Genomic DNA, 112,568 nt, shown 5'->3' with positions numbered 1-112,568 from the left:
GCTCCAGGCTCATCGGCCCGCCAGGCAAGGCAAACGCGGCGTCGACGCCATGGGCATACATCTGCTCGTAGCCCTCGCCCAGCGTGCCGGCGATAACGATCACCGCAACACCGTGCTGCTTGGCCACCCGCGCCACGCCAAACGGGGTTTTACCACGCAGGGTCTGGGCGTCGAAGCGGCCTTCGCCGGTGATCACCAGGTCGGCGCCGCGCATGGCGTGTTCCAGGCCTACCAAGTCGGCGACCACCTCCACGCCCGCACGAAACCTAGCGCCGAGGAAGGCCTTGGCGGCAAAGCCCAGGCCACCGGCCGCGCCGCTGCCCGGCTCGTCGCGCACGTCCCGGGGCAAGACTTCGGCGCAGTGGTCGGCGAAGTGTCCGAGGGCCTGGTCCAGCTGCTCGACCTGGTGTGGGTTGGCGCCTTTTTGCGGGCCGAAAATCGCCGAGGCACCGTGGGGGCCGCACAGGGGGTTGTTGACGTCGGCGGCGATATCGAAACGCACCTGGGCCAGGCGCGGGTCCAGCTGCTCAAGATTGATCCGTGCCAGGTGCGCCAGGGCCAGGCCGCCACGCGCCAGGCTGTGGCCTTGGGCGTCGAGCAGTTGCACGCCAAGGGCCTGCATGGCACCGGCGCCGCCGTCATTGGTGGCACTGCCGCCAATCGCCAGGATGATCCGCCGGGCCCCGGCATCCAGGGCGGTGCGGATCAGCTCACCGGTGCCAAAGGTGCTGCTGGAACAGGCATCGCGCTGCTCCCGCGGGACCAGTTGCAGGCCGCTGGCTTCGGCCATTTCGATGATTGCCGTGGCACTTTCGGCCAACCAGCCCCAGCGCGCCTCAACGGCGCCGCCCAACGGGCCTTGCACGGTGCAACTGCGCAACTGGCCATGGCAGGCCGCGAGCACCGACTCCACCGTGCCTTCACCGCCGTCCGCCATCGGGCACTGGATCAATTCGGCCTGCGGCCAAACCTCAGCCAGGCCTTCGGCAATGGCCTGGGCCACGCCTTCGGCACTCAGGCTGTCCTTGAACGAGTCGGGGGCGATGATGACTTTCATGGGCTTTCTCCGGTTTTTATGACGCCCATGCTGCCAGTTGGCACCGGCAATGACGCCTGTCCGATGCACAAGCGCGGCTGGGGTTTGTTGTTCATTTCTACAAAAGCGCCTCCTAAGGGGTTTGGGGCAGCAGTTGCACGCCCAGGTACAGCGCGAGCATGCCATCTAAGGTCAACGGGTCGACACCGCTCAATTCGGCGATGCGCTCCATGCGGTAGCGCAGGCTGTTGCGGTGAATGCCCAATGCATCGGCACAGGCCTGGCTTTGCCCGTCGTGCTCACACCAACTGCGCAGCGTCGCCTGCAGTTGGCCGTTGGCGTCCTTGGCCAGGACCTTGCGCAATGGGTTAAGCAGTTCGTCGAGGGCATCGTCATTGCGATGGCGCCAGAGCATCACCGGCAACCGGTAGCGATTGAGGGTCAGCAGGCGCGACTGCGGCAGCACATCGCGGCCATAGGCGAGCAAGTCCGCCACCCGCCGATAACAGCGGCGCAAGCCTGCCAATCCGTCGGCCTGGCCACCGACGGCCACCCGCAGGATGTTCCAGCCCGAGGCCTCGAGTTTTTCCAGCAGGCGCGGGTTGTCCATCGGCACCGCTGCCGGGCGACACCACAGCAACGAAAACTGTGCGCTGCTGACGCACCAGCTGTCCGGATAACGCGAAGCCAGCCAGGCGGCCAGGGCTTCGGCGGTCTGGCCCGGGCCCAGCTCAAACAGATAGGGGGTTCGCGGCAACTGCGGCTTGAGCCCCAGTTGCTGGGCCTCGTCCACCAGGCGCGGCGACTCGCCGCTGTCGGCCAGCAGCAACGCCAGCAGATCATCACAGCGTTGGCGCCGCCACTGCTGCTCCGCCTGCTGATGGCGCTGGCTGACCAGCATCTCGGCAGTCATGCGCACCAGTTCGGCATAAGTGCGCAGCAACTGCGGTTCACCGCTGATGCCCAGCACCCCGATCAGACGCTGGTCATGCAGCAGCGGCAGGTTGATCCCCGGCGCCACGCCCTTGAGGTGCTTGGCGGTCTGGCTGTCGATTTCCACCACGCGACCGTTGGCCAACACCAATTGCGCGCCTTCATGACGGGTATTGATGCGCTCCGGCTCGCCGCTGCCGAGGATCAGGCCCTGGCTGTCCATGACGTTAACGTTGTAGGGCAAAATGGCCATCGTGCGATTGACGATATCCTGCGCCAGGTCATGATCGAGTTCGAACATGGGGCTAAATTCCTTGAAAGCGCTGCATTAAGCGATTGTTCAAAGGCACAGCGCAATGGATGGATCGCTGTGCGGGGGCACAAAGACACGACACCGTCCCGTGACCGAGACTCTTGGGGCGATCAACGTTACCCTCGCATCGCGAAAAATCATAATAAAGAGAGAACGCCATGTCACAGAGCGCCGCCGCTACCCTGGCCAACGATGACGACAAAAACGCCGTCTACAAGCGCATCACCCTGCGCCTGATCCCCTTCATTTTCATCTGCTACCTGTTCAACTACCTGGACCGCGTCAACGTCGGCTTTGCCAAGCTGCAGATGCTCGACGCCTTGAAGTTCAGCGAGACCGTGTACGGCCTCGGCGCCGGGATTTTCTTTATCGGCTACGTGCTGTGTGGCGTGCCGAGCAACCTGGCGCTGACCAAGTTCGGTCCCAGGCGCTGGATTGCGCTGATGATGATCACCTGGGGCACCCTGTCTACCTGCCTGCTGTTTGTGACCACACCGACGCACTTCTACACCTTGCGCCTGTTTACCGGTGCCGCAGAAGCGGGCTTCTTCCCGGGCGTGGTGCTGTACCTCTCGCAGTGGTTCCCGACCTTCCGCCGTGGGCGGATCATGGCGCTGTTCATGTCCGCGATCCCGGTGTCGGGCCTGCTCGGCAGCCCGTTCTCCGGCTGGATCCTCAACCACTTCGCGGCGGGCCAGGGCGGTCTCGCGGGCTGGCAGTGGATGTTCCTGCTGCAAGGTGTGCCGACGGTGATCCTCGGTGCCCTCGCCTACTTCCTGCTCAGCGACAGCTTCGCCAACGCCAAGTGGCTGACCGCCCATGAGCGCGCAGTGCTCGAGGCCGACCAGGCCACCGACCTGGCCAACAAGCCCAAGACCACCACTGATTCGCTGCTGGAAGTATTCAAGAACCCGGCGATCTGGGCGTTCGGCCTGATCTACTTCTGCATCCAGAGCGGCGTGTACGCCATCAACTTCTGGCTGCCGTCGATCATCAAGAATATGGGCTTTAGCGATAACCTGGTGATCGGCTGGCTCAGTGCGATCCCCTATTTGCTGGCGGCGGTATTCATGCTGCTGGTGGGCCGCTCTGCCGACCTGCGCAAAGAGCGCCGCTGGCACCTGGTGGTACCGATGCTGATGGGCGCTGTCGGCCTGATCATCGCGGTGAACTTCGCCACCACCCCGGCCATTGCCATCCTTGGCCTGACCATCGCCACCATGGGCGCCCTCACCGGCCTGCCGATGTTCTGGCCGGTGCCTACCGCCATGCTCAGCGCCGGCGCGGCCGCGGGCGGCCTGGCATTGATCAACTCCATGGGCCAGATGGCGGGCTTTTTAAGCCCGTATGTGGTGGGGTTTGTGAAGGATGCGACCGGCTCCACCGACCTGGCGCTGTACCTGCTGGCGGCGGTGATCGTCGCGGGTAGTGTGCTGGCGCTGCGCATGACCCGTACCCTGAAGGCCTGACACGACACAAAAAATGTGGGAGCGGGCTTGCCCGCGATAGCGGTGGATCAGTCAGCCTATGTATTGACTGACACGCCGCCATCGCGGGCAAGCCCGCTCCCACATTGGGTTCAGTGTTTACAGCAACCCACCGCCGTCGATATCGATCACGCTGCCAGTGATAAAGCCATTCTCCATGGCCATCAAATAACCCGCCGCCACTTCCTCCGCCTGCCCCACCCGCCCTACCGGCAACGCCCCGCCCACCTTGGCGAACATGCCCTGACGCTGTTCCTCAGGCATCCCCGCGTATGCCGGCGTGTCGATCACCCCAGGGCTGACCACGTTGACCCGCCGTGGCGCCAGTTCCTTGGCCAACTGCTTGCCCAACGCTTCGGTCGCGGCATTGATGCCAACCTTGATAAATTGCCCCGGCACCAGCTTGCGCCCCAACTGCCCCGAGGTCAGGACGATGCTGCCGCGCTCGTCGAGAAAAGGCAGCGCCTGCTGGATTGCGCGCAAGGCGCCCCAGAGCTTCACATTGAAGTTGTCCTGGGCAAGTGGCAGGTCGGTGTCCTGCAGGTGTTTGGCCTGGACCGCAGGGCCCGAGCCTTAAAACAATCGCCGCTAAAAACCCATATAAATTCAGAGCAAGACAATCCATATAATTACTTTGCGCTATCTACAACATAACAAATCAATATTAAAAACTGTCATTTCTTACAGCTGCAAAACCACCAAAACCCTCCAAAATCACTAACAGCCCTAGCCAAACAAGCCATTGACCAGGACAAATCAGATACCCGGCACGATACTAAACCCCAACAAAATCAAAAAGGATATTAAAAATGGAGAAGCTGACAGGTACAATTAAAAGCTTCACTGTTAAAACTAGCTTTAGAGGTTCCGACTATGAGGCCGTCGTAACTCCAGACAACGGAGGCTCGGACATAACAATACGAGGAAGCAACCTTAATCCATCACTTAAGCCTGGAGAAAAAGTAACTTACCTCACCACGACCGATTCGAAGGGAAACCGTTACTATACATTAAACAGTTAATAACTTAACGTGAGATTCGTACTGGCGCACAGCATACGGCGTTACATACGTCACTGTAGGCCTGACGCGTTGTTGACGCAGCGTGCGGCGGCAAGTACTAACCCCCAGCCTCAGGTGAGCAGCCCTACCGGCAACGCCCCACCCACCTTGGCGAACATGCCCTGACGCTGTTCCTCAGGCATCCCCGCGTATGCCGGCGTGTCAATCACCCCAGGGCTGACCACGTTGACCCGCCGTGGCGCCAGTTCCTTGGCCAACTGCTTGCCCAACGCTTCGGTCGCGGCATTGATGCCGACCTTGATAAATTGCCCCGGCACCAGCTTGCGCCCCAACTGCCCCGAGGTAAGGACGATGCTGCCGCGCTCGTCGAGAAAAGGCAGCGCCTGCTGGATTGCGCGTAAGGCGCCCCAGAGCTTCACATTGAAGTTGTCCTGGGCCAGTGGCAGGTCGGTGTCCTGCAGGTGCTTGGCCTGGACCGCAGGGCCCGAGCCTTAAAACAACCGCCGCTAAAAACCCATACAAATTCAGAGCAAGACAATCCATATAATTACTTTGCACTATCTATAACATAACAAATCAATCTTAAAAACTGTCAGTTCTTACAGGTGCAAAACCACCAAAACCCTCCAAAATCAATAACAGTCCTAGCCAAACAAACCACTGACCAGGACAAATAAAATACCCGGCACGACACTAAATTCCAACAAAATTAAAAAGGATATTAAAAATGGAGACGCTGACAGGTACAATTAAAAGCTTCACTGTTCAAGTTCGTTCTAGAGGTTCCGAATATGCGGCCATCGTAACTCCAGACAGCGGAGGCTCGGACATAAGAATACAAGGAAGCAACCTTAATGGATCATATAAACCAGGAGACAAAGTAACTTACTTTTCCACGATCGACTCGGAGGGAAGCCGTTGCTATACATTAAACATTTGATAACTTAACGTGAGATTAAAACTTGGCGCACAGCATACTGCGTTACACACGTCGCTGTAGGCCTGACGCATTGTTGACGCAGCGTGCTGCGTCAAGTACTAACCCCCGGCCTCAGGTGAGCCGCCCCACGGACGTCCCACCTCCCGGCGCAAGGATCAAGTCACAGCAACCCACCGCCGTCGATATCGATCACGCTGCCAGTGATAAAGCCATTCTCCATGGCCATCAAATAACCCGCCGCCACTTCCTCCGCCAGCCCCACCCGCCCTACCGGCAACGCCCCGCCCACCTTGGCGAACATGCCCTGACGCTGTTCCTCAGGCATCCCCGCGTATGCCGGCGTGTCGATCACCCCAGGGCTGACCACGTTGACCCGCCGTGGCGCCAGTTCCTTGGCCAACTGCTTGCCCAACGCTTCGGTCGCGGCATTGATGCCGACCTTGATAAATTGCCCCGGCACCAGCTTGCGCCCCAACTGCCCCGAGGTAAGGACGATGCTGCCGCGCTCGTCGAGAAAAGGCAGCGCCTGTTGGATTGCGCGCAAGGCGCCCCAGAGCTTCACATTGAAGTTGTCCTGGGCAAGTGGCAGGTCGGTGTCCTGCAGGTGTTTGGCCTGGACCGCAGGGCCTGAGGTGAACACCAGGTGGTCAAAACGCCCCACCGCTTCGAACAGACGTTGCAGGGAGGCGCTGTCGGTGACGTCCACCGGCTCGCTGCGCATGCCGTTGTCGACCGTCGACGCCAGGCGTCGCCCAGCCAGTACCACCTGCGCGCCACGGGATGCCGCCTGTTGGGCGACTTCGGCACCAATGCCGCTGCTACCGCCAATCACCACCACGGTTTTGCCCTTGAGGGGAGATGTCATGGGAACTGCCTCGTGCGGAAAAAATGAGCGTTCATCTTCCCAGCTTGGCAATCGCGGAAAAATCCCGGTAAAACGACAGGATCTTTAAGGGATTTTTACAAATGAGCTCAATCCTCGACCTGGAAGTGTTTGTACGCACCGCCGACAGTGGCAGCCTCTCGGCGGCCGCCCGCAGCCTTAGCCTGACCCCGGCCGCCGCCAGTATTGCCCTCAAACGCCTGGAAACCCGCCTGGGCATGCGCCTGCTGGCCCGCTCCACACGCAGCATGCGCCTCACCGAAGAAGGCCGGCGCTACCTGGACAGCGTGCGGGTGGCCCTGGAAGCCCTGGCGGAAGGCGAACAGGCGATCAAGCAACACGGCCAGAGCCTCAGCGGCTTGCTGCAACTGTCCGCGCCCTCGGATTTCGGGCGCAATGTACTGCTCGGTTGGCTGGATCAGTTCAAGCGCGAGCACCCGAATATCCGCCTGCAATTGCTGCTTAACGACAGCAACGCCGACCTGTTCCGCGAAACCGTGGACATCGCCCTGCGCTTTGGCGTGCCAAGGGATTCAAGCCTGGTGGCGCTGCCGGTGGTCGCCGATCACCGCCGTATCGCCTGCGCCAGCCCCGCGTACCTGGCGCGCCACGGCACACCCCAGGTGCCGGCCGAGCTGGCGCAGCACAGCACCCTGCGCTACATGCGCCAGGGCCGGCCCAACAGCACCTGGTATTTTCGCCAGGGCACGCTGCTTGAGGAGGTCGAAGTGGGCGGCGATTACCTCAGTGATGACGGGGAAATCGTGCGGCGCTGGGCCCTGGCCGGCCACGGTATTGCCTACAAGGCGAACCTGGATGTGGCCGGCGACATCAAGGCCGGGCGCCTGGTGCCGTTGTTCGGCGAATGGCAAGGCGAACCCACGCCCTTCAACCTGATGTGCCCCCATCGCCTGCAAGTGTCGGAGCGGGTCAAAGTCCTGCATCGCTTCTTGCAGGCGCGCGCTGGCGAATTGCTCGCCGAATCAGCGCAACACAGGGCAAAAATGCTCTAGCGCGGGCCCCTCGGCACTGTTCAAAATCCAACAGCAGTTCAACACAGGTGTGGTTTTTTGGCATAAGAGACCCGCTGATTAAAACCAAATACCCCGCAAAAACCCGCTTTGGCGCTTGGCATGCTTTCTGCTCTATCCCTGCCAGAGATTGACTATACGAATAGAAACTCGCCTCCACTCGTAGCCAATCACAGGGAATGCACAATTGAAGTTGATCTCAAGGCCTCTGCCGCCACTCGCCTCCAGTTCGTTTAAAACCGTCAGCGCCCTGACCTTGATCCTCGCCGCCCAATGGGCCCACGCCGAAGATTCGCGCCTGCAGACCGTAACGGTGCAGGCCAGCAAGGTCACCGCCAGCGAAGAAGCCCAGCTCAAGCTCGACGAGGTGGCCGGCGGCGTCAGCCTGGTCAAGGCCGCTGACGTCGAACGCGGCCGCTCGGCAACGCTGGAAGACACCCTCGCCTATCAGCCCGGCGTGTATGCGCAGTCGGCGGGTGGCAACGATGCAATCAAGATTTCCATCCGTGGCTCCGGGGCCAATACCTCGCCGGGGTATTTTCGCGAAGGCACCAAGTTCCTGTTCGACGGCCTGGCCCTGACAGGCTCCGGCGGCACGCCTTATGAGCTGCTGGAAACCCAGGGCCTGGACTACACCGAAGTGCTGCGCGGGGCCAATGCTTTCCAGTACGGCGCGCTGTCGTTGGGTGGCGCGATCAATATGGTGACCAACTCCGGCCTGACTGCGCCGGGCAATCACGTGCGCTTGGAGGCCGGCAGTTTTGGCTGGCGCAAGCAACAACTGAGCACCGGGGGCGTGGTGGACAACGGCGACTACTACGTCAGCCTGAGCAACTCCGAACGCGACGGTTACCAGGACTGGACCTTCACCAAGGCCAAGGGCGTGGTCACCAACTTCGGCTACCGCTTCAACCCCAAGCTGGAGACCCGCCTGTTCGTACGCTACCGCGAGGAGTATCACGAAAGCTCCGGCACCCTGACCAAGGCCCAGCTCAAGCACGACTCGTCGCAAACCAACCCGGTGGCCCTGGCCAGCCGCGATGATTCGACCAAGCGTGGCTCGACCTGGGTCGGCAGCAAGACCACCTATACCTTCGACGATGACGCCACCCTGGATTTTGGCCTGGTCTATCACAACTATCCCCAGGTGCTGTACCGCAAGAGCACGGTCAACCCCAACTACTGGGACTGGCGCGACCTGAACCTGTCGCTGACCTATAACCGCAGCGACCAGATCCAGGGGCACACCAGCAACACCTCCCTGAGCCTGACCAGCACCCAGCACCTGCAGGCCGGGGTCAAGACCTACAACGGCAACCCAGCCTCCAGCACCTACGGCGCCTTGCAGAAACAGGCACGCTACACCGGCTCGTTCGACCGCGTGTTTGCCGCCGGCAATGACCTGCAACTGACCGACCGCCTATGGCTGTCCACCGGCCTGTCGTTGAGCCAGATCAAGCGCGATATCGAGGTGCGCTACTCGGACCGCGCCAATACCTCGCCCTACCCGGACCACTACGACTACGACAGCTGGAACGTCGCGCCGCGCCTGGGCCTGCGCTACGAGATCACGCCGGACTTCCAGGTGTTCGGCAACGTCAGCCGCTCCATCGACCCGCCCAGCAGTTGGTCGTCGTCGGGCTCCGGGGTGGCCAGCAACTACGCCAAGACCCTCACCGAGCAGAAGGCCAATACCGTTGAGTTCGGCGTGCGCGGCAAAGCCGGGATTTTCGATGGCAGCCTGGCGGTGTACCGCTCGTGGATCAAGGATGAACTGCTCACCGTCGAAGTGATTCCGGCCACCCGTACCACGGCGGCGGTCAACTCCACGTCCAACGCCAGCCCGACCATCCACCAGGGCATCGAAGCCGGCCTGGATACCGCGCTGTGGCAAAGCGCGCGCGGCGAAACCGTCAGCCTGCGCCAGGCCTACACCCTCAACGACTTCTACTACCGCAACGACGCGCGCTTTGGCTCCAACGAGCTGCCGGGGCTGCCCAAGCACGTGTACCAGGCCGAGCTGCAATACCGCCATCCGGACGGGTTCTACGCCGGGGTCAATGTGCGCTCGGTATCGAGTACCGCCGTGGACTACGCCAACACCCTGTATGCGCCCTCCTACACGATTTTCGGCGCCAAGCTGGGGTATGAAGCCCCGAGCAAGAAATGGCAGGTGTACCTGGACGTGAAAAACCTCACCGACCAGAACTACGTCACCGCCATCCAGCCGATCTATGACGCCCAGGGCAAGGACGTTGCCGCGCTGTATCCGGGGGACGGCTTTGGCGCATTCACCGGCGTGGCGTTCAACTTCTAAGGTGGGAGCCTTGACGATGCCGATCAATCACTGGAGCAGGTACGCCCTGCTCCTGGGGTTGCTGCTGGTGGGCGCCTGCTCGCCGGACGCCCCACCGCCCAGCTCGGTGCAGCGGGTGGACGGCCACCTGGACGCCCAGGGCCTGCTCAGCTACGACCCCAGCGACTACCACGAAACCCGCCAGGGCACGCCGGGCGGCACCCTGCGCGTGTCGGCCGCGCTGGATACCGGCACCTTCGATGTGCATTCCAGCTACCACGGCAACGTGCAATGGCTGGCGCGCATCGTCTACGACTGCCTGCTGTACCAGGACGAAAACGGCAAGCTCTCGCCCTGGCTGGCCAAGTCCTGGGACGTCTCAGAGGATGGCAAGACCTACACCTTCCATTTGCGCGACGACGTGACCTTCAGCGACGGCGAAAAATTCAACGCCCAGGCGCTGCGGGTCAACCTGGAGCATATGCGCGACCCGGCCACCAAATCACCGCTGGCGGCGGCGTACATCGCGCCCTACGTCGATGGCCGGATCATCGACGACTACACCTTTGAGGCGCACCTGCGCGAGCCTTACTCGCCGTTTTTGTATGTGCTGGCGCAGTCGTGGCTGAGCATGGTCTCGCCCAAACAGATCCGCGAAGCGCCCAAGAGCATCGCCGAGCACCCCATCGGATCCGGGCCGTTCGTGCTGCAAAGCTATACCCGCGAACAAGGCGCGACCTTTATCAAGCGCGCCGATTACCACTGGGCACCGCCGGTGACCCGGCACATCGGCCCGGCCTACCTGGACCGTATCGAGCTGAGCATCGTCCCCGAGGCCATGACCCGCTACAGCACCCTGCAATCCAAACGCTCGGACTTCACCCTGGATGCACCGGCGCAAAATACCGCGGCGATGCGTGCTTCGCAGAACCTGGTGGTGCGCAACCGGATCCGCATGGCCAGCCCTTACCGCAGCCTCACGTTCAATACCCTGCGCTTTCCATTCGACGATGTACGGGTGCGCAAGGCCATCGCCCAGGCCATCGACCGTGACGGCCTGGCCTGGATTGCCGGGTTCGGTGAGTTCTTGCCCAAGAGCGATTACCTGGCGGTGAACACGCCGTTCTACGACCCGGCCTACCGCGACGTATTGAAATACGACGTCGACGCCGCCAACCGCCAACTGGACGACGCCGGCTGGACCCAACGCGATGCCGAGGGCTATCGGGTCAAGGACGGCCGGCGCCTGTCGGCGCACTTGCTGGGTTTTGAAAGCCCGCCGTTCCCCAGCAGCGTCGCGGTGGCGGTGCAGGCGGATGCCAAGAAAGTCGGCATGCAGTTCATCATCGAAATGATGCCCCTGGCCCAGCTCACCGACCGCCGCACGGCGGGCAACTACGACGCCATCGGCGGCGGCTATTGGCACACCAACACCCCCGACGGCCTGTACATCCTGTACCACAGCGACTCGCGCGCCTCGCCAAGCAAAAGCGGCAACAACCTCAGCAACCTCAGCGACCCGCGCCTGGACCAGTTGCTCAGCGACGCCCGCCGCTCCCATGACCCGGTGCAACTGCAAGCCCTGTACAGCGCCGCGCAACAACGCCTGACCGAAGTGGTGCCGGCGGTGCCGGACTTCGAGAGCCAGGTGCTGATTGCCTATCGCACGGCGGTCAAGGGCTTGATTTTCGACACCGTGCACAACACCCCATTTTTTACCAGCGTCTGGCTGGACCAGGAGGCACCATGAAACGGCTTGCCGCTCGACTACTGGCCGGTGTGGGCGTGCTGTGGGGCGCGGCCACCCTGACCTTCGTTGCCATCCATTTCAGTGCCGGCGACCCGGTGCTGGCGATTCTCGGCGGACCGGACGCCATCCCCACCCCGCAGCAACTGGCCCAGGTCCGTGAGGAATACGGCTTTGACCAACCGTTGTGGGTGCAATACGGGCGCTATATGGGGCGGATCGCCCACGGTGATTTCGGCGAGTCGTACCGCTTGCGCATTCCCGTCACCGAGGCCATCGGCAAGCAGATTGGCGCGACGCTGCAACTGGCCCTGAGTGCCGCCCTGCTGGCTATCGGCCTGGCGCTGGCCAGCGCCGTGCTTACCGCCAAGCGCAACCCCTGGGTGCGTCGCGTGGCTTCGGCCAGCGAGCTGGTGCTGTCGTCATCGCCGTCATTCGTGCTGGGGATTTTGCTGTTGCTGGTGTTTTCGTTCCAGTGGCCGGTGTTGCCGCCAGCCGGCTCCAACGGCTGGCAAACCCTGATCCTGCCGACCCTGGCCCTGGCCCTGCCGATTGCCGGGATGCTTAGCCAGGTGCTGCGCCAGGAACTGGAAGACATCCTCGAACAACCCTTTATCGCCATGGCCCGTGCCCGCGGCCTGTCGCAGACCGCCGTGCGCCTGCGCCACGCATTGCGCCATGCGCTGGTGCCGCTGGTGACCTTGTCCGGGTTCATCTTCGCCAGCCTGCTGGGGGGTGCGGTGGTCACGGAAATGCTGTTCGCCCGCCAGGGTATCGGGCGAATGATGCTTGATGCAGCCGTGGCCAAGGATGCGCCGGTGGTGCTGGGGATCACCTTGTTGGCGGCACTGGTTTATGTGGTGGTGAACCTGTTGGTGGATGTACTCAACGGGTTGATTGATCCACGGGTTAAACCGCGATGACGGCTGATTCACACAGGCTGCTTTATGTGGGAGCGGGCTTGTGTGGGAGCGGGCTTGCCCGCGATAGCGGAGGGTCAGTTGATAAATAGTTGACTGATACACCGTCATCGCGGGCAAGCCCGCTCCTACACAAGCCCGCTCCTACAGTGGATCACCGACAGCTTCAGATACTGTATTCAAGTAAGGAATCGAACATGAGCGACACCCCACTGCACGAACGCTTCGCCCCGGTTTTCCAGCGTATTGCCCAGGGCGCGGTGCAACGCGAGCAAGAACGCACCCTGGCCTTCGACGCCGTCGATTGGCTGAAAACCGCAGGTTTCGGTGCCCTGCGCGTGCCGCGCAGCCAGGGCGGCCTGGGCGCCAGCCTGCCGGAGCTGTTCGCCCTGCTGATCGAGTTGGGCAGCGCCGACTCGAACCTGCCACAAATCGTGCGCGCGCATTTTGGCTTCGTCGAGGGCCGGCTGGTGAGCCAGGACCCCGAGTCCCAGGCGTACTGGTTCCCCAAGGTGGTCGCCGGGCAATTGTGGGGCGCAGCCATGGCCGAGCGCAGTGACACCACCACCAACTCGGTGACGCTCAAACCCACCGCCGAAGGCTGGCAACTGGACGGCCAGAAGTACTACTGCACCGGCACCTTGTATGCCGACTGGATCGCCGTGGCCGCCGCCGACGGGCCCGACTTTATCAGCGTGGTGGTGCCCACCGATGCGCCCGGCGTGACCCGCGTGGATGACTGGGACGGTTTTGGCCAGCGCCTGAGCGGTAGCGGCACCACGCGCTTTGAGCAGGTGGCCGTGCCCGAGCATCAGGTACTGCGGCGCTTCAAGCCCGGCGAGCTGCGTGCCGAGTCGTATATCTCGGCGTTTTACCAGCTGTTCCACCTCGCGACCCTGGCCGGGATCGCCCGCGCCGCGTTGCGCGACGCCGTCGATTTTGTCCAGGGCCGCACCCGCGCCTTCGGCATCCCCGGGCAATCCAGCCCGCGCCTGGACCCGCTGGTGCAGCGGGTGATCGGCAAGCTGTCGAGCCTGTCCTATGCCGCCGACAGCCTGGTACAGGCAACCGCGCAGGTCCTGCAAAGCACCCATGAGGCGGTGCTCGACGGCTCCATCAGCGAGGCGCAATACGTCGATGCGGATGTGCGCACCTACCAGGCACAGCAAGTGATCCTGCCGCTGGTGCTGGAGGCCACCAGCCTGCTGTTCGAAGTGGGCGGCGCCTCGGCCACCAGCCAGGTGCGCCGCCTAGACCGGCATTGGCGCAATGCCCGCACCCTGGCCTCGCACAACCCGGCGATCTACCGCGAGCGGGCCCTGGGCGACTTCTACCTCAACGATGTCAGCCCCGCTGCCGCCTGGCGCGCCGCCCAGGAACAGGCCGTGGCCGACCACCCCGAGCATGCCAGCGCCCGCGATGAAGCCAGCGCCGTCTAACCCCAGGAACCTGCATGAAAAAGCACATGAGCATTGGCATGAACATCCTCGGTTTCGGCGCCCACGCGGCGGCCTGGCGCGTCGGCGAAGTGCCGGCCGATGCCTACCTGGATGTGGAGTACTACCGCACTATCGCGCGCATCTCGGAACGTGGCTGCCTGGATGCGATCTTCCTCGCCGACGGCCCGGCCCTGGCGGGCGATGTGGCCACGCAACCGGTAGGCCGCCTGGAACCGACCCTCCTGCTGACCGCCGTGGCCCTGGCCACGCAGCACATCGGGGTGATCGCCACCGCCTCCAGCACCTACAACGACCCCTACAACCTGGCGCGGCGCTTCGCCTCCCTGGACCATATCAGCGGCGGCCGCGCAGCCTGGAACGTGGTGACCAACGCCACTGACGCCGCCGCGCAGAATTTCGGCCTGGCCAACCAGTTGCAACACGGGGAGCGCTACGCCCGCGCCGAAGAATTCATCGACATCGCGTGCAAGCTCTGGGACAGCTGGGAAGACGACGCGATCATCGGCGATGCCGGCAACGGCCGCTACGCACATCCCGACAAGATCCACAGCCAGGACTTTGTCGGCCGGCATTTTTCCATCAAGGGCCCGCTGAACCTGCCCCGCTCGCCCCAGGGCCGGCCGGTGCTGGTGCAGGCGGGCTCATCGGAGGGTGGCAAGGCCCTGGGTTCGCGGTATGCCGATGCGATTTTCACCACCCAGACCAGCCTGGAAGATGGCCAGCACTTCTACCGCGACATGAAGCAGCGCGCGCGCCAATGGGGGCGCAACCCCGAGCACCTGAAAATCATGCCGGGCCTGTCCACGGTGATCGGCAGCAGCGAGGCCGAAGCCCATGCACGCTTTGATCAACTCAATGCCTACCACGGCGAACATGGCCTGATTCAGCAAGTGGCCGCGCGGATCGGCATCCCCGCCGAGGAACTGCAGTTGGATGCGCCGCTGCCGTGGGCGCGGATCGGTGAAGTGGGCACCTATGAGAAAGGCTCCCAGGGGTTTCTCGAAGCCCAACTCAACCTGGCCCGCCGCGAAGGCCTGACGGTGCGCGAACTGTCGCGGCGCATCCTGGTCGGCCATCGCCTGCTGGTGGGCACCCCGGAACAGGTGGCCGACACCCTCGAACACTGGTTCCTCGCGGGCGCCGCCGATGGCTTCAACATCATGCCGGACATGTTTCCCTCGGGGGTCGAGGTGTTTGTCGATGAAGTGGTGCCGCTGCTGCGCAAGCGCGGGGTGTTCCGCCATGAGTACAGTGGCAGCACGCTGCGTGAGCACTTGGGGTTGCCGTACCCACAGAGTCAGTATGCGAGGGGCCTGGCATGAGCACCTATACCCTGCCCTGGCGCTTGCCCTTGGCGCTGCCGAGCACCTTTCGCCCCGGCCTGTCACTGGCCTGGCTGTTTGTGATCGGCTTGTTGATCGCGGCGCTCGTGCCGCACTGGCTGACCGGCGTCGACCCCCTGGCCGCCGCCGCCCGCAACGCCTACCTGCCACCCAGCGCCAGCCACTGGCTGGGCACCGATGAAAACGGGCGCGATGTGCTCGCCCGCTTGATCCACGGGGTGCGCCCTTCACTGTTGATGGGCCTGGTGTCCACGGCCATCGGCCTGGGCGCCGGGATCATCCTCGGCTTGGCGGCCGGCCTCGGCCCGCGCCTGGTGGATGGCGCGATCATGCGCCTGATCGACGTTTTGCTGGCCTTTCCCGACCTGCTGTTGGCCCTGGTGATCATCACGTTCTGGGGCCAGGGCCTGTGGATCACCCTGATTGCAGTGGGCGTGGCGAGCATCCCGCGCTTTGCGCGGATGGTGCGCGCGCAGACCCTGGTGGTGCGCGATGCACCCTACGTCGAAGCCGCTACCACCCTCGGCCGGCATCGCGCAGCCGTGGTGTTGCGGCATGTGCTACCCAATGCGATCAAGCCGATCCTGATCCTCGCCACCATTGGCATCGGCCACAACATCATCACCGGCGCGGCGCTGAGCTTCCTCGGCTTTGGCGCCTCGCCGCCCGCGCCGGAATGGGGTTCGATGCTCGCCATGGGCCGCAACTACCTGGCCAATGCCTGGTGGCTGGTGGCCTGGCCGAGTGTGGCGATCATCCTGACGGTGGTGTCGATCACCGCCCTTGGCCGGGACTGGCTGGCGCGCAGCGAGGGTAAATCCCGATGAGTACGTTAGTGGAGGTACAAGACCTGCGGGTACAGTTTGGCCACACGCCGATTATCAAGGGCATATCGTTCAGCCTGGCCGCCGGTGAATGCCTGGCGCTGGTGGGCGAGTCCGGCTCGGGCAAGACTGTCACCTCGCGCACCCTCAGCGGCCTGAGCGGCGAAGGCTCGCGGGTACAGGCCGCGCGCCTGGCGTTTGCCGGCACCGACCTGCGCCAGTTGGACGACCGCGCCTGGCAAACCCTGCGCGGTGCGCAGATCGGCTTTGTGATGCAGGACGCCCTCGGCTCCCTCGACCCGCTGCGCCCGGTAGGCAAGGAAATTGCCGAACCGCTGCGCCTGCACACGCCACTGGGTCGCGATGAGCGCCAGGCACGGGTCATCGAACTGCTGCGCGCGGTCGGCGTGCCGCAGCCCGAGTTGCGCGCCTTGCAGTACCCCCATCAACTGTCGGGCGGCCTGCGCCAACGGGCGCTGATCGCTTCGGCGATTGCCGCCGGCCCGCGCCTGCTGATTGCCGATGAACCGACCACGGCGCTGGACGCCACGGTGCAGGCCCAGGTCCTGGCGCTGCTGGAGTCCCTGCGTTCCCAGGCCATGGCGATGCTGGTGGTCAGCCATGACCTGGCGGTGGTGTCGCGCCTGGCCGACCGGGTGGCGGTGATGCATCACGGGGTGATTGTCGAGCAAGGCCCGGTGGAGGCGATCCTGCATGACCCGCAGCATCCCTACACCCAGTCGCTACTGCGGGCCGGGCGTGCGGTGCATTTCCAGCGCCCGGCCCTGGCGGCGCCGAAAGTGGCCAGCGTCGAGCGCTTCGACCTGCCGTTGATCGAGGCGCGCAACCTGCAAAAAACCTTTATCGGCCCCGACGGCCAGCCCCATGTTGCAGTGCACAACGCCAGCTTCAGCCTGCGCGCCGGGGAAACCCTGGGAATTGTCGGCGAGTCCGGCAGCGGCAAGACCACCCTCACCCGCATGCTGTTGGGCCTGGAGCGCCCGGACGCCGGCGATGTATGGCTCAACGGCCGGCCCTGGAGCGCCCTGAACGATCAACAACGGCGCCAACTGCGCCAACGCATCCAGGTGGTGTTCCAGGACCCGCAAAGCTCGTTCGACCCGCGCTACACCGTGGCCCGCGTGCTTAACGAGGCGCTGCAAGTCGCCGGTCTGCCCCGCAGGGAATGGCCGGCGCGCACCCTGGAGCTGCTGCAACTGGTGCGCCTGGACGCCAGCGTGCTCGAGCGCCGCCCCCTGGAGCTTTCCGGCGGCCAGCGCCAACGCATCGCCATTGCCCGGGCGCTGGCGCCCAACCCCCAGGTGCTGGTGTGCGACGAGCCGGTGTCGGCCCTGGATGTGTCGGTGCAGGCGCAGATCCTCGCGTTGCTGGCCGACCTCAAGTCACGCCTGAAACTGGCCTGCCTGTTCATCTCCCACGACCTGGGGGTGATCAACCAGGTCAGCGAACGGGTGCTGGTGATGAAGGACGGCGAGGTGGTGGAAAGCGGCCCTGTGCGCGATGTGTTTGACCACCCGCAGCATGCCTACACCCGCGCCCTGCTCGATGCCATCCCGCAGATCGACCGGCCCGCCCCGGTGCCCGAGCACCACTTCATTACCTACGCCATTGCCATATAAGGATTGTCATGAGCTTTTTGTCCGTGCCAGAGCTGTTGCAGCGTGCCGCTGTGTTATTGCCGCAGATCGCCGAGGGCGCCGCCGAACGCGAGCGCACCCGGCAACTGCCCCATGAGCAGATCCGCCAACTGGCCGCAGCGCGCCTGCTGACCCTGCGTATTCCCCAGCGCTACGGCGGCAGCGGGTCCAGCGTGCGCGAGGTGGTGCAGTTCGTCATCGACCTGGCGGCGGTGGACTCCAATATCGCCCAGTCCCTGCGCCCCAGCTTTGCCTTTATCGAAAGCCTGCTGGTGCAGAAGTCCGAAGCCGAGCGCCAGCTGTGGTTTGCCCACTACTTGCAGGGCGAGGTGTTCGGCAATGCCGGCTGGGAAATCGGTGGCGCCAACGGCCAGGTCAGCGCGCGGATTGTGCCCCAGGGCGAGCACTTTCGCGCCAATGGCAGCAAGTACTACAGCACGGGCGCGTTGTATGCCGACTGGGTCAGTGCGGTGGCACTGGATGAAAACGACGAGCCAGTGTCGTTCGTGGTGCCCCGCGACCGCGAAGGCCTGGAGCTGGTGGATGATTTCGACGCCATGGGCCAGCGCCTGACCGCCAGCGGCACCACGCGCCTGAACAACGTGCTGGTGCGCCGCGAGGAAATCCGCACGCGGGTGGTGGAGGAAGGCCAGCGTTCGATCATCACGCCGTTCCTGCAACTGTTCCTCGGCGCGGTGCAGGCCGGGATTGCGCGCAATGCCTTGAACGATGCGGTGGCCTTTGCAAGGGACCATGCGCGGCCGATCAAGCACAGCAGCGCCAGCCGCTCGGTGGATGACCCCTATGTGGAGTTTTCCGTGGGTGAGATCTCGGCCCGCGCGTTTGCCGCCGAAGCAGTGGTATTGCGCGCCGCCGACACCCTCGACGCGGCCTGGGCCGAGGAGTTGAGCCATGAGGCCGTGACCCGCGCAGCCATCGATGTGGCCCAGGCCCAATACATCGCCGCCGAGTCGGCACTCAAGGCTGGCGAGCTGCTGTTCGACGTCGGCGGCGCCTCCACCACCGGGCGCAGCCATAACCTCGACCGGCACTGGCGCAATGCGCGCACCGTGGCCAACCACAATCCCCGGCACTGGAAAGCCGCGGTGGTCGGCGCCTATCGGCTCAAGGGCACCGAGCCACCGACGTCGGGCTTGTTCTAGAGCCTTGCTCTCTGGTATTGCATAGCAACTGTCTGCGCTTTTGAGGAGTTCACCATGATTTACCGCACACTGGGCCAGTCCGGGCTCAAGGTCAGCGCACTGACCCTGGGCACCATGATGTTTGGCGAACAGACCAACACCGAAGACTCGCTGCGTATCATCGACAAGGCCTGGGACCAGGGCATCAACTTCATCGATACCGCCGACGTCTACACCGGCGGGCGCTCCGAGGAAATCGTCGGTGAAGCCATCAGCCGCCATCGCGCCGACTGGGTCGTCGCCTCCAAAGTCGGCTTTGGCCCGCCGGACGGCCTGCCCAACCGCAGCGGCCTGAACCGCAAGCGCATTTTCAACGCGCTGGAAGCCAGCCTCACCCGGCTCGACACCGATTACCTGGACATCTACTACCTGCACCGCGAAGACCACGACACCCCACTGGAAGTCACGATTTCGGCGATCGGCGACCTGATCCGCCAGGGCAAGATCCGTTACTGGGGGCTGTCCAACTACCGCGGCTGGCGCATCGCCGAAGTGGTGCGCGTGGCCGAGCGCCTGGGGGTCGACCGGCCGATCATCAGCCAGCCGCTGTACAACATCGTCAACCGCCAGGCCGAGGTGGAGCAGATCACCGCGGCGGCGGCCTATGGCCTGGGCGTGGTGCCCTACAGCCCACTGGCCCGTGGCGTGCTCAGTGGCAAGTACGCACCGGATATCAGCCCCGAAGCCGGCAGCCGCGCCGCACGCCAGGACAAACGCATCCTGGAAACCGAATGGCGCGTGGAGTCATTGCGCATTGCCCAACAGATCCAGCAATACACCCAGGGCCGTGGTGTGGGGATTGTCGAGTTTGCGATTGCCTGGGTCTTGAACAACCAGGCGGTCAGCTCGGCGATTGTCGGGCCGCGCACCGAGGCGCAGTGGGATGCCTATACCGGGGCGCTCGATGTGAAGATCAGTGCCGAGGATGAGGCGTTTATTGACTCACTGGTGACGCCGGGGCATGCGTCGACACCGGGGTTCAATGATGTAGGGCACTTTGTCTCGGGGCGCATTCACCGCCCCTGACCCCCTGTGGGAGCTGGCTTGCCTGCTCCCACATCAACCCAGCGGCACATCCAGGCTGACCTTGACCCGGTCCATCACCACGATGCTGCGAAACCATTTGATATTGCGGTTTTCGTAGAACAGCGTGCGGGCCAGGGTTTCATAGGCCTTCATGGTTTCCACCACGATCACCAGCATGAAGTCGGCATCGCCGGTGACGTAATAGCACTGCTGCACCTCGGGGATCGACATCTGCACCTTGAGCACATCGAGGTCTTCGATATGGGTGCGCTCGGCGTGCACCTCCACCAGGATCGTGATCGGCTTGCCCACTGCATCCTGATTGACCACCGCCGTATTCGCGATGATCGCCCCACTCTGCTCCATGCGTTTGATGCGCCGCTGTACTGCTGCGGTCGACAGGTTTACCTGCTCGCCAATCACCCGCAGTGCGGTGGTGTTGTCGCGTTGCAGGTGCTTGAGAATCGCGCGGTCGAAATCATCCAGGGGCGGCTGGGGGCTGACGGGCATGCTGGCGAACCTTGGGCGTGAGAAAATTTCCCATAAGATGCCGCAAAACAGAGCAAACGTCTCACCTCAAAAGCAATATATTCCCACCTGAAATTCCCCCCTCTTTTGTTTGAATCGGTTTGGCGAGGACTGCGTGTCTAAAGGCGTTGTTTTATCGGTAGCGGCCTCGGTGTTGTTTGCCGTGATGTATTACTTCACATCACTGCTCACGCCATTGAGTGGCCTGGAGATTTTCGGTTGGCGCATGTTGCTGACCGTGCCGTGCATGACCGTGTTCATGGTGGTCAGCGGTGAGTGGCGCCAAGTGTGGGAACTGCTGCGATTGCTCGCGGGCAAGCCACGACTGATCGGTGGGATTGTGCTGTCGTCGGTGCTACTGGGCGTGCAACTGTGGCTGTTTATGTGGGCGCCGCTTAACGGCCGCAGCCTGGATGTGTCCCTGGGCTACTTCCTGCTGCCGCTGACCATGGTCCTGACCGGGCGCCTGGTGTATGGCGAAAAGCTCTCGCGGCTGCAACTGATCGCGGTGGTGTTCGCGGCGATTGGCGTGCTCAACGAGCTGTACCAGGTGGGTGGCTTCTCTTGGGCCACGCTGCTGGTGATCATCGGTTACCCCATCTACTTCGTGCTGCGCAAACGCCTGGCGACCGACCACCTGGGCGGCCTGTGGCTGGACATGGCGCTGATGCTGCCGGTGGCGCTGTGGTTTGTCCAAAGTGGCGAACAGGGCTTCGCCGTGCTGGATGCACACAAAGGGCTATATGGGTTGATCCCGATGCTCGGGCTGATCAGTGCTTCGGCGTTGGTGTGCTACATCATCGCCAGCCGCTTGTTGGCGTTCAGCCTGTTTGGCCTGCTCAGCTATGTGGAGCCGGTGCTGTTGCTGGGGGTGGCGTTGCTGCTGGGGGAAAGCATCGGGCCGGGTGAATGGCTGACCTACATCCCGATCTGGCTGGCGGTGATGGTGCTGGTGTTCGAGGGGTTCAAGCACCTGATGCGCCAGCGTAGAGCCTGACCCGATAACTGCAGGAGCGAGCTTGCTCGCGAAGGACTCAAAGACACCGCGCACCTCAGGCAGTACGCGTTATCGTTGACGTCCATCGCGAGCAAGCTCGCTCCTACAAAAAGCCATGTCAGTCGGTGGTCAACACACCACGACGGACCTGGTCACGCTCGATGGATTCGAACAGGGCCTTGAAGTTGCCTTCGCCGAAACCGTCATCACCCTTGCGCTGGATGAATTCGAAGAACACCGGGCCCATCAGGGTTTCCGAGAAGATCTGCAGCAGCAGGCGCTTGTCGCCGGCCACGGACGAGCCGTCCAGCAAGATACCCCGCGACTGCAACTGCTCCACCGGTTCGCCGTGGTTTGGCAGGCGGCCTTCGAGCATTTCGTAGTAGGTGTCTGGCGGCGCAGTCATAAAGCGCATGCCGATCTTCTTCAACGCGTCCCAGGTCTTGATCAGGTCGTCGGTGAGGAACGCCACGTGCTGGATGCCTTCGCCGTTGAACTGCATCAGGAACTCTTCGATCTGGCCTGCGCCCTTGGACGACTCCTCGTTCAACGGGATGCGGATCATGCCATCCGGGGCGCTCATGGCCTTGGAGGTCAGGCCGGTGTATTCGCCCTTGATGTCGAAGTAGCGCGCTTCACGGAAGTTGAACAGCTTCTCGTAGAAGTTCGCCCAGTAGACCATGCGCCCGCGATAGACGTTGTGGGTCAGGTGGTCGATGACCTTGAGGCCGGCGCCCACCGGGTTGCGGTCCACGCCTTCGATAAACACGAAGTCGATATCGTAGATCGAGTTGCCTTCACCGAAACGGTCGATCAGGTACAGCGGCGAGCCGCCGATGCCCTTGATGGCCGGCAGGTTCAGTTCCATCGGGCCGGTTTCGATATGGATCGGCTGGGCGCCGAGTTCCAGGGCGCGGGTGTAGGCCTGTTGCGAATCCTTGACGCGAAACGCCATGCCACACACCGACGGACCGTGCTCGGCGGCAAAGTACGAAGCGATGCTGTGGGGTTCGTTGTTGAGGATCAGGTTGATCGCGCCCTGGCGGTACAGGTGCACGTTTTTCGAGCGGTGGGTTGCCACCTTGGTGAAGCCCATGATCTCGAAGATCGGCTCCAGGGTGCCCGGGGTCGGCGATGCGAATTCGATAAATTCAAAGCCCATCAGGCCCATTGGGTTTTCGTATAGATCTGCCATGATTTGGCGCCTCATCATCTTTTTTAGAATTAAGTAAATTAATTGCCAGCAAGGATGAGGTGAGCAGGTGGCGCACAGGAAATGCCCCGCACGCTGCGGGCGAGGAAGTCACCGTAGATGAGTTGGAACCCGAGTAGCTTCATGGTTGAGTCATTCTCTTACGGGCGTCTCTGACGGACGAGGCCTGCATGGAAACAGGCGCTTATTCTTGTATGCGTAAACGGATTCTACACAGCGTAAACAGCTTTGTCCGTATTCCTTATCAAATCCTTATGCCCGTACGGGCGCAAGGGGTTTATTGCACAGTGTTCGCTACATGAGTGCGGGTGTTGCCATGGTCGTCCAGGGTGGTGAAGTGCACCAGCGCCACGCCCGACGCCTGCCCCGGCGCGCCATGCAGGGTAACGATTGCACTGGATCGGGGGGCAAGCATCGGCGGGTCATCGTTGCGGTACTGGCGCCCCTCGCTCCCCAGCACAATGCTGGTCAAGCTCACATGGTAGGCACTGGCGTTGTGCACATGCAGGGTGCCCGCCTTGGGCAAGCGCCACTCCAGGCCTTCGGCGGCCTCCTCCGCTCGCCCTGGCAACAGTGGCGGGCGCAGGAACAGTTTGATACGGCTGCGCAAGGCGAACTGCACGCCGTGGGCCGCATCCGTCTGCGGCGGGATACCCAGTACGTTGAGCCAATACACCTGCTCCACGCCCCCCTGCGCCGGCTCGCCATCATAGGCCACGCGCAACGCCTGGGCCTGGCCGGCGTCCATGCGCAGAATCGGCGGGGTCACGGTGAACGGTACGTCACTGTATTCAGGGCGCACCAGGGGGTCGCCTGCGTCAATCCAGACCTGTACCAGCCGTGGGCTATCCGCCTCATTGCTCAGGTTGAGCGTGACCTGGCCCACGGCTGCGGGGTAAATCAGGCGGGTGCGGTCAAGCACGATTTCCCCATGGGCACTCCAGGCCAGCAGCCAACCCAGTACGCCCGCTGCCAGACGTGCCCTGGCCCCGCTCATCGGTAGCTCAAGGTAAAGGTGGCCAGTCCCTTGGCCGTGCCGGGATGCACGGTAGGCTCGGTTTGCAGGTACCGCGCCGTCAGCGGTATGCGAACCGTGCCATTGCCCGTACTGCCGGCCGACCATTGGTTGGGGTTGCCAATACCACTGGCGTCCGGCCCGTAGCTGACGACGGCGTTGCCGTGCAGCAGTTGCAGGGCGAGGCCACGGGCGGTGGAATCTTGCGTCAGCGTCAGGCGCTCGCCACGGTTGGCCGGTTGAGTTTGGTCGGTGAGTGTCACCCACACATCCAGCCTGCCCCCTGTGCCGCCCGCGCACTGCAACTCAATCTCGCGGCTAGCACCACCGGCGACGCTGCCCACGCCGGTGAACGCGGTGGCTGCCACGCTGCCCAGATCGATCGGCACCGAGGGTGTGGATACCGAACAGGTAGGTTTCAACGGCGGCCCCACCACCACGGTGGCGAAGGTGAACAAATGGACCGCGTGAAAATCAGGATGGACCCTGAACTCTGCAAAGGGCTGCGCGAATACCACCCCACCCTGGATCGCACCGGTGACAAAAAACACCACGCGCACGCGCACGCCCCAGGAGGCCAGGCCGGGACGTAGCGGCCCGCGCAGGATCGACACGCCTTGATTGATGCTTTTCCATTCACCGCCATCGCGGTCCTGTGCCATCAAGCCATAGCCCACACCTTGCAGGCCGGTGGTAAAGATCGGCAGCGATAACCCGGAGTGGCCAAAATACTTGCCGGTAAAGCGCATGTTCCTTGCCACGCTGATATACGACCAATGATCCACGCTCACGCCCACGCCATAGGTGCAATCCTGCGCGTCTGGGGATTGCAGCGCATAGCCCTGGGGGTCGCCCAGCACTTGGCCCACCCGGGGGTTAGCCGGCACGCTGATGGAGGCAATCGAAAGCGCCACGGGAGGCGCGGGCGTGCAACTGGCATTGGCGTGCACCTCGGCTGCGGCCAGCAGCGCGAGCAGGCCTAGAAGGCATGCCTTGGCGCTCATCGTGCGGTCACCTCGCGCCCGGCCGCCACGCCTACGCATTGCCCTTGCAACAGGTCGGCGTGGGCTTGGCGCCGCGTTGCCTGGGGTTGCAGGCGATAGTGGATGTAGCAACGGTCAGCGGCGGTCTCGCTCCACTTCACAGTGAGCGTGCCCTGCTCGGCAATGCCCCTGACAAAGGCCTTGCTGGCCTGGCCAATCACCCCGACTTCGCTGCCGTGCTCATCAAACACCTGGGCGGCGAATGGCAACGGCTTGCCGTTCTCGCGCAGGGCTTTGACCACCACTGCCCGCCCGACCACCGTGGCAAAGCGCAAGCGGGCGATGGCCCCGGCGGTGGGCACGATGCGTTGGCTGGTCTCTTGCAGTTCCACGTCATAGGCGCTGCCCTCGGGGTCGATACCCACGGTATTGGCCTGGAACGCCCGCAGCGACGGCACCACGGCGTAGCCGTTGCGGTCGACCCGCAGGTGATTGCCATTGCTCAACCGTGCACCCTGGGCAGCGGGCACATGGACCAGGGCGGCCGCCTCGCCGAGGTAGTGCGAGAACGTCAGGCCGTCTGCATGGGCCACCAGGCCGCCGTCGGCGCTCAATGAAAGCTGGCTGCTGTCGCGGTTCTGCCCATACCCCAGCCGCAGGGCGGCCGTGCTGGCGTTGTACCCGGCGTAGGCATTGAAACTGCCCTGGCTCGCCCCCTCGGCCGAGGCGCGGGTGCCGGCGATGCCGTAGTTGAGCGTGGCGTCATCATCGAGCATGCCGTTGATGCCCAGTTGTTGCTGGCTGCCGCGACTGCCTCCGGTACTGCGAGTCAAGGTGCTGGTCAGGCTCGGTGCGCGCGGGCTGCTGCCCAGGGGCAGGGACACTGTCAGCATCACGCGATTATCGACGTGGCCGGCGTTATCCGAACGGGCCAGCAATACCGGCGCATGTTCGTCTTGATGATTGCTCCGGTCTGGGGCTTGGACCCGCGAACGCTGGGCGCTGAGGTTCCAGTTGAGGCGGCGCCAACTGGCGCCATAACTCAGGTGATATGCGGTTTCGCGCCCCAGGCGCGGGCCCCAGTATTGGGTCGAACTGGCATAGAACCCCAGGGTGCCCGCCCCCGCCTGCTGGCTGATGGTCAGGTCCAGGCGCGTCTTTTGCCGGGCGTAGCTGCCAATATCCTGGCCCCGGCGCCCCAGCTCCCGCACATTGACTGCGTCGGTGAGGTTCAGGTAGCCCTCGGTGGAAAAACGATAGGCGCCCAATACCAGGTGCGTACCGGTTTGCGACAGTTGCCGGTCGAAGCCCAGGCCGACGTTCTGCCCCGACAGCACCCCCTGCCCAGGGACATGCGTGCGCGAATCGGTGGCGTCCAGCGAAAATGCACCCAGGGTGGTATTCAGCGCCACACCCGCTTTGCCCTGGGCGTAACCTTCAGAAAAACTGCTGCCGCCATACAGCGTCAGGTCGTCCAGCAGACCATGCTGGAGTGTCCCTTCAAACGCCAGGGGGGCCCGGCCCTCGACGCCATTCTGGCGGACCTGGCCCAGGGTCATGCCGTACCGGCTGGCGCTGCGCCGCAGCAGGTGCGGTGCCACGGAAAACGGCACGCTGTAACTGTATTGGCGACCGTCGATTTCCTTGACGCTGACGCTCAGGTCGCCGCCACCTGTGGGGTACAGGTCGTTGATCACAAACGGACCGGGGGCCACGGTGGTTTCGTAGAGCGTATAGCCGTTCTGACTGACGGTGACGGTGGCATTGCTGTCGGCCATTCCTCGCACCACTGGCGCATAACCCTGTTGTGAAGGCGCCAGCATTTGCTCGTCGGTGCCCAGGCTGAGGCCACGCATGCGGGTACTCTCCAGGATCTGCCCGCTGCTGAAGCTGTCGCCCAGGGTCAGGCGCGATTGCCAGGCCGCGAGGCTGCGTTGCACATAGATCGCGCTGCTCTGGTAGCGCGCGGCACCGTGTCGCGAGTCCCAGACCTGCGCGCCCTGGTGGCGCAAACGCCAACTGCCGAGGTTGAGGCCGGTGTTGAGCCCCAGGTAGGCCCGGTCTTCGCCACTGCCGGCGGTCATGGTCGAGGCGCTGAAGTTGTAGCTGAGCAAGCCGGCATTGATGCCTTCGTCCCATTGGCGGGGGTCGATGGCATCACGGGCCGTCGGGGTCAGGTAGAGCTGGGGCACGCTTAGGGCCAGCTGCAGCGCACCGCTATCGACGCTGCTGGAGGCCATGGGGATCCATTGGCCAAGATCCCCGCACAATGGGCCTGGGGAGACGGGCTGGTTTGGCGCCACGCCCAGTCGGGTCAACAGCGGCCAGTCCAGGCACGGCACAACGTCGTCCTGCACCGCAATAAAGTCCAACGCATGGCGCCCGGCAGGCGCGCCGTTGAGCAGTACATCGACCCGGTACTTGCCGGGCGCCAGGGTGTCGTGGCGGTTGAAGCGGGAAATATCCACGCCCGCTGCAAGGCCACTGGAAAACGCCTCAAGGTCGAAGGTGACCGAAGCTGCCAGGACCTCGGGGCAGATCAAGGCCACCACCATTGCGGGAAAGTACAGGGCACGCAGGGCAATACACCCCCGCGCCCACCGTTGCAGGTAAAAAAACATAAGTCAGGCTTCGCGTTACTAAAGAGGCGCCCAGCGCGGCACGGAGAAACCACCGAAATCGTCGATGTACTGGAATTGCACCCGGGCGTCGGCGGGCACCGTCTGCACCAGAGGAGGCAGGGCAAGGTCGAGGCTGGCATAGGGCGCGACCATGCCTTGCTGTTCGGTGGGCACCGCTTGGCCGCCCATCACCAGCGCGACCTCATGGAATGTCACATGGAAGGGCGACGGGTTGGTTACCCGCAGCACCGCCGGCTTGCCGGTATGCAAGGTCCAGGTCAGTTGCCCCGGCGCATCATGGGCGTTGCCCGCCAGGCCCCGGGGCCGGAAAAACACCTTGGTGCGAATGCGAAAGGCAAACCGCAGCTGGTTCTGGTGCTCCTCCTCGGCCTCGGTTTGCGCCGGTCGGGTCTGGGGCGGCACCTCCAGCACGTTGAGCCAGAACAGCGACTCCCTGTCCCCGGCCAGCGGCTCCCGGGTATAGGCCAGGCGTATGGACTGGCTCTTGCCCGGATCCAGGCGAAACACCGGCGGGCTGATGCTGAACGGTACCTCACTGTGTTCCGCCAACTGCCGTGCATCACCGTCGTCCATCCACACCTGCACCAGGCGTGCGGCCTGTTGATCATCGTTGCGCACCTGTACGGTGATTTCCCTGCGCGCCTCGGCGTAGACCTGGCGTGTACCACTTAGGATCACCCCGGCCTGTGCCTGCGCGAAGGCCAGGCACAGGCACAGCGCAACCTTTAGGCGTGATAGGCAACCCATGCTGCGTACCCTCGATTTTTCAGGCGATCAGGGAAAGATCACCGAGTACTGCACCGCCGTAGTCACCAGCCCGACTCCCGCCGCGCCGCCGGTGGCGATGTAACGTGCCGCAAAGGGCATGGTCGCCAGCCCGCCGGTGACCGTGGCCGTGGTCGAGGCGTGGCCGCTGCGCAAATCCATGGGCCTTTGGGTTGCACCGTCGACAATTTGCACTTCCACTTTGGCCGCCGCAGTCTTGGGCGCGGTATTGCGCAAATTGCCCGTGGCCGGGTTGATGGCCGGGCTGGTGCTCTCATACAGCACCGCCACTTTGGTCGCATCTGCGCAACTGGCGCCGCCGCCCACGTAGATAAAGAACGGTTTGGAGCTGGCGGTTGCCCCCGCCGTGGACAGGGCGCTGGCTTGGACCTTGTCGAGGACTACCGGGAAGTTCGCCCCGGAGCCTGGGGCACCGCCGGTTCCACCACTGATGGTGCAGGTGGTGCCGGTGATTTCGCCGGTCAGGGTGATGGTGCCGTCGGCAGCAGAGGCCGCAGGTATGACGAAACCGCAAGCGAGCAGCAGGGCAATGGCCAGGACATTGTTTTTCATTACGCACGTGTTCCTATGTGTTAGATCGAGCCCCGCTCAAACGCCACGCAGGCATAAGCCCGCCCGCGCAATTTGGGCTTGATGACGCGAAAGAGTTGGTTTTTGAACGCAGCGTCTATATGGGGCGCTGTTTTTTTGACAAGCATTGATCCAGGCAATAACGCAATAGACCAATCAGCTTTTCCTCGTCAAAATATGTTGCAAAGTTTGGCAAGGTTGAAAAACACGCACAACTGGCCAAGTAGCTAGGTCAACGCGTTTAAAGTGCTTATTTCCATAGGGCAACTATCATTTCATTCGTGTATCTGACGCCTCGCCTGTAGCCGTTGCCAGGCCCCTTCCTCATTCTGCTACAGGCCGCGTAAATGCCACTCACCATCAAAGGCCCGCGCAAGCGCGCCGCCCGCTACTTGATCACGGTCCTGTGCGGCATGCTGCCGATTCTGCTAGGGGTGGTGATCCTGTACCTGCAGGCCCAGCGCACCCTGGAAAACAGCACCGCGCAGACGGCTATCGAGGCCGTGCGCCAATTCGACCTGATGCTCGACAACACCGCCCTCGCCGCCCAGGACCTACTGCCGCTGGCGGGCCAGGACTGTGACAATGCGGCAAAACTGGCGCTGCGCGAGCAAGTCACCCGGCGCCCCTTTGTCCGCGCAACCACCCTGTCGTTTAAAAAGTCCATTTATTGCAGCTCGTTGTTTGGCGGCGACTATGTGTCACCGGTCAACCCGGACGATTACGTCAATGGTCGCCTGTGGCTGATGAAGGGCAACCCGGTCACCCCCGATACCGCCTTGTTGGTTTATCGGCTGGTGGACGGCGACAAAGCGGCGTTTGCCTCGATTGACGGTTACCACCTGACAAACACCCTGCGCCTGATCAGCCGTTATGCCGACCTGGTATTGCAGGTCGGGCCCAATTGGCTGGGTAGCGACGGCAAAGTGCGCGACACTGCGCTACCGGTGTTTGCCGTGGCCCATCACCACCTCGACTCCCAGCGTTACGCCTACAGCGTGGAGGCCGGCATGCCCGAAGGGGAAGTCTGGCGTTACATGCAAGCCCGGTACCCGGCACTGTTCAGCCTGCTGGTGTTTTTCGGCGTATTGGCCGGCGTGCTCGCGCACTGGCTGCAAAAGCGCTCCAGCGCACCGACCCATGAACTGCAGCGGGCGCTGGGCGCCAATGAATTCGTGCCCTATTACCAACCGGTGGTGCGCGGTGACAACCTGCAATGGGCCGGCTGTGAAGTGCTGATGCGCTGGAAGCATCCAAAAGAAGGCCTGGTTCGCCCGGACCTGTTTATTCCCCTGGCCGAGCATTCAGGGCTGATTGTGCCCATGACCCGGGCATTGATGCGCCAGGTGGCCACACAGCTGGCACCCCATGCCGATCGCCTGGGCGGGAATTTCCATGTGGGGATCAATATCACCGCCCGGCACTGCCAGGACCTGGAGTTGGTGCAGGACTGTCGGGAATTTCTCGCGGCCTTCCAGCCCGGGCAAGTCCTGTTGACCCTGGAGCTGACCGAACGCGAACTGATCGAGCCCACCGACGTGACCCGCCAGCTGTTCCAGGCCCTGCACGAACTGGGGGTGATGATCGCCATTGATGACTTCGGCACCGGCCACTCCAGCCTGGGTTATTTGCGCAACTTCAATGTTGACTACTTGAAGATTGATCAAAGCTTTGTGGCAATGATCGGGGCCGATGCATTATCGCGGCATATACTCGATAGCATCATCGAGTTATCGGGCAAGCTTGACTTGGGCATCGTCGCCGAAGGCGTGGAAACCCAAGAGCAATGCGATTATCTGGCAGCGCAAGGCGTGGACTTTTTGCAAGGTTACCTGTTTGGCCGCCCAGTGCCTTTTGACGCATTCATTAAGTCTTTGCGTGGTGCTTGAATATCGATCTAGCATCATCATGAAATATTGTTATTTATACAAAGGACATGATTTACTCGTGGCTCATTAACTACTACAATTTTTCCTGCCTGTGCTGAATCGGCAGGAGAGCCACTTTTACCGAGTCATGCTGAGGCTCTTGGCTTATAGCTTTGTTTACAGTTGGTATCAGCCAAATACACTATTGGAGTAAATATTTTGTCCAGACTCGCCGAATTTCGTGCCGCAGAAAAAGCCCTTCAAGAGCAGCTCGCCCAGCTGGAATCCCTGAAGAACGATGCTGGCTTGAAGAAAGAAATCGAATTTGAAGAAAAGCTTCAAGGGCTGATGAAAACCTACGGCAAGAGCCTGCGTGACATCATCTCCATCCTTGATCCAAACCCGGGCAAATCGGGAATCCAAGCGGCAGCCGCACCTAAAACCCGCCGCGCACGCGTGGTCAAGGTGTATCACAACCCACACACTGGCGAACTGATTGAAACCAAGGGCGGCAACCACCGCGGCCTGAAGGCCTGGAAAGAACAGTATGGCGCAGCCACTGTAGATTCCTGGTTGCGCGGCTAATACCGGCGCACTAATAAAAAGCCCCGCAGATGCGGGGCTTTTTTTGTTTGTGCACTGCGATTTCGCGGCCCGTGGCTTTGGAACGTGGACTTCCAAACACATTCCACTTGGTACAAATTCACCGACCAGTGGCTGTACGCTGCGCCCTTATAGTTATGTGTTTTTTTGTAACTGCGCCATGTCAGGCATCTAGCCATCGCCCATCAAAGTTTCAGGCTTGCACGTACCTCACTGACTTCTTCCTTGCTCGACTCATAGGCTTGAGCTTGCCCGGCGTATGAAAAAACATAGGCCTTATTCGCATCAACAGCGCCTACCAGTGTTTGCGAGAGCACATGCCGACCATTCTCGGTAATCACGCAGGTAGTTTCCAGGGCCTCAAGATGACTCAAGGTAGTCGGGTGCATCTTGTTGCAGACACTTTGATAACCACTGCGGGCAAAGTCCTTCTGGATGGACTTGCGCATTTCCAGCAGCACACCTTGCAGATTGACCACATGCCCAGGCTCGATCGGGGTGCCCGTCAGCTCCATGACCATCTGTGTCTCGCCGTTTTCGTTGTTCTTTATCGCACGTTGGCGAGATACCGGCGACGGTGTGGCCGGTGCATCGGCATCCGCCACCACTTCCTCCACCTGCCAGCCGCTGGGCCAGTGAATCTCGGGATCTGCCGCCAGCACAGCAGTGCTGGCCAAGATCAGGCACACGGTGCTCAACAGCGGTTTGTTCAGTCGGCTCATTGCAAAAAACACTCGGAGTTCAAGCCGCAAAGTTTGAGCCTGCACGTAGGATAGTCGCAAGGCCCGTGTCAGCTTTTTCATTTGGCGTGGCTGGCGCGGCTTGCGTATCATGGCCCGGCTGCACGGATGCCTGTCAGCCGCAAGCCAAAGGACCGCTCAAGTCACGAGCCGCGTCTGCCCCATTTTTTCTGGAGGGCCCATGAGCCTGCACGAATTGAACACCTTCCCGGGCGTCACCGCCCAACCCGACACCGCCACTGCGAACTTCGTGTTCAACCACACCATGCTGCGGGTCAAGGACATCACCAAGTCGTTGGACTTCTACACCCGCGTCCTGGGTTTTTCCCTGGTTGAGAAGCGCGACTTCCCGGAAGCCGAATTCAGCCTGTACTTCCTCGCCCTGGTCGACAAGGCACAGATCCCAGCCGATGCCGCCGCACGTACCCAGTGGATGAAGTCGATCCCGGGCATCCTGGAACTGACCCACAACCACGGCACCGAGAACGATGCCGACTTTGCCTACCACAATGGCAACACCGACCCGCGCGGGTTTGGCCATATCTGCATTTCGGTGCCGGATATCGTGGCGGCCTGCGAGCGGTTTGAAGCGTTGGGCTGTGACTTCCAGAAGCGCCTGACGGATGGGCGCATGAAAAGCCTGGCGTTTATCAAGGACCCGGACGCGTACTGGGTTGAGATCATCCAGCCAGCACCGCTGTAAACCGGCTTGATGCCCCAGCAGGAGGGTATCACCGTGGTGTTTGCCTGCATCGCAGGCAAACCAGCGCCCACAAAAGCAACGGCCACAAAAAACCCATGATCTCTCATGGGTTTTTTAGTTTCAGGCCTTACGCTCGGATCAGGTGATCAAAAGCACTCAAGGAAGCCTTGGCGCCCTCGCCCACCGCAATCACGATCTGCTTGTACGGCACCGTAGTCACGTCACCCGCGGCAAACACGCCTGGCAGTGACGTCTCGCCACGGGCATCGACAATGATCTCGCCACGGGGCGACAACTCCACCGTGCCCTTGAGCCAATCGGTATTGGGCAGCAAACCGATCTGCACAAAGATGCCTTCCAGGTCGATGGTCTTGAACTCGCCGGTATCGCGGTCCTTGTAGGCCAGGCCGGTGACTTTCTGGCCATCACCCTTGACCTCGCTGGTCAGCGCACTGGTGATCACGTCAACGTTCGGCAGGCTGTAGAGCTTGCGCTGCAATACCGCGTCGGCGCGCAACTTGCTGTCGAACTCGAGCAACGTGACATGGCTGACAATACCGGCCAGGTCGATGGCCGCTTCAACGCCGGAGTTACCGCCGCCGATCACCGCCACGCGCTTACCCTTGAACAGCGGGCCATCGCAGTGTGGGCAGAAACACACACCCTTGGCCTTGTACTCCTGCTCGCCCGGCACGCCCATTTCACGCCAGCGCGCGCCGGTGGCCAGGATCACGGTCTTGGACTTGAGGGTCGCCCCGCTCTCGAAGCGAATTTCGTGCAGCTCACCGGGATTTTTCGCCGGGATCAGGCTGCTGGCGCGCTGTAGGTTCATGATGTCCACGTCGTACTGACGCACGTGGGCTTCCAGGGCGCTGGCCAGTTTCGGGCCTTCGGTTTCCTGTACCGAGATAAAGTTCTCGATGGACATGGTGTCCAGCACTTGCCCACCAAAACGCTCGGCGGCCACCCCCGTGCGGATACCTTTACGCGCGGCGTAGATAGCCGCGGCAGAACCTGCCGGGCCACCACCGACGACGAGTACATCAAAGGCGTCCTTGGCGCTGATTTTCTCGGCCGCTTTTTCGATACCGCTGGTGTCGAGCTTGGCGAGAATTTCTTCCAGGCCCATGCGGCCCTGGCCGAAGTTCACACCGTTGAGGTAGACGCTGGGCACTGCCATGACCTGGCGCTCGTCGACTTCAGCCTGGAACAGTGCGCCGTCGATAGCGACGTGGCGGATGTTCGGGTTGAGCACAGCCATCAGGTTCAGCGCCTGGACCACGTCCGGGCAGTTCTGGCAGGACAGCGAGAAGTAAGTCTCGAAGCTGAACTCGCCTTTCAGGCTGCGAATCTGCTCAATCACTTCGACACTGGCCTTCGACGGGTGGCCACCGACTTGCAGCAGGGCCAGCACCAACGAAGTGAATTCATGACCCATGGGGATGCCGGCAAAACGCAGGCTGATATCGGCACCCGGGCGGTTGATGGAGAACGATGGCTTGCGCGCGTCATTGCCATCGGTTTTCAGGCTAATCAGCGTGGTGAGGCTGGTTACGTCCTGCAAAAGGGCAAGCATTTCCTGGGATTTCGCACCGTCGTCGAGGGAGGCGACGATCTCGATCGGCTGGGTGACCCGTTCCAGGTATGACTTCAACTGAGCTTTAAGATTGGCGTCCAACATACGGGCGATTTCCTATTTCAAATCAATTCGGTAAAAAAAAACGCCCGAGCGAATCTCGCCCGGGCGTTTTTGAGGGCGGTGCAGCTTACTTAAGGTGCGGCAATCCGCCCTTGATACTTCACAGACTTAGATCTTGCCGACCAGGTCCAGGGACGGAGCCAGGGTAGCCTCGCCTTCTTTCCACTTGGCTGGGCACACTTCGCCTGGGTGGGCAGCAACGTACTGGGCCGCCTTGATTTTGCGCAGCAGTTCGGAAGCGTCACGACCAACACCGCCGTCGTTCAGCTCAACGATCTTGATCTGGCCTTCAGGGTTGATCACGAAGGTGCCACGGTCTGCCAGGCCAGCTTCTTCGATCAGCACGTCGAAGTTGCGGGAGATGGTCAGGGTCGGGTCGCCAATCATGGTGTACTGGATCTTGCCGATGGCTGGCGAGGTGTTGTGCCAGGCAGCGTGGGCAAAGTGGGTGTCGGTGGACACGCTGTAGATCTCGACGCCCAGTTTCTGGAATTCGGCGTAGTTGTCAGCCAGGTCTTCCAGTTCGGTTGGGCAGACGAAAGTGAAGTCGGCTGGGTAGAAGAACACGACAGACCACTTGCCTTTCAGGTCAGCGTCCGACACGTCTACGAAGTTGCCGTTTTTGTAAGCGGTGGCTTTGAACGGTTTTACTTGGCTGTTGATGATAGGCATCGTTGACTCTCCGTCAGGGGTTAGTAAGTTGATGGGTGAATCCTACCCAGTCTCATCGCCGATGGCTCATTGGCAAACCTGATGCTTGCGATTGGTTTTGGCTATCAACCAGCTGTATTAATAGAAGAAATCTTAAAGCAGCGGTTCGCGGGCCTGAGTCATGCCAAGAAAGGGCGTCGCTTCAACATAGCGCATGGCTGACTTCATGTCCTTCCAGCCGACATACGTCATCAGCGACTTCAAATCCCAGCCGCTGCGATGGGCCCAGGTGGCAAAGCCACGGCGCAGGGAGTGGCTGGTGTATTGCTCGGCGGCAATGCCGGCCCGCCCGAGGGCCTGGCGCAGCAGCGGGATCACGCTGTTGGCATGCAACCCCTCCTCACCCAGGTTGCCCCAGCGATCGATCCCGCGAAACAGCGGGCCGCGCACCAGGGCCGAGGCACTCAGCCATTCGCTATAGGCCTGTACCGGGCACAGCCGCAGCAGCGCCGGGGTTTGATAGGTCTGGCCGAGGTTCTCGCGGTCGCTCTTGCTGCGCGGCAGGTACAGGGTGATGCCCGCGCCTGGTACCGCCTGGACATGCTCGATCTGCAAACGGCACAGCTCATCACTGCGAAAGCCGCGCCAAAAGCCCAGCAGGATCAAGGCCGTGTCGCGCTTGGCACGCAGCCAGCGCGGTCGATCGCCCTCTGCCCGCGCCTGCTCGGCATCACGCTCAAGCCAGCCGACCACCTGCTCCAGATGCTGGAGCTGCAAGGGTTCGGCCTGTTTTTCCTGGGCCGGGTGCAAGGCGCGGATGCCCTTGAGCACCTTGCGCACCACCGGCGCCTTGGTCGGATCGGGAAAACCCTGGCTGGTGTGCCATTGCGCCAGCGCCGAGAGCCGCAGTTTCAGCGTATTGACCGCGAGCATCCCGGCATAGGCCACCAGGTATCGCGCCACGCTGTCGCTGGTGGCGGGCAGGAAGCCGCCCCAACTCACCTCAAAGTGCTCGATGGCAGCGCGATAGCTGCGACGGGTGTTATCGCGGGTGGCGGCGTTCAGGTATCGATCTAGTTCACTCATGCCGCGATCGCCGGCAAGCCGGCTCCTACAGAGGTTGGTGTACGGGAACTGCGCCCGGAGAGAGTCCGGCAAGTCATGACACGGGATAATACGCCAATATCCCATCTGTTAAATGATGAATTTAAACGGACTCTTATTCGTGATACAGTATGTAAATACATAATACATACCACAGTATCAAATCGACGGAGACCCTATGGCTCGCGGTGGCATCAACAAAGCAGTAGTTCAGACGGCACGCCTGGCAATTCTCGCCCGCGGCGAAAACCCCAGCATTGATGCGGTGCGCATCGAAATGGGTAATACCGGCTCGAAAACCACCATTCACCGCTATTTAAAAGAGCTCGACGAGAGCGAAACCCGCCTCACCATCACCGAAGCCCCCATCGACGACGAGCTCGGCGAACTGGTGACACGCCTGGCCCAGCGCCTGAAAGAGAAAGCCCAGGAGCCCATCGACCTGGCCCTGGCCCAGTTCGAACAGCAAAAAAGCGCCCTGCTCGCCCAGGTAGAAGCGCTTGAAGCCGCACACAGCCAACTCCAGCAGCAATTTGATATCCAGGGCACCGCCCTCGCCGAAGAAAGCGCCGCGCTGCAAACCGCCAGCACCAGCCTGCAGACCGAGCAAACCCGTAACGCCGGGCTTAGCCAGGCGTGCAGCGACTACGAGCTACGGCTCTCGGACAAGGACGAACAGATTCGTTCGCTGGAAGAAAAGCACCTGCACGCCCGCGATGCCCTTGAGCACTACCGCAATGCCATCAAGGACCAGCGCGAACAGGAGCAGCGCCGCCACGAAGGCCAGCTGCAACAACTGCAGGCTGAATTGCGCCAGGCACAGCAGAGCGCCCTGGTGCGCCAGGACGAGATCACCCAACTGCATCGCGACAATGAGCGGCTATTGATTGAACACCGGGTTACGGCGAAGGAATTGGCTGCCCTGCAGGAGCAAAGCCGCAAGGCTCAGGCCCAGCAACTCAAGCTGAGCGAACAGGTGAGCGTGATCGACAGCGAACGCACCCTGCTCCAGGAGCGCCTGCGGGTAGCGGTGCTGGACAGCCAGTCACGCCAGGAGGCACTGGCCGAGCAACAGCACAGCTACAAAGCCGTGGAACTGGACCTGATCAAGGCCCAGGCCACCATCGAGGCGCTGCGCCTGGCTGCCGTTGTTGCAACGACGCCAGAGGCAGCGGCCCAGGCCTGATCAGCCAGCCACTGGCGTGCGCATGGTGACGAATTCTTCCGCCGCCGTAGGATGCACGCCGATGGTCTCGTCGAAATGCTGCTTGGTCGCCCCCGCCTTGAGGGCGATCGCCAGGCCCTGGACGATCTCGCCCGCATCCGGCCCGACCATGTGGCAACCCAACACTTTATCGGTGTCGGCATCGACCACCAGCTTCATCAGGGTGCGCTCCTGGCACTCGGTCAGGGTCAACTTCATCGGCCGGAAGCGGCTTTCGAAGATCTGCACGTTATGCCCATCGGCCCTAGCCTGCTCTTCGCTCAAGCCTACGGTGCCGATGTTCGGCAGGCTGAACACCGCCGTCGGGATCATCGCGTAGTCTACCGGGCGGTATTGCTCCGGCTTGAACAGGCGACGCGCCACGGCCATGCCTTCGGCCAATGCCACAGGCGTCAACTGCACGCGACCGATCACGTCGCCAATGGCCAGGATCGAAGGCTCGGCGGTCTGGTACAGGTCGTCGACCGCGACAAAACCACGCTCGTCCAGCTTGACCCCGGTGTGCTCCAGGCCCAGGTTGTCCAACATCGGACGCCGCCCGGTGGCGTAGAACACGCAATCGGCCTCCAACACACGACCGTCCTTCAGGGTGGCCTTGAGGCTGCCATCGGCCTGTTTGTCGATACGCGCGATATCGGCGTTGAATTGCAGGTCCAGGCCGCGCTTGGTCAGCTCTTCCTGCAAATGCTTGCGCACCGCACCATCGAAGCCACGCAGGAACAGATCGCCGCGATACAGCAGCGATGTCTGTGCGCCCAGGCCATGGAAAATCCCGGCAAACTCCACCGCAATATAACCACCGCCCACCACCAGCACACGCTTGGGCAGCTCTTTAAGGAAGAACGCCTCATTGGAGCCAATAGCGTGCTCGTGCCCCGGAATCTCGGGAATCTGCGGCCAGCCGCCAGTGGCGATCAAGATATTCTTGGCGGTGAAGCGCTCTCCATTGATCTCGACCTCGTGCGCCCCGGTCAGGCGCGCGTGGCCTTCGTGAAGGGTCACGCCACTGTTGACCAGCAGGTTGCGGTAGATGCCATTGAGGCGATTGATCTCGCGGTCCTTGTTGGCGATCAGCGTCGCCCAATCAAAGTCCGCCTCGCCCAGGGACCAGCCAAAACCGCTGGCCTGCTCGAAGTCTTCAGCAAAGTGCGCGCCATAGACCAGCAGCTTTTTCGGCACACAGCCCACATTCACACACGTCCCGCCCAGGTAGCGGCTTTCCGCCACGGCGACCTTCGCGCCAAACCCTGCGGCAAAGCGTGCCGCCCGAACGCCACCGGAACCGGCGCCAATTACATAAAGATCAAAATCGTAGGCCATTTCACTCTCCTCGGCAGGGCATCAGGATACCCGCTTGTACCCAAAAAACCAGAAAGCCACCCGAAGGTGGCTTTCTTGAGACTCAACAGGCCATGCTTAATCAGTAAGCCTTGCCAGTCTTGTAGAAGTGCTCGTAGCAGAAGTTGGTCGCCTCGATGTAGCCTTCGGCGCCACCGCAGTCAAAACGACGACCCTTGAACTTGTAGGCAATGACGCAACCGTCCTTGGCCTGCTTCAACAATGCGTCGGTGATCTGGATTTCGCCGCCCTTGCCTGGCTCGGTTTCTTCGATCAGCTTGAAGATATCCGGGGTCAGGATGTAGCGACCGATGATCGCCAGGTTCGACGGGGCATCTTCCGGCGCTGGCTTCTCGACCATGTCGCGCACACGGATCAGGCCATCGCCAATGTCGTCGCCAGCGATCACGCCGTACTTGTTGGTTTCCGAAGGATCGACTTCCTGCACTGCAACGATGGTGCAGCGGTATTTCTGGTACAGCTTGACCATCTGGGTCAAGACGCCGTCGCCTTCCAGGTTCACGCACAGGTCGTCCGCCAGGACCACGGCAAACGGTTCGTCACCGATCAGCGGGCGACCGGTGAGGATGGCATGACCAAGACCTTTCATCTGGGTTTGACGGGTGTAGGAGAACGAGCACTCGTCGAGCAGCTTGCGGATACCGACCAGGTATTTTTCCTTGTCGGTGCCCTTGATCTGGTTTTCCAGTTCATAGCTGATGTCAAAGTGGTCTTCCAGGGCGCGCTTGCCACGACCGGTGACGATGGAGATTTCGTTCAGGCCGGCATCCAGTGCCTCTTCGACGCCGTACTGGATCAGTGGCTTGTTTACCACCGGCAGCATTTCTTTAGGCATGGCCTTGGTCGCTGGCAGGAAGCGAGTGCCGTAACCGGCTGCTGGGAACAAGCATTTCTTGATCATATAAGTCCTTAATAAGGGCTGTGCGTACGAAATTCGGCGCAGTCTAATCAGGCCGCAGCCACCTTACAATGGGCGCTGCTGGCGTTGCGATGTCAACATAGAGAAAAAATGTCGGCGTTAGTTCCGCCCATGTTCAAACAAGCGGCCCCAACGGCACCGGAGAAAACCCAGCATCCCCTGATTTCAAAGGGCCATATCCTTTTTAGCACGCTTTATGGGGTTCGGCACTGACCTGCAACAACTTACGCGCCCCCATGGCATTTGGCGCTATCATTGCCAGCTTGAACACCAGACCACGAGATTGTTAATAGATGTCAGAACCCAAAGGCGTAAACGGCTACCTGATCACCAAGCGAGCAGACGGCTGGCACCTGATCAACTTTCACGGCGACAGCGTTGCCGGCGTATTCGCCACCGAAAGCCAGGCGATTGCAGTAGCCGAAGTATTTGTGGATGAAGCCGGCCACGCGTCGAGCAAGCGACCAAAGGGCAAATAAGCCTCTGCGGTTGCGCATGAAGCCCCGGTGAACGGGGCTTTTTTGTGATTGTCTGTACCTTGATGGCCGTTCGCTATAATCTCGCTGAAACGCCCCACAACAGTGTCAGCGCGCCCCTTAACACTTCTCAACGACGAACCTTACATGAACAAGATCCTGGCACTGACCTCGGTACTGGCGCTCGCCGGCTGCACCACCACTTCCGACATTTACCTGAAAAACGGCGAACAAGGCCTGACCATTGACTGTTCGGGCGAGGCCAATTCCTGGGCCAGTTGCTACGAAAAGGCCGATGCCTCCTGCGCCGGCACCGGTTACCGCATCGTCGGCACCGAAGGCACGCCAGCCTTGAAGGAAAGCGACAAGACCCTGGGCGCCGATGTGGGCAACTTCAAGGGTCGCAGCGTAGTGGTGGTCTGCAAGTAAGCTGGGCGGCTACATGTGAATCTCGGCGAACTTGATGCCGAGGCTGCGAATGGTGTCGATCAGGTCATCGAGTTTTTCAAAGGATTCGACCTCGTCCTGGTCATCCACCAGGAAAAAGCTGCGCCCGCCGCTTTTCTTGAAAAACACGATCCACTCCCCCGAATTGGCCGGATTTTGAATCACATGGGTCGCAGAGATATGACCCTCTGCATGCCGCTCTTTGACGCGCTCACGTTTCATAATTGCTTTTCCAGAATGACAATGCCGCTCAAACCCCGGGGTTTGAGCGGCATTTTTTGTGTTCAGGCAACAGTTTAACGGATGCCTTGGCCAATCAGCACGCCGTCTACCGTTTGCCCGTACAGGTTCACCCCATCATTGGCATGGAACTTCACGCGGGTTTTCTCCACCGAGCCATCTACCAGGCGCGGATCCTGCGGGCGCTCATGGCGGTTGACATAGGCCGCTACGTCCCAGGCCTGCTGGTCGCTCAAGCTGCCGCCCTTGCCCAGCGGCATGTTGTGCTTGATGAAGGACGCTGCGGTGTTGACCCGATGCATACCGGCGCCCCAGTTGTAGGAATCCTTACCCCACAACGGTGGCATCACGTAGCTGTCGCCCACCTTCTGCCCCTGCCCTTCGGCGCCATGGCACACCGCACATTGCGCCTTGTACACCTCGGCACCCTGCGCGAGGTTGTAGCCTTTGGCCGGTTGTGGCACCTCCGGGTAACCACGCCCCGGCAACTCCACGCCCAAGGGTGCCTTGCTCGCCAGCCAGTAGGCATAGGTCGACAGCGCGGCAATCTCATGGCTGTCCGCTGCCGGTGGCGTGCCGCCATCCATGCTGAACTGGAAACAGCCCTGCAGGCGCTCGGCAAAGGAGTTGACCTTGTCATTCTTCTTACGATACGCCGGGTACATAGGGTACGCCCCCCACAGGGGCGTGGAATTGGCCAGGCGCCCCTGATCCAGGTGACAGTTGCTGCAATTGAGGCCGTTGCCGACAAACTGCGGCGCCAGGCGCTTGGTATCGACGAACAACGCATAGCCCTGCATCACCAGCTTGCCGTAGGCGTTGTCAGGCAGTTCGCTTTCCTGGGGCGGCTGGAACGCCTTGGCGGCGGGCACCGCAGCCGGCACCTGCAGTTGCGACTGATCTTCCATGGCAATCGGTGCGGCCAACGCCGGCACACTGATCAACGCGGCCAACACGGGTGCAAATGACAGATTCTTCATGGCTTGACCTCCTGGCCAGGCAAGGAGGCGAAGTAATTGGCGATACCCTGCACTTCGTCATCCGTCAGGGATTTGGCCACGTGCCCCATCAGGTCATTGGGGTCGTTGCGCCGAGTGCCACCGCGCCAGGCATTGAGCTGGGCAGCCAGGTAGGCCGCGGACTGCCCGGACAGCGGCGGGAACGCCTCGCCAACCCCCACGCCCGAGGGGCCATGACAGCTGACGCACGCCGGAATCTGCCGTTCCCAGGCGCCTTGCAGCGCCAGTTTTGCAGCGGGACTGTTCGGCGTAGCACTACGATGGCCGACGGCCACGGCAGGTGCCGGCATCGCCGCCAGTGTCTGGGTCACCGCCGCGATTTCTTCCTCGGTAAGCGCCTTGGCCAGCGACGTCATCACCGGGTTGCTGCGCGTGCCACTCTTGAAATCATGCAGTTGCTTGCTCAAATAAGCCGCCGGCAACCCCGCAAGCCTCGGAAAACCCGCAGCAGCCAACCCCAGGCCATCCGCCCCGTGGCATGCCATGCACGCCGCCGCGCCAGGCTGCGCGCCACCTTCACTGAATATCTTGTTGCCCTCCAGCGCCTGCGCGCTGCCGAGCATGAGTAGCAAGGCGCCACCCATCAACACTCTCTCCACAGACATCATCACGACTCCATTTTTATAGTTATATGCTTAGACCTACAATGCATAAGCCTACAAATGGTAGGGTAATGAGCCGACAGTCACAACCGCCATGTAAGAAATTGCCGACAATAAAAAGCCCGGCACTGCAACCGCAGGCCGGGCTTTTTGATCGGAGTTGATCGCGTATGAGCGGCGTCGTGGACTCAGCCGGAAATACAGTCTTCCGCAGCTTTTTTCACGTCACCCGGACGAATCGGCACATTGGACATGCTCTCGTAGAGCTTGATGCTGCTACCGCTGGAGCGGTCTTCAATCTCGAAAATGGCCGATGGGTCAGCCGAAAACTTCTGCGGCACAATCACCCGCACACCTTCCTTATGAGGCTCGATCTGCGACGGACGACGGGTCGACGACAGTTTCTGCACCACACACGCCGCGTATTCCTGCGGTTTTTTCCCGGAGATAACCGCCAGGGTTGGCGGTGTCTGCTTGATGTCTGAAACCGAAGCACATCCACCTATTGCCAGGGCCAGAACCAATACACTCCACTTCATACAAAACCTCCGATAAAGACCCTACGACAGCGGAGATGGTATTTTTCTCCCGCCCACGTAGGATTTATCCCTGATATATCGGTAAATAACTGTTTTAAATTGTCGAAGACGTCGACGACGACCCGATAATAAACGTGCTGGGGCTGATAAACTCCATCTTAACCTACGTATCGTTCTGATTTTTCAGAAAAAGCCCTTCTGGAGACACCCCCCCCATGAAATTCATCCACCAGCGCGAACACTTGAACGAAGGGGATATTGTCGTCATTGAATGCTCCCAGACCTGCAATATCCGCCTGATGAGCGATGCGAATTTTCGCAGCTTCAAAAATGGCGGTCGCCACACTTATCACGGTGGCGCCTTCGACAAGTTCCCGGCCAAGATCACCGCGCCAAGCACCGGGTTCTGGAACATCACCCTGGATGTGGTGACGCGCCGTGCCATCAGCGTTACCCGCAAGCCAGCGTTGTCCCATAAGATCCGCATTGTTCGCCGCACCAGCACCAAACTCAGCTGATTGCCACCCAAGCCACAGGAATCACCGTGACTCAAACCACCAAATACGTCATCAAGTACAAACTCAACGGCGAACGCCGCTTCGAATTTGCCCAACTGCACGCGGCGAGCATCGAAGAGGCCCAAGAGGCCTTGGCGAAAATTCACGATGCCAGTGACGAAATCACTGAGATCACCGTGAGCAAGGCCCTGTAAAACCACGACCAATACCGGAGTGATTGTGCAACCTGATTCCACGGGCGACCTGTTCAGCGACGAGGCCTTGCAACAACCGGCCCGTCGCGAGCAAATCGGCGAACAATCCTACGTCCTAAGGGGCTATGCCCTGCCCTGGCTTGAGCGTGTATTGCCCGAGCTTCGTGCCGTCCTCGCCCAGTCACCGTTCCGGCAGATGGTCACCCCCGGTGGCTTTACCATGTCGGCGGCCCTGAGCAGTTGCGGCGAACTGGGCTGGACCACCGACCGCCAGGGCTATCGCTACAGCCCTCTGGACCCCGAGCGCCAACAACCCTGGCCGAGCATGCCGGCCGTGCTACGTGAACTGGCGATCGACGCGGCCAGGGCTGCCGGCTTCGACGGCTTTGCACCCGACGCCTGCCTGATCAACCGCTATGTACCCGGCGCCAGAATGTCCCTGCATCAAGACAAGAACGAGCGCGACTACAGCGCCCCGGTGGTCTCGTTGTCCCTGGGGCTGGCGGCGGTGTTTCTGTTTGGCGGCCATCAGCGCAGTGACAAGACACAGAAGATCTCGCTGTTCCATGGCGACGTAGCGGTCTGGGGCGGCGTCGATCGCCTGCGCTTTCATGGGGTGCTGCCGATCAAGGAAGGCGTGCACCCGCGCATGGGGCCGCAACGGATCAACCTGACGTTTCGCAGGGCCGGCTGACCCCGGTGAATTCCACCGCAAGCAACGGAGTGCCCGGGCGCCCCCGGTTTATTATCCTGGCCACTGATCCATTGCCGAGCTATTGCCATGAGCACTGAAGATGATCTGCGCTGGGCAGCCATTGTCGCCCGCGACGCCACGGCCGACCTGACCTTCGTCTACGGGGTCAAGACCACCGGCGTGTATTGCCGCCCCAGCAGCAGCGCACGTCAGCCACTGCGCAAGAATGTCGAGTTTTTCGACACACCGCAGCAAGCCGAAGCCGCCGGGTACCGCCCCAACAAACGCACCTCGGCCGACCAGACCCAGGTTGCGCAACGCCATGCGCACCTGATTGCCGCCGCCTGCCGTCATATCGAACAGGCCCAGACCCTGCCCGCCCTGGAAGACCTGGCCAACGGCGCCGGCTTGAGCCCGTTCCACTTCCACCGCGTGTTCAAGACCCTGACCGGGCTGACACCCCGGGGCTATGCCCGCGCCCATCGCTCACGCAAGGTCAGGGCGCACCTGCAGGACAGCCAGTCGGTGACCGATGCGCTGTACGACGCGGGTTTCAACTCCAACAGCCGCTTCTACGCGTCAGCCGACCAGTTGCTCGGCATGAAGCCCAGCGACTACAAAGCCGGTGGCATCCATAACGATATTCACTTTGCCGTCGGCGAGTGTTCCCTGGGGGCGATTCTGGTGGCGCAGAGCAATCGCGGGGTCTGCGCGATCCTCCTGGGTGACGACCCGGACCAACTGGCGCGCGACCTGCAAGACCAGTTCCCGCAGGCCAATGTGATCGGTGCCGACCCCGGCTTTGAACAGTTGATTGCCCAGGTGGTGGGGTTTATCGAGGCGCCTGCCCTGGGCCTGAACCTGCCCCTGGACCTGCGCGGCACCGCCTTCCAGGAGCGGGTCTGGCAGGCACTGCGGGAAATCCCGGTGGGCAGCACCGCCAGCTACGCCGAGATTGCCAAGCGCATCGGCGCACCCAGCGCCTTTCGCGCCGTTGCCCAGGCGTGCGGCGCCAACAGCCTGGCCGTGGCGATTCCCTGCCACCGCGTGGTACGCAGCGATGGCCATCTATCGGGTTACCGTTGGGGCGTGGAGCGCAAACAGCTGTTGCTCCAGCGCGAACGCCACACCCCGCATGAACCACAGCCGGCGTCCAGTGAATAATACAGACTGGCCTTGCCCCGGCCGGCCCTGTTAAAAGGGCCGGGCAGCCCTTCCTGAGCGTTCCATCATTGGAGAAGCGATCCATGAGCACCTGGCCAGACACCCGCATTCTCGACCTGCTGGGCATTGAATTGCCGATCATCCAGGCGCCCATGGCGGGCAGCACCAGCCCCGAGATGGTGATCGCCGCGAGCCAGGCCGGGGCGCTGGGCTCGATGCCCACGGCCACACTCAGCATCGAGCAACTGCGCCAGGCGTTGACCACCATTGCCCAGGCCAGCGCCCGCCCCTTGAACGTCAACTTCTTCTGCCACCGGCCACCGGCCCCCAACCCCGAGCGGGATCGCCAGTGGAAGGATTTGCTGGAGCCCTACTACCGTGAGCTGGCTGCAGATTTTGACGCGCCCACCCCGCTCTCCAACCGCGCACCGTTCGACAATGCCAGCTGCGAGGTGGTGGAAGAATTCCGCCCGGAAGTCGTCAGCTTCCACTTTGGCCTGCCGGAAAAAGCGCTGCTGGACCGGGTCAAGGCCACCGGGGCAAAAGTGCTGTCGTCCGCCACCACCGTCGAGGAGGCGATCTGGCTGGAGCAGCACGGCTGCGATGCAATCATCGCCATGGGGTATGAGGCCGGGGGGCATCGCGGGATGTTTCTCAGCGACCGCCTCACCAGCCAGATCGGCACAATGGCCCTGGTGCCGCAGATCGTCGATGCAGTCAGCGTGCCGGTAATCGCCGCCGGCGGGATTGGCGATGCGCGGGGCATGGTTGCCGCGTTCGCCCTCGGCGCCTCGGCGGTGCAGATCGGCACGGCCTATCTGTTCACGCCCGAAGCCACTATCACCCCCGCCCACCATCAGGCATTGCACAGCGCCCAGGCCAGCGAAACGGCACTGACCAACCTGTTCACCGGCCGCCCGGCGCGGGGGATCATCAATCGCGTGATGCGCGAGCTTGGGCCAATCAATCCCACCGCCCCGGCGTTTCCCTTGGCCGGTGGTGCATTGCTGCCGTTGCGCGCCCTGGATGCAGCGGACTTCAGCAGCCTGTGGGCCGGCCAGGCGCTGCGCCTGGGGCAAGACCTGTCCACCCGCGAGCTGACCCTGAGCCTGGCCCGCCAGGCGCTGGCGCAACTCAACAAGGGCTAGACCCCTGAGACAACTTTGCACTGTACCGACGATGGCGAACCGCTATATATTCCCATACATAGCGATTAACTATAACAAGCCGCCACGTCGGCACCCCAAGGAGCTGCTTCATGATGATTCGCGCCCAACGCCTGGCCCCCACCGGCCTGGCCACCCTGATCGCCCTCTTTACCTTGGGCACAGCCCACGCCGATGAAGTGCAAGTGGCCGTCGCCGCCAACTTCACCGCGCCGATCCAGGCGATCGCCGCCGACTTCGAAAAAGACACCGGGCACAAACTGGTCGCCGCCTACGGGGCCACCGGGCAGTTCTATACCCAGATCAAGAACGGCGCGCCGTTTGAAGTGTTCCTCAGCGCCGACGACACCACCCCGCAAAAGCTCGAAAGCGAAGGCGACACCGTCAAGGGCTCGCGCTTCACCTATGCCGTGGGCACCCTGGCGCTGTGGTCGGCCAAGGAAGGTTATGTGGATGCCAAGGGCGCGGTGCTGCAAAAAAATGAATACCAGCACCTGTCCATCGCCAACCCGAAAGCCGCACCCTACGGCCTCGCGGCTACCCAGGTCCTGGCCAAGCTGGGCCTGACCGACAAGGTCAAGAGCAAGCTGGTCGAAGGCCAGAACATCACCCAGGCCTATCAGTTTGTGTCCACCGGCAATGCCGAGTTGGGCTTTGTCGCCTTGTCGCAAATCTTTAAAGACGGCAAAGTCAGCAGCGGCTCGGCGTGGATTGTGCCGGGCGAGATGCATGACCCAATCAAACAGGACGCGGTGATCCTCAACAAAGGCAAGGACAACCCGGCCGCCAAGGCACTGGTTGACTACCTCAAGGGGCCGAAAGCCGCTGCCGTTATCAAATCCTACGGTTATCAACTGTAAATGCCACTATCGAGTGCCGATTTTTCCGCGATCTGGCTGACCCTGAAACTGGCGTCGCTGACCACCGTGATTCTGCTGATCATCGGCACTCCCATCGCCCTGTGGCTGTCGCACACCCGTTCCTGGTGGCGCGGGCCGATTGGCGCGGTGGTCGCCCTGCCCCTGGTGCTGCCGCCGACGGTGATTGGCTTCTACCTGCTGCTGACCATGGGTCCCCATGGCTACCTCGGGCAGTTCACCCAATGGCTGGGCCTGGGCACCCTGACGTTCAGCTTCGCCGGCCTGGTGATTGGCTCGGTGATCTATTCCATGCCGTTTGTAGTGCAACCGTTGCAAAACGCGTTCTCGGCCATCGGCAGCCGTCCCCTGGAAGTTGCCGCGACGTTGCGGGCCAATCCCTGGGATACATTTTTCACGGTGATCCTGCCGCTGGCCCGCCCCGGCTTTATCACCGCGTCGATCCTCGGCTTCGCCCATACCGTGGGCGAGTTTGGCGTGGTGCTGATGATCGGCGGCAATATCCCCGACAAGACCCGCGTGGTCTCGGTGCAGATCTACGACCACGTCGAAGCCATGGAATACGCCCAAGCCCACTGGCTGGCCGGGGCCATGGTGGTGTTTTCTTTCCTGGTGTTGCTGGCGCTCTACTCCAGCCGTAAAACCAAAGCGGGTTGGAGCTGATGTCAATGATCGAGGTGCGCCTGCAACTGCACTACTCCGGATTTGCCCTGGACGTGGACCTCAAGCTGCCAGGGCGCGGCGTCACCGCGCTCTACGGGCATTCGGGTTCGGGCAAGACCACGTGCCTGCGCTGCATTGCCGGGCTGGAACGGGCCGGCGATGGATTTGTGCAAATCAACGATCAGGTCTGGCAAGACAGCCGCAACGGCGTGTTTATGCCGCCGCACAAGCGCGCCCTGGGTTATGTGTTTCAAGAAGCCAGCCTGTTTCCCCACCTGTCGGTGCTGGCCAACCTGGAGTTCGGCCTCAAGCGGATCCCCAAGGCCCAGCGTCGCGTGGACATGGCCCACGCCACGCACTTGCTGGGGATCGGCCACCTGCTGGATCGCCACCCCCAGCATTTGTCCGGCGGTGAGCGCCAACGCGTAGGCATCGCCCGCGCCCTGCTCACCAGCCCGCAGCTATTGCTGATGGACGAACCCCTGGCCGCCCTCGACAGCCAGCGTAAAGGCGAGATCCTGCCCTACCTGGAACGCCTGCACGATCAACTGGAAATCCCGGTGCTGTACGTCAGCCATGCCCAGGATGAAGTGGCGCGCCTGGCCGATCACATTGTCCTGCTCAGTGAGGGCAAGGCCCTGGCCAGCGGGCCGATTGGCGAGACCCTGGCGCGGCTCGACCTGCCGCTGGCCCTGGGCGACGATGCCGGCGTGGTGATCAACGGCACGGTCAGCGAGCATGACGCCCATTACCAACTGCTGACCCTGCAATTGCCCGACAGCCCACTGCAAATGCGCGTGGCCCACGCGCCGCTGGAGCTGGGCAAACACTTGCGGTTCAAGGTGCAGGCCCGGGACGTGAGCCTCAGCCTGCAACCTGGGGAGCACAGCAGTATCCTCAATTGCTTGCCCGTGACCGTGACCCAGGAGATCCCTGCCGATAACAGTGCGCATGTGCTGGTACGGCTCGACGCGGCGGGTACGCCGCTGCTGGCGCGCATCACCCGTTATTCCCGGGACCAGTTGCAAGTGCATCCCGGCCAGGCGTTATGGGCACAGATCAAGGCGGTCGCCGTACTGGCTTGAACGCACGGCCCGGTGCTGCGGTCAATCAGGCATACCGGCCTGATTTGTTGCCAAGGACTCTGCCATGCCCGACTCCACCCTGCCCGTCGACCTGCCCCGTGACCTGCACTACGTTGACGACAGTCAGCCGGGCCTGAGCCGCCGCAAACTGCGGGGCAAGTTCCAGTACTTCCAGAGCGACGGCCAGCGCATCAGCGACGCCGACGAAATCCAGCGCATCAACGCCCTGGCCATCCCGCCGGCCTATACCGATGTGTGGATCTGCGCCGACCCCAAGGGCCATCTACAGGCCACCGGCCGCGATGCCCGTGGTCGCAAGCAATACCGTTATCACCCACGCTGGCGTGAAGTGCGCGACAGCGACAAGTATTCGCGCCTGCAGCAGTTCGGCAACGCGCTGCCCAAATTGCGCAAGCAGCTACAAGCGCAAATCGATGCGCCGGGTTTCAACCGCGAGAAGGTCCTGGCCACCGTCGTGCTGTTGCTCGATGCCACGCTGATCCGCGTCGGCAACAGCCAATACGCCCGCGATAACCGCTCCTATGGCCTGACCACCCTGCGTACCCGCCACGTGGATATCAAGGGCAGCGAAATCCAGTTCCAGTTCCGTGGCAAGAGCGGCGTCGAGCACCAGGTCAGTATCAAGGACCGGCGCCTGGCCACCGTGCTCAAGCGCTGCCTGGAGTTGCCGGGGCAGAACCTGTTCCAGTACCTGGACGAGAACGGCGAGCGGCATACCGTCAGCTCCACCGACGTCAACGCCTACCTGCACAGCCTCACCGGCGCCGACTTTACCGCCAAGGACTACCGCACCTGGGCCGGCAGTGCCCTGGCCCTGGCCGTGTTGCGCGAACTGGCATGGCAACCGGAGTCGGATGCAAAGCGGCATGTGGTGGAGATGGTCAAGAATGTCGCCCGGCAACTGGGCAATACCCCGGCGGTGTGCCGCAAATGCTACATCCACCCGGCCGTGCTGGAGCACTTCAGCCTGGGCGGCCTGGCGAAACTGCCCAGGCCCAGGGTGCGCAAGGGCTTGAAAGCCGAAGAAGTGGGGTTGGCGATGTTTCTTGAGCAACTGTAGGCACTGACACCACCGATGTAGGAAAAATGACTGAACTGCGCTAGGCTACCGATCCCTCCCGACTGCAGGACGACCGCCGACGTGAACAACTAAGCCTTCCAACATGTAAACGCAACGAGCCGCCTGGCGCGCTTGTTGGCTTGTGCCACATTGTTCTGGAGGTGCTGATGACTGACGTCAACCGGCTGCCTGTACTTGTTTCCTTGCATCACCTGGGTTTTCAGTTCGCCGATGGCGAGACTTTGCTGGAAGACCTCAACCTGTCCATCGATTGCACCCCGACCGGGATTGTCGGCCGTAATGGCATGGGCAAGAGTGTGTTGGCGCGCCTGCTGGCCGGCGTGCTTGAACCATCCCATGGGGTTATTAAATCCTCGGCGCGTATCGCCTATGTCCCACAAAGCATTGAGCTGTTACCGGGGCAGACTGTGGCCCAGGTCTGCGGTTGCGCGCCTATTCTGGCGGCACTTGAGCGCCTGGCCGCGGGCCGCGCGCAGGCCGACGACCTGGAACTGATCGATGATCGCTGGGACCTGGCCGAACGCCTGCGCCAGGCCCTGGACGGCGCCGGTCTGGCCGAGATCGACCCCGATCAGCCCGCCGGCCAACTCAGCGGTGGACAACTGGCCAGGATCGCCCTGATTGGTGGCCTGCTGGGCGCGCCGCAGTTGCTGATCCTCGACGAACCCACCAACCACCTCGACAGTGCCGGCCGCGATTGGCTGCTGGCGACCCTTGGCGCCTGGCGCGGCGGCCTGGTGGTGGTCAGCCACGACCGACGCCTGCTCAATACCCTGGGGCGGATCATCGAACTGTCGCCCCTCGGGGCCCGGCTCTATGGCGGCAACTACGATGACTATCGGGCGCAGCGTGATGCCGAGCAACAGGCCGCTCAGGCCGCCCTGGAACATGCCCGGCTGGATCGGCGGCGCGAGCACCAGCGCCTGAAAAAGGCTATCGACAGTTTCCAGCGCCAAGCCGCCAGTGCCCGTAAACATGCAGAGACCGCCAATGTCGATGCCTTCACCAAATCCCGCTGGAAAGGCGCCGCCAATGAAATCGTCAGCAACGTGCGCAGCGCCCATGTGCAGCACAAGCAGGCCCTGAACGAACGCGTGCGCACGGCCCACGAACGGGTGGTGGACGAAACGCCGACCTTCCTTGCCTTGCCCGGCACACCCCTGCCGGCTGGCCGCCAAGTGCTAACCCTGATCGACTGCCAGTTGCCCTGGCTCGATCCCCGCGCGCCGAGCACCTTGATCAACGCGAGCCTGTGCGGGCCGGTCCGGGTTGCGGTCCACGGGCCCAATGGCTGCGGCAAGTCCACCCTGCTCAAGCTGCTGGCGGGGCATTGGCAACCTGTCAGCGGCGCATGCACGGTTCATGTACCCAGCGCCTATCTCGACCAGCACTTGACCCTGCTCGATGACCAGCAGTCGATCGTCGAGCAACTGAAATTGATGGACACGCCACTGGCCGAAGCCGAACTGCGCACCCGTCTGGCGCTGTTGCAACTGGATGCATGGCGCGTCACCCAGCCCATCGGCCAGCTCAGCGGTGGCGAGCGCTTGAAGGCTGCCATGGCGATAGCCTTATGGCGCAAGGTTCCCGCGCAATTGCTGCTCCTGGATGAGCCGACCAACCATCTGGACCTGGAGTCGGTGATGGCCTTCGAACAGGCTTTACAGGGATTTACCGGGGCGCTGATTGCGGTCTCCCATGACGCAGCGTTTCTCAAGGCACTGGCGCCGACTCACGTTCTGAGCTGGGACGTCATGGGCTGGCGCTTGGAAGTGAACTGAAGGATGTGCCAAGTCATTGCAGTCAACCGGAAAGCGTCCTACGGTAGTGGCCGGATAATCTCATAGAGGAACCTCTCGCCGTGCTGCCCTCTTCCCCTAAGCCCATGGTCAATACTGCCTTGCAGCACCAGCACAAATGGCGGGGGCGCATCGGCCTGACGCTGGTGGCCAGCCTTTCGGTGCTGGCCGGCATGACCGACGCCATCGGTTTCATGGCCAGTGGCGATTTTGTCTCGTTCATGAGCGGCAATACCACGCGGCTGGCGGTGGCAATCAGTGAGGGTGACCTGGGGCTGACCGGGCGCCTCACCCTGTTGGTGGCAACCTTCATCCTGGGCAACGCGCTGGGGGTGATCATCAGCCGCGTGAGCAAGCGCCATGCGCTGCCGTTGTTGCTGTGTATTGCCACGCTATTGTGCGGCGCCGCGGCGTGGCCGATGGCCGAGCAGTTGCCGGCAGTACTGGCTGCGATCATTGCCATGGGCATGCTCAATGCGGCGGTGGAACAGGTCAATGGCTTGCCCGTGGGGCTGACTTACGTGACCGGCGCGTTGTCGCGTTTCGGTCGCGGCCTGGGGCGCTGGATGCTGGGGGAGCGCCGCAATGGCTGGCGCGTGCAGTTGATTCCCTGGGCCGGGATGTTTGTCGGCGCGGTGATCGGTGCTGTGCTGGAGCACCAGATGGGGATCCGGGCACTGTTGGTCAGCGGCCTGCTGTCGGCGCTGCTGGGCCTGGTGTCGCTGAAGATTCCGCGGCGCTGGCACCTGGGCTATATGCCACGTTGAAAAGGTGCTTGCCCGACATTTAGGCCTCGACATCCATGTACTGGTAAAGAGCCATCATGTCGGGCAAGCGCTGGCATTTTAAGACAAAGCCGGCGCAGTGTCCGCTGGGCATTTCTGAAGATTTCTAAAGAAACAACCTACAGGCAGGTCGCCAAGGCGGCCAGACGGCGCTTGGCGGCCCAACTGTCCTGCACCGCGTAGTAACTGACCGTGGTGCTGGTACCGGCGCTGCGCACATCGACAAAGTAGTCACCGCCCGTGGTGTACACCGTATGGCCACCGCCTTGCGCAGGCTCCATGAAGCCGCCGGCGTCGACGCCGAATACCGCCTCGTCCTGCCAGCCAAACTGGATGCATTGGGCTACGACCAGGGCCGCCTTATCAGACGCCAGGGTTTTATAGGGCGCGCCAGCGCGTGCGTCTTTCATCTTCGAACCTGCGCAACCGGCCAGCGCCGCCAGGACCAACGCACCTATCACCACCTTCCGCATGCCATCGCTTCCTTGAAAAAAACGCGACTGTACCACTGCCTACAACAACCAGCGAAACAGATAGAACAGCGCCATGCTCAACAGCACCGTGGTCAACACGCTGCGGGTCCAGAACATCAGGGCCACCGCACAGATCCCGGCCAGCAGGTAGGGGTTGGTGGGGCTCAGGTTGAGCTTGTGCTCGGCGAGGAAAATGATCGGCCCGCAAATCGCCGTCAACATGCCGGGTACCGCAAACCCGAGAAACTCCCGGGCGCCGCGGTTCAGGCGCACCGGCAAGCGCGGTTCAAGAAACAGATAACGGTTGAAAAACACCGCCAGGCCCATGCCGATAATCATCACAAAAATCATCGCTGCCCCACTCCCAAGCGTTTGCAGGCATACCCTGCGCTCATCCCCAACAACCCCGACACCACCACCGCCGACTCCCAGTGCCAGTAGCTGAGCAGCACCGAAAACAGCAGGGCCACTGCCACGCACACCACCGTCGGCACATCACGCACAACCGGGGTGATCAAGGCGATGAAGGTCGCGGCGATGGAGAACTCCAGGCCCAGTTGATCGAGGTTGGGGATGCTCTTGCCGAGCACGATGCCGGCCAGGGTGAACAGGTTCCAGGCCACGTAGAACGTCAGGCCCACGCCCAGGGCATACCAGCGGTTAAAGGTCTGGCGGTCGTATTGGCTGACCAGGGCGAAGAATTCGTCGGTCAGCAAAAAGCCCAGGCTCATGCGCCAGCGCGCCGGCAAGGGCGACAGGGTGCTACGCATATGCATGCCATACAGCAAGTGCTGGGAGGTCAGCAGCAAGGTGGTGAGCAAAATGGCGATCAGGCTCGCGCCGCTCTTGACCATGCCAATCGCCACCAACTGTGCGGCACCGGCAAACACAATGGCCGACAGGCCCTGGCTTTCCAGCGGGGTGAATTGGGCGTCAATCGCCAGGGAACCGGCGAGCAGGCCCCACGGGGCGCACGCCAACGACAGGGGAATAATCGCAATCGCGCCACGGGCGAAGGCGTAATGCGGCAAGGCAGTAGGCATGGACAACAGGCTCATCGACAGACAGTCGGCAAGCATGGCAGCGCCAAACAGGATTGTCTTGAACGATCTTGCAGGCAACACCCCGACGCCAGGAAGGAATGTTGCCTGCCTGATTTATGGCTGCAGGGCCGTGGCGGCCTTGTCGATAAATGCCGCCACTTCGCCTGCCCTTGAGGCCAGCGAGGCGTGACTGGCGTCCAGCGTGAGAATCTCCCGGGGCTTGATGCGCTCGGCCATGCGTACCTGGTTATCGGGGTGAATCATGTGGTCCTGGGTGGACACCTGATACCACGACGGCTTGTTCTTCCAGGCCGGATTGCTCACTTCATCGCCAAAGGTACTGGCCAGGGGCGCCTTCTGCGTAATTCCCAGCACGTCGCCCTCTGACTGCGGCAAGTCCTGGCAGAAGCTCTGATGGAACAACTCGGGCTTGACCCACAGGTAGCCATCGCTGTCCGGCACCAGGTTGGCGGCGGCCTCGGGCAGGTGTTGCTGGGTGATTGCGCCGGGACTTTCCCCCGCATCCGGGGCAAACGCGGCAATAAACACCAGGCCCTGGACGTTGGGCTCGTTGCCTGCCTGGGAAATGACCGAGCCCCCATAGGAATGCCCGACCAACAACACCGGCCCCTTGATCTGGGCCACCATCTTGCGTGTGCGTTCGGCGTCGTCGGCCAATGAAGTCAGGGGAATTTCCACCGCGTGCAAGTCGCGATAGCCCTTTTTCTGCAGTTCGACGATCACTCGGCTCCAATGGGCTGCGCCGCCCCAAAAGCCGTGTACCAGGACAATTGCCGGTTTTTCACTCATTCGATGACTTCCTGTGGATTGAGCATGGGGTCTTGCGGACAGCCGCGACCATGCCCAGTGTCAGCGCAGCCGGCTCGATCGTCACCCCCCAATCGCCGAACGGCTACGTGCCATTATCAGGCCAGCTTGACCGACACCCGCTCTACCGCATCCCGGGCCTCACGCAGTTCATGGGCATCCTGGTTAAGGCGGTGAATGGTGTTGAGCAGGCGCTGACGCAGCACTTCATCGCTGAGTTTTTCGACGGCGCGCATCAAGTCAAAAGCCGCGGTTTCGTTGTTGTCCGCGACAGAATCGAGGGTCTTGCGCAGGTTGCGAGTGGCACGGGTCACACCGTTACTTCCTTTATCACCAATGGCGGGCACTTTAGGACAGTTGTGTTTCATTTTAATTTCAACCACTTGGCACAGAACCTCGGTACCTTGTCACAGGTCAATCAAACGTCGAATCCCCCCCCACAGAGAATGCCTTGATGCTTGCTGCCCTCGCCATCTTCCTGTTCACCATTGTCCTGGTCATCTGGCAACCCAAGGGTCTTGGCGTAGGCTGGAGTGCAACCATGGGCGCGATCCTCGCCCTGGCCTGTGGCGTGATCAGCCTGGCGGATATCCCGGTGGTGTGGCAGATCATCTGGAACGCCACCGGCACCTTCGTCGCCCTGATCATCATCAGCCTGATCCTTGACGAGGCCGGCTTTTTTGCCTGGGCCGCGTTGCATGTGGCGCGCTGGGGACGGGGCCGGGGCCGCCGGCTGTTTGCTTATATGGTGCTGCTGGGGGCGCTGGTCTCGGCGCTGTTCGCCAATGACGGGGCGGCCCTGATCCTCACGCCGATTGTCATGTCGATGCTCCTGGCCCTGCGCTTCTCACCCGCTGCTACCCTGGCCTTCGTGATGGGTGCAGGGTTTATCGCCGACACCGCCAGCCTGCCGCTGGTGGTCTCCAACCTGGTGAATATCGTTTCGGCAGACTATTTCAACATCGGCTTCAACCAGTACGCAGCGGTGATGGTGCCGGTCAACCTGGTCAGCGTCGCCGCGACCCTGGCGGTGCTGCTGTGGTTCTTCCGGCGCGATATCCCGCACAGTTATGACCCCGCCGACCTGCCCGAGCCGGCCAGCGCGATTCATGACCCGGCAACCTTCCACGCCGCCTGGTGGGTGCTGGGCATCCTGCTGGTCGGCTGCTTTGCCCTCGAGCCCCTGGGCATTCCCATCAGTGCCATCTCGGCCGCCTGCGCCCTGCTCCTGCTGGTGATCGCCGCCAAAGGCCACAAGATCTCCACGCGCAAGGTACTCAAGGAAGCGCCCTGGCAGATCGTGATTTTTTCCCTGGGCATGTACCTGGTGGTGTACGGCCTGCGCAATGCCGGGCTGACCACGTACCTGGCCACCTGGCTCGACGCCTTCGCCAATTACGGCGTGTGGGGCGCCGCCCTGGGCACCGGCTTGCTGACGGCGCTGCTGTCTTCGGTGATGAACAACCTGCCGACGGTGCTGATCGGCGCGCTGTCGATCGAGACCAGCCATGCCGTGGGCGTGGTCAAGGAGGCAATGATCTACGCCAATGTGATCGGCAGCGACCTGGGGCCTAAAATCACGCCCATTGGGAGCCTGGCAACCTTGCTCTGGCTGCATATCCTGGCGCGCAAGGGCATCCGGATCACCTGGGGCTATTACTTCAAGGTCGGCATCGTGCTGACGCTGCCGGTGCTGCTGGCCACCCTGGCCGCGCTGGCCCTGCGCCTGAGTATCTAAACAGGTATGCTTTGCCGCACCCGCCGCCACTGAGCCCACCCCATGAGTTCCCCGCACCACGCCTGGCTGGGCCATTACGAAATCAGCAGCACCACCTGCAGCGGCCTGACGTTTGCCCGCCATAGCCACGACGAATGCGTGATTGGCGTCAACCTGGTGGGCGCCGAACAGGTGTGGCTGGACCGCCGCACTTTCGAGGCAGGGCCCGGCAGTATCACCCTGTACAACCCTGGCCAGATCCAGGGCGGCGGTGCGGCCGAGGGGGCGCCCTGGCACTTTGTCAGCCTGTACGCCGGTGCCGATTGCCTGGCCGACGACCTGGGGCTGGCGCACCTGGAGTTTGATCGCGCGCTGTGTTTTGCCCCTGCCCTGGCGGCGCAACTGGCGCACGCCGCCAAGGGCGCGCTGAGCGCCGACCCGCTGCTGCGGGGGCTGAACGAAGATGCCCTGGTGGTGCTGCTGGGCGAGGTGGTCAAGCTCAGTGGTGTGCGCCTGCCGGATGGCGCCAGCGCCGGGTCACGGCTCGTCGCCCAGGCCCAGGAGTTACTCGCCGCGCAGTTGCATCAGGGTGTGGCACTGGACGCCCTGGGTGACGAGTTGGGCCTGTCGAAATTCCACGTATTGCGCACCTTCCAGAAAGAAACCGGCCTGAGCCCCCGCCAGTGGGCCATGCAACTGCGTACCCGCCGCGCGAAAGGCTTACTGCGCAGCGGCCTGAGCGCCGCCGAGGTTGCCCATGACCTGGGCTTTGCCGACCAGAGCCATCTCAACCGGCACTTCCGTGCGGCGTACGGAATTACCCCTGGCCGCTATCAGAGCGCAATCTGGTCCAAGACCCCTGCGTGCCCCCAGCCTCAGACTGACCTGTAGGAGCCGGCTTGCCGGCGATGGCATTTATGGGGATGGCGATGTTGACGATCTTTTTTTGCGCACTGGTATTCGGCTTTGTGTTTTGCCTGTCCCCTGGCGCGGTGCTGGCGGAAACCCTGCGCCGCGGCCTGTTGCATGGGTTCACCCCAGCGTTGCTGGTGCAAATAGGCTCGCTGGTAGGCGATGCGACCTGGGCGGTATTCGGCCTGACCGGCATGGCCCTGCTGATCCAGCACGAAGCGGTACGTGTGCCGCTGACCGCCGTTTGCGCGCTGTACCTGGCCTGGCTCGGCCTGCGCAGCCTGCAAGATGCCTGGCAGTTGCCGCAACCCGACAGCGCACCCCCCAGCACCGGGCGCAATGCGCTGATGGTGGGGGCCGCCATCTCGTTGGCCAACCCCAAGAACATCGTGTATTGGGGCGCCCTGGGCAGTGCCTTGTCAGGCATCGTCGGCGCCACGCCGAGTCATGGCCAGACCCTGGTGTTCTTCGCCGGTTTTATGCTGGCCTCGATCCTGTCGTGTTTTTTGATTGCAGGCTTGGTCAATGTCTTGCGAAAGAACGCCTCGGCAACTTGGCAGCGAGTCAGTCATGGTGCCTGCGGCTTAGTACTGATTTATCTCGCATTATTGGCCGCATATAGTCTATGAACTTATATAGCCAATCAGGCCAATCTGAATAAAGTCTGAACGAACAACAAACAAGTTCATTACAGATTGACATCCCCTGCCTGCCTGAGTAAATTGCCCGTGCCTGCAACTAGGGCCTTTTTTTCAACCTCACAAAAGAAGCCAATGGACACAGTATCTAGTCGCTGTCCGCTCCCCGTGAATACAGGGGTCGGGCGCCAAACCCAGAGTAATGACGGGACTCGCCTTCCAGGCCGGGTAAGCTGCGCTAGAGCTTGATGCTCCAACGTAACTGCCTTGAGCCGGCGCAGTCCGGTCCCGAGGTGTGTTATGAATTTCCAGACCCTTGTTCTACCTGATGTACGCACGCTGGCCTCAGCCCTGCGTGCCAAGCTGTGCCGTGCTTCCATGGGCGTTGCCCCGGTGCGCCTGGCCTTGGCTTCCCCCTCCCCGCGTATCAATGTGCAACACCTGCAGGCGCACTGGCGCCTGTGCCCCACCACCGGCCATCTGGTCCAGCATTGGGACCATGCCGACCCTCAAGATCCGCAGAGACGGAACGTTTCCAGCCGGCTTGCCCAAGTGCGCCTGAGCCTGAGCGCGCGCGCGGCATAAGCCGACTGGAAACAGCAACTTCCTGATTATTGGTCAATTAATTAACTGGCGTTCCTTGCGAACTAAGCCAGCCGTAGTTTTCTGCGCGCCCGTTAATTAACTCGCCTCGTTAAAGTTATTAGACCCGATCGCAAAAACTGCGACTCGGCGTGCCTGTGTTCGCCTGCCTGACGGCAAGTAACGGGTATGTCGACAGGAGTAAAAATCATGAGCGCCGTAAAAACCACGCAACTTGCAAACAAAAACAGCACCGCCCACGACAGCAAACTGTCGATGCGTGCCGCCCGCGAAGCGCAAAACGGCCTGGCAGCGACCCTGGCCAATGTCCGGGCGACCAAGGACGGCCTGACCGAACTGGATGCCAGCGCCCGCCTGCAACGCGAAGGCTATAACGAGGTGGCCCACGACAAGCCGCCCCACGCGGTGGTGCAGTTCCTCCAGGCCCTGAACAACCCGTTTATCTACGTACTGCTGACCCTCGCGGTGATCAGCTTTGTCACCGACTACTGGCTGCCGCTGCGCGCCGGTGAAGAAGTGGACCTGACCAAGGTCATTATCATCATGACCATGGTCGCCCTGAGCAGCCTGCTGCGCTTCTGGCAGGAACACCGCTCGGCAAAATCCGCCGAAGCCCTCAAGGCCATGGTACGCACCACCGCCAGCGTGCTGCGCCGCGAGCAGGTCGGCGCCAAGCCCACCCTGCGTGAAGTGCCGATGCGTGAACTGGTGGCCGGCGATATCGTGCAACTGTCGGCCGGCGACATGATCCCGGCCGACATCCGCCTGATCGAGTCCCGCGACCTGTTTATCAGCCAGGCCGTGCTGACCGGCGAAGCCTTGCCGGTAGAAAAGTACGACACCCTGGGCGACGTCACACAAAAATCCGCCACGCTTCAAGCGCCAGACCAGAGCAACCTGCTGGACCTGCCCAACATCTGCTTCATGGGTACCAACGTGGTCAGCGGCCGCGCCCGGGCGGTGGTCGTGGCGACCGGGCCGCGTACCTATTTCGGTTCGCTGGCCAAGGCCATCGTCGGTTCCCGGGTGCAAACCGCCTTTGACCGTGGGGTGAACAGCGTCAGCTGGCTGCTGATCCGCTTCATGCTGGTGATGGTGCCCATCGTGTTTTTCCTCAACGGCTTTACCAAGGGCGATTGGGGCGACGCGTTCCTGTTTGCCCTGGCGGTGGCCGTGGGGCTGACCCCGGAAATGCTGCCGATGATCGTCAGCGCCAACCTGGCCAAGGGTGCGAATGCCATGGCCAAGCGCAAAGTGGTGGTCAAGCGCCTCAACGCGATCCAGAACTTCGGTTCGATGGACGTGCTGTGCACCGACAAGACCGGCACCCTGACCCAGGACAAAATCATCCTCGAGCACCACGTCAACGCCTTCGGCCAGCGGGACGACCAGGTGCTGTCCCTGGCCTGGCTCAACAGCCATCACCAAAGCGGCATGAAGAACCTGATGGACCAGGCGGTGCTCGCGTTCTCCCAGCACAACCCCAAGTTCCAGGTGCCGTTTGCCTACAGCAAGGTCGATGAACTGCCCTTCGACTTTGTGCGCCGGCGCCTGTCGATTGTGGTCAAGGACAGCCACGGCGATCACCTGCTGGTGTGCAAGGGCGCCGTGGAAGAAATGCTCGGCATTGCCACCCATGTGATGGAAGGCGCTAGCGCCGTGGCCCTGGACGAGGGTCGTCGCCAGGAATTGCTGCGCACCGCCAACGAGTTCAACGAGGACGGTTTCCGCGTGCTGGTGGTGGCCACCCGCAATATTCCCAAGGCCCTGGCGCGCCAGCAGTACACTCCCGCCGATGAACGCAACCTGGTGATCCACGGTTTCCTGACCTTCCTCGATCCACCGAAGGAAACCGCCGGCCCGGCGATTGCCGCGCTGCAAGAGATCGGGGTCGCGGTCAAAGTGCTGACCGGCGATAACGCCGTGGTCACCCGCACCATCTGCCGCCAGGTCGGCCTGGAACCCGGCGAGCCACTGCTGGGTGTGGACATCGAAGCCATGGACGATGCCACCCTCAAGCAGCAGGTCGAACAACGCACGGTGTTCGCCAAGCTGACCCCGCTGCAAAAGTCCCGGGTGCTCAAGGCCTTGCAGTCCAATGGTCACACCGTGGGCTTCCTCGGCGACGGCATCAACGATGCACCCGCCCTGCGCGATGCCGACGTCGGCATCTCGGTGGACAGCGCGACCGATATTGCCAAGGAATCGGCCGACATCATCCTCCTGGAAAAGAGCCTGATGGTCCTCGAAGAAGGTGTGCTTAAAGGCCGCGAGACCTTCGGCAATATCATGAAGTACCTGAACATGACGGCCAGCTCCAACTTCGGCAACGTGTTCTCGGTGCTGGTGGCCAGTGCGTTCATTCCTTTCATGCCGATGCTGGCGATCCACCTGCTCCTGCAAAACCTGATGTACGACATCTCCCAACTGGCCCTGCCGTGGGACAAGATGGACAAGGAATACCTGGCCAAGCCACGCAAGTGGGACGCGCAGAACATCGGGCGCTTCATGATCTGGATCGGGCCGACCTCGTCGATCTTCGACATCACCACCTTTGCCCTGATGTGGTACGTGTTCTCGGCCAATAGTGTGGAAATGCAGACCCTGTTCCAGTCCGGTTGGTTCGTTGAAGGGCTGCTCTCCCAGACCCTGGTGGTGCACATGCTGCGCACCCGCAAGATCCCGTTCTTCCAGAGCACCGCCGCCTGGCCGGTGTTGCTGATGACCAGCCTGGTCATCGCCCTGGGGATCTATGTGCCCTTCTCGCCCCTGGGCACGATCGTGGGTCTGCAACCGTTGCCGTGGGCGTACTTCCCTTGGCTGGTCGGCACCTTGCTCGCCTACTGCTGCGTGGCACAACTGATGAAGACGATCTACATCCGCCGCTTCAAGCAGTGGTACTGAGCCGGAGCATAATCCCATGCACAAACACACCTTCCTGGCTGCCTTCGAGTGGCTGCCGGCGTCGCGGCAACGAGCGCTGCGCCGCAACCTGGTCTTTATCGGCGCGACCCTGGCCGTTGGCCTGGTGTCCAAGGCGTTCGCCGCAGGCGGTTCCTACGTGGTCGATGATGGCGCCATCAACGCCCCCGGCGAATGCAATATCGACGCCGGCTACGCCCGTTCAACACAGCGCACCACGCTCTCTACAGCCTGTACGTCGAGGGCGTTGCCCAGCTTGCAATGGGGCGCGGCCCTCGAGGATGACCCTGAGCAGACCCAACTCAGCCCGCAACTCAAGGGGTCATTGTGGGCCTGGCAGGATGCGGGCGTGGAGATCGCCTGGGCGGCGGCGGCGCATATCGCGCTGGATCGCCGGCATCCGTTCGACGGCGCCGACCTGGGCCTGCCGCTGACCTGGCAAGCGTTCGAGACACTGAGCTTGAACCTCAATGCCGGCTGGGCCCATGCCTATGACAATGGCGAACAAAACCACCGACTGACCTGGGGCACAGGCCTGGAATACCGCTTGGCGGACTCATTGACGCTATTGGCAGAACGCTATGGCCAGCAAGGCGGCGACCAGGCCTGGCAAGCCGGGCCGCGAGTGCATCTGGGTCAGCAAGTGGATGTAGACCTGGTGGTCGGGCACAACCTGACCGGGGATCGCGACCGCTGGCTGACGACGGGGGCTACCCTGCGGTTCTGAAACATGGGAGGGAAATCAATGTAGGAGCTGTCTCGCCCAGCGAGGCTGCGATAGCGGCGGCATGGCTGGCATTGATGTTGGCTGAGCCACCGCTATCGCAGCCTCGCTAAAGCTCGACAGCTCCTACAGGGTTCATCGGGGTTTGCGGGATCTGCGGACCCTTGACGCTGGCGGCCTACAGCGACCACGCCATGCCAGCCGAGCAAAAATAATGTAGGAGCTGTCGAGCCCCGGCGAGGCTGCGATGGCGGCGGTATGGCTGGCATTGATGTTGGCTGAGCCACCGCTATCGCAGCCTCGCTGGGGCTCGACAGCTCCTACAGGGTTCATCGGGATTTGCGGGATCTGCGGATCCTTGACGCTGGCGGCCTACAGCGAACACGTCATGCCTGCTGGGCAAAAATAATGTAGGAGCTGTCGAGCCCCAGCGAGGCTGCGATGGCGGCGGTATGGCTGGCATTGATGTTGGCTGAGCCACCGCTATCGCAGCCTCGCCGGGGCTCGACAGCTCCTACAGGGTTCATCGGGGTTTGCGGGATCTGCGGACCCTTGACGCTGGCGGCCTACAGCGAACACGTCATGCCAGCCGGGCAAAAATAATGTAGGAGCTGTCGAGCCCCGGCGAGGCGGCGATGGCGGCGGCATGGCTGGCATTGATGTTGGCTGGGCCACCGCTATCGCCGCCTCGCTAAAGCTCGACAGCTCCTACAGGGTTCATCGGGGTTTGCGGGATCTGCGGAGCCTTGACGCTGGCGACCTACAGCGAACACGTCATGCCAACCGAGCAAAAATAATGTAGGAGCTGTCGAGCCCCAGCGAGGCTGCGATGGCGGCGGCATGGCTGGCATTGATGTTGGCTGGGCCACCGCTTTCGCAGCCTCGCTAAAGCTCGACAGCTCCCACAGGGTTCATGCTGCACTCAAAATCTACAACCGGGCAGATCCATGGGGGAGCTTGCCTGCGACAGCGGTCTACCAGCCGGCAAAAATGGTAACTGCACCACCGTCATCGCGGGCAAGCCAACGCCTACACTGCCTGGGCTATCGCGCTATAACGGCAAAGGCTCCCGCGAGCGCAGTAACATGCCCTGCGCCGGCACTCGCGCATGCCATTTCACCACGCCCTGCGCTTCGACACGGTACTGGCTGCGAAACCGCTGGCCATCCAGGTCGATGTCCAGTTGCAGCAGGAAGTGGTCACCATTGAGCTGCAGACCTTCGCTCAAACGCTCAAACATCGCGTCATCCATCGCCCCCAGCGCCTGGCGCAGTTCGCCTGCATCGCGATAGCCCCCCGCCGGGCGGGCGCTGACCAGGCGGGTCAGCACCGAACGCGACACTTCGCCCTCGTACAACGCATCCAGCAGCGGCAGCATTTCCAGGTTCAGCGCATTGGCGTTCAGGCGCCAGCCGGCGGTCTCGTCCAGGCTGCATAGCTGCGGGTAGCGCAACGCCCGCAGTGGGTCGGGCAGCGCCAGCAGGTTCAGCTCGCTGATATCGCGCATGCGTTGATTGGCCGCCAAGCGCGGTGGCGACTGGCGCAGGTATTCGTTGCTTTCGGCACCTTGCAGGCGGGTCTGCTGGTCGGCGTCGAGCCAGTCGGCCAGGGTCTGGGCCAGGCGTTCGGCGGCCATGTCCGCTCCCAGCAAATGCACCAACTGACGCTGGGCACGCTCGGCTTCAGGGCCGATCAGCGCGTTGACGTTGAAGCAGGTGTGCAGGTCGCGAATCTGAATGCTCGCCTTGCCCCCCTTGAAGTCATAAGCCAGCGGCTGCCCGCGCATGGCCTGCCAGAACAACGGGCTGGCGCGCCACAACGGGTCTTGCAGGGCCTGCTCGGTAAAGGCCAGCGCCGCCCGCTCGATCGCCCGCGCCTGCACGCGCTGCTGCACCAGACGCACGCTGTCGACCTGCTGGCGCCCCTGCTCGACCATCCAGGCCATGCCGCCCGCCAGCATCGCCAGGGCCACCAGCACCATCAACAACGCCGCCCCCTGCTGCCGATTTCTGTCCATTGCCCAGCCACCTTTTATGTAGATCCTGGCGACAGTCAACACAGTGGATGTTTCAACCAGGTGGCAGGCTCATACAATTCCCGCAAAAACGTCACCGCGCCGTCATAAAGCCTCGGCAAACTGCGCCTTCATATTTCAAATCAATGGCTTGGAGTGGCGTTATGGGTAGTATAGGGATTTGGCAACTGGTCATCGTGCTGCTGATCGTGGTGATGCTGTTCGGCACCCGGCGCCTCAAGGGCCTGGGCAGTGATGTGGGTGAGGCCATCAAGGGCTTTCGCTCCTCCATGGGCAACGAGCCCGGCGCCCAGGCGGCGCAAAAGACCAGCCTTGAGGTGCAAGGCGAACCTCAGCGACCTGCAGACAGCAAACACTGATGTTCGATATCGGGTTTAGCGAACTGCTGCTGGTGGGCCTGGTGGCCCTGCTGGTGCTGGGCCCCGAACGCCTGCCGATTGCCGCGCGCAATGCCGGGCTGTGGCTGGGCCGGGCCAAGCGGGCGATGAATACGCTCAAGGCCCAGGTCACCCAGGAACTGGACCACGAGCACCTGTTGCAAAGCATCGACCAGCAACCCTTGCGGCAACTGGAGCAGCAACTGCGCGACGGTATCCGCCTGGAGTCCCCGCCGCCGCCAGCCACCACCACCTCCCCAGGACAACCTGCCCCATGAGCGACCTGCCCTTGCCTGCCCCGCGCCTGTCGGTGACCGGCCACCTGACCCGGCTGCGCTCGTGCCTGGTGCGCTGCGTCCTGGCGATCCTCCTGGTGTTTTGCGCGTTGTTCCCCTTTGCGCAGCAGCTCTACAGTTTCGTCTCGCAGCCGTTGCGCGATTTCCTGCCCAGCGGCGCAACCATGATTGCCACCGGGGTGACCTCGCCGTTTCTGGCGCCGCTCAAGCTGACCATGATGATCGCCCTGTTCATCAGCATGCCGCTGTTGCTGCACCAGGCCTGGGGCATGATCGCGCCAGCGGTGTACCGCCAGGAACGCCGCACCGCCGCCTGGCTGCTGGCCGCCAGCGTAGTGCTGTTTTACGCGGGCATGGCGTTTGCGTTTTTCCTGGTGTTCCCGATGATGTTCGGTTTTTTTACCAGCGTGACCCCGGACGGCGTGGCGATGATGACCGATATCGCCCTGTACCTGGACTTCATCCTCGCGCTGTTGCTGGCGTTCGGCTTGGCCTTTGAAATCCCGGTGGCCACCTTCTTGGTGATCTGGGCCGGGATTACCGATGTCCAGACCCTGCAAAAGAGCCGGCCCTATGTGATCGTCGGCTGCTTTGTGGTGGGCATGCTGCTGACCCCGCCCGATGTGTTTTCGCAAACCATGCTGGCGGTGCCGATGTGGATTCTGTTCGAGCTGGGGCTGCTGGCCAGCCGGTCGGTGAGCAAGCCGCGCACCGAGGTGACGTAGGGGCCTCACGGCGCATGGGAGCGCCGCACCAATGAGGCGCTACGCCATGATCACAACGGTAGCGGACGGTCCTGGATCACCCGTTTCATCACCAGGGTCGAAGTCAGGCGCTGCACGTTGGGCAGTGTCGACAGGCTCTCATCGTAGAGCCGTTGAAAGGCCGGCAGATCCTGGGTGATCACATGCAGCAGGTAATCCGGCTCGCCGAACAGGCGCTGGGCATCCACTACCTGGGCAATTTCCAGCAGCGCCGCTTCAAAGGCCGCCACTGCGGGCCGGTCGCCTTCGCGCAGGGTGACAAAGACTATTGCCGAGAAGTTCAGGCCGACTGCGCCGGGGTCCAGCAAGGCGCGGTAGCCGAGCAGCACCCCGGACTCCTCCAGGGCCTTGACCCGTCGATGGCACGGGGAAAGGCTCAGCCCCACACGGTCGGCAAGCTCGGTGACCGACAGGCGCCCGTCTTTTTGCAGCTCGCAGAGAATCTTTCGATCAATTCGGTCCACTTAGAAGATTCTCCCAATTCAAGGCCTTGTGCCAGGTATCTTTGAAAGCAAATTCTAACTGCATTTCATTATTCTTCCTGCACATTCCTACAGGGAGAACGAAACAATGACGTGGACCGCTGTGCTTGCCTTTTGGGCAGTGTCGATTCTGTTTGTGCTGACGCCCGGCGCCGATTGGGCCTACGCGATTGCGGCGGGCTTGAAGGGGCGCAGGGTCATCCCCGCAGTGGCTGGGCTGCTGTGCGGCCACTTACTTGCCACCCTGGTCGTGGCGGGCGGCGTGGGTAGCCTGGTGACCCGTCACCCTGCTGCGCTGTCAGTGCTGACGGTTGCCGGGGCCGGCTACTTGCTGTGGCTCGGCATCAATATGCTGGCCCACCCTGCCACACCCCATGCGCACGCCAGCCGGGAGGCCAATAGCTGGCAGCGCTGGATGCTCAAGGGGTTGTGCATCAGTGGGCTGAACCCCAAGGTTTTCCTGCTGTTCCTCGCGCTGTTGCCCCAGTTCACCGAGCCTGGCGCCACCTGGCCGGTGTCGCTGCAGATGGTGCTGCTAGGGCTGATTCATACCCTCAGCTGTGCGGTGGTCTACCTGCTAGTGGGGTTTGGCGCGCAGGCCGTGTTGCAGGCACGTCCGGTTACCGCGCGCTATGTCAGCGGCGTTTCGGGCGCGGCAATGATCGTGATTGCCGGGGTGCTGCTCGGCGAAGAACTCCTCGGTTGAGCGCGGTCAGTAGTTGCCGGCCACTGACAATGCTCGCCCCAAAACTGGCATCCGCCTCGAACATACTCACTGTGGTTTTGCACCACAAACCTTGCCGATCGAAGCGCCCTGCCCCGTGCTTGCAACGAAGAATAAACAAAATGTTGACTTAGTAAGGCGCCAAGATAAACTGCGCCTTATGAATATTTTAGAGAACAAACACCACATCATGCTGCGCGAGCTTGACGGGGTGCCAGCCGAGGTCAGGGACAGCGTCAAGCTGTGCTTCGAGCTGCTGTCGGCTGCGGCCGCGATCAATCGTGTGTGTGCCATCCGCCTGGCCCGCTACAACCTGTCGGAGGGCCGCTTCGTCATCATGCTCACCCTCAAGAGCGCCGGCGGGAAACTGTCGCCACTGGAATTGGCGACGCGCCTGTCGATCACCACCGGCACCGTGACCGGCTTGCTCGATGGCCTGCAGGGCGACGGCTTTATCAAGCGCAAGACCGACCCTACCGACCGGCGCAAGCTGATCATCAGCCTGACCGCCGACGGTAAGCGCGTGGTCGATGAGGTGTTTGCCGAACACACCGATTGGATCAGCGGCATCATCCAGGGCTTGAGCCTTGAACAGCGCCAGGCGTTGTCCGAGTCGATCTATTGCATCTCGGCCAGCCACGCGCTGTCCCAGCAACTACCGGATGGGCATTAGGCCCGGGCGTCAATTGCTTCAATCGCGGTAGTCACACAAGGAGGTGTTTGATGCTGCACAGTCAACGAGTGATGACCAATTTCGGCAGGAAGCCACGCATTCACAGTGGCGTCGATGTCATCCGCCACAGCATGGTTTCCCTGGAGCGCTACATTCCCCCGGCGCTGTATCGGCGCCTGTTTATCCAGCGTATCGCCCGCCATCCCCTGGCCATCGAAGGCTTTGAGTTTCGCCCGGTGCAAAGCCTGTTCGAACTCGAAGAGGCGTTGCGCCTGGTCAACGACAGCTATGCGCGGCGCGGTATCTCTACGGTGTGCCGGGCCGGCATGCGCTTTTGCGCGTTTCATCTGCTGCCCAGCACTACCACCTTCGTGGCGATCAAGGACCGACAGATCGTCGGCACGGTGTCGTTGATCGAAGACTCCATGCTCGGCCTGCCCCTGGAAGAGGTGCATGGCAATGAGGTGGTGCTGCAACGCCTGGCGGGCGGGCGGCTGGCCGAGGTCGGCACCCTGGCCGTGGCCGCCGGGTATCGCGGCAAGGGTGTGCCGTTGATGCTCTACAACGCGATGTTTCGCTGGGCCATGCATTTTCGCGGGGTGCAGCGGCTGCTGATCGCCGTGCACCCACGGGCGGGGGCGTTTTATCGCAATGTGCTGTTCTTCTCGCCCATGGGCCGGGTGCAGCCCTACACCAAGCTCAACAACGCCTTGTCGCTGCCCCTGTCGCTGGACCTGGGCGATGCGCCGGCGATATTCCAGCAGGCCTATCAGCGTCCCTCCCTGGGGTTTGCCGTGGAAGGCCAGCGCACGCACTTCTTCGATTTTTTCTGCCGCAGCGACTACGCCCACATCCGCCTGCCCGCCACCGGCAGCGTACGCCACTGGGACGCGCACGAAGTGCTGACCCATATGGCCCGCTGCGGCGTGCATGGCCGCAACCTGTCGCCACGGATCCAGCGGGCGCTGGCCCTGGCGTAAGCACGTTCAAACGTCATTTCATGGAGGAAGCAGTATGGACAGCGGATTGCTGCGCGCGATATTCAGAGAAATAACGATCAAGCAGCCCTTCGAGCGTATACCCGAGCCTGCGTTGGTCATGGAACAGCAGCAGAGTGTGGCGTCCTACGCCGACAGCGCCGCCCAGGGCCAGGCCTTGTCCGGCACCCACCTTTATCACTGTGCGCAGATGTGCGCGCTGATCAAGCCCGGCGACGTGGTGCTGGACATCGGCTGCGGCCCGGCGGCCCTGTTGCTGCAAGTGGCACGGCTCAACCCACGGGCCGAATTCATCGGCATGGACCTGTCGCAGAATATGCTGGAGGTGGCCCGTGAAGCGTGCCACCAGCAAGGCATCGACAACGTCCAGCTGATTGCAGATGACATGACCCGGCTCGCCACGATCGCTGACCGCAGCGTGGATGTGGTGATCTCGTCGATGGCCCTGCATCACCTGGAAAACCTCGGCCAGTTGGAAGGCACTTTTCGCAATATCTCCCGGGTGCTGCGCAATGACCGGGCGATCTACCTGAATGACTTCGGGCGCCTGAAAACCATCGAGTCCGTCGACTACTTTGTCGAGCGCGCCAGCGACGGCGCAGACGCCGAAACCCTGCTGGACTACCGCAATTCGCTGCTGGCCGCGTTCTCCCTGGAGGAATTCCAGACCCTGGCCGCCAGCTACCTGGGCCCTTGCGCCAAGGTCTACAGCACCGCGTTCAGCCCGTTGATGATGGTGATCCGCACGCCCAAGCGCCGTTGCGTCAGGGTGCTCAAACCCGAGTTCCGCCGCCGCTACAGTGCGCTGCCCGCCAGTCGCCAGGCGGATGTGAACCAGCTGCGCCTGTTCCTGCGCCTCGGAGGCTTGGCCAGTGCCTTTTGAATCCGCCCACCTGACGCTCGCCCAGCAGCAGTGGCGCGAGGTGCTCGGTGACGCGGGGGTGCGCGTCGACGCGGCAAGCATCGAGCGCTTCCAGCAAGACACCATGTGCTCCGCCGCGTATGCCAGGGTGGTGATTGCGCCACGCTGCACCGAGCAAGTTTCGGCGTGCATGGCGATCGCCCGGCGCTATGGAGTTGCCGTGCACCCGATCAGCACCGGGCACAACTGGGGCTACGGCACCGCTTCGACCACCGACGCCCGCTGCGTGCTGATGGACTTGAGCGCAATGAACCGGATTCTGGCGTTCGATGAGGCGCTGTCGGTGGTGACCCTGGAGCCTGGGGTGACCCAGGGCGACCTCGCTCGCTACCTGCAGGAGCACAACCTGCCCTGGATGACGCCAGTCACCGGCGCCGGCCCGACCTGCAGCGTGCTCGGCAATGCCCTTGAGCGTGGCTTCGGCATCACCCCCCATACCGACCATTTCCAGGCGGTACTGGGCCTTGAAGCGGTGCTGGCAGACGGAACCTTGTACCGCTCGCCCATGGCCCTGGGAGGCAGCGCGCCCTGTTTCAAATGGGGTGTGGGGCCGTACCTCGACGGCCTGTTCAGCCAGAGCGGGCTGGGCGTGGTGACGCAAATGTCGATTGCCCTGGTGCGCAAGCCCGAGGTTATCCAGCCGTTTTACTTCTGGGTGGATGAAGAACAAGGGCTGGAAGCAGCCCTGGCGGGTATCAAGCGCATGCTTGACCTGGCCCCCGGGCAGATCGGCGGCATCAACCTGATGAACCGTACGCGGCTGCTGACCATGGCCAGTGAAGACACCCAGGTGGTGGGCATGAGCGAAGAACAGCAACGGGCCGCCGCCGATGCCCTGGGCCTGCCCGCGTGGATGGGCGTGGGTTCGATCTATTGCCAGAAGGCGCAGCACGCCTCGCTCAAACGCATGATCAGCATTGAGCTTGAGCCCTTCGCCAGCAAATCGCTGTTCAAGACCCGGGGCCAATTGACTGCGGCACGGCGCCTGCTGGGGTATCTGCCCGGTGGCTGGTCCCGGCGCTGGCAACTGACCCTGGGCAAAATGCTGCAAGGCATCGACCTGATGGAAGGCCAGCCCAGCGAAGTGGCCTTGCCGCTGGCCTACACCGCCGGCGCCAAGCCGCTGCCGGATGCGCCGCTGAACCCGGCACGGGATAACTGCGGGCTGATCTGGTACGCGCCGATCCTGCCGCTCAAGACCCAGGAAGTCGCCGACTTTGTGCGCACCCTGCACCGCCGGTGCCGCCAACAGCAAATGCCTTGCCCGGTGACGCTGACCAGCCTGTCGAGCCGTGCCATTGACTGCACCGTGCCGCTGCTGTTCGACCGCACGCACGCCCAGGCCTCGGCCCGTGCCCACGAGTGCTATCGCCAGCTGTTTGCCGAAGGCAAGGCGCTGGGTGTGTTGCCGTATCGCGTGCCCGCCAGCTTCATGCACCTGTTGACTGACTCCCAGGGGCCCGCCTGGCAACTTGGGGCGCGGATCAAGGCGGCACTGGATCCCGACAACCTGCTTTCCCCGGGGCGCTATTGCGCCGCCAGCCCAACACCTGAACAGCCCACGACCGCGTCGGTGGTATCGATATGAGTGAAGAACGCAAAGACCTGATTGACCAGGGCCGCCTGGCCACGCGCAACCTGGGCGAATGCCTGGCCGTTGACCAGGTGGCGCTGGCGCGCGCCATTGCCCCGCAGTTGGAGCCTACCCTGGCCCAAACACTGCTCGGCGCAGCCCAGGCCAGCCAGGCGCTGGGCATTTCCAAGAAAGTCGCCGGCCTGGGCCTGGCGCTGGGGCAGTGGCTGGAAAGCACCGCCCTGCCCTTGCGCGAGCAGACCTGGCGCCTGCTGCTGGAGCATCCTTCGGACACCGTGCGCAGTTGGGCGGCCTTCGCCAACGCTTATTGCGAACGCCACAGCGAGCTGGAACAGGCCTTGCTGAGCCAGTTCCAGTTCGCCACCGACCCGCACTTTGGGGTGCGCGAATGGGCCTGGATTGCCTTGCGACCGCTGCTGGCCCAGGACCTGGCGGCGGCGCTGGTGCTACTACGCGGCCATGCCCGTAGCGACGACCCGCTGATCCGCCGTTTCTGCGTGGAAATCCTGCGCCCGCGCGGGGTTTGGTGCGAACACATCGCCCAACTCAAGAGCGAGCCGCAAATCGCCGAGCCACTGCTGATTGCCATGCTCGATGAAACCGACAAATACGCCCAGGACTCGGTGGCCAACTGGATCAACGACGCCAGCAAGACCCGCCCGGACTGGGTGCGGGATTTGTTCGAGCGCTACCCACCCAGCGGCAAAGCCGCCAGCAGGATTTTTACCCGGGCTACCCGCAGCCTCTCTCAATAGCCGTGAACAGGAGTCACCCATGTCGCTCAAGGAAAAGCTACAAACCGTCAAGGACCAGATGGCCCAGCTGCCTGCCGAGGTCCTGCACAAGTTCCAGGCGTCGCTGCAAACGCTGCTCGACAGCCATCTGGACGACAAGGCCCTGAAGGCCAACGACAAGGCGCCCCTGGCGGTGCTCAAGGATGCTGATGAGCAGGATGTGGACCTCAATCAACTGCTGAAAAAAGGCCCGCTGGTGCTGGTGTTCTACCGAGGCCTGTGGTGCCCCTTCTGCGGGCAGGCGTTGACGGCCTACCAGCAAATGGTCGCGGACCTGGCGGCCTCGGGCGCCACCCTGGTGGCGGTGTCGGCGCAGACCCCGCAGTTCTCGCGCAAGACCCGTGAAGCCCTCGGCCTCGACTACCTGTTGCTCAGCGATGCCGACAACCAGTTGGCGCGCCAGTACGGCATCGTGTTCAAGCTCGAAGACGAGCTGGATGAGGTCTACCGCTCCCTGGGCGCCGACCTCAAGCTGTTCAACGGCTCCGACGCCCTGACCCTGCCGATGGCCAGCGCCTTTGTGATCGGCCAGGACGGGCTGATCCGCGCCGCCTTCGTCAACGTGGACTACTCGCAACGGGTAGAGCCACAGGTATTGATCACGGCCGCCAGCCGCGCATAACCGGCAACGCTCGCCGAAGGCACCCACGCCTTCGGCGACACCACTTGTTCAGGGACTGACGACATGAAACGAATCGCAATCATGGGGGCCGGCGTCGCCGGTCACCTGGCCGCGCTGTACTTCAAGAAAAGGCTACCGGGTGTCGAAGTCATCCTGATCGGGCGCCCGGACCGCAAGCGCCCGATCGTCGGCGAGTCCACGGTCGAGTTGACCACCCACTTCTTCAAGGGCCTGGGGCTGGGGCGCCTGCTGGAAGAAAAGCACTACCACAAGTACGGCCTGACCTATTACCTGAAGCTGCGCAACAACCCCGAGTGCCGCAACTACGTGGTCCACGAGGCACCCGGCGTGATCCGCATGCCGGCCTACAACCTCAACCGCTTCAGTTTCGACAAGGACCTGCGCCAGATCGTCGGCGAGCATCAAGTAGACATGATCGAGGCCGACGTCACCGCCGTCGACCTCAACGCCGGCGAGCACGCCACCCATCTGCTGACCCTGCGCAGCGCCGCCGACGAGCAACAGCAACTGACCGCCGACTGGGTGGTGGACGCCACCGGCCGCAATCGCTTCATGGCAAAAAAGCTCAAGCTGCACAAAGAGGCGACCTACCAGCGCAGTACCTTCTGGCTCAGGCTCAAGGACTTCGACCGCAGCATCTTGTCCAGCATCACCGCGCACAAGGACAAGCATCACTGTTACGACCCGTACTACGTGACTCACCATTTCTACGGCAAGGGCTACTGGATCTGGATGATCCCGATGCGCAGCGATGATGGCAACGAGATGATCAGCATCGGTATCACCTACCGCCCAGACATGATCGAGGAAAAAATCAGCACCCTGGAGGCCTTCAAAAACAAGGTCATGGCCGACCACCCGGTCATCACCGAGCTGATCGAGTCGGGCCAGTTGGTCGATACCCAGGCCATGCACAACTACATGTACGAGGCGCGGCAGTACTACTCGACCGAAGGCTGGTTCCTGCTGGGTGACGCGGCCTTTACCTTCGACCCGGCCAACAGCGCCGGGCTGGCCTATGTGGCGCAGCAGATCCCGCAGGTGGCGGCGATGATCGAGAAGGACATCCATGGCAGCCTCACGCCCGCCTACGTCAACTGCCTGGAATCGCATATCCAGGCGCAACTGGCCCTGCAGGACACCTGGAGCAAGTGGTACGAGGTGATGGACGACCCGTTCATGATGGGCTGGACCCTGCTGTTCGCCAACATGGCGTACTTCCATGTGGTGCTGCCGATGTACATGACCGGGGACTTTCTCGATGGTCACCAGGCCCAGCAGTTTGCCGACCTGCTGCCGCGCTATACCCGCGAGATGCAACCCTCGCCGCTGCCGTTTGCCTGCCTGCTGCAAGAGATCCGCCGCTCCAACCCGGGCTTGAGCCCGACGATGATGCCCAACCTTTACTCGCGCACCATCAACTTCGACCTGTACAAGGCCGAAAACCGCGCACGGCCGATCTACGCATCCAACTATTACCTGCGCTCGGCACTGCTGCGGGTGCGGCTGATGAAAATGGTCAAGTGGTCGCTGTCGGCACGTCACCTCACGTTGCTACTGCGCCATGGCTGTGGCGCCGTGCAGGACCTGGCACGGGCGGCGGTCCTGCGCCTGCGGCCTTCGCTGTTCTACAAATATGGCGAGTCGCCGGAGCTGCTCAAGTCGCCGTTTGGCAAGGAAGGTGGCTTCCTCGACCTGGTACGTCGCGGATGAACGGCATGGCGCAGGTTGGGGCAGACCTGTTGGAACTGAGTGCCGTGCAACTGGCGGGGTTGATCCGCGGCAAACAGATTTCCCCCGTGGAGCTGATCGAGCAATGCATTGCGCGTCTGGAGCAGGTCCAGCCACTGTGCAATGCGATGGCGGTCGACCTGTTCGCGGCGGCCCGCGACGCCGCTCGCCAGGCCGAAAATGATGTGCTTGAGGGGCGGCCACTGGGACGCTTGCATGGCGTGCCCTTCTCCATGAAGGAGGGCCTGGGCCTTGCGGGGCAGCCCAAGACCTGCGGCTCACGCCTGCGCCGCAGCACCCGCGCCCACAGCACCGCCACGGTGGCCGCACGGCTGATGGCCGCCGGCGCCATCCCCCTGGCCCTGGGCAATCAGGCCGAAATGGCCCTGTGGCCCGAGACGGACAACCTGGTATATGGCCGCACACTCAACCCCTACGACACCTCGCGCACCGCCGGTGGCAGTAGCGGCGGCGACTCGGTGCTGGTGGCCAGTGGATGCGTGCCCTTTGCCCTGGGCACCGACGGTGGCGGCTCGATCCGGATCCCGGCGGCGTTCAATGGGATCTTTGGCTTGAAGCCATCGCGGGGGCTGGTGCCGCTGAGCGGGCATCTGCCGCTGGACGAACACCGCGTGTCGCTGCCGGTGTCCCAGGCCGTTGCCAGCCACTTTGCGGCTGGCCCGTTGTGCCGCTACGCAGAGGACCTGGGCGCCGTGCTGGAAGTCATCGCGGGCAGCGACGGAATCGACCGCAATATCCACTCGGACTATCAACAACCGACCCGGGCGACAACGCTCAAGCGCGTGTTCGTGTGCCTGCCGGCCCCTCTGAAGTGGGGTACGCCACTTTCGCCCGCCGTGACGGCGGCGGTGATCGAAACCGGCCAGCGCTATGCAGACCAGGGCGTGGATGTGCAAGCCTGGAATGAGGGGTGTTTTGCCAACGCCTTTTTTATCTGGCTGGCCGTGCTCAAGTGCGAGACCCGCATCCACCTGGCCGACTACCTCGGGGATGGGCAGCCACTGAATTATCCACGGGCGTTGTATGCCGCCCTCGCCGGCAAGCCGCAGTTTTCCCGGGGGCCACTGCTCGCCAGCCTGATGGACAGTTGCGGCGATCGTCTGGGCAACCCCGGGCTCTCGCGGTTCCTCAAGCAGCGCGATCATTTGCAGCAGGCCCTGGCCGGGCTGTTCGACGGCCAGAGCATGCTGGTGCTGCCCGCCACGCCGACCGTGGCGCCGGCGCATGGCAGTGCCCTGAAGCGCCCGTTCGATATCGGCTATTGCGCGCTGTTCAATGTGCTCGGTTTCCCGGCCCTTTGCGTGCCCATGGGGCGCCTCGACGAGGGCTGTCCGGTGGCCGTGCAACTGGTCGCCGGGCTGGGACAGGACGCGTTGTTACTGGACGCCGCGCGCTTTCTGGAAATGGAATTCGGCGGCTGGCGCAAGCCCCCGCTCTGACACCTCAAGTACTAGGACATCCCCATGCAAACCAACACCAGCGCTATCACGCTACAAGCCCCTGCGCCTGCGGGCGGGCAATCGGCCGTGGGTTCCCAGGCCGAGCATTTGACCCTGTTGTTCCTGATCCAACTGATCGTGATTTTCAGCGCCAGCCGCCTGATTTCCTGGCTCAGCACCCGCTGCCTGGGGCAAACCCCGGTGGCCGGGGAAATTCTCGCCGGGCTGGTCCTGGGCCCGAGCCTGCTGGGCTATTTTTTCCCGGAGCTGCTCAGCAGTATCTTTGTGCCGCAAACCTCCACCGCCTTTGTCGCCACGGCCCAGGTCGGCCTGATTCTGTTGATGTTCCAGGTGGGCCTGGAATTTGAATTCGGCGCCCACCTCAAGGGGCGTAAACGCTCGATCATGGCGATCAGCCTGGGTGGGCTGCTGGTGCCGTTTGCCAGTGGCTTCCTGGTGGCCGAGTATTTCTGGCAACAGATCGTCGGCGACAAGCCACCGCTGCTGGCCTTCCAGCTGTTTTTTGCCACGGCGCTGTCGATCACCGCCCTGCCGATCCTCGGGCGGATCTTCATGGAACTGGGGCTGTCCCGCTCCCGCGTGGCCACCCTGACGATTGGCGCGGCCGCCATCGATGATGTGTGCGGCTGGCTGATCCTCGGTGGGGTGACGTCGATCATCGCGTCCAACTTCAGCGTGTGGGCCTCCCTGGGCAGGATCCTTGCGCTGGCCGTGTTTATCGTGCTGGTGCTGTGGGTGGTGCGACCCTTGGTGCTGCGCTGGATCATCGGCGACCTGGAGCGCAAACCGCTGTCGGCCCAGGGTATTTCCCTGATGCTGATCGTGCTGTTTGGCAGTGCGGTGATTACCAACCTGATCGGCGTATTTTCGATTATTGGCGGCTTTATCATCGGCGTCGCTTTGCACACCCACCGACCCTTTGTCACACAGTGGAATGCCAAGGTCAGCGGCCTGGTCAATGCGTTTTTCCTGCCGGTGTTCTTTGCCTACACCGGCCTGCGCACCGACATCGGCTCGCTCAACGGCGACACGGCGCTGCTCAATTGCTTTTTGGTGTGCCTGGTGGCGTTCGCCAGTAAATTCTTCGGGGCCTACGGCGCCAGCCGCTGGCTGGGCGAGACACCGCGCAACAGCGCGCTGATCGGCGTGTGCATGAACACCCGGGCGCTGATGGAACTGGTGGTGCTCAACGTGGGCTATGACCTGGGCGTGTTGCCCAAGGAGTACTTCACCATGCTGGTGATCATGGCCATCATCAGTACCTTTATCGCCTCGCCCCTGATCCGCCTGCTGACGAGCGAGGAGCGTCGCGTGCCGGTGGGCCAAGCTGCGGTGAAATAAGAGACCTGACACCCGGCGTCATCGTTGACGATTTTCGCCGGCAAGCCGGCTCCTACAAGGTCAGATGAGCCCCGGCTTTTTGTAGGAGCTGGCTTGCCAGCGAAAAACGCAAACTGGCTGCGTTTCTGCAGGCTGCCCGCATTATCGTTGACGATTTTCGCCGGCAAGCCGGCTCCTACAGAGTCAGATGAGCCCCGGCTTTTTGTAGGAGCTGGCTTGCCAGCGAAAAAAGCAAACTGGCTGCGTTTCTGCAGGTTGCCCGCATTATCGTTGACGATTTTCGCCGGCAAGCCGGCTCCTACAGAGTCAGATGAGCCCCGGCTTTTTGTAGGAGCTGGCTTGCCAGCGAAAAACGCAAACTGACTGCGTTTCTGCAGGTTGCCCGCATTATCGTTGACGTTTTTCGCCGGCAAGCCGGCTCCTACAGGGTCAGATGAGCCCCGGCTTTTTGTAGGAGCTGGCTTGCCAGCGAAAAACGCAAACTGGCTGCGTTTCTGCAGGTTGCCCGCATTATCGTTGACGATTTTCGCCGGTAAGCCGGCTCCTACAGGAGGTGGGGCTGGGGCTTACTTGCCCTCGGTCAACGCGTTGTAGCTGGTGAACAGGTTGCGATAATCCGGGATGTGGTTGGAGAACAAGGTCCCCAGGCCTTCGATATCGTTGCGCCAGTCGCGGTGCAGCTCGCACGCCAGGCCGAACCAGGTCATCAGTTGGGCGCCGTTGGCGGTCATGCGGGCCCAGGCCGATTGCTGGGTCAGTTCGTTGAAAGTGCCGGAGGCATCGGTCACCACAAACACGTCATAGCCTTCGGCCAGGGCCGACAGTGCCGGGAACGCCACGCACACCTCGGTCACCACGCCAGCGATGATCAGTTGCTTCTTGCCGGTGGCCTTGATGGCCTTGACGAAGTCTTCGTTGTCCCAGGCGTTGATCTGCCCAGGGCGGGCAATGTACGGCGCGTCCGGGAACAGGGCCTTGAGCTCGGGCACCAGCGGGCCGTTGGGGCCGGTTTCGAAGCTGGTGGTGAGGATGGTCGGCAGCTTGAAGTATTTGGCCAGGTCAGCCAGGGCCAGGACGTTGTTCTTGAACTTGTCGGGCTCGATATCGCGGACCAGCGACAGCAAGCCAGCCTGGTGGTCAACCAGCAGGACAGCTGCGTTGTCTTTGTCCAGGCGAACGTAAGGTTTAGACATCATGATGCTCCTGATAAAAAAGGTGCTTGCCCAAATGGACTGCACCGGGGAAGGTCAGCCGTATTTACTTGCGCTGGGAGTCTAGCTCTTCGTGATTGTTTGCCACTTGCTGGGCCTTGATGTAGCTCTCGATCAGCAGTTGGTAGTGCGGCATGGCCTGGGTGTAGACGTTCGCCCACTCCTGGGCATCCGGACGGTTCCACGAGCCTTGCAGTTCCGACAGGGTGCCCATGATGTCGATCGGCACCACGCCGGCCTGGGCCAGGCGCGCGACGGTCAGGTCGGTGGCCAGTTTCGAGTGGTTGCCCGACGCGTCGACTACGGCGAACACCTTGTAGCCTTCATGCACCGCCGCGATGGACGGAAACGCCAGGCACACGCTAGTCAGGGTGCCGGCAATCACCAGGGTCTTCTTGCCGGTGGCCTTGACCGCCGCGTGGAACTCGGGGTTATCCCAGGCATTGATCTCGCCGCGCCGGGCCACGTACTGGGCATGGGGCGCCGCCTCGTGGATCTCCGGGATCAACGGGCCGTTCGGCCCCTGGGGCACTGAAGCGGTGGTGATGACCGGGATTTTCAGCAGGGTCGCGGCCTTGGCCAAGGCAATGGCATTGGCGCGCAATTGAGGAACATCAATGTCCTTGACGATCTGGAACAGGCCACTCTGGTGGTCGATCAGCAACATGGCGGTGTCGGTGGGGTCAATCGTCGGCTTCTGACCATTAAAGTTTGCAGCGCTACCTGAAGCGCTCATTTGCATTTCCTCTTGCGTGGATGAACCTCCCTGGCATGACTGCCTGCCAAATGCCCGGCAGGCTCTGCACGTCCTGTGCAGATATGAATGGGTTACGACTCGCCAGGTTAGTTCGCTTTCGGACCTCAGGCCTCGAAGCGCCTGGCAACAGCTGACAATTCCAACAATGGAACGCCTGCGCACAGCAATTTTTGTTAGCGCAAGGCGATCATTTTTTGCATTCCTGCAGATTTACCCTGAACGGAGCCAACGCTAATGGCCCACCCGAGCCAGTCCAGCCCACCGAGTGCCAGCCCATATGCCCCCTGCCGCTACCGTGATTCACTGCGCGTGTGTGGCCTGAAACAAACAGCGGCTCCACCTTAGTCATCACTCTAGGTGTTCGGTAGTGGTTGAATTAGACTTCACCATCTCAAAATTGGAACGATGCGCATGTTCGACCTGAATGAACTCTTCCTCTACGCCAAGGTGGTGGAGCATGGTGGCTTCGCGGCGGCCGGTCGGGCACTCAACATGCCCAAGTCGACCTTGAGCCGCCGGGTCAGCCAGTTGGAGGCGCGGCTGGGGGCACGCCTGATACAGCGCTCGACCCGGCAGTTCCAGGTCACCGACATTGGCCTGGCCTATTACCGCCACTGCGTGGCGATGACCGCCGAGGCGGAGTCGGCCGAGGACCTGATCGCCTTCAACAAGGCCGAGCCGCGTGGGGTGATTCGCCTGAGTTGCACCACCGCCCTGCTCAATTACTGGGTGGCGCCGATGCTGGGCCAGTTCATGGCGCAGTGCCCCAGCGTCGAGCTCAACGTGAAGAGTTTCAACCGTAAGGTCGATGTGATCAGCGAGGGCTATGACATTGCGCTGAACCTGTGCTTCCCACCGTTGGAAAGCAGCGACCTGGTGATGAAGCTGCTCGCCAGGAGCACCCAGGTGCTGGTAGCGAGCCCGGGGTTTTTACAGGAGCATCCACGGCCCCTGGTCCCTGCCGATTTGTCAGGACTGCCGACCATCTGCTGGGGCAACCCGACAGCGCAGTACGTCTGGGGCCTGACCGGGCCAGCAGGCGAGACGGCCGAGATCTGCCACGCACCACGGCTGATCAGCGATGACATGCCCACCCTGAAAAGCGCGGTGCTCCAGGGCGTGGGCGTCGCCAACCTGCCGCTGGCGGTGGTCGAGGATGAGATCAGACACGGGCGCCTGATCAGCCTGCTCCCCGATTGGCGCCCCACCGAAGGCGTGATCACCGCCGTCTTCCCTTCAAGGAGGGGACTGTTGCCGTCGGTGCGCACGTTGATCGACTTTCTGGCGCAGGCGTTTGCCGCGCAGCAACAGCAGCACAGCTGAGGCCGCGCCCAAGGTGACGAAGTGTGACCGCGACCATTAACCGTACCCTGCTCGGCCCACATCCTGCGTACCTCCCACGGCGTGAAAAGCACTGCACCCCGGGCAACCTCCCTTGATCGCCCCCGGCGTCTGTGACTGGACGCCAGTGGCGGGAATTACATCAGCTCAATAAACGTTATGTATAACGACCAGTTAACCATGTCGCGCATTTTGTAGGATAAGTCGTCTATCCCCCGCTTTACACCATCGTAGTTACCGAACAAGAATGAACACCCCACGCAGTACCATTAACTAATTCAACCAGAAAAACATTTTTCCGGAGAATACAGAATGGCCAGCGAAAACTATGCAAGCAATGGCGTCGCAACTGCCCCATTAACTTCCGTGAATCAGGCACTCAACTTTGGTCGTGACTATTCGCGTCTAAAGAACTACTACGAGACCTGGTCAGCCGATTATGACAATGATGTCTCTGAAGAAAATTACTGCGGCCCCAGCATGCTCGCAGATCTCTTCGACTCATTGCACCGAGCCCCGCGGGAGCGCCAGTCGCTGCGTATCATGGATGCCTGCTGCGGCACTGGCCTGGTGGGTAAAGAGCTGATGCTACGGGGGTTTGCGCCGGTAGACGGGTGTGACCTGTCGCCGGCCATGATCCACCTGGCGCACAAGACCCAGGCCTACGCCAGACTGTATGGCGGGGTGGATCTTACGGAACACAATCCATTGATTGCAGATAACCAGTATGACGCGACCTTTTGTTGCGGTGCGTTTATCCAGGGCCACTTACCCATCGAGGCGATCCATGAACTTATGCGCATTACCACGCAGGGTGGAGTGATTCTGTTCAGTACTCGCTGTAGTTTTTATCAAGACGAACACTTTGATAAATTCCTGGACAAGTTAACCGCCTCTGCACAACTTTGTGCACTGCCCTCCTTTATGAACGCTGCTTACTTAAACGACGTGCAAGCCCACTACTTGGCGTTCGCCGTCAACAAATAATCAGGAGTCGAACATGGATGTGCTCAAAAGTATCTCCCTTGAGCGCCTTGCATCGACCCAAGCAGATTATGAAGTCAGCCGTTTGCGCGATTGTTGCGTCAATGATGGATTCTTCTACCTGGCCGATCATGGTATCCGGCTCTCGTTGATAGAGGATGCCTTGGCCACGGCGCGCCAGTTCTTTGCGCTGCCACTGTCGATCAAAAAGCAGTTCGGCCAGGACCGCCAAGTAGTCAGCCCCAAGACGTGCCGTGGGTATGTCGATACGTTTGGCGAGACCCTGCATGCGCCCACCGGCCCCGACCGCAAGCAGCATTTCGACATGGGCCGGGAAGCACCAGCCTGCGACTTGCCTTTTACCGGGCCAAACCTGCTGCCCAGCGACGACCAGGCGCCCGGATTTGCCATGGCCATGCTGGCTCTGCAACACGAAGTAATGAGCCACGTAGTGCCCGCGCTGTTGCGCGGCCTGGCCCGGTCCCTGGGGCTGGATGGCGAATTTTTCCAGGGCTTTTTTTCCGACCCGGTGTTGATCCAGCGCGCCCTGTATTACCCGCCGTCGGGCAGCGGCGCGGGCAAGCACACCGATAACGGCATGTTCACCTTGCTGTTCCAGGACCCGCGAGATGCCTGCGCCCTCAGTGCGTTTTCCCAGGGGCGCTGGATCGACGTGCCGTGCCGCAAACACGAGGTGGTGGTCAATCTCGGCGATATGTTGATGAAGTGGAGCAACGGCCTGTTCACCAGTACACCGCACCAGGTCATCCACCGCGCCAGCACCGCCAGAGTGTCGTTGCCGTTTTTTGTGTACCCGAACATCGATGCGGTGTTCACGCCCCTGGGCGGCGACGCAACGGTCGCCTGCCAACAGGTGATGCTCGACAACTTTAATTCCATCTGGGTGTCCGGCCAGGGCGCCGGCAGGGCGCGCGAGTTCGCTTGAAGCAGCCCCACAGGAGAAGCGATATGGACAGCGCAACGCCAAGCAAAATCGCCTTCATCGGCGTCGGAAATATGGGCCGCCCCCTGGTGGAGCGCCTGCTGCACGCCGGCTACGCCGTGCAGGTGTATGACATCGACGCGGCACACACACGCTCGGTGATCGCCGCCGGTGCCTGCTGGAAGGCCACCCCGGCACTGTGCGCCAGTGGCTGTGAGGTGGTCGTGACCTGCCTGCCTCTGCCCCATCATGTACTGGAAAACATGACCGGGCCGCACGGCGCGCTGGCCGGGATGGCGGCGCATTCGGTGTGGATCGACACCTCCACCACCGACTACCACAACACCCGCTACATCGCCGGGCTGGCCCGGCAAAAATCCATCTACAGCCTGGAAGCCCCGGTCAGCAACCTGTCGCACATGGGGGTGGATTTCGCCAACGTGTGCTTTTACATCGGGGGCGATGAGCGCGGTTATCAATTGAGCCGCAACGTGTTGGAGACCATGGGCCGCAAGGCGTTTTACGTGGGCGAGATCGGCGCCGGGCAGTCCGTCAAGCTGCTGACCAACCTACTGTTCTACGCTGCGACCGCCGTGTGGGCCGAGTTACTGGTATTGGCCAGGGCCCATGAGATCCCGCTGCATTGGCTGTGGGATTTCGTCAAGACCTCCCGTGGCAACTGCTTTGTCAGCAACCAGTTGACCCCCTTTATGCTCGACGCCAGCTATGACCATTCCTGCACCCTGGAGATCACGGTCAAGGACATGAACCTCACCGAGGCGCTGGCCGATGAGCTGGGAGTGGCGATGCCGTTGGGGCGCATCGTCGCTGAGCGTTATCGACAGGCAGGCGCACAGTTCGACAGCCAGGACAATCACGTCAAGATCGCCGCCTTGAGCGAACAGGAAAATCGCATTGCCCTTGCCCTGCCGGGCTTCCAGGCGCCCTCGCCCTACGGAGCCAATCGCGCCTATCGCCATAGCGGCGCCTTTACCGAGGATGCCTTCGGTCGCATCACCCCCACCCTGCCGCACGCGTTCCATTGCGGCATCACCTTTACCGACAATCAGAAGATCAAGCTGGCGGGGCACCTGGTGGAGTTTCTCGCTTGCATCAACCGGGTCATCCTTGGCGAAGCGGCTGAGATCGGCAGCGCCATGGGCCTGTCACCGACGCTGATCACCCAGGTGGTCAACTGGAGCTGTGGCCCCAGCTGGGTGGCCGAACACCTGGACAGCTACGAGCCGTGTTTCGACAGCATCGCGGTGGTCGAGCAAAAACGCCACGCGCTGCAACTGAGCGTGATCAACCGGATCTTCCAACAATCGATCCTGGATGCGGCCATCCCACGCCGGATACCGGGCCTGGCCCTCGCCGAGGGGGTATGTGCGCCATGAAAATAACGTCGATCAAGGTCTATCAGTTCGATGTGCCGCTCAAGGAAAAATACAGCCTCAGCGGCGGGCGCCTGCACTATGCCGCGCTGGACTCCACCGTGGTGGTGATCGGCACCGACAGCGGCTTGCAGGGGGTGGGAGAAAGCTGCCCATGGGGCGCCACCTACCTGCCGGCCTATGCCAAAGGCGTACGGGCGGGGATCGCGGAACTGGCGCCGCACCTGCTGGGGGAGAACCCGCTGTACCTGGAGCAGATCAACGAGCGCATGGACGTCATGCTGCCCGGGCACCCCTATGTAAAAGCGGCCATTGACCTGGCCTGCTGGGACATTCTGGGCAAGCACTGCCAGTTGCCGGTGTATGCCTTGCTGGGAGGCAAATTCCAGGCCTCGATTGCCTTGCAGAGCAGCATCCCCACAGGTGATCCCGAGCACATGGCAACGCACCTGCAAGCCGCCCGCCAGCAGGGTTATCGTACCCATTCGTGCAAGGTGGGTACCGGTGTCGTGGAGGATGTCGCGCGGATCAACAGCCTGATCGAGCAACGCCTGCCGGGCGAGGTGATCACCTTCGATGTCAATCGCGCCTGGACGGTGGCCGATGCCGTCGCGGTGATGAACAGCGTGCAGGATCCCACGGTGTGTTTCGAACAGCCCTGTGAGTCCATGGACCAATGCCGCGCCGTGCGCGAGCTGACCCGCAACCCGATCATCCTGGATGAGTCCATCGTGACCCTGGCCGACCTGGTGTACGCCCAGCGCCATAACATCACCCAGGTCATCGGGCTGAAAATCGCCCGGGTCGGCGGCTTGACCAAGGCCCGGCAACTGCGCGACTTCTGCCTCCATCACGGGATCCAGATGAACATCGAGGACGTCGGCGGCACGCTGGTGTCCGACAGCGCCGTCATGCACCTGGCCACCGCGACGCCGGCGCGTTTTCATCGTGCGAGCTGGAACTGTTGCCGCCACCACGATGTGCAACTGGCCACGGGCGGGTTCGATATTCGCCAGGGCCGCGCCTATGTACAGGACAGGCCGGGGCTGGGGCTTGACCTTGACCCCCGGTGTTTCGAATCGGCGCTCGCCCAGTACAGCTGAGCCCCCCACCCCTTTATCCCCGTTGATCCATGGAGGTTCCATGTCCAGCGCCCCATCGTCCCCGCACCTGGCTCGAGGCTTTGCCGCCGACCCCTTTGCATCCTTCACCTTGCCCAGCGAACACTATGTGGACAGCGGGCTGTTCGAGCAGGAAATGCAGCTGATTTTCTGCAAGACCTGGCAGTACGTATGCCACGTGTCAGCCCTGGCCCAGGTCGGCGACTATTACGTACGCGACCTGGGCCGCCAGAGTGCCCTGGTGGTCAAGGACCAGGATGGCACCTTCAAGGCCTTCCACAATGTGTGCCAGCACCGTGCACATCGGCTCGTGGAGGGCCGCGGGCATGTGCCCGGGCTGCTGACCTGCCCTTACCATGCCTGGGCCTACAACACCCAGGGCCAACTGATCAGTGCGCGCAAGTCCGAACACGTCAAGAACTTCAGCACCGCGCAGGTGCAACTCGCACCCATCCGCCTTGAGGTATTTTGCGGGTTTATCTTTATCAACTTCGACAGCCACTGCGCCTCCATGCAAACCCTGCTGCCTGGCCTGGAGGACTCCATCCGCGCGTTCGCCCCCGCACCGGAACGCTTGGTCCATGCCTACTCCAAGGACTACAGCGTGCAGTCGAACTGGAAGGTTTCGGTGGAGAACTATTCGGAGTGTTATCACTGCCCGATGTGCCACCCGACGCTGTCCATGGCCACCCTGGACCTGAAGAGCTACCACTTGGCGATCCATGAGCATTACCACGCCCATGTCAGCCACGACAGCGGTGAGAACCAGGGATATACGATGAAGCAGACCTCAGCCCAGTCCCGCCAGTTTGGCGCCTGGTACCTATGGCCGAATTTTTGCCTGGAGGTTTACCCAGGAGGCTATATGAATGTGCTGCATCACATCCCGCTCGCGGTGGATCACACCGTGCAGGTGGTCGAATGGTTCTGCGAGGCGGCCACCCCCACGCGCGAAGAACAGGAAGTCATCGACTTTGTGGCGGTGATTCGTGAAGAAGATGTGCCGCTGTGCGCCAGCGTGCAGCGCGGCTTGAGCAGTGATGGCTACCAGCAGGGGCGCTTTATCGTCGACCCAGGCCTGGGCGCCAACAGCGAACACGCCGTGCATGACATCCAGAAAAAAACCCTGGCAGCCCTCGGCCTGCTGCTCGCCGAAGATCGCTAAGGCCCGTGTAGGCCGATGCCCCTGACTGAGCCGGCTTGCCGGCTCAGTCAGGGCACAAACGCTCCCCCCATGTGCAGGGCAGCGCTTAGCCTCAGTCGGCGAACGACGACTTCAACCATTCCAGCAACTGCCGGGCTGCCGGGCCCAGGTTGGCGTCTCGCCACTTGTAGACGCTCAGGGCTTGCGGCAAGTGGGTCGATTGCGCAAAGGGCCGCACCAGCTCACCGCTGGCCAGCATTCTTTCAGTGGTCCTGCGCCACCCCAGGGCAAAACCGAAGCCCGCGACGCAAGCCTGCATCATCACCGGATAACTGTCGAAGAACTTGCCCTTGGGGTCGCCCAGCTTGATGCCGTACTCCAGCAACCAATCGTTCCAGGTGCTCCAGTCCTGCGGCACCGCGACATGGTGCAGCAGCGGCAGGTTGGCCAGGTCTGCCAGGGCCAGCGATGTACTGCCAAAGGACGCGAGATAACGGGGGCTGCACACCGGGTAGATTTCGTCGCTCAAGGTAAACAACCGCGTGTGGTCACCAGATGCCCGGCCCGAGGTCTGGATGGCGATATCAAATTTTTCCGCGGTTTCGGTAATGGGCTGGGTCGATGCGTTAAGCCGCACTTCGATCTCGGGGTGCTTGTTGTGCAACGCGGGAATATTGGGAGTCAGCCAATAAAAGGCTTCGCACAGTTGCGCCACCAGCACCACTTCGCTGTTGTCCCGGCCTTTTTTCAGGTCTTCGGCTTGCGACGCAATGCCCAGGAAGGCGGTGCGCACGGTATCGCGAAATTCGACCCCCGCCGCCGTGAGGAACACCGCGCGGTTTCTACGGGTAAATAAAGCAACACCGAGAAATTCTTCGAGGGCACGGACCTGTTTGCTGATGGCTGCCTGGGTCAGGTGCAACTCTTCTGAGGCTTTGGAAAAGCTCTCAAGTCGCGCCGCCGCTTCAAAAGGCACAAGGCTGGACAGTGGAGGCAGTGAGCGTTTGAAATTATCCATAATTTTCAGTCCTTCTGCGTAACCATAAGTCACTTTAAATACAACCAGTGCTCACCCAGAATCCTTACTGCAGGCCAATCAAGGAAAACTCATGTCTGGAAGCACTACGATAACCGCCACCGATAACCGACAAAGCATTCTTATCGTGGTGGGTTCGGTATTTTTGCTGTCGGTGTCAGACGCCATCATCAAGGCGACCAGTCCCGATACGTCAATGTGGCAATTGTATGTGATCCGCTCCGTCCTGGCCTGCGCCATTCTGCTGGCATTAGTGGTGCACATGCGCGGCGCCGCGCAGTTGCGCCCACTGTCCCCGCTGTGGGTGGTGATAAGAAGCCTGCTGCTGTCGTTGATGTGGATCGCCTTTTACGGCGCCCTGCCCTTTATCAGCCTGACCATCGCTGCCCTGGCAATCTACACCACGCCCCTGTTCATTGCGTTGTTCGCGGCCCTTTCATTGAAGGAAGACGTGACCCTGCGCAAATGGCTGGCGATCGGCCTGGGTTTTGTCGGGGTCTTGATCACCCTGGCGCCGAGCACCGAAGAATTCAATACCTATGCCCTGCTGCCGGTACTCGCCGCCATCCTGTACGCCCTCGCCGTGGTGGTGACCAAGGGCAAATGTGCCGATGAGGACCCCATGCTGCTGGCACTGGCCATGAATGCCGCGCTGCTGGTGATCGGTGTGCTCGGCAGCCTGGTGGTGATGCAGACCGGCCCCCATTTCCCGAGCAATGAAGGTTGGCGCTTCCTGATCGGCGGCTGGTCGGCCATGGGCCAGGCCGACTGGTGGATCATGATCGTATTGGCGGTGTTGATGGTGCTGGTCAGCATCGGGATCGCCAAGGCCTATCAAATTGGCGAGACCTCGATCATCGGCGCGTTTGACTACACCTACCTGATTTTCGCCATCGCCTGGGGCGCCCTGCTGTTCAACGAAATGCTCAACGGCCGAACCGCCACCGGCCTGGTCCTCATTCTGCTCTCGGGTTTCCTTGCGCTGAAAAAACCCGCTGGCGAGCTGTAGATACCTCACGTGCACAGGCCCTGCCCAGGAGCTGTTTATGCTGACGTCATCTCATCTGCCCAATGTGATTGTGTGGGCCGTTTCCAGAAGCCGCTCAACCGCCTTCGAGCGCGCCGTGATGCAACACCCGGGCGTGAAGGTGCTGCATGAACAACTGTCGGAGCCGTTCCTGGCCCGACACTTCCCGGCAAAGCATGCGCTGATCGAGCGCAACCGCCAGGCCGCGCAAGGCCCTGCGGGCATCACCCACTACAGCCAGGCGCTGGCCCTGCTGAGCCAACGTCCGGCCGAACCCCAGCACCTGCAATGTGCCAAGGAGATCGCCTATTTCTTCGACTTCCAGGCCATCGATGGCGCCTGGTTGACCGCATTCAAGCATGTGTTCCTGGTGCGCCAGCCGCTGGCGGTCATGCAGTCGCTGTATCGCGTCAGCCAGGGCGGCGGCACCACCTATTTCGATGCCGACGAGTCGGGTTTCGATGAACTGGCACGCATTCATGGCCTGGTGCTGGAGCATTGCCCCAGCGATCACGTGCTGTACCTGGACAGTGACGCCGACTTGATGGCAGACCCCCAGGGCACCCTGCTGCGCTTCTGCGATTTTGCCGGCATCGAGTATTCCCCAAGGCTGTTGGCGTGGCAGCCGGAACAGGTCGCGCAATGGCAGTTTTTCAAGGGCTGGCATGATGACGCCGAGCGCTCGTGCGGGTTCGCCCAGGTGACGCACCCGGCCATGGATTTCCCGCCTATCGTCGAACAGACGGCCCGGGACAAGCAGGTGATTTATCGGTTTTTCCAGCTGTGCGCCAGCTGGCAACGCCAGGCTGATACAGCCGATCACCTCAAGTGCCTGCATGAACCCGCCACCACGCGGCTCCAGGTGCTGTTACTGGCCCACACCGACGAGCAGTGCCAGCGCGCCCTGCAACTGGCGGCGCATTTGCCCGACGACTATGCCCTTTGGCTGCTGGACAGCGCCAGCCACACCCTGAGCGACCAGACCCTGCGTGAACTGGCGCTGTTGCAGGACGGGCCGCTGGTGCTGCTGACGGCCAACGAGCACTTGACCTATTGCTCTCCCGAGCAGGCGCGCCAGCGGTTCCTGTGCCTGGTGGCCCCGGATACGGCCTCGGCCAGGGCCCTTGGCCTGCCACTGATTACCCTCGAGCCAAACACCCCTGCTGCACAGGGGCCGCGAATCAGTGCTCAGTTGGCCACCCTTGCGCGCAACGCAAGCCTGCACAGCCGCGCACGCCAAATCGCCAGCAACCGCTACGCCAGCGCGGCCATCGCACCGGGCCTGTCGTGGCAGCAACATTTCTTGCGCCTGCTGGAGCAGGCTCCCGAAAGCCTGGTCGCGATGACGCCCCACAGGCAGCTAAATGCGCGGCAGCTACACGCCCATGCCGTGACGCTGGCCGAGCGCCTGTCGAGCCAGTGTGCCCACGGCGGCTGGGTGGCGATCCGCCTGGACAAGGACCTGCGCAGCCTGATCAGCATGACCGCGTGCAGCCTGCTGGGCTGGCCCTACCTCGACATCCCCCATTGGTATGGGTTGGAGGCCACTGCCAAGGCCCTGGCCAATCTGCGGCCGGTGGTGGTGATCGGCGACAGCAGCAGCCTCAATGACCTGCCGCCCGGCTACCCCAGCCTGGTGTTCGATGAACTGCCCGCCACGCCCGCCCGGCCCGCCACCTTGCCCCACCGGGTACCGGGGGCAAATGACCTGGCCTACGGCCTGCTCACGTCCGGCACCACCGGCACGGCGAAGATCGTCACCATCGGCGAGCACGGCCGCCTGGACTCCCTGGCGTTGTGGCAACAGCACATCCGCCCGGGTGATCGGGTGGGCCTCAACGCCTGGATGGCCGGGTATGTGTATTACCCGATTTTCAGCGGCGCCACCGTGTGCCTGATGCCCGACGCCATGGTGCTCGACCCCCAGGCCCTGCGGGCATTCGTCGAGCATGGCCAGCTTAGCCAATTGATGATCACCCCCAGCCTGGCCGCAGGCCTGATGCACGATGAGCCCGCGTTCAATCAGGCCTTTGCCGGCGTGCGGTGCCTGTGGCTGAGCGGCGAACAACTGCCGCCGTCCACGCGGCAGAACCTGGTGCGCTGCCTGCCCAATTGCCGGGTGATCGACCTGTATGGCTCCAATGAAGCGGGCGACGTCGCGTTAGTCGCCCCCGACGGCCATCTGCAATGGACCCCTGGCACCCAGGCCTACGTGCTCGACCCGGCCCTCGATTGCACCCCACTGGGTGGCCACGGCGAACTGTACGTGCAGACCCCGGGGCTCAGCGTCGGCTACCTGGAGGACGATGCGGCCAACCGCAGCGCATTCGTGGCCAACCCACTGGCCCAGGAGTGCCCAGCGCTGGCCCCGCGGCTGCTGCGCACCGGCGACAGGGTCCGCCTGGACGAGGCCGGCGAGGTCTACCTGATCGGGCGCGCGACCACCCACCTCAAGGTGCGCGGCTTCAAGATCTTCAGCGCCGACGTCGAGCGCGTGTTGATGGCCCATCCCGAGGTGCGCAGCGCCCTGGTCACCACCCGTGGCGAAGGCCCGGACTTGCAGCTGGTGGCGTTTATATGCGCCGTGGACTCCGGCAAGCCCCCCACTGCCGGCGCCCTGCGCCAGTGGGCGGGCCAGCACCTGCCCGCCTTCAGCGTGCCGCTGGGGTATTTTTTGGCCGCCTCGATTCCGGCAGGTGCCAGCCAGAAGCGCCTGGGCGCCCAGGCCCTGCTGCAACAGCCACTGACACCGCTGGCCGACGAGCAACCGCCGTTGACGCCGCTGCAAACCCGCCTGGCCCGGTTATGGGCGCGCTGCATGAACCTGCAAGGCGTCACCCTGGGGCCGGACAGCGACTTTATCGAGATTGGCGGCAGCCTGTTGCTGCTGGACTTGATCAATCGCATCAACCGCGCGTTCGACACCGACCTGACGATTGCCGACATCACCCGTGACTCGACATTGGCCGGGATCAGCCGGCAGTTGGCCCATCGGCTGCAAGGCGCGCCGCTTTTGGAAGTGGCCTTTTCGGTCACGGCACACGCCGAGCGTTATCTGGCGCACTTGAACACGGCCGTGGCGAACCTGCCCCAGGTGCCACCCCGCCTGGCCCGACGCACACTGCTGGTCACCGGCGCCACCGGGTATCTGGGGCGCAGGGTGGTTGCCGAGCTGCAACACAGCGCCGGGGTGCAGACGGTGTTGTGCCTGGTGCGCGCCGATGATCCGGCCCAGGCCCAGCGGCGCATCGCCGAACTGGGCCTGACACCTGGCAGCGCACGGGTCGTGGGCCTGGCCGGGGACCTGGCGCAACCACGGTTGGGCATGTCGAGCGCGGCCTATCAAAGCCTGTGCCAGGAGGTGGACTGCATCATTCACTGCGCCGCCGACGTCAACTGGCTAAAAAGTTATGAACGCCTGGCCCAGACCAACGTCGGTGGCGTAGTCGAGGTATTGGGCCTGGCCGCCGCAAGCGGTGCGGCCGTGGTGTTCGCCTCGACCCTGCCAGAGCCGGTCCCCTCCACCGGCTATAACCGCGCCAAGCTGGTGGCCGAACAACTCGCGCTGGGTTTTTGCCAAAGCCGTGGGCTGTGCCTGAACATCCTGCGCTGCGGTGACATCAGCGCCCCCGCCAACCCGGGCAGTGGTTCATCGATCAACCAGGAAGACTATGTGGGGCTGCTGATTCGCAGCTGCCTGGCGCTCAAGGCCTGGCCTGACGAAGCCCATTGGTCGCTGAACCTGACCCCCGTGGACTATGTCGCACAGGTGTTCACCCACACCGCCCTCCACGGCCAGGCCCTGGGTTTGCCGCCGCTCCAGCACCTGTACAACCCCGCACCGAACCTGCCCTGGACGCAGCTATGCGCCTGGATACAAACGCTGCTGGGCCACGCGCAGTTCGCGCCCCTACCCCTGGCGCAATGGCAAGCCCGACTCAAGGCGCAGGCCCCGGGCCAGGCCGTGCTGCAACGCACGCTGCTGATCCTGGCAATGATCATCGACGACTTCAGCCACTTCCACCCGCCACCGCCGCTGCTGCTCGATCACCTCAAGTGCCCGGCAATCGACGCCGAATGGACCCAGCACTATCTCGCGGCCTTAACCCTTACACAGGAGTGACCCCATGACACGCACCACCCACGGCTGGGCCGCCTATGGCCCGGGCTCGCCACTGGAACCTTTCACCTACCCGCGCCCGGACCCGGGGGCCAACGACGTGGAAATCCAAGTGACCCATTGCGGCGCCTGCACCAGTGACCTGCACCTGATTGAAGGCCATTGGGGCGAAGCCTCCCAATACCCTCAAGTGTGCGGCCACGAGGTCGTGGGGCGGGTGGTGCGTTGCGGCTCGGCGGTCACCCACCTGGCTGCCGGCCAGCGCGTTGGCGTGGGCTGGTACAAGGGCGCCTGCCTGGCGTGCGAATGGTGCCTCAAGGGCGAGGAGCAACACTGTGCGGCGGTGGTGGCGACCTGCGCCGATGGGCAAAAAGGCGGGTTTGCCGACTTCATGACCTGCGACAGCCGGTTCGTGTTCCCGATCCCCGACAACCTGCCCTCCCATGTCGCCGCTCCGTTGTTCTGCGCCGGGCAGACCGTGTTCACCGCGCTGCTGCGCGGCACCCGCCCGGGCATGCGCGTGGGGGTGCTGGGCATCGGAGGGCTCGGCCACCTGGCCATCCAGTTTGCGGCCAAGTTCGGCTGCACCGTCACCGCACTGTCGAGTTCCACCAGCAAAAAAACCCAGGCCTTGCAGTTGGGGGCCCGTCATTTCCACGGCCTGGACCCGGCCACCTTGCAGGCCCAGGAAAACACCCTGGACTTCCTGCTGGTCACCGCCTCCAACGACCAGGACTGGGAGCGCGCCATCGCCCTGCTGCGCCCCCACGGCACCCTGTGCTTTGCCGGGATGCCCGGCCCGGTCACGCTGGATATTGCGGCCATGACCTACAAGACCCTGACCGTCAGCACCGCCAACGTCGGCGGGCGCCACGACATGCTCAAGATGCTGGAATTTGCCAGCGAACATCATGTGTGGCCCCTGGTGGATATTTTTCCCACGGCGCAGATCAACCAGGCCCTCGACGCCCTACGCAACAACACCGTGCGCTACCGCGCGGTGATCGAGTTTTGACTGGCGTGCGCGCCCCCAGGAGATGCCCCTGATGCCTCCCTTCGCTCGCCCCCGGGAAACCCCGGACCTGGTGCCCCACCCGTTCGATGTCGAGCGCCAGGCCCAATGCAACCTTAAAGGGCATCGCTCATTGCTGTTGTGGTTCACCGGGATGTCGGGCGCCGGCAAGTCCTGTATTGCCAATTGCGTGCAGGCCAGCCTGCACGCGAAACAGCTGCACACCTGCCTGCTCGACGGCGACCGCCTGCGCCAGGGCTTGACCGCCGACCTGGGCTTTGCCGACAGCGACCGCAAGGAAAACATCCGACGCACCGCCGAGGTCGGCAAGTTGATGGTGGATGCCGGGGTCATCACCCTGGTGTGCCTGATCTCGCCCTTCGAGCAGGAAAGACGCATGGCCAGGGCGCTGTTCGCCCCTGGCGACTTTATTGAAATCTTCATCGACGCACCGCTGCCGGTCCTCGAACAGCGCGACCCCAAGGGCCTTTATGCCAAGGCCCGCAAAGGCCTGATCAAGCACTTCACCGGCATTGACTCACCTTACGAGCGCCCGGTAGCCCCCGACATCGTGATTGATAGCGCCAACACCTCGATCGAACACGCCGCCCACACCATCGAGACGTTTGTCCTGCGCCAACGGCTGTGGACTTGACCCACCAATGGCCACCCCTGCCAACTGAGGCGTATTGACCCTCGCCTGGTGTTTGAGACCGGTCTTATGGTCGCCGTGGCCATGGTCACGATGAACCGCGCCAACTGGCGTAACTCACGAAAGGAAACCACCACCATGACACTTTACGCACCGCAAGTAGAGGTCAGTTGATGGGGGGCGCAATAGGAGTTAGAAGGGTCGGGGCAACCCCTAGGACTTGTCTCAGTCCGGCCCAAGGGCCGGCTTGAATCGACGAACGGCCCCCCCAGTGCAGGAGCTGGCTTGCCAGCGATGGCGTCCGGCAAGCCAGGTACCTACAGGCCCGTCACCTGCTCCAACAACCATTGCTTGAACGCCTGCATCGCCGGGGTTTCGGCGCGTGATTGCAGGCGCGTCAGCCAGTAGCTACCCGTGGTGATGCCCACGTCGAACGGCTGGCGGATCACGTCCTGGGCCAACTGGCGGGAGAACATCAGTGCCGGCGCCAGGGCCACGCCATTGCCCTGCAAGGCCGCTTCCATCATCGCCAGGGACGAGTCGAACACGATGCTGCGCGGCACCAGGGTGTCGGCGGGCAAGCCCGCGGCCTGGAACCACAGGCTCCATTCATCCGCCCGGTAAGAGCGCAACAGCGTGTGCTTCAACACATCGCCCGGGCCTTGCAATTGGCGGGCAATCGCCGGTACGCACAGTACGGTCAGCGGCGCCGCCAGCAACTCACAGGCGTGGGTGCCATGCCACGCGCCGGCGCCGAAGCGGATCGCATAATCCAGGCCTTCAGCCGCCACATCCACGCGGTTGTTGTGGGTCGACAAACGCAGGTCGATAAACGGGTAGCGCGCCTGGAAATCCGCCAGGCGCGGCAGCAACCAGCCCACCGCAAACGTGCCCACCGCGCCCACCGTCAGCACCTCGCGGTAATGCCCGGCCTGGAACTGGCCCAGGGTCTGGGCGATGCGATCGAAGGACTCGCGCAATACCGGCAACAGCGTCTCCCCTTCGCGGGTGAGCATCAGGCCACGGGGCAGGCGCTTGAACAGGGTGACGTTGAGTTGGGCCTCCAGGCTCTTGACCTGGTGACTGACCGCCGCCTGGGTCACGCACAACTCGATGGCCGCCCGGGTAAAGCTCAAATGCCTGGCAGAGGCTTCGAACGCGCGCAGTGCGTTAAGGGGTAAATGGGAACGCAACATGGTCTTAACCCAAATTTTTCTAATGACTGGTGCGAGATATCATCGGTTGTCCGGGACCGGCAAACTGCCTATCTTGGCGGCGCCTGCGCAGGCCGTGATTCCCCCGACAATCCTCAAGGAAGCGACCTCATCATGTACCAACACGTGCGCAACGTCACGATTCTCAGCCTCTTGCTCGGCGCCGGCAACTGCCTGGCCGCCACCGACCTGCGCCAGGTGGTGGACGCCACCGTCAAGCCGCTGATGCAGCAGCAGGCAATCCCAGGCCTGGCTGTCGCCATCGTGCAGGACGGCAAGGCCCGATACTTTAACTACGGTGTCGCCGCGCAGGACAGCCAGCAGCCCGTCAGCGAAAACACCCTGTTCGAGATCGGCTCGGTCAGCAAGACCTTCACCGCGACCCTGGCCGGCTATGCCCAGGCCACCGGTAAGTTGAAGCTCTCTGCCCCGGCCAGCGATTACTTGCCAGCCTTGCGCGCCAGCCAGTTCGAGCACATCAGCGTACTTGACCTGGGCACCTACACCGCAGGCGGGCTGCCGTTGCAGTTCCCCGGCGAGGCGGACAATGCGCAGCAGATGATCGGCTACTTCCAACACTGGAAAGCCACTTTCGCCCCCGGCACCCACCGCCAGTATTCCAACCCCAGCCTGGGCCTGTTCGGCTATCTGGCGGCGCAGAGCCTGCAGCAACCCTTCGACGTGGCGATGGAACAGACCCTGCTGCCCAAGCTCGGCCTCAAGCACACCTATCTCAAGGTGCCCAAACCCCAGATGGGCTTGTATGCCCAGGGCTACGACAAGGCCGGCAAGCCGGTGCGCGTCAGCCCCGGAGCGTTGGACAGCGAAGCCTATGGGGTGAAGACCAGCCCGGCAGACCTGGCCCGCTACATGGCGCTGAACATGGAGCCGACGTCACTGGAGCAGCCGCTGCAACAGGCCATCGCTACCACGCATACCGGTTACTACACCGTGGGCACTACCACCCAGGGCCTTGGTTGGGAGATGTACGCCTACCCGCTGAGTGTTGACGCCTTGGTCGACGGCAATTCCACACCCATGGCCATGGAGCCGCATCCGGTCCACTGGCTGACCCCGGCACAGCCGTTGCGCGCCAATACCCTGGTGAACAAGACCGGCTCGACCGGCGGTTTTGGCGCCTATATCGCTTATGTACCGAGCAGAGGCATCGGCGTGGTGATCCTGGCGAACAAGAACTACCCCAATGCCGAGCGGGTGAAAGCCGCCCACGCGATCCTGCAGGCCATGGAGCAATAGCCCAGCTTTTTTTAACCCGTCATCTTGCCAATGTGGGAGCGGGCTTGCCCGCGATGGCGGTGGCTCAGTCGACATATCCGGTGACTGACACACTGCTTTCGCGAGCAAGCCCGCTCCCACAGGGGATCTGCGCTTGACTGACTGGCATTAGGGCTTGCCCGCTCCCACAGGGGCGCAGCTACGCGAGCTTGATCTTCAGGCCGCCAGGCCCTTGCCGGCTCGTTCCAGGTTGCGCCACAACCAGGGCGGCAACACGTCTGGGTCGAGGCTGTCGATCAGATTCTTCAGGCTCAAACCCAGCTCCGTATCACCCTCGATCACCAACCGCCGGCGGAAGAACAAGGTATCCGGATCCTCCTGGCGGCTGGCCAATAACAGGAACTCGCGCCAGTTGCCGCTGATGGTCACCTGGGCCTGGGCCTGTTCGGCGATGCGCAGTCCGTCGCGACCCAGGGTCAAGTACCAGCGCAAGCCCAGGTCGGGAATGCGCAGGCACATCCAGCGCCCGCGCAGCAGTTCAAAACCGCCATCGCGCAAAGGTTCGGCCAGGCAGCGGTTCAGCGCCTGTTGCAAGGCCAGGCGCTGCACCACGAACGGCACCTTGCGCATCAACGGCAGTAAGCGGTCGGCGCCCTTGAGCAGCCATTGCTTGCGATTCAGCACAGTCCCACCTCCTCGACCCGCAACATCCCGGCCTGGCCATGCCAGTAGCCATTGCAGCCTTCGACAAACACCGGCGGCGTGGCGCCCTGGCGGACCCGGTCAAAGGCTTCGACGATGCCCACCATGCCTTGCGCCCGTGGGCTCAGGCGCAGCAGATCGGCGCCGCAACTGATCAGCCCCGGGTAGTCGGCCAGCAGGTTGGTGACCTCCGCCGACAGAGTCTGGATACCATTCAAGGTAAACAGCGCCTGCCCTTCCTGGCTGGTCAAGGCCATGCCATCGGGGTAGTTGAGGCAGCAGAACTGGCAGTCATCCTTGGGCCGGTTTTCCGCCCGCGCCGTAAAGCAGCGCGCCGAATAGGCCAGGGGCAGATGCCCATAGGCGAAGACTTCGACTTGCGGCAACGGCCGGCCCAGTTCACGCACCTGCTCCAGCACATCGCCAATCAGCGCCGCCGAACACTCCACCGGCGGCACCCAGCGCATCATCCCGGCATCCAGCAGTTGCACCAGGGCATGGCCGTTATACAGATTCAACGCCGGCCCACCGACAAAGGGCAGCTTGCGCTCGGCGAGCAGCTGCACGGCGCCCATGTCATTGGCCTCGACCAACACCTCGCCGTTGTCACACAGGCGACGCAGGCTCGACAGCTCCGAGGCGGCCTCGATCAGGGTCAGGCTCGACAGCACGATTTGCGCATGGCCCGCCGACTGCAATTCGCGGCCCAGGCCCAACCACTGGTCGAGGTTGAACGCGCGGCGCTTGGAGCACACGGTTTCCCCCAGGTAGATCACATCCAGCGGCAGGCTGGCCATCTCGCTGTAGAACTGCCCCAGTTGTTGCTTATCCCAATAAAACAGCACCGGTCCCAGGCTGAGTTTCATGTACGGCTCCTCATTGCCACGAACGATGGTAGGCGCCCAGGGTGGTCTGGCTGCCTTCGGATAGACCGGCCAGCACGCTGCGCCACTGGTCCTTGACCACAAAGCGCTGCGGCGCGCTGCGGTGCGCGTCCAGTGCCGCACGCCAGACCCCGGTGACTTGCTCGACATACGCCGGGCTGCGCTGGCGGCCTTCGATTTTTACCGCTTCGACGCCCATGGCGATCAACTCGGGGATCAAGTCCAGGGTATCGAGGCTGGTGGGTTCTTCGAGGGCATGGAAGCGCTTGCCATCGACCATGAAACGGCCCTTGCACAGGGTCGGGTAGCCCGCCGGTTCGTCCGGTGTGTAGCGGTCGATCAGCACTTCGCTCAGGCGCGCGCTCAGGCCGTCGGCATCTTCGCTCCAGCGCACCGCCTTGGCCGGCGAGCACACGCCGCACAGGTTCGGTGACTCACCGGTGATATACGAAGACAGGTGGCAACGGCCCTCGGCCATGATGCACAGGCTGCCGAAACCGAAGACTTCGATGGGCACCGAACTGCTGGCGGCTACGTGTTTGACCTGGGCCAGCGACAGCACCCGGGGCAACACCGCGCGGCGGATGCCATAGCGCTCGGCGTAGAACTGCAACGCCGCCGCATGGGTCGCCGATCCCTGCACCGACAGATGCAAGGCCATCTGCGGATGGCGGCTGCTGGCGTACTGCAGCACCCCCGGATCGCCGGCAATCAGGGCATCCACGCCATGATCGGCAGCACGGTCCACCGCCCGTTGCCAGCGCTCCCAGCCCTTGGGCTGCGGGTAGGTGTTGACCGCCACATACAGCTTGCGCTGGTGCTGGCGGATGTGGGCGACGGCGCCGTCGAACTGCTTGTCGTCCATGTTCAGCCCGGCAAAATGCCGGGCGTTGGTGTCATCGCGAAAACCCACATACACCGCATCGGCACCTTGGCGCACGGCGGCTTTAAGCGCAGGCAGATTGCCTGCCGGGCAGACCAGTTGCATGGTTGATCCTCATCAGAAAATTCATCATCAACACCGCATATCCCTTGTGGGAGCGGGCTTGTGTGGGAGCGGGCTTGCTCGCGATTACGGTGTGTCAGGCAATTTAAATGTTGACTGATCCACCGCTATCGCGAGCAAGCCCGCTCCCACATTGACCATCACCACCATCGGCACCGCCGGCAGTTATTGCATCAGCTCGGCAAAAGACACGAACCGCACCAGCCCGCCCTTCTCCACCAACTGCTCACGCTCCACAATCGCCAGGCCATCGGCCCAGCACGCGGCGCTGAGCATCGCCGAGCTTTGCCGGGGGTGCAGCGTGACCCGCGCCTGGCCGTCGATGCCCGGGGTCAGGCGTGCGCGCAGGTATTGGCGGCGGCGGTTGCGCTGGGCCCAGGTAAAGTCGGCGGGCAGCAGCATCGGCACCGGGGTGACGTCAGTCACACCCTGGGCGCGCAACAGGAACGGGCGCACCACCACCAACGCGGTGATCAGCGCCGCCGAAGGGTTGCCGGGCAAGCCGATCCACGGTTTGCCGGCCACATCGCCAAAGGCCAGGGGTTTGCCCGGCTGGATTGCCAGGCGCCAGAAATCCACGCGCCCCAGCTCCTTGATCGCCTGCTTGAGGTGATCTTCCTCGCCCACCGACACCCCGCCAGACGTCAGCAGCAAGTCGCATTCCGAGGACGCCAGGGTCAACGCATCGCGGCTGACGGCCAGTTCGTCGGCCATCACCCCATAGTCATGTACCTCCACGCCCCAGCCTTGCAGCAGCGCGGCCAGGCAATGGCGATTGCTGTTGTAGATTTGCCCCGGCGCCAGATGATCGCCCGGCTCGCGCAGTTCATCACCACTGCTCAACAGGCACACCCGCAACGGCCGATAGACCTTGACCTGGGCCAGCCCGGCCGCCGCCAGCAGGCCCAGCTCCTGGGCGCGCAGGCGCTTGCCGGCCGGCAGCAGCAAGGCGCCCTGGGTCACTTCTTCACCCTGCTTGCGCACATGCTCGCCCGTGCGCATCGGCGGGCACCAGATGCGTTGGCCGTAGACCCGGCAACGCTCCTGGGGCACCACGGTGTCAGCCCCGGCCGGCAAGGGTGCGCCGGTAAAAATGCGCATGGTCTGCCCACTGCTCAACGCTGTGGCTGCGCCCTCGCCAGCGGCGATGCGCCCGGCCAGGCGCAGGTAGCCGCCCTCGGCCGGCAGGTCGGCGGCGCACAGCGCGTAGCCGTCCATGGCACTGTTGTCCCAGGCCGGCAGGTTGACCGGGGAAAAGATATCGCTGGCCAGCACCCGGCCCAGGGCCTGGGCGGTTTTCACCTGCTGGGTGGACGGTGGAGGGGGTGCCTGGGCCAGCAGGCGTTCGATGGCCTCGTCCACCGGGATCAGTTCGCCGCTTTCACACACCGAGGTGCTCATGACCGCGCCTCGCAGGGTTCCAGCGCTTGCGCGGCCTGGGCCTTGAGGTGCGGGGCGAAGTTGCACGGCCCGGTGCGGCTGTCCAGCTGCCCCAAGAGGATCTTGTCCCAGCCCGTGCGGCAGGCCCCGGGCGAGCCGGGCATGCAGCACACCAGCACGCCATTGCTCATGCCGGCCAGGGCACGCGATTGCAGAGTCGACATGCCGATCTCTTGCAGGGACACCTGGCGAAACAGCTCGCCAAAGCCTTCGACATGCTTGTCCAGCAATGGCAGCACCGCTTGCGGGGTGTTATCGCGCGCGGTAAAGCCGGTGCCGCCGGTGGTGAGGATCACTTGCACCTGGGGGTCGGCAATCCATTGCGAAATCCGCGCGCGGATCTGGTAGATGTCGTCCACCACCAGGGCCCGGTCGATCAGCGCGTGCCCGGCCCCTTGCACGCGGTCGCACAGGGTTTGCCCGGAGGTGTCGTTGTCAAAGTTGCGGGTATCGCTGATGGTCAATACGGCGATGTTCAGTGAGACAAAATTGCGTTGAGTCAGATGTGCCATGGTGAAAATCCCGGGATAAATGAGCAATGGCCCCAGCCTGCACCGCAAAGGCCGGCGGGCCTATTCCTCCGAGGAGGTACCTCTAGACGGATTCAGGGGGCCAGGCGGCTGCGCTGCCAGGTGCCGTCGTGCCGGCGATAGTCGAGGCGGTCGTGCAGGCGGTCGGGGCGGCCTTGCCAGAACTCCACGCGCTCGGGTTGCAGGCAATAGCCGCCCCACTCTGCCGGGCGCGGCGGTGATTGCCCGGCAAAGCGTTGGGTGACATCACGCAGGTGCCCTTCCAGCTCGGCGCGATGGGCCAGGGGCTGGCTTTGCGGCGACGCCCAGGCGCCGATCTGGCTGGCCAGCGGCCGCGAGTGGAAATACTCGTCGGACAGCTGTGGCGCCAGGCGTGCGACCGTGCCTTCGATGCGTACCTGGCGCTCCAGGCCGGGCCAGAAAAAGGTCATGGCCGCGCTGGGGTTGCTCGCCAGTTCCTGGCCCTTGGCGCTCTGGTAGTGGCCGAAAAAGGTAAAGCCCTCGGCACCAAAGCCCTTGAGCAAGAGGATCCGGCAATGGGCGCGGCCCTGGGCATCGACCGTGGCCAGGGCCATGCTGTTGGCCTCCACCGGCGCCACTTCGGTCTTGCGCGCCTGCTCCAGCCACTGGCCGAACAACACGAGGGGATCGTCCTGTACCAGGTCATCCCGCAAACCGTACAGGGTGTAGTTGCGGCGCATCTGCGCCAGGGAAAGGGGCATGGGGCGAACCTCCGGTCAATTCGCCACAGTCTGATCAGCCGACGCCCTGCGCACCTTGATCGCGATCAACTGCGCGCCGCGGCATGGGGTCGCAGCCCGGCTACTTGAGCCCCAGGCGCCGCGCCAGTTTGTGCAGGTTGCTGGAGTCCAGGCCGAGCATGCGCGCAGCGCTGGCCCAGTTATCGCCAGACAGGCTCAACGCCTGGCGCACCTTCTGGCGCTGGCAGTCGTCCACCGCATCGCTCAAGGTCTGGAATGCCGGCGCCGGCACTTCAGGCACAGGGGCCTGGGCCAAGGTGGCGCTGTCGAGATCCAGCAGCTCGGCTTCCAGGGTCATGATCTGGTTGCGATTGCCGCCACGGCTCAACTGCTTGAGGGCAGCGCGGCTGATCACGTGTTCCAGCTCGCGCACATTGCCCGGCCAGGCATAACCAAGCAGGCTCTGCTCGGCTGCCGGTGACAGGCGCAAGCCGCGCAGGCCCAGGCGCGCGCGGTTGAGCTCCAGGAAGTGCCCGGCCAGCAGCAGCACATCGTGGCCGCGCTCGCGCAATGCCGGGATCGGCACCGGGTACACCGACAGCCGGTGGTACAGGTCGGCGCGAAACAGCCCTTGGCGAATGCTCTCGGGCAGGTGGCGGTTGGTGGCGGCGATGATCCGCACATCCACATGCAACGGCTTGTCGGCGCCCAGGCGCTGGATCTCACCGTTCTGCAAGGTGCGCAGCAGTTTGGCCTGCACACTCAACGGCAACTCGCCCACTTCATCGAGGAACAGCGTGCCGCCGTTGGCCGCGTCAAAACGCCCGGCACGGTCGCTGGTGGCGCCGGAAAACGCACCTTTGACATGCCCGAACAACTCGCTCTCGGCCAACGACTCCGGCAGCGCCGCGCAGTTGACCTGGATCAGCGGCTTTTTACTGCGCCGCGACAGGCGATGCAGGCGCCGCGCGAACAGCTCCTTGCCGACCCCGGTTTCGCCAAGCAGCAACACCGGCAGGTCCGAATCGGCGAGCACATCCAGCTCGTTGAGCAACTGGTGCAGGACCGGGCTCTGGCCGAGGATTTCGCCATCTTCGACCCTGGGCAAACCCGCCAGCGGTTCATGGCGTGACAGGCGCAGGCTGCGGTTCTCCTGCTCCAGCCGCGTGACCCGCACCGCAGCCTCGATCTGCAACGTACAACGCTTGAGTTGCTCGCGGGCATTGGCGTCGAAGGTCCCGGCGTGCAGGGCATCCAGGGTAATCGCGCCCCAGGGCCGGCCCTCGACGAACAGGCTCACGCCCATGCAGTCATGCACCGGCAGCGGTTCGCCGACCTGAGTGTCCAGCAGCCCGTCGTACGGGTCCGGCAGGCGGCTGTCGGGCTCGAACCAGGTCGGCTCGCGGGACGCCATGATCGCCGCCAGCCGTGGATGTTGGGCAATCACAAAACGCCGGCCGAGGGCCTCATGCACCAGCCCCACCGTGGCCACCGGACGCAGGCTGTCGTCGCCATCCAGGCGCAACAGGCCCACGGCGCCGCTATGGAAATATTCGCGCAGGGTCTGCACCAGGCGTTGCAGGCGCACCGCGTTGGGCAATTCGACAATCAGGTCGGCCGACAGACTTTCACGCAACATGGTCATTACTACCCTTGTATGGTCGGTTCTACCGTGCAGCATCAGGGTGATCCTGACCACTACAAAAAATTAAATGCGGTTTTTCAATGGGTTGGCAATGGCACACGGCATGCAATCAGCGGTGTATCTGTTCACTTGATGAGGAAAGCCGATGAACACCATCGCCCCGGACAGCCTGCCCCAGGCGCAACTGATCGAACATTTGCTGGAGCGCTACCACGCTCGCCACCGCGAGCAACTGCCGGAACTGATCCGCCTGGCCAGCCGTGTGGAGCAGGTCCACGGCCATCACCTGGCGTGCCCCAATGGCCTGGCCGACCTGCTGCGGGATATCGAACAGGAATTGGAGGGCCATATGCTCAAGGAGGAACAGGTGCTGTTCCCGATGCTGCAAATGGGCATGGGCCCCCAGGCCGCGCCGCCGATCCAGGTCATGCGCTATGAACATGAACAACACGGCCAGGCACTGGAGCAGTTGCTGGCGCTGACCCATCGCATCCAGCCGCCCGCTGACGCGTGCAATACCTGGCGTGCCCTGTATCACGGGCTGGAGGTGTTTCATGGGGATTTGCTGGAGCATATTCATCTGGAAAATGACGTGTTGTTTATTCGTGCGCTAACAGCCTGACCCCTGCCTGTAGGCGCGAGCTTGTTCGCGCCTACAGGACTCAGCGCAGCATCAGCTTGGCCAGGATCACGATCAGCACCATATGCCCAAGGATGCTGCGGCGGATCCACACCGCCCGCAGCGGGCTCAGGCGTTTTTGCGTCAGCCAGTACGCGAGCAACAGGTAATGCCCGATGATGCTCAGCGCCAACACGATCTTCAGGCTCAACATCGCCGAAAACTGGCTGGCCCAGGGCGCGCCCAGCACGCCGCGGTAGTGCCAGGCCAGGCCGATGCCCGCGCCGTACAACAGCACCACCACGCCATGCAGCACCTGCCGCGAACGCCGGGCAATCGCCTGGTCGCTGGTGAACTGCGCCGACCACGCCAGCTCGTCACGGGCGCGGTGCCAGATAACCACCTCAAAGAACAGCGTGCCGATAAAGGCGATGGCCGCCAGCAGATGCACGATCAATAACCACGAATAGAGCATTCCCGTTCTCCTAGCCCGGATGGCCGTCAACCCGCGCACGCCACAGCATTGGGGCATAGCGCCATAGATACACACCCAGGCCCAGGGTCCAGCACAGGCCTGCCAGCCACAGCGCGGCATACGGCCAGATCAGCACCAGCAGCACCCGGCTCAGGCAGGCCAGGTTCAATAGGCTGAAGGCCAGGGTCATGCCCTTGGGTGGCGTCAGTGGGCGGCCGGTATGGCCCAGGCTGACCCGCGCGATCATCGCCAGGATCAACCCGCCCATCGCCCCCACCGTCAGCGCATGCACCGCCAGGCTCGGGTTCAGCGGCACGCCGAAATGCCACAGCGCCATGCCCAGGCAAGCCACGGCCAGCCAGGCATAGGCCAGGTGCAGCGACCACAGCAGCGGCACGCGCCACAGGCCTGGGTCGTGCCAGCGCACCAGGCGCAGCAGATGACCGAGCCCCAGCAGGGCAAACACCAGGCCAACCCAAAGGCTGGGCATCAGCGCCACACCGCTGGCATACAGCAGCGCCACCAACGCCGAGCCTGCCAACAGCAGGTAATCCAGCCACGGCCAGGGCTTCACTGCTTCAGTGCGCCCCAGGCCGCGCTGGGTGAAGAACGGAATCACCCGCCCGCCGATCAAGCCCATCATCGCCGCCACCAGCCACAACCCGGTCAACACCGCCTGGCGCTGCCAGCCTTCGTCACCGCGCAGCAGGCCATACAGGGACAGGCCATCGGCCAGGGTCAACAGCAGCAGCACCAGCACAATCGGGTAGTTGCGTTGTTGCCGCACTTTCCACAGGGTCCAGCCCATCAGCCCGGCGACCGCCAGGGGAAAGCTCAGTTCCAGCACAGCCAACAACGGCCATGGCAGGTTGAACAGCCACGCCAGGCGTGCGCCCAGCCATAACCCGGCCAGCACCGCGAGGGGCGCGCCACTGATGCCGGGGCGGCCGGTCCAGGTCTGCACCGCCGTCAGCAGGAACCCGCCGATGATTGCCAGGGCGAAACCGAACAGCAGTTCATGTCGATGCCACGCCAGCCAGCCACCCGCCGGTTGCCAGCCCGCATCGCCGGCCAGGGCCAGTAGCCACAAGGGAATCGCCAGCAGCGCCAACAGGCAGCCACCGAGGAAAAATGGCCGGAAAGCCAGGCGAAACAACGGGGTTATCGACATGGCCTTGCGTCGATCCAGCACGTGCATACCACCACTCCTCAAGTCATTGCCGGCCCGATCATCCGGGATTGCCCGCCCCTGGCCCTTGTCGCAGATCAAGCAGGGCTCCTGGGCGGCGCACTATCCTTGGGGCCGTCGCGCAATCAGTGTTGCAAAGGCCGGGCCGAATTCCCCAGTGCGCCGCCCTACACCTGTAGGAGCTGGCTTGCCTGCGATGCAAACACCTCGGTCTGGTGGGTACACCGCAGCGATGCCATCGCTGGCAAGCCAGCTCCTACAGGGGGTTAGCGTTGCCTAGGAGGGTTTAAATGACCATTAGAGGGTTAAAAAGACCCAGAAAGGCAGGGTCATTCTGACCATGCGGGCGCTACAGCCCAGGTTTTACACGGCCCGTGCCTTGGCCCAGCTCTTGCTCTAGCCGGTTATCCCTTATTACTGCCCCCACGGAGTCCCCATGAAAAAAGTCATCCAGCCCCTGGCCTGGTTCGTGATTCTCGGTTCGATGATGGCGGCGGCCAGTGGCCTGTCGTTGTGGCTTGTATGATCAGCGACACGCCGAGGGTCCTGCACCGCGTGCATCATCAGATCCTGCGCAGCCATCACCTGTTCGAGCCGCTCAACGAAGAGCAGATGGACGAGCTGATGGCCAGCAGTCAGTTGCTCAGTGTCGACAAGGGCGAGCCGCTGTTCCGCCAGGGCGAACCGGCCGATGGCTTTTACTTTGTGATTGCCGGCGCGGTGAAGATCTACCGCCTGACCCCGGACGGCCAGGAAAAGGTCTTTGAAGTGATCGGCGAGCGGCAGACCTTCGCCGAGGCGATGATGCTGATGGACACGCCCAACTACGTGGCCTGCGCCGAGGCGGTGTGCCCCACGCAGTTGTATCGCCTGTCCAACGCCACCTATATGCGCCTGCTCCACAGCAACAGCCGCCTGACCTTCGCCCTGCTGGGCAAGTTGTGTGTGCGCCTGCACCAGCGGGTCAACGAGATCGAGACCCTGTCCCTGAAAAACGCCACCCACCGCGTGGTGCGCTATCTGCTGACGCAACTGGTGCGCCTGCACAGCGTCGACAGTTCGTTCGAACTGCCCATGGCCAAGCAGTTGATCGCCGGGCACTTGTCGATCCAGCCGGAGACGTTCTCGCGGATCATTCGCCGGCTGATCGATGAAAAAATCATCACCCAGGACGGTCGGCAGATCGCCATTCTTGATCGCCTGCGCCTGGAGCAATTTGAATGAGCGCAGCGCGAGTCTGCCTGTATTGCCAGCATGCCAACCCGCCACCCCGCGCGGCCTGCGAACGCTGCGCCATGCCCCTGCCCGCCTCCACCGCCAGCCTTGAGGCGCGGCGGCTCAAGCGCTTCCAATGGTTCTGCCTGGGGCTGGCGGTGTTCTGCATCACGATGTTCTTCTGGCTGCCCCGGGACTTTTACTGATCTTCGGTCAACTGCCGGTAGAGCTGCGGCAAGCGCAGCGGCAGTTGTTCCGGCTGGCGGATCAGGGTGTAACCGTGGGCACCGAACATGTACGGCAGGTACTCCCCGGCCTGTTTATCGATCGTGATGCAGAACGGCACCAGGCCCTGGCGCCGCGCTTCTAGCACGGCCTGGCGGGTGTCCTCCACGCCGTAGCGGCCCTCGTACAGGTCCAGGTCATTGGGCTTGCCATCGGTCACAATCAGCAGCAGTTTGCGCCGTTGTTTACAGGCGCCCAGGGTCTGGGTGGCCTGGCGGATGGCGGCGCCCATGCGTGTGTAATAACCCGGTTTCAGGCCCTGGATGCAGCCTCGGGTGTGGTCGTCGTAGGGTTGCTGGAATGACTTGAGCTGTTGCAGGCGCACCTGCTGGCGACGCAAGGACGAAAAGCCATACAAGGCAAACGCATCGCCCAGGCCTGCCAGGCTTTCGCCAAACAGCAGTAGGCTGTCGCGGATCACGTCGATGACCTTTTGCGTATCGTTCAAATGGGCGTCGGTGGACATCGACAAATCGGCCAGCAGCAAACAGGCCAAGTCGCGCCGGGTGCGGCGCTGCTCCTTGAACAGGCCACGCTCGGCGCATGCGCCGTGCTGGCGCTCGACATAAAAATCCAGCCACGCCTGCAGGTCCAGTTCCGCGCCCTGGGGCTGTTGGCGCAACCATTGGCGGTCGGTGCGCAGTTGCTGGAACTGGCGGCGCAAACGCGCGGCCTGGGGCAGCAGGCGAGCCGGCAGCGGCTGGGGCGCGCTGTCGCGGGGTTGCAGCAGTTGCAGGTTGACGAAGTTGGCTTGCAGGCGCTGCTGACGGTAGTCCCACTCCGGCAGCTTGATGCCTGCGCCCAGGGGGATGTCATCGACATCGGCCGGCGGCAAATCCAGGTGCAGCTTGAGCCCGCCGCTCTTGCGCACGCGCTGGCGTGACAGGCTCAACTGGTCGAGGTCTTCGGCGACCCGCGCGGCATCTTCGTCTTCGGAGTCGTCGGCCCAGCGGTCCAGATCGACGTGCTCGGTCCAACTGAACAGGTTTTCCAGGCGCACCACCAACAGGCCACCGTCGCGGCTGTTGTCGTCGACCCGGTTGGCCTGCTTGGGCGCGCCCTGTTGTTCGCCAGGCCGCGTCGTCAGGTCGTCGCCCTCGTCGTCCTGATCTGCGGCCTGTGGGCTGTGCAGGTGCAAGGGTGGATACAGCCACAGCGGCAACGGCCAGGCGGCGCGCTCGCTGCGGGGTAGCTGGCGCACGCTGCCGGGTTCACGCAGGGCCTTGCGCAAGGCCTTTTCCACGGCGGCTTCGGCGGGGTTGAGGGTAGCGGGATCGGGGCGCAATTGCAGGTGGGCGTCCACCAGGCGCTGATAGCTGGGGAGCATGGCCGGGTAACGCTGCAACAGCAGCCAGGTCCAGCGCTGGTTATCCCGGGCCCAGTGGGTCATCGGCCCGGCATGGGCGGCCAGCAGCGCCAGCCAGCGGTACAGCTCCAGGTTCAGGGCCACCGAGGGAAACACCGCCAGGCTTGCCGGCAGGCGCAGGCGATGGCCGTCGCACGAGGCCAGGGGCGCCTGCCGGCAGGTGCCGGCGATGCGCATCAACAGGTTGCGGCGCAGCAGCAGGTCGCGCTCGCTGGCGGCTTCCACGGCTATCCCATGGGCACCGCCCAGGGCGCGGAACAACAGGGCCAGGCTGCGCTGGCGGTCGACCAGATCGACCCGCGCCTCGGGGAAGTCGGCACTGGCGCGACGGGTGATAAAGCGGTGCCAGACACTGCCGACCCACTCTTCCAACTCAAGGGTAAAGGCCATGTGAAGTGCTCCAGACGTAAAACGGCCCGCAGTACCTGCCGGGCCGCCCTCTTGGGGATTAACGTTGACCGCTCAAGCGGTCACGGGGGTGGCAGAGTCCAAGCCTTTGCCCCGCTGCCGGAAGCTCCACAGGTAGCAGAGCAGGCCCAGCAGGAACACCACGCCACTGGCCAGCCGTGCCCAGAACAGCACCGTCAGGTGGTCCATGGTGGCCATGAACGGCAGCGCCACACCGTCCACTTGCCAGCGTTGCAACCAGACCTGCACGGCACCGGCAGCGGTGAGGAACAGGGTGATCATCACCATCGACAGGACCATCATCCAGAAGCCCCAGATCTCCAGGGTCTGGGAGCGTGCATCCGGTGCTTCACCGATACCGCGCAGGCGGGGCATGGCGTAGCTGATCAAGGTCATGACGATCATGGCGTAGGCGCCGAAGAACGCCAGGTGGCCGTGGGCGGCAGTCAATTGGGTGCCGTGGGTGTAGAAGTTGACCGGTGCCAGGGTGTGCAGGAAACCCCAGACCCCGGCGCCGAAGAACGCGGTGACCGTGGTGCCCTTGGCCCACAACGTGGCCGCCCGGTTCGGGTGCTGGCGCCGACGCTGTTTGACCATGGTGAAGGCGAACATCACCATCGCCAGGAACGGCAGCGGCTCCAGGGCCGAGAAGATCGAGCCGACCCACAACCACACCTCGGGCGCGCCGATCCAGAAGAAGTGGTGACCGGTGCCGATGATCCCGGTGATCAGGGCCATGGCGATGATCACGTACAGCCATTTTTCCACGACCTCGCGGTCGACGCCGGTGACCTTGATCAGCACAAAGGCGAGCATCGAACCCATGATCAGCTCCCACACGCCTTCAACCCAAAGATGCACCACCCACCACCAGTAGAACTTGTCCCGCGCCAGGTTGCCGGGGTTGTAGAACGAGAACAGGAAGAACACCGCCAGGCCGATCAGCCCGGTCATCATCACCATGCTCACCGTGGTCTTGCGGCCCTTGAGCAGGGTCATGCCGATGTTGTAGAGAAAGCCCAGGCACACGACCACGATGCCCATCTTGGTGATGGTCGGCTGCTCCAGGAACTCCCGGCCCATGGTTGGCAGCAACTCGTTGTGGGTCAGCTTGGCCAGGGCCGCATAGGGCACCAGCAAGTAGCCGAGGATGGTCAGCACGCCGGCGGCGGCGAACACCCAGAACAGCAGGATTGCCAGCTTGGGGCTGTGCAACTCGCGGTCGGCCTCTTCCGGCACCAGGTAATAGGCGGCGCCCATGAAGCCGAACAGCAGCCAGACGATCAGCAGGTTGGTGTGGACCATGCGGGCCACGTTGAAGGGGATCAACGGGAACAGAAAGTCGCCGACCACGTATTGCAGGCCCATGATCAAACCGAACAGCACCTGGCCCAGGAACAGGATCAGGGCGAATACAAAGTAGGGTTTGGCCACGGCCTGGGATTGGAATTTCAGATATGGATTGACGGTACGCATCCCTTAGCCCTCCTTGTTTGGCGGCCAGCCATTGGTGTTGATCTTCGAGCTCCATTTGAGGAACTCGGCCATATCGTCCACCTCCTGGTCGCTGAGGTTGAATTGCGGCATCGCACGCCGGCCGGGAACGCCCAAGGGTTGCATCTTCATCCAGGCGTGCAGGAATGGCTTGAACGCTTCCTCGCCGCCGCGGCGGTTGAACACATTGCCCAACTCCGGCGCAAAGTACGCACCCTCGCCCAGCAGGGTGTGGCAGCCGACGCAGTTGTTGCGCTCCCAGACGCCCTTGCCGCGTACCACCGATTCGGTGAGTTGGTCCTGGTTACTGCGCGAGGGAAAGGTTTGTTCGGTGTGGTAGGTCAGGGCCAGGAATATCAGGAAGAAGAACACGCTTCCTCCGAAGTAGATATTCCTGGCCATGCCCTTGGTGAAGGTCTCTGACATGGTCGCTTCCTCATTGCTTGGCAGGGGCCATGATAGAAAGCTGGGGGGTAAAAGCTGCTTGATGGCGATCAAGAAATGCCGATGGTTTTGGTCGGGTATTGATTGTCGAGACGTGCGCGCCCCTGTAGGAGCCGGCTTGCCGGCGATGGCGGCGATGGCGGCGATGGCGGCGGCCCAGTCAATACCTGTGTCGACTGATACACCGCCATCGCTGGCAAGCCAGCGCCGACAAAAGTTTTGTGCTGCCCGCTGAACAGCCACTGCTGCTCAGGTGTTGCTACAGACGCAATCCCCACATCGCTCCTGCCCCCCATCCGCAGGCATCCCCCCGCCCGCAGGGGCCGCAGCCGCCATGGCATGGCCGTTGCACTCGCTGCTGCAACAGGTCCTCGCACCTTGCATGACTGAATCAGGAGCACCCATGAGCACTGAATTTTTCTGGCGCCTGCCGCTGGGCACCGATGGTCCGCAGTTGACCACTGACAAACACAACCGGGGCAATGCGCAATACCGCCCCGGCCATATCGCCCCGGGGCGCTTGCCCAATGGCGAGCCGGACGGTTTCACCTACATCGACTACATCGCCCAGGTGGCCAAGGCCGCCGAGTTGGCCGGCTTCGAAGGGGCATTGCTGCCCACCGGGCCCGAGCCATGGATCGTCGCGGCCGCGCTGGCCCGGGAAACCCGGCGTATCAAGTTCCTGATTGCCTTCCAGGCCACCTGGACCCTGCCCGCCTACGCCGCGCAGCAAGCAGCGATCCTGCAGAACCTGAGCCGGGGCCGCCTGGACTGGAACATCATCACCGGTGGCAACCCGGCCAGTCAGCGGGCCAATGGGGATTTCCTCGAACACGACCTGCGCTACAAACGTACCGGGGAGTTCCTCGACATCATCCAGGGCCTGTGGGAGCAGGAAAAGTTCTCCTATGACGGTGATATCTACCAGTTGGAAAACGGCGCCCTGCCCCCTGGCCTGCACCATGAGCGCAAACCGGGGGTGTACTTTTCCGGGTTCTCCGATGCCGCTCTGGACGTGGCCGCCAGGCATGCCGATGTGTACCTCAATTGGGCCGAGCCCATCGACAAGCTCAAGCCGCATATCGAGCGGGTGCGTGAGTTGGCCGACAAACAGGGGCGCAGCGTGCGCTTCGGCCTGCGGGTCGACCTGTTTGCCCGGGA

Annotated in this window: 105 protein-coding genes and 3 pseudogenes (2 of these 108 running past the window's edge); 63 read left to right on the top strand and 45 right to left on the bottom strand. The window is 62.7% G+C overall.

The features are described from left to right. On the bottom strand, window positions 1–1,057 hold the 5' portion of the coding sequence (locus AC19YY_RS19580; RefSeq protein WP_500604696.1) for a glycerate kinase. It extends 92 nt beyond the left edge of the window; the window shows 1,057 of its 1,149 coding nt (coding positions 1–1,057); its start codon is at window positions 1,055–1,057; its stop codon lies beyond the left edge, outside the window. 112 nt (window positions 1,058–1,169) lie between these two features. After that, window positions 1,170–2,270: a sugar diacid recognition domain-containing protein gene (locus AC19YY_RS19575; RefSeq protein ID WP_169955874.1), complete on the bottom strand. Its 1,101-nt coding sequence runs from the start codon at window positions 2,268–2,270 to the stop codon at window positions 1,170–1,172. Between the two features lie 170 nt (window positions 2,271–2,440). Here AC19YY_RS19575 and AC19YY_RS19570 point away from each other — a divergent pair, with 170 nt between their 5' ends. Beyond that, a complete protein-coding gene (locus AC19YY_RS19570) occupies window positions 2,441–3,751 on the top strand; it encodes an MFS transporter (RefSeq protein ID WP_032860575.1) in 1,311 nt (436 codons plus the stop codon). A gap of 117 nt (window positions 3,752–3,868) precedes the next feature. Here the strand turns inward: AC19YY_RS19570 and AC19YY_RS19565 are convergent. The 3 genes and pseudogenes from AC19YY_RS19565 to AC19YY_RS19555 form a co-directional block, all read right to left on the bottom strand. Then, window positions 3,869–4,339 (bottom strand): annotated as a pseudogene (locus AC19YY_RS19565) (SDR family oxidoreductase); the annotation flags it as partial. Window positions 4,340–4,913: 574 nt separating this feature from the next. Next, a pseudogene (locus tag AC19YY_RS19560) lies at window positions 4,914–5,279 on the bottom strand (SDR family oxidoreductase); the annotation flags it as partial. Between the two features lie 612 nt (window positions 5,280–5,891). Continuing rightward, window positions 5,892–6,596, bottom strand: coding sequence for an SDR family oxidoreductase (locus AC19YY_RS19555; protein WP_500604695.1), 705 nt, complete (start codon window positions 6,594–6,596; stop codon window positions 5,892–5,894). A 101-nt stretch (window positions 6,597–6,697) separates the two neighbouring features. On the opposite strand from AC19YY_RS19555, the gene AC19YY_RS19550 reads away from it, so the two are divergent. The 10 genes from AC19YY_RS19550 to AC19YY_RS19505 all read left to right on the top strand — a co-directional run bounded on the left by AC19YY_RS19550 (window position 6,698) and on the right by AC19YY_RS19505 (window position 20,121). Then, complete coding sequence (locus AC19YY_RS19550) at window positions 6,698–7,627, top strand: LysR family transcriptional regulator (protein ID WP_500604694.1); 930 nt, start codon at window positions 6,698–6,700, stop codon at window positions 7,625–7,627. 205 nt (window positions 7,628–7,832) lie between these two features. Continuing rightward, window positions 7,833–9,962, top strand: a complete 2,130-nt coding sequence (locus AC19YY_RS19545) for a TonB-dependent receptor family protein (RefSeq protein WP_262381006.1) — start codon at window positions 7,833–7,835, stop codon at window positions 9,960–9,962. 16 nt (window positions 9,963–9,978) lie between these two features. Continuing rightward, window positions 9,979–11,691: an ABC transporter substrate-binding protein gene (locus tag AC19YY_RS19540; protein ID WP_169955866.1), complete on the top strand. Its 1,713-nt coding sequence runs from the start codon at window positions 9,979–9,981 to the stop codon at window positions 11,689–11,691. After that, the gene (locus tag AC19YY_RS19535; RefSeq protein ID WP_169955864.1) at window positions 11,688–12,611 is read left to right on the top strand and encodes an ABC transporter permease; all 924 of its coding nucleotides are present in this window, start codon (window positions 11,688–11,690) and stop codon (window positions 12,609–12,611) included. The genes AC19YY_RS19540 and AC19YY_RS19535 overlap by 4 nt, the downstream gene beginning before the upstream one ends. 194 nt (window positions 12,612–12,805) lie before the next feature. Then, a complete protein-coding gene (locus AC19YY_RS19530) occupies window positions 12,806–14,047 on the top strand; it encodes an acyl-CoA dehydrogenase family protein (RefSeq protein WP_170058072.1) in 1,242 nt (413 codons plus the stop codon). A gap of 14 nt (window positions 14,048–14,061) precedes the next feature. Beyond that, window positions 14,062–15,390 (top strand): LLM class flavin-dependent oxidoreductase, encoded by a 1,329-nt coding sequence (locus AC19YY_RS19525; RefSeq protein ID WP_500604693.1) that lies wholly within the window; start codon window positions 14,062–14,064, stop codon window positions 15,388–15,390. Next, window positions 15,387–16,238, top strand: coding sequence for an ABC transporter permease (locus tag AC19YY_RS19520; RefSeq protein WP_170041523.1), 852 nt, complete (start codon window positions 15,387–15,389; stop codon window positions 16,236–16,238). The genes AC19YY_RS19525 and AC19YY_RS19520 overlap by 4 nt, the downstream gene beginning before the upstream one ends. Then, window positions 16,235–17,875, top strand: a complete 1,641-nt coding sequence (locus tag AC19YY_RS19515) for a dipeptide ABC transporter ATP-binding protein (protein ID WP_500604692.1) — start codon at window positions 16,235–16,237, stop codon at window positions 17,873–17,875. The genes AC19YY_RS19520 and AC19YY_RS19515 overlap by 4 nt, the downstream gene beginning before the upstream one ends. Before the next feature lie 8 nt (window positions 17,876–17,883). Next, window positions 17,884–19,056, top strand: coding sequence for an acyl-CoA dehydrogenase family protein (locus AC19YY_RS19510; protein ID WP_500604691.1), 1,173 nt, complete (start codon window positions 17,884–17,886; stop codon window positions 19,054–19,056). A gap of 54 nt (window positions 19,057–19,110) precedes the next feature. Further along, on the top strand, window positions 19,111–20,121 hold the full coding sequence (locus AC19YY_RS19505; protein ID WP_170041526.1) for an aldo/keto reductase: 1,011 nt from the start codon (window positions 19,111–19,113) through the stop codon (window positions 20,119–20,121). A gap of 33 nt (window positions 20,122–20,154) precedes the next feature. Here the strand turns inward: AC19YY_RS19505 and AC19YY_RS19500 are convergent, their stop codons facing one another. Then, window positions 20,155–20,631 carry an Lrp/AsnC family transcriptional regulator gene (locus AC19YY_RS19500; protein ID WP_432755670.1) on the bottom strand — a complete coding sequence of 159 codons (477 nt, stop codon included), beginning with the start codon at window positions 20,629–20,631 and terminating at the stop codon, window positions 20,155–20,157. Window positions 20,632–20,764: 133 nt separating this feature from the next. On the opposite strand from AC19YY_RS19500, the gene rarD reads away from it, so the two are divergent. Next, a complete protein-coding gene (gene rarD / locus AC19YY_RS19495) occupies window positions 20,765–21,646 on the top strand; it encodes an EamA family transporter RarD (protein WP_169955848.1) in 882 nt (293 codons plus the stop codon). Window positions 21,647–21,764: 118 nt separating this feature from the next. Here rarD and hppD read toward each other — a convergent pair whose 3' ends face one another. The 6 genes from hppD to AC19YY_RS19465 form a co-directional block, all read right to left on the bottom strand. Continuing rightward, the gene (gene hppD, locus AC19YY_RS19490) at window positions 21,765–22,841 is read right to left on the bottom strand and encodes a 4-hydroxyphenylpyruvate dioxygenase (protein WP_057440066.1); all 1,077 of its coding nucleotides are present in this window, start codon (window positions 22,839–22,841) and stop codon (window positions 21,765–21,767) included. 295 nt (window positions 22,842–23,136) lie between these two features. Further along, window positions 23,137–23,856 carry a fimbrial biogenesis chaperone gene (locus AC19YY_RS19485; RefSeq protein WP_500604690.1) on the bottom strand — a complete coding sequence of 240 codons (720 nt, stop codon included), beginning with the start codon at window positions 23,854–23,856 and terminating at the stop codon, window positions 23,137–23,139. Next, on the bottom strand, window positions 23,853–24,878 hold the full coding sequence (locus AC19YY_RS19480) for a fimbrial protein (protein ID WP_170041528.1): 1,026 nt from the start codon (window positions 24,876–24,878) through the stop codon (window positions 23,853–23,855). Before AC19YY_RS19480 ends, AC19YY_RS19485 begins: the two co-directional genes overlap by 4 nt. Then, on the bottom strand, window positions 24,875–27,478 hold the full coding sequence (locus tag AC19YY_RS19475; protein WP_500604689.1) for a fimbria/pilus outer membrane usher protein: 2,604 nt from the start codon (window positions 27,476–27,478) through the stop codon (window positions 24,875–24,877). Before AC19YY_RS19475 ends, AC19YY_RS19480 begins: the two co-directional genes overlap by 4 nt. Window positions 27,479–27,496: 18 nt before the next feature. After that, window positions 27,497–28,246 carry a fimbrial biogenesis chaperone gene (locus tag AC19YY_RS19470; protein ID WP_500604688.1) on the bottom strand — a complete coding sequence of 250 codons (750 nt, stop codon included), beginning with the start codon at window positions 28,244–28,246 and terminating at the stop codon, window positions 27,497–27,499. Between the two features lie 27 nt (window positions 28,247–28,273). Continuing rightward, on the bottom strand, window positions 28,274–28,837 hold the full coding sequence (locus AC19YY_RS19465) for a fimbrial protein (protein ID WP_170041531.1): 564 nt from the start codon (window positions 28,835–28,837) through the stop codon (window positions 28,274–28,276). Between the two features lie 365 nt (window positions 28,838–29,202). Here AC19YY_RS19465 and AC19YY_RS19460 point away from each other — a divergent pair, with 365 nt between their 5' ends. Continuing rightward, the gene (locus AC19YY_RS19460) at window positions 29,203–30,744 is read left to right on the top strand and encodes an EAL domain-containing protein (protein WP_500604687.1); all 1,542 of its coding nucleotides are present in this window, start codon (window positions 29,203–29,205) and stop codon (window positions 30,742–30,744) included. A gap of 198 nt (window positions 30,745–30,942) precedes the next feature. Next, on the top strand, window positions 30,943–31,308 hold the full coding sequence (locus AC19YY_RS19455; protein WP_038441053.1) for a histone-like nucleoid-structuring protein, MvaT/MvaU family: 366 nt from the start codon (window positions 30,943–30,945) through the stop codon (window positions 31,306–31,308). Window positions 31,309–31,511: 203 nt separating this feature from the next. On the opposite strand, the gene AC19YY_RS19450 is transcribed toward AC19YY_RS19455, so the two are convergent. Then, entirely contained in the window at window positions 31,512–32,048 is a 537-nt protein-coding gene (locus tag AC19YY_RS19450; protein ID WP_262381009.1) for a DUF4946 domain-containing protein, read from the bottom strand. Window positions 32,049–32,247: 199 nt separating this feature from the next. On the opposite strand from AC19YY_RS19450, the gene gloA reads away from it, so the two are divergent. Next, entirely contained in the window at window positions 32,248–32,769 is a 522-nt protein-coding gene (gene gloA / locus AC19YY_RS19445; protein WP_169955837.1) for a lactoylglutathione lyase, read from the top strand. A 127-nt stretch (window positions 32,770–32,896) separates the two neighbouring features. Here gloA and ahpF read toward each other — a convergent pair whose 3' ends face one another. From ahpF to AC19YY_RS19430, 3 genes are all read right to left on the bottom strand, one after another. Next, window positions 32,897–34,450, bottom strand: a complete 1,554-nt coding sequence (ahpF, locus tag AC19YY_RS19440) for an alkyl hydroperoxide reductase subunit F (RefSeq protein WP_169955836.1) — start codon at window positions 34,448–34,450, stop codon at window positions 32,897–32,899. A gap of 126 nt (window positions 34,451–34,576) precedes the next feature. Then, complete coding sequence (gene ahpC, locus AC19YY_RS19435) at window positions 34,577–35,140, bottom strand: alkyl hydroperoxide reductase subunit C (RefSeq protein WP_010210361.1); 564 nt, start codon at window positions 35,138–35,140, stop codon at window positions 34,577–34,579. Between the two features lie 132 nt (window positions 35,141–35,272). Further along, entirely contained in the window at window positions 35,273–36,205 is a 933-nt protein-coding gene (locus tag AC19YY_RS19430) for a site-specific integrase (RefSeq protein ID WP_170041534.1), read from the bottom strand. Window positions 36,206–36,401: 196 nt separating this feature from the next. Here AC19YY_RS19430 and AC19YY_RS19425 point away from each other — a divergent pair, with 196 nt between their 5' ends. After that, a complete protein-coding gene (locus AC19YY_RS19425; protein ID WP_170058064.1) occupies window positions 36,402–37,409 on the top strand; it encodes a DNA-binding protein in 1,008 nt (335 codons plus the stop codon). Here the strand turns inward: AC19YY_RS19425 and gorA are convergent, their stop codons facing one another. Further along, window positions 37,410–38,768 (bottom strand): glutathione-disulfide reductase, encoded by a 1,359-nt coding sequence (gene gorA / locus AC19YY_RS19420; RefSeq protein WP_500604686.1) that lies wholly within the window; start codon window positions 38,766–38,768, stop codon window positions 37,410–37,412. It lies immediately after the preceding gene. Window positions 38,769–38,868: 100 nt separating this feature from the next. Beyond that, window positions 38,869–39,708, bottom strand: a complete 840-nt coding sequence (gene galU / locus AC19YY_RS19415) for a UTP--glucose-1-phosphate uridylyltransferase GalU (protein ID WP_029294645.1) — start codon at window positions 39,706–39,708, stop codon at window positions 38,869–38,871. Window positions 39,709–40,019: 311 nt separating this feature from the next. Here galU and AC19YY_RS19410 point away from each other — a divergent pair, with 311 nt between their 5' ends. Beyond that, entirely contained in the window at window positions 40,020–40,205 is a 186-nt protein-coding gene (locus AC19YY_RS19410) for a hypothetical protein (protein ID WP_076960784.1), read from the top strand. 144 nt (window positions 40,206–40,349) lie between these two features. Then, window positions 40,350–40,631 (top strand): YgdI/YgdR family lipoprotein, encoded by a 282-nt coding sequence (locus AC19YY_RS19405; RefSeq protein WP_169955832.1) that lies wholly within the window; start codon window positions 40,350–40,352, stop codon window positions 40,629–40,631. Between the two features lie 9 nt (window positions 40,632–40,640). Here AC19YY_RS19405 and AC19YY_RS19400 read toward each other — a convergent pair whose 3' ends face one another. The 4 genes from AC19YY_RS19400 to AC19YY_RS19385 form a co-directional block, all read right to left on the bottom strand. Beyond that, complete coding sequence (locus AC19YY_RS19400) at window positions 40,641–40,871, bottom strand: hypothetical protein (protein WP_169955831.1); 231 nt, start codon at window positions 40,869–40,871, stop codon at window positions 40,641–40,643. A 74-nt stretch (window positions 40,872–40,945) separates the two neighbouring features. Beyond that, window positions 40,946–41,869 (bottom strand): c-type cytochrome, encoded by a 924-nt coding sequence (locus AC19YY_RS19395; RefSeq protein WP_169955830.1) that lies wholly within the window; start codon window positions 41,867–41,869, stop codon window positions 40,946–40,948. After that, a complete protein-coding gene (locus AC19YY_RS19390; protein ID WP_170058062.1) occupies window positions 41,866–42,516 on the bottom strand; it encodes a c-type cytochrome in 651 nt (216 codons plus the stop codon). Before AC19YY_RS19390 ends, AC19YY_RS19395 begins: the two co-directional genes overlap by 4 nt. Window positions 42,517–42,698: 182 nt before the next feature. Continuing rightward, entirely contained in the window at window positions 42,699–43,049 is a 351-nt protein-coding gene (locus AC19YY_RS19385) for a hypothetical protein (RefSeq protein ID WP_029294633.1), read from the bottom strand. A gap of 215 nt (window positions 43,050–43,264) precedes the next feature. On the opposite strand from AC19YY_RS19385, the gene AC19YY_RS19380 reads away from it, so the two are divergent. The 11 genes from AC19YY_RS19380 (at window position 43,265) to AC19YY_RS19330 (ending at window position 53,079) form a co-directional block, all read left to right on the top strand. Then, on the top strand, window positions 43,265–43,567 hold the full coding sequence (locus AC19YY_RS19380) for a DUF1883 domain-containing protein (protein WP_003173824.1): 303 nt from the start codon (window positions 43,265–43,267) through the stop codon (window positions 43,565–43,567). Between the two features lie 26 nt (window positions 43,568–43,593). After that, window positions 43,594–43,761 (top strand): hypothetical protein, encoded by a 168-nt coding sequence (locus AC19YY_RS19375; RefSeq protein ID WP_169955827.1) that lies wholly within the window; start codon window positions 43,594–43,596, stop codon window positions 43,759–43,761. A 25-nt stretch (window positions 43,762–43,786) separates the two neighbouring features. Continuing rightward, on the top strand, window positions 43,787–44,455 hold the full coding sequence (gene alkB / locus AC19YY_RS19370; RefSeq protein WP_172311131.1) for a DNA oxidative demethylase AlkB: 669 nt from the start codon (window positions 43,787–43,789) through the stop codon (window positions 44,453–44,455). A gap of 87 nt (window positions 44,456–44,542) precedes the next feature. Continuing rightward, window positions 44,543–45,619, top strand: coding sequence for a bifunctional DNA-binding transcriptional regulator/O6-methylguanine-DNA methyltransferase Ada (gene ada / locus AC19YY_RS19365; RefSeq protein WP_169955825.1), 1,077 nt, complete (start codon window positions 44,543–44,545; stop codon window positions 45,617–45,619). 83 nt (window positions 45,620–45,702) lie between these two features. Continuing rightward, window positions 45,703–46,767, top strand: coding sequence for an NAD(P)H-dependent flavin oxidoreductase (locus tag AC19YY_RS19360; RefSeq protein ID WP_500604685.1), 1,065 nt, complete (start codon window positions 45,703–45,705; stop codon window positions 46,765–46,767). A gap of 110 nt (window positions 46,768–46,877) precedes the next feature. Next, complete coding sequence (gene modA, locus AC19YY_RS19355) at window positions 46,878–47,645, top strand: molybdate ABC transporter substrate-binding protein (protein WP_500604684.1); 768 nt, start codon at window positions 46,878–46,880, stop codon at window positions 47,643–47,645. Further along, window positions 47,646–48,326, top strand: a complete 681-nt coding sequence (gene modB, locus AC19YY_RS19350) for a molybdate ABC transporter permease subunit (protein ID WP_169955822.1) — start codon at window positions 47,646–47,648, stop codon at window positions 48,324–48,326. It begins immediately after the preceding gene. Beyond that, window positions 48,326–49,411 carry a molybdenum ABC transporter ATP-binding protein gene (modC, locus tag AC19YY_RS19345; RefSeq protein WP_500604683.1) on the top strand — a complete coding sequence of 362 codons (1,086 nt, stop codon included), beginning with the start codon at window positions 48,326–48,328 and terminating at the stop codon, window positions 49,409–49,411. Before modB ends, modC begins: the two co-directional genes overlap by 1 nt. Before the next feature lie 64 nt (window positions 49,412–49,475). Beyond that, window positions 49,476–50,492, top strand: coding sequence for a DNA topoisomerase IB (locus AC19YY_RS19340; RefSeq protein ID WP_169955820.1), 1,017 nt, complete (start codon window positions 49,476–49,478; stop codon window positions 50,490–50,492). 167 nt (window positions 50,493–50,659) lie between these two features. Next, window positions 50,660–52,294, top strand: a complete 1,635-nt coding sequence (locus tag AC19YY_RS19335) for an ABC-F family ATP-binding cassette domain-containing protein (protein ID WP_500604682.1) — start codon at window positions 50,660–50,662, stop codon at window positions 52,292–52,294. An 80-nt stretch (window positions 52,295–52,374) separates the two neighbouring features. After that, window positions 52,375–53,079: a DUF1275 family protein gene (locus AC19YY_RS19330; RefSeq protein WP_169955818.1), complete on the top strand. Its 705-nt coding sequence runs from the start codon at window positions 52,375–52,377 to the stop codon at window positions 53,077–53,079. A gap of 137 nt (window positions 53,080–53,216) precedes the next feature. Here the strand turns inward: AC19YY_RS19330 and AC19YY_RS19325 are convergent, their stop codons facing one another. The 5 genes from AC19YY_RS19325 to AC19YY_RS19305 form a co-directional block, all read right to left on the bottom strand. After that, window positions 53,217–53,570, bottom strand: coding sequence for a hypothetical protein (locus AC19YY_RS19325; RefSeq protein ID WP_500604681.1), 354 nt, complete (start codon window positions 53,568–53,570; stop codon window positions 53,217–53,219). 39 nt (window positions 53,571–53,609) lie between these two features. Further along, the gene (locus AC19YY_RS19320; protein WP_169955816.1) at window positions 53,610–53,921 is read right to left on the bottom strand and encodes an AzlD domain-containing protein; all 312 of its coding nucleotides are present in this window, start codon (window positions 53,919–53,921) and stop codon (window positions 53,610–53,612) included. Further along, window positions 53,918–54,613: an AzlC family ABC transporter permease gene (locus tag AC19YY_RS19315; protein ID WP_057440118.1), complete on the bottom strand. Its 696-nt coding sequence runs from the start codon at window positions 54,611–54,613 to the stop codon at window positions 53,918–53,920. Before AC19YY_RS19315 ends, AC19YY_RS19320 begins: the two co-directional genes overlap by 4 nt. Before the next feature lie 114 nt (window positions 54,614–54,727). After that, window positions 54,728–55,423, bottom strand: a complete 696-nt coding sequence (locus tag AC19YY_RS19310) for an alpha/beta hydrolase (RefSeq protein ID WP_500604680.1) — start codon at window positions 55,421–55,423, stop codon at window positions 54,728–54,730. A gap of 116 nt (window positions 55,424–55,539) precedes the next feature. Further along, entirely contained in the window at window positions 55,540–55,755 is a 216-nt protein-coding gene (locus AC19YY_RS19305; RefSeq protein WP_003212603.1) for a hypothetical protein, read from the bottom strand. 140 nt (window positions 55,756–55,895) lie between these two features. Between AC19YY_RS19305 and AC19YY_RS19300 the strand changes: the two genes are divergently transcribed. From AC19YY_RS19300 to AC19YY_RS19275, 6 genes are all read left to right on the top strand, one after another. Next, on the top strand, window positions 55,896–57,179 hold the full coding sequence (locus AC19YY_RS19300) for an arsenic transporter (RefSeq protein ID WP_170058054.1): 1,284 nt from the start codon (window positions 55,896–55,898) through the stop codon (window positions 57,177–57,179). Between the two features lie 42 nt (window positions 57,180–57,221). Continuing rightward, window positions 57,222–58,049 (top strand): AraC family transcriptional regulator, encoded by an 828-nt coding sequence (locus AC19YY_RS19295; protein ID WP_500604679.1) that lies wholly within the window; start codon window positions 57,222–57,224, stop codon window positions 58,047–58,049. Window positions 58,050–58,087: 38 nt separating this feature from the next. Beyond that, on the top strand, window positions 58,088–58,699 hold the full coding sequence (locus tag AC19YY_RS19290) for a LysE family transporter (RefSeq protein WP_500604678.1): 612 nt from the start codon (window positions 58,088–58,090) through the stop codon (window positions 58,697–58,699). Window positions 58,700–59,008: 309 nt separating this feature from the next. Further along, window positions 59,009–59,293: a hypothetical protein gene (locus AC19YY_RS19285; RefSeq protein WP_170058051.1), complete on the top strand. Its 285-nt coding sequence runs from the start codon at window positions 59,009–59,011 to the stop codon at window positions 59,291–59,293. Between the two features lie 207 nt (window positions 59,294–59,500). Next, entirely contained in the window at window positions 59,501–62,215 is a 2,715-nt protein-coding gene (gene mgtA / locus AC19YY_RS19280) for a magnesium-translocating P-type ATPase (RefSeq protein ID WP_500604677.1), read from the top strand. Window positions 62,216–62,231: 16 nt separating this feature from the next. Continuing rightward, complete coding sequence (locus AC19YY_RS19275) at window positions 62,232–62,960, top strand: PA4824 family protein (protein WP_500604676.1); 729 nt, start codon at window positions 62,232–62,234, stop codon at window positions 62,958–62,960. Window positions 62,961–64,008: 1,048 nt separating this feature from the next. Here AC19YY_RS19275 and gspK read toward each other — a convergent pair. Then, window positions 64,009–64,974, bottom strand: coding sequence for a type II secretion system minor pseudopilin GspK (gene gspK, locus AC19YY_RS19270; RefSeq protein WP_169955808.1), 966 nt, complete (start codon window positions 64,972–64,974; stop codon window positions 64,009–64,011). Window positions 64,975–65,135: 161 nt separating this feature from the next. Between gspK and tatA the strand changes: the two genes are divergently transcribed. Genes tatA through tatC form a run of 3 tightly spaced genes read left to right on the top strand, consistent with a single transcriptional unit; the run spans window position 65,136 to window position 66,390 of the window. Then, window positions 65,136–65,351 carry a twin-arginine translocase TatA/TatE family subunit gene (gene tatA, locus AC19YY_RS19265; RefSeq protein WP_500604675.1) on the top strand — a complete coding sequence of 72 codons (216 nt, stop codon included), beginning with the start codon at window positions 65,136–65,138 and terminating at the stop codon, window positions 65,349–65,351. Further along, window positions 65,351–65,647, top strand: a complete 297-nt coding sequence (gene tatB, locus AC19YY_RS19260; RefSeq protein WP_500604674.1) for a Sec-independent protein translocase protein TatB — start codon at window positions 65,351–65,353, stop codon at window positions 65,645–65,647. Before tatA ends, tatB begins: the two co-directional genes overlap by 1 nt. Further along, window positions 65,644–66,390: a twin-arginine translocase subunit TatC gene (gene tatC / locus AC19YY_RS19255; RefSeq protein WP_500604673.1), complete on the top strand. Its 747-nt coding sequence runs from the start codon at window positions 65,644–65,646 to the stop codon at window positions 66,388–66,390. The genes tatB and tatC overlap by 4 nt, the downstream gene beginning before the upstream one ends. Window positions 66,391–66,440: 50 nt before the next feature. Here tatC and AC19YY_RS19250 read toward each other — a convergent pair whose 3' ends face one another. Further along, entirely contained in the window at window positions 66,441–66,893 is a 453-nt protein-coding gene (locus AC19YY_RS19250; protein ID WP_500604672.1) for an Lrp/AsnC family transcriptional regulator, read from the bottom strand. A gap of 106 nt (window positions 66,894–66,999) precedes the next feature. Between AC19YY_RS19250 and AC19YY_RS19245 the strand changes: the two genes are divergently transcribed. The 10 genes from AC19YY_RS19245 to AC19YY_RS19200 all read left to right on the top strand — a co-directional run bounded on the left by AC19YY_RS19245 (window position 67,000) and on the right by AC19YY_RS19200 (window position 77,812). Beyond that, the gene (locus AC19YY_RS19245; protein ID WP_500604671.1) at window positions 67,000–67,617 is read left to right on the top strand and encodes a LysE family translocator; all 618 of its coding nucleotides are present in this window, start codon (window positions 67,000–67,002) and stop codon (window positions 67,615–67,617) included. 178 nt (window positions 67,618–67,795) lie between these two features. Continuing rightward, a complete protein-coding gene (locus AC19YY_RS19240; RefSeq protein ID WP_038441617.1) occupies window positions 67,796–68,308 on the top strand; it encodes a MarR family winged helix-turn-helix transcriptional regulator in 513 nt (170 codons plus the stop codon). Window positions 68,309–68,358: 50 nt separating this feature from the next. Continuing rightward, window positions 68,359–69,288, top strand: coding sequence for a GNAT family N-acetyltransferase (locus AC19YY_RS19235; RefSeq protein WP_500604670.1), 930 nt, complete (start codon window positions 68,359–68,361; stop codon window positions 69,286–69,288). A 34-nt stretch (window positions 69,289–69,322) separates the two neighbouring features. Further along, a complete protein-coding gene (locus AC19YY_RS19230) occupies window positions 69,323–70,189 on the top strand; it encodes a class I SAM-dependent methyltransferase (RefSeq protein WP_169955802.1) in 867 nt (288 codons plus the stop codon). Then, window positions 70,179–71,816, top strand: coding sequence for an FAD-binding oxidoreductase (locus AC19YY_RS19225; protein ID WP_500604669.1), 1,638 nt, complete (start codon window positions 70,179–70,181; stop codon window positions 71,814–71,816). The genes AC19YY_RS19230 and AC19YY_RS19225 overlap by 11 nt, the downstream gene beginning before the upstream one ends. Continuing rightward, window positions 71,813–72,577, top strand: a complete 765-nt coding sequence (locus AC19YY_RS19220; protein WP_169955800.1) for a hypothetical protein — start codon at window positions 71,813–71,815, stop codon at window positions 72,575–72,577. Before AC19YY_RS19225 ends, AC19YY_RS19220 begins: the two co-directional genes overlap by 4 nt. Window positions 72,578–72,596: 19 nt before the next feature. Then, window positions 72,597–73,238: a peroxiredoxin-like family protein gene (locus AC19YY_RS19215; RefSeq protein ID WP_169955799.1), complete on the top strand. Its 642-nt coding sequence runs from the start codon at window positions 72,597–72,599 to the stop codon at window positions 73,236–73,238. 63 nt (window positions 73,239–73,301) lie between these two features. After that, a complete protein-coding gene (locus AC19YY_RS19210; RefSeq protein ID WP_170058047.1) occupies window positions 73,302–74,972 on the top strand; it encodes an NAD(P)/FAD-dependent oxidoreductase in 1,671 nt (556 codons plus the stop codon). Between the two features lie 5 nt (window positions 74,973–74,977). Further along, complete coding sequence (locus AC19YY_RS19205; protein ID WP_500604668.1) at window positions 74,978–76,450, top strand: amidase; 1,473 nt, start codon at window positions 74,978–74,980, stop codon at window positions 76,448–76,450. 24 nt (window positions 76,451–76,474) lie between these two features. After that, on the top strand, window positions 76,475–77,812 hold the full coding sequence (locus tag AC19YY_RS19200) for a cation:proton antiporter (protein WP_500604667.1): 1,338 nt from the start codon (window positions 76,475–76,477) through the stop codon (window positions 77,810–77,812). Window positions 77,813–78,378: 566 nt separating this feature from the next. Here AC19YY_RS19200 and ycaC read toward each other — a convergent pair. Next, window positions 78,379–79,005, bottom strand: coding sequence for an isochorismate family cysteine hydrolase YcaC (gene ycaC / locus AC19YY_RS19195; RefSeq protein WP_032861405.1), 627 nt, complete (start codon window positions 79,003–79,005; stop codon window positions 78,379–78,381). Window positions 79,006–79,069: 64 nt separating this feature from the next. Beyond that, window positions 79,070–79,759 (bottom strand): isochorismatase family protein, encoded by a 690-nt coding sequence (locus tag AC19YY_RS19190; protein WP_500604666.1) that lies wholly within the window; start codon window positions 79,757–79,759, stop codon window positions 79,070–79,072. A gap of 432 nt (window positions 79,760–80,191) precedes the next feature. Here AC19YY_RS19190 and AC19YY_RS19185 point away from each other — a divergent pair, with 432 nt between their 5' ends. The 6 genes from AC19YY_RS19185 (at window position 80,192) to AC19YY_RS19160 (ending at window position 86,728) form a co-directional block, all read left to right on the top strand. Continuing rightward, the gene (locus AC19YY_RS19185) at window positions 80,192–81,103 is read left to right on the top strand and encodes a LysR substrate-binding domain-containing protein (RefSeq protein ID WP_169955267.1); all 912 of its coding nucleotides are present in this window, start codon (window positions 80,192–80,194) and stop codon (window positions 81,101–81,103) included. Window positions 81,104–81,433: 330 nt separating this feature from the next. Next, window positions 81,434–82,108 carry a class I SAM-dependent DNA methyltransferase gene (locus tag AC19YY_RS19180; protein ID WP_170058043.1) on the top strand — a complete coding sequence of 225 codons (675 nt, stop codon included), beginning with the start codon at window positions 81,434–81,436 and terminating at the stop codon, window positions 82,106–82,108. A 13-nt stretch (window positions 82,109–82,121) separates the two neighbouring features. Next, on the top strand, window positions 82,122–83,051 hold the full coding sequence (locus AC19YY_RS19175) for an isopenicillin N synthase family dioxygenase (RefSeq protein ID WP_500604665.1): 930 nt from the start codon (window positions 82,122–82,124) through the stop codon (window positions 83,049–83,051). 23 nt (window positions 83,052–83,074) lie between these two features. Beyond that, the gene (locus AC19YY_RS19170; protein WP_500604664.1) at window positions 83,075–84,445 is read left to right on the top strand and encodes an NAD(P)-dependent oxidoreductase; all 1,371 of its coding nucleotides are present in this window, start codon (window positions 83,075–83,077) and stop codon (window positions 84,443–84,445) included. Next, the gene (locus AC19YY_RS19165) at window positions 84,442–85,545 is read left to right on the top strand and encodes a mandelate racemase/muconate lactonizing enzyme family protein (RefSeq protein ID WP_170058041.1); all 1,104 of its coding nucleotides are present in this window, start codon (window positions 84,442–84,444) and stop codon (window positions 85,543–85,545) included. Before AC19YY_RS19170 ends, AC19YY_RS19165 begins: the two co-directional genes overlap by 4 nt. A 40-nt stretch (window positions 85,546–85,585) precedes the next feature. Further along, window positions 85,586–86,728 carry an aromatic ring-hydroxylating oxygenase subunit alpha gene (locus tag AC19YY_RS19160; RefSeq protein ID WP_500604663.1) on the top strand — a complete coding sequence of 381 codons (1,143 nt, stop codon included), beginning with the start codon at window positions 85,586–85,588 and terminating at the stop codon, window positions 86,726–86,728. Window positions 86,729–86,819: 91 nt separating this feature from the next. Here AC19YY_RS19160 and AC19YY_RS19155 read toward each other — a convergent pair whose 3' ends face one another. After that, on the bottom strand, window positions 86,820–87,725 hold the full coding sequence (locus AC19YY_RS19155; RefSeq protein ID WP_170041572.1) for a LysR substrate-binding domain-containing protein: 906 nt from the start codon (window positions 87,723–87,725) through the stop codon (window positions 86,820–86,822). Between the two features lie 91 nt (window positions 87,726–87,816). On the opposite strand from AC19YY_RS19155, the gene AC19YY_RS19150 reads away from it, so the two are divergent. Genes AC19YY_RS19150 through cysC form a run of 4 tightly spaced genes read left to right on the top strand, consistent with a single transcriptional unit; the run spans window position 87,817 to window position 94,557 of the window. Continuing rightward, entirely contained in the window at window positions 87,817–88,752 is a 936-nt protein-coding gene (locus AC19YY_RS19150) for a DMT family transporter (RefSeq protein WP_169955274.1), read from the top strand. 37 nt (window positions 88,753–88,789) lie between these two features. Beyond that, complete coding sequence (locus AC19YY_RS19145; RefSeq protein WP_500604662.1) at window positions 88,790–92,893, top strand: SDR family oxidoreductase; 4,104 nt, start codon at window positions 88,790–88,792, stop codon at window positions 92,891–92,893. Window positions 92,894–92,897: 4 nt separating this feature from the next. Next, the gene (locus tag AC19YY_RS19140) at window positions 92,898–93,905 is read left to right on the top strand and encodes an NAD(P)-dependent alcohol dehydrogenase (RefSeq protein WP_169955276.1); all 1,008 of its coding nucleotides are present in this window, start codon (window positions 92,898–92,900) and stop codon (window positions 93,903–93,905) included. Window positions 93,906–93,936: 31 nt separating this feature from the next. Beyond that, window positions 93,937–94,557 carry an adenylyl-sulfate kinase gene (cysC, locus tag AC19YY_RS19135; RefSeq protein ID WP_172314822.1) on the top strand — a complete coding sequence of 207 codons (621 nt, stop codon included), beginning with the start codon at window positions 93,937–93,939 and terminating at the stop codon, window positions 94,555–94,557. A gap of 314 nt (window positions 94,558–94,871) precedes the next feature. Here cysC and AC19YY_RS19130 read toward each other — a convergent pair whose 3' ends face one another. Beyond that, on the bottom strand, window positions 94,872–95,750 hold the full coding sequence (locus AC19YY_RS19130) for a LysR family transcriptional regulator (protein ID WP_170041575.1): 879 nt from the start codon (window positions 95,748–95,750) through the stop codon (window positions 94,872–94,874). Between the two features lie 132 nt (window positions 95,751–95,882). Between AC19YY_RS19130 and ampC the strand changes: the two genes are divergently transcribed. Continuing rightward, window positions 95,883–97,025, top strand: a complete 1,143-nt coding sequence (gene ampC, locus AC19YY_RS19125; RefSeq protein WP_500604661.1) for a class C beta-lactamase — start codon at window positions 95,883–95,885, stop codon at window positions 97,023–97,025. A 195-nt stretch (window positions 97,026–97,220) separates the two neighbouring features. Here ampC and ubiT read toward each other — a convergent pair whose 3' ends face one another. The 7 genes from ubiT to norR form a co-directional block, all read right to left on the bottom strand. Then, a complete protein-coding gene (gene ubiT / locus AC19YY_RS19120; RefSeq protein WP_169955280.1) occupies window positions 97,221–97,688 on the bottom strand; it encodes a ubiquinone anaerobic biosynthesis accessory factor UbiT in 468 nt (155 codons plus the stop codon). Continuing rightward, a complete protein-coding gene (locus AC19YY_RS19115; protein WP_169955281.1) occupies window positions 97,682–98,572 on the bottom strand; it encodes a U32 family peptidase in 891 nt (296 codons plus the stop codon). The genes ubiT and AC19YY_RS19115 overlap by 7 nt, the downstream gene beginning before the upstream one ends. 10 nt (window positions 98,573–98,582) lie before the next feature. Then, entirely contained in the window at window positions 98,583–99,578 is a 996-nt protein-coding gene (gene ubiU / locus AC19YY_RS19110; RefSeq protein ID WP_076960737.1) for a ubiquinone anaerobic biosynthesis protein UbiU, read from the bottom strand. A gap of 183 nt (window positions 99,579–99,761) precedes the next feature. Continuing rightward, complete coding sequence (locus AC19YY_RS19105; RefSeq protein ID WP_169955282.1) at window positions 99,762–100,997, bottom strand: molybdopterin molybdotransferase MoeA; 1,236 nt, start codon at window positions 100,995–100,997, stop codon at window positions 99,762–99,764. Continuing rightward, entirely contained in the window at window positions 100,994–101,548 is a 555-nt protein-coding gene (gene moaB, locus AC19YY_RS19100; RefSeq protein ID WP_169955283.1) for a molybdenum cofactor biosynthesis protein B, read from the bottom strand. Before moaB ends, AC19YY_RS19105 begins: the two co-directional genes overlap by 4 nt. A gap of 92 nt (window positions 101,549–101,640) precedes the next feature. Further along, complete coding sequence (gene pdxH, locus AC19YY_RS19095; RefSeq protein WP_432755638.1) at window positions 101,641–102,288, bottom strand: pyridoxamine 5'-phosphate oxidase; 648 nt, start codon at window positions 102,286–102,288, stop codon at window positions 101,641–101,643. A gap of 100 nt (window positions 102,289–102,388) precedes the next feature. Next, window positions 102,389–103,906 carry a nitric oxide reductase transcriptional regulator NorR gene (gene norR, locus AC19YY_RS19090; protein WP_169955285.1) on the bottom strand — a complete coding sequence of 506 codons (1,518 nt, stop codon included), beginning with the start codon at window positions 103,904–103,906 and terminating at the stop codon, window positions 102,389–102,391. Between the two features lie 178 nt (window positions 103,907–104,084). Between norR and AC19YY_RS19085 the strand changes: the two are divergent. Then, window positions 104,085–104,534, top strand: a pseudogene (locus AC19YY_RS19085) (hemerythrin domain-containing protein); the annotation flags it as partial. 40 nt (window positions 104,535–104,574) lie between these two features. Here the strand turns inward: AC19YY_RS19085 and AC19YY_RS19080 are convergent. Beyond that, complete coding sequence (locus AC19YY_RS19080; RefSeq protein ID WP_169955287.1) at window positions 104,575–105,006, bottom strand: hypothetical protein; 432 nt, start codon at window positions 105,004–105,006, stop codon at window positions 104,575–104,577. Between the two features lie 10 nt (window positions 105,007–105,016). Further along, window positions 105,017–106,204, bottom strand: coding sequence for an NnrS family protein (locus tag AC19YY_RS19075; protein ID WP_170041582.1), 1,188 nt, complete (start codon window positions 106,202–106,204; stop codon window positions 105,017–105,019). A 513-nt stretch (window positions 106,205–106,717) separates the two neighbouring features. Between AC19YY_RS19075 and AC19YY_RS19070 the strand changes: the two genes are divergently transcribed. Both AC19YY_RS19070 and AC19YY_RS19065 read left to right on the top strand, forming a co-directional pair. Continuing rightward, on the top strand, window positions 106,718–107,419 hold the full coding sequence (locus AC19YY_RS19070) for a Crp/Fnr family transcriptional regulator (RefSeq protein WP_170041583.1): 702 nt from the start codon (window positions 106,718–106,720) through the stop codon (window positions 107,417–107,419). Beyond that, on the top strand, window positions 107,416–107,616 hold the full coding sequence (locus tag AC19YY_RS19065) for a protein DnrP (protein ID WP_500604660.1): 201 nt from the start codon (window positions 107,416–107,418) through the stop codon (window positions 107,614–107,616). The genes AC19YY_RS19070 and AC19YY_RS19065 overlap by 4 nt, the downstream gene beginning before the upstream one ends. Here AC19YY_RS19065 and AC19YY_RS19060 read toward each other — a convergent pair. From AC19YY_RS19060 to AC19YY_RS19050, 3 genes are all read right to left on the bottom strand, one after another. Further along, a complete protein-coding gene (locus tag AC19YY_RS19060; RefSeq protein WP_500604659.1) occupies window positions 107,610–109,451 on the bottom strand; it encodes a nitric oxide reductase activation protein NorD in 1,842 nt (613 codons plus the stop codon). The two genes, AC19YY_RS19065 and AC19YY_RS19060, sit on opposite strands and share 7 nt — an antisense overlap. Window positions 109,452–109,523: 72 nt before the next feature. After that, complete coding sequence (locus tag AC19YY_RS19055; protein ID WP_432755636.1) at window positions 109,524–110,945, bottom strand: cbb3-type cytochrome c oxidase subunit I; 1,422 nt, start codon at window positions 110,943–110,945, stop codon at window positions 109,524–109,526. 3 nt (window positions 110,946–110,948) lie between these two features. After that, a complete protein-coding gene (locus AC19YY_RS19050; protein ID WP_154842703.1) occupies window positions 110,949–111,389 on the bottom strand; it encodes a c-type cytochrome in 441 nt (146 codons plus the stop codon). 421 nt (window positions 111,390–111,810) lie between these two features. On the opposite strand from AC19YY_RS19050, the gene AC19YY_RS19045 reads away from it, so the two are divergent. Further along, window positions 111,811–112,568: the 5' portion of an LLM class flavin-dependent oxidoreductase gene (locus tag AC19YY_RS19045; RefSeq protein ID WP_172314832.1), read on the top strand. It continues 394 nt past the right edge of the window; the window shows 758 of its 1,152 coding nt (coding positions 1–758); the start codon lies at window positions 111,811–111,813; the stop codon falls past the right edge of the window.

This window comes from Pseudomonas sp. MF09156, assembly GCF_059862305.1.
Note: the sequence above shows the minus strand (reverse complement) of the source record. Positions and strands in the feature narration are given on the sequence as shown.

What these genes read in the sequence shown, in the direction of transcription:
- moaB (WP_169955283.1), bottom strand. Translation starts at nt 101,548, where the DNA reads ATGGCACATCTGACTCAACGCAATTTTGTCTCACTGAACATCGCCGTA.
- AC19YY_RS19400 (WP_169955831.1), bottom strand. Translation starts at nt 40,871, where the DNA reads ATGAAACGTGAGCGCGTCAAAGAGCGGCATGCAGAGGGTCATATCTCT.
- AC19YY_RS19145 (WP_500604662.1), top strand. Translation starts at nt 88,790, where the DNA reads ATGCTGACGTCATCTCATCTGCCCAATGTGATTGTGTGGGCCGTTTCC.
- gorA (WP_500604686.1), bottom strand. Translation starts at nt 38,768, where the DNA reads ATGGCCTACGATTTTGATCTTTATGTAATTGGCGCCGGTTCCGGTGGC.
- AC19YY_RS19155 (WP_170041572.1), bottom strand. Translation starts at nt 87,725, where the DNA reads ATGGATAATTTCAAACGCTCACTGCCTCCACTGTCCAGCCTTGTGCCT.
- AC19YY_RS19220 (WP_169955800.1), top strand. Translation starts at nt 71,813, where the DNA reads ATGAGTGAAGAACGCAAAGACCTGATTGACCAGGGCCGCCTGGCCACG.
- AC19YY_RS19290 (WP_500604678.1), top strand. Translation starts at nt 58,088, where the DNA reads ATGTTGACGATCTTTTTTTGCGCACTGGTATTCGGCTTTGTGTTTTGC.
- AC19YY_RS19235 (WP_500604670.1), top strand. Translation starts at nt 68,359, where the DNA reads ATGCTGCACAGTCAACGAGTGATGACCAATTTCGGCAGGAAGCCACGC.
- AC19YY_RS19470 (WP_500604688.1), bottom strand. Translation starts at nt 28,246, where the DNA reads ATGGGTTGCCTATCACGCCTAAAGGTTGCGCTGTGCCTGTGCCTGGCC.
- AC19YY_RS19140 (WP_169955276.1), top strand. Translation starts at nt 92,898, where the DNA reads ATGACACGCACCACCCACGGCTGGGCCGCCTATGGCCCGGGCTCGCCA.
- AC19YY_RS19105 (WP_169955282.1), bottom strand. Translation starts at nt 100,997, where the DNA reads ATGAGCACCTCGGTGTGTGAAAGCGGCGAACTGATCCCGGTGGACGAG.
- AC19YY_RS19080 (WP_169955287.1), bottom strand. Translation starts at nt 105,006, where the DNA reads ATGCTCTATTCGTGGTTATTGATCGTGCATCTGCTGGCGGCCATCGCC.
- AC19YY_RS19385 (WP_029294633.1), bottom strand. Translation starts at nt 43,049, where the DNA reads ATGAAGTGGAGTGTATTGGTTCTGGCCCTGGCAATAGGTGGATGTGCT.
- AC19YY_RS19390 (WP_170058062.1), bottom strand. Translation starts at nt 42,516, where the DNA reads ATGATGTCTGTGGAGAGAGTGTTGATGGGTGGCGCCTTGCTACTCATG.
- AC19YY_RS19510 (WP_500604691.1), top strand. Translation starts at nt 17,884, where the DNA reads ATGAGCTTTTTGTCCGTGCCAGAGCTGTTGCAGCGTGCCGCTGTGTTA.
- AC19YY_RS19410 (WP_076960784.1), top strand. Translation starts at nt 40,020, where the DNA reads ATGTCAGAACCCAAAGGCGTAAACGGCTACCTGATCACCAAGCGAGCA.
- galU (WP_029294645.1), bottom strand. Translation starts at nt 39,708, where the DNA reads ATGATCAAGAAATGCTTGTTCCCAGCAGCCGGTTACGGCACTCGCTTC.
- AC19YY_RS19555 (WP_500604695.1), bottom strand. Translation starts at nt 6,596, where the DNA reads ATGACATCTCCCCTCAAGGGCAAAACCGTGGTGGTGATTGGCGGTAGC.
- tatA (WP_500604675.1), top strand. Translation starts at nt 65,136, where the DNA reads ATGGGTAGTATAGGGATTTGGCAACTGGTCATCGTGCTGCTGATCGTG.
- AC19YY_RS19310 (WP_500604680.1), bottom strand. Translation starts at nt 55,423, where the DNA reads ATGAGTGAAAAACCGGCAATTGTCCTGGTACACGGCTTTTGGGGCGGC.
- AC19YY_RS19175 (WP_500604665.1), top strand. Translation starts at nt 82,122, where the DNA reads ATGGATGTGCTCAAAAGTATCTCCCTTGAGCGCCTTGCATCGACCCAA.
- AC19YY_RS19325 (WP_500604681.1), bottom strand. Translation starts at nt 53,570, where the DNA reads ATGCGGAAGGTGGTGATAGGTGCGTTGGTCCTGGCGGCGCTGGCCGGT.
- AC19YY_RS19075 (WP_170041582.1), bottom strand. Translation starts at nt 106,204, where the DNA reads ATGCACGTGCTGGATCGACGCAAGGCCATGTCGATAACCCCGTTGTTT.
- AC19YY_RS19230 (WP_169955802.1), top strand. Translation starts at nt 69,323, where the DNA reads ATGGACAGCGGATTGCTGCGCGCGATATTCAGAGAAATAACGATCAAG.
- AC19YY_RS19360 (WP_500604685.1), top strand. Translation starts at nt 45,703, where the DNA reads ATGAGCACCTGGCCAGACACCCGCATTCTCGACCTGCTGGGCATTGAA.
- AC19YY_RS19285 (WP_170058051.1), top strand. Translation starts at nt 59,009, where the DNA reads ATGAATTTCCAGACCCTTGTTCTACCTGATGTACGCACGCTGGCCTCA.
- AC19YY_RS19160 (WP_500604663.1), top strand. Translation starts at nt 85,586, where the DNA reads ATGTCCAGCGCCCCATCGTCCCCGCACCTGGCTCGAGGCTTTGCCGCC.
- AC19YY_RS19320 (WP_169955816.1), bottom strand. Translation starts at nt 53,921, where the DNA reads ATGATTTTTGTGATGATTATCGGCATGGGCCTGGCGGTGTTTTTCAAC.
- ada (WP_169955825.1), top strand. Translation starts at nt 44,543, where the DNA reads ATGAGCACTGAAGATGATCTGCGCTGGGCAGCCATTGTCGCCCGCGAC.
- AC19YY_RS19570 (WP_032860575.1), top strand. Translation starts at nt 2,441, where the DNA reads ATGTCACAGAGCGCCGCCGCTACCCTGGCCAACGATGACGACAAAAAC.
- ampC (WP_500604661.1), top strand. Translation starts at nt 95,883, where the DNA reads ATGTACCAACACGTGCGCAACGTCACGATTCTCAGCCTCTTGCTCGGC.
- AC19YY_RS19535 (WP_169955864.1), top strand. Translation starts at nt 11,688, where the DNA reads ATGAAACGGCTTGCCGCTCGACTACTGGCCGGTGTGGGCGTGCTGTGG.
- AC19YY_RS19315 (WP_057440118.1), bottom strand. Translation starts at nt 54,613, where the DNA reads ATGCCTACTGCCTTGCCGCATTACGCCTTCGCCCGTGGCGCGATTGCG.
- AC19YY_RS19215 (WP_169955799.1), top strand. Translation starts at nt 72,597, where the DNA reads ATGTCGCTCAAGGAAAAGCTACAAACCGTCAAGGACCAGATGGCCCAG.
- AC19YY_RS19395 (WP_169955830.1), bottom strand. Translation starts at nt 41,869, where the DNA reads ATGAAGAATCTGTCATTTGCACCCGTGTTGGCCGCGTTGATCAGTGTG.
- AC19YY_RS19530 (WP_170058072.1), top strand. Translation starts at nt 12,806, where the DNA reads ATGAGCGACACCCCACTGCACGAACGCTTCGCCCCGGTTTTCCAGCGT.
- modB (WP_169955822.1), top strand. Translation starts at nt 47,646, where the DNA reads ATGCCACTATCGAGTGCCGATTTTTCCGCGATCTGGCTGACCCTGAAA.
- AC19YY_RS19275 (WP_500604676.1), top strand. Translation starts at nt 62,232, where the DNA reads ATGCACAAACACACCTTCCTGGCTGCCTTCGAGTGGCTGCCGGCGTCG.
- AC19YY_RS19170 (WP_500604664.1), top strand. Translation starts at nt 83,075, where the DNA reads ATGGACAGCGCAACGCCAAGCAAAATCGCCTTCATCGGCGTCGGAAAT.
- AC19YY_RS19295 (WP_500604679.1), top strand. Translation starts at nt 57,222, where the DNA reads ATGAGTTCCCCGCACCACGCCTGGCTGGGCCATTACGAAATCAGCAGC.
- AC19YY_RS19130 (WP_170041575.1), bottom strand. Translation starts at nt 95,750, where the DNA reads ATGTTGCGTTCCCATTTACCCCTTAACGCACTGCGCGCGTTCGAAGCC.
- AC19YY_RS19575 (WP_169955874.1), bottom strand. Translation starts at nt 2,270, where the DNA reads ATGTTCGAACTCGATCATGACCTGGCGCAGGATATCGTCAATCGCACG.
- mgtA (WP_500604677.1), top strand. Translation starts at nt 59,501, where the DNA reads ATGAGCGCCGTAAAAACCACGCAACTTGCAAACAAAAACAGCACCGCC.
- AC19YY_RS19205 (WP_500604668.1), top strand. Translation starts at nt 74,978, where the DNA reads ATGGCGCAGGTTGGGGCAGACCTGTTGGAACTGAGTGCCGTGCAACTG.
- ycaC (WP_032861405.1), bottom strand. Translation starts at nt 79,005, where the DNA reads ATGTCTAAACCTTACGTTCGCCTGGACAAAGACAACGCAGCTGTCCTG.
- AC19YY_RS19060 (WP_500604659.1), bottom strand. Translation starts at nt 109,451, where the DNA reads ATGGCCTTTACCCTTGAGTTGGAAGAGTGGGTCGGCAGTGTCTGGCAC.
- AC19YY_RS19335 (WP_500604682.1), top strand. Translation starts at nt 50,660, where the DNA reads ATGACTGACGTCAACCGGCTGCCTGTACTTGTTTCCTTGCATCACCTG.
- AC19YY_RS19055 (WP_432755636.1), bottom strand. Translation starts at nt 110,945, where the DNA reads ATGCGTACCGTCAATCCATATCTGAAATTCCAATCCCAGGCCGTGGCC.
- AC19YY_RS19465 (WP_170041531.1), bottom strand. Translation starts at nt 28,837, where the DNA reads ATGAAAAACAATGTCCTGGCCATTGCCCTGCTGCTCGCTTGCGGTTTC.
- AC19YY_RS19115 (WP_169955281.1), bottom strand. Translation starts at nt 98,572, where the DNA reads ATGAAACTCAGCCTGGGACCGGTGCTGTTTTATTGGGATAAGCAACAA.
- AC19YY_RS19525 (WP_500604693.1), top strand. Translation starts at nt 14,062, where the DNA reads ATGAAAAAGCACATGAGCATTGGCATGAACATCCTCGGTTTCGGCGCC.
- AC19YY_RS19180 (WP_170058043.1), top strand. Translation starts at nt 81,434, where the DNA reads ATGGCCAGCGAAAACTATGCAAGCAATGGCGTCGCAACTGCCCCATTA.
- tatB (WP_500604674.1), top strand. Translation starts at nt 65,351, where the DNA reads ATGTTCGATATCGGGTTTAGCGAACTGCTGCTGGTGGGCCTGGTGGCC.
- AC19YY_RS19515 (WP_500604692.1), top strand. Translation starts at nt 16,235, where the DNA reads ATGAGTACGTTAGTGGAGGTACAAGACCTGCGGGTACAGTTTGGCCAC.
- AC19YY_RS19165 (WP_170058041.1), top strand. Translation starts at nt 84,442, where the DNA reads ATGAAAATAACGTCGATCAAGGTCTATCAGTTCGATGTGCCGCTCAAG.
- AC19YY_RS19450 (WP_262381009.1), bottom strand. Translation starts at nt 32,048, where the DNA reads ATGAGCCGACTGAACAAACCGCTGTTGAGCACCGTGTGCCTGATCTTG.
- AC19YY_RS19150 (WP_169955274.1), top strand. Translation starts at nt 87,817, where the DNA reads ATGTCTGGAAGCACTACGATAACCGCCACCGATAACCGACAAAGCATT.
- AC19YY_RS19070 (WP_170041583.1), top strand. Translation starts at nt 106,718, where the DNA reads ATGATCAGCGACACGCCGAGGGTCCTGCACCGCGTGCATCATCAGATC.
- AC19YY_RS19200 (WP_500604667.1), top strand. Translation starts at nt 76,475, where the DNA reads ATGCAAACCAACACCAGCGCTATCACGCTACAAGCCCCTGCGCCTGCG.
- modC (WP_500604683.1), top strand. Translation starts at nt 48,326, where the DNA reads ATGTCAATGATCGAGGTGCGCCTGCAACTGCACTACTCCGGATTTGCC.
- modA (WP_500604684.1), top strand. Translation starts at nt 46,878, where the DNA reads ATGATGATTCGCGCCCAACGCCTGGCCCCCACCGGCCTGGCCACCCTG.
- gspK (WP_169955808.1), bottom strand. Translation starts at nt 64,974, where the DNA reads ATGGACAGAAATCGGCAGCAGGGGGCGGCGTTGTTGATGGTGCTGGTG.
- pdxH (WP_432755638.1), bottom strand. Translation starts at nt 102,288, where the DNA reads ATGCCCCTTTCCCTGGCGCAGATGCGCCGCAACTACACCCTGTACGGT.
- AC19YY_RS19485 (WP_500604690.1), bottom strand. Translation starts at nt 23,856, where the DNA reads ATGAGCGGGGCCAGGGCACGTCTGGCAGCGGGCGTACTGGGTTGGCTG.
- AC19YY_RS19540 (WP_169955866.1), top strand. Translation starts at nt 9,979, where the DNA reads ATGCCGATCAATCACTGGAGCAGGTACGCCCTGCTCCTGGGGTTGCTG.
- AC19YY_RS19065 (WP_500604660.1), top strand. Translation starts at nt 107,416, where the DNA reads ATGAGCGCAGCGCGAGTCTGCCTGTATTGCCAGCATGCCAACCCGCCA.
- AC19YY_RS19430 (WP_170041534.1), bottom strand. Translation starts at nt 36,205, where the DNA reads ATGAGTGAACTAGATCGATACCTGAACGCCGCCACCCGCGATAACACC.
- AC19YY_RS19185 (WP_169955267.1), top strand. Translation starts at nt 80,192, where the DNA reads ATGTTCGACCTGAATGAACTCTTCCTCTACGCCAAGGTGGTGGAGCAT.
- gloA (WP_169955837.1), top strand. Translation starts at nt 32,248, where the DNA reads ATGAGCCTGCACGAATTGAACACCTTCCCGGGCGTCACCGCCCAACCC.
- AC19YY_RS19405 (WP_169955832.1), top strand. Translation starts at nt 40,350, where the DNA reads ATGAACAAGATCCTGGCACTGACCTCGGTACTGGCGCTCGCCGGCTGC.
- AC19YY_RS19480 (WP_170041528.1), bottom strand. Translation starts at nt 24,878, where the DNA reads ATGAGCGCCAAGGCATGCCTTCTAGGCCTGCTCGCGCTGCTGGCCGCA.
- AC19YY_RS19505 (WP_170041526.1), top strand. Translation starts at nt 19,111, where the DNA reads ATGATTTACCGCACACTGGGCCAGTCCGGGCTCAAGGTCAGCGCACTG.
- AC19YY_RS19380 (WP_003173824.1), top strand. Translation starts at nt 43,265, where the DNA reads ATGAAATTCATCCACCAGCGCGAACACTTGAACGAAGGGGATATTGTC.
- tatC (WP_500604673.1), top strand. Translation starts at nt 65,644, where the DNA reads ATGAGCGACCTGCCCTTGCCTGCCCCGCGCCTGTCGGTGACCGGCCAC.
- AC19YY_RS19240 (WP_038441617.1), top strand. Translation starts at nt 67,796, where the DNA reads ATGAATATTTTAGAGAACAAACACCACATCATGCTGCGCGAGCTTGAC.
- AC19YY_RS19050 (WP_154842703.1), bottom strand. Translation starts at nt 111,389, where the DNA reads ATGTCAGAGACCTTCACCAAGGGCATGGCCAGGAATATCTACTTCGGA.
- AC19YY_RS19475 (WP_500604689.1), bottom strand. Translation starts at nt 27,478, where the DNA reads ATGTTTTTTTACCTGCAACGGTGGGCGCGGGGGTGTATTGCCCTGCGT.
- norR (WP_169955285.1), bottom strand. Translation starts at nt 103,906, where the DNA reads ATGTTGCGTGAAAGTCTGTCGGCCGACCTGATTGTCGAATTGCCCAAC.
- AC19YY_RS19520 (WP_170041523.1), top strand. Translation starts at nt 15,387, where the DNA reads ATGAGCACCTATACCCTGCCCTGGCGCTTGCCCTTGGCGCTGCCGAGC.
- AC19YY_RS19190 (WP_500604666.1), bottom strand. Translation starts at nt 79,759, where the DNA reads ATGAGCGCTTCAGGTAGCGCTGCAAACTTTAATGGTCAGAAGCCGACG.
- ahpF (WP_169955836.1), bottom strand. Translation starts at nt 34,450, where the DNA reads ATGTTGGACGCCAATCTTAAAGCTCAGTTGAAGTCATACCTGGAACGG.
- AC19YY_RS19340 (WP_169955820.1), top strand. Translation starts at nt 49,476, where the DNA reads ATGCCCGACTCCACCCTGCCCGTCGACCTGCCCCGTGACCTGCACTAC.
- ubiU (WP_076960737.1), bottom strand. Translation starts at nt 99,578, where the DNA reads ATGCAACTGGTCTGCCCGGCAGGCAATCTGCCTGCGCTTAAAGCCGCC.
- ahpC (WP_010210361.1), bottom strand. Translation starts at nt 35,140, where the DNA reads ATGCCTATCATCAACAGCCAAGTAAAACCGTTCAAAGCCACCGCTTAC.
- AC19YY_RS19300 (WP_170058054.1), top strand. Translation starts at nt 55,896, where the DNA reads ATGCTTGCTGCCCTCGCCATCTTCCTGTTCACCATTGTCCTGGTCATC.
- hppD (WP_057440066.1), bottom strand. Translation starts at nt 22,841, where the DNA reads ATGGCAGATCTATACGAAAACCCAATGGGCCTGATGGGCTTTGAATTT.
- AC19YY_RS19550 (WP_500604694.1), top strand. Translation starts at nt 6,698, where the DNA reads ATGAGCTCAATCCTCGACCTGGAAGTGTTTGTACGCACCGCCGACAGT.
- AC19YY_RS19460 (WP_500604687.1), top strand. Translation starts at nt 29,203, where the DNA reads ATGCCACTCACCATCAAAGGCCCGCGCAAGCGCGCCGCCCGCTACTTG.
- AC19YY_RS19210 (WP_170058047.1), top strand. Translation starts at nt 73,302, where the DNA reads ATGAAACGAATCGCAATCATGGGGGCCGGCGTCGCCGGTCACCTGGCC.
- AC19YY_RS19425 (WP_170058064.1), top strand. Translation starts at nt 36,402, where the DNA reads ATGGCTCGCGGTGGCATCAACAAAGCAGTAGTTCAGACGGCACGCCTG.
- AC19YY_RS19245 (WP_500604671.1), top strand. Translation starts at nt 67,000, where the DNA reads ATGACGTGGACCGCTGTGCTTGCCTTTTGGGCAGTGTCGATTCTGTTT.
- cysC (WP_172314822.1), top strand. Translation starts at nt 93,937, where the DNA reads ATGCCTCCCTTCGCTCGCCCCCGGGAAACCCCGGACCTGGTGCCCCAC.
- AC19YY_RS19500 (WP_432755670.1), bottom strand. Translation starts at nt 20,631, where the DNA reads ATGCCCGTCAGCCCCCAGCCGCCCCTGGATGATTTCGACCGCGCGATT.